This is a genomic window from Cohaesibacter sp. CAU 1516 (genome assembly GCF_005771485.1).
Lineage (GTDB): Bacteria > Pseudomonadota > Alphaproteobacteria > Rhizobiales > Cohaesibacteraceae > Cohaesibacter > Cohaesibacter intestini.
Genome location: NZ_VANT01000004.1, coordinates 67,491 through 181,890 on the forward strand (window position 1 = coordinate 67,491; position 114,400 = coordinate 181,890).

107 protein-coding genes (1 of these 107 running past the window's edge) are annotated in these 114,400 nt (G+C 55.7%); 49 read left to right on the forward strand and 58 right to left on the reverse strand.

The annotated features are described in order from the left end of the window. The 6 genes from FDK21_RS11905 to FDK21_RS11930 form a co-directional block, all read right to left on the reverse strand. Positions 1-87 carry the 5' portion of an SIR2 family protein gene (locus tag FDK21_RS11905; protein WP_138148685.1) on the reverse strand. Its footprint begins 873 nt before the window's first position, so only the first 87 of its 960 coding nucleotides appear in the window; it begins with the start codon at positions 85-87; the stop codon falls past the left edge of the window. Positions 88-214: 127 nt separating this feature from the next. Further along, on the reverse strand, positions 215-697 hold the full coding sequence (gene atpF / locus FDK21_RS11910) for a F0F1 ATP synthase subunit B (protein WP_114009963.1): 483 nt from the start codon (positions 695-697) through the stop codon (positions 215-217). A gap of 11 nt (positions 698-708) precedes the next feature. Beyond that, positions 709-1,338 carry a F0F1 ATP synthase subunit B gene (locus tag FDK21_RS11915; protein WP_171022054.1) on the reverse strand — a complete coding sequence of 210 codons (630 nt, stop codon included), beginning with the start codon at positions 1,336-1,338 and terminating at the stop codon, positions 709-711. A 170-nt stretch (positions 1,339-1,508) separates the two neighbouring features. After that, on the reverse strand, positions 1,509-1,736 hold the full coding sequence (locus tag FDK21_RS11920; protein ID WP_114009962.1) for a F0F1 ATP synthase subunit C: 228 nt from the start codon (positions 1,734-1,736) through the stop codon (positions 1,509-1,511). 92 nt (positions 1,737-1,828) lie between these two features. Then, positions 1,829-2,584, reverse strand: a complete 756-nt coding sequence (locus FDK21_RS11925) for a F0F1 ATP synthase subunit A (protein WP_114009961.1) — start codon at positions 2,582-2,584, stop codon at positions 1,829-1,831. Positions 2,585-2,703: 119 nt separating this feature from the next. Next, entirely contained in the window at positions 2,704-3,060 is a 357-nt protein-coding gene (locus FDK21_RS11930) for an AtpZ/AtpI family protein (RefSeq protein WP_114009960.1), read from the reverse strand. A gap of 545 nt (positions 3,061-3,605) precedes the next feature. On the opposite strand from FDK21_RS11930, the gene FDK21_RS11935 reads away from it, so the two are divergent. Together FDK21_RS11935 and FDK21_RS11940 are read left to right on the forward strand one after the other, a co-directional pair. Further along, the gene (locus tag FDK21_RS11935) at positions 3,606-5,480 is read left to right on the forward strand and encodes a pitrilysin family protein (protein ID WP_138148687.1); all 1,875 of its coding nucleotides are present in this window, start codon (positions 3,606-3,608) and stop codon (positions 5,478-5,480) included. A gap of 12 nt (positions 5,481-5,492) precedes the next feature. Further along, entirely contained in the window at positions 5,493-6,983 is a 1,491-nt protein-coding gene (locus tag FDK21_RS11940) for a pitrilysin family protein (protein ID WP_138148688.1), read from the forward strand. A 92-nt stretch (positions 6,984-7,075) separates the two neighbouring features. Here the strand turns inward: FDK21_RS11940 and FDK21_RS11945 are convergent, their stop codons facing one another. Together FDK21_RS11945 and FDK21_RS11950 are read right to left on the reverse strand one after the other, a co-directional pair. After that, entirely contained in the window at positions 7,076-8,797 is a 1,722-nt protein-coding gene (locus tag FDK21_RS11945; RefSeq protein WP_171022055.1) for a tetratricopeptide repeat protein, read from the reverse strand. Positions 8,798-9,064: 267 nt separating this feature from the next. Next, entirely contained in the window at positions 9,065-10,861 is a 1,797-nt protein-coding gene (locus FDK21_RS11950; RefSeq protein ID WP_138148690.1) for an acyl-CoA dehydrogenase, read from the reverse strand. Positions 10,862-11,102: 241 nt separating this feature from the next. Here FDK21_RS11950 and FDK21_RS11955 point away from each other — a divergent pair, with 241 nt between their 5' ends. Next, positions 11,103-12,131: an L-threonylcarbamoyladenylate synthase gene (locus FDK21_RS11955; protein ID WP_138148691.1), complete on the forward strand. Its 1,029-nt coding sequence runs from the start codon at positions 11,103-11,105 to the stop codon at positions 12,129-12,131. 18 nt (positions 12,132-12,149) lie between these two features. Here FDK21_RS11955 and FDK21_RS11960 read toward each other — a convergent pair whose 3' ends face one another. The 4 genes from FDK21_RS11960 to FDK21_RS11975 form a co-directional block, all read right to left on the reverse strand. Next, on the reverse strand, positions 12,150-12,992 hold the full coding sequence (locus FDK21_RS11960; RefSeq protein ID WP_210238763.1) for a M15 family metallopeptidase: 843 nt from the start codon (positions 12,990-12,992) through the stop codon (positions 12,150-12,152). A gap of 184 nt (positions 12,993-13,176) precedes the next feature. Further along, positions 13,177-13,584 (reverse strand): VOC family protein, encoded by a 408-nt coding sequence (locus FDK21_RS11965; protein WP_138148692.1) that lies wholly within the window; start codon positions 13,582-13,584, stop codon positions 13,177-13,179. Positions 13,585-13,725: 141 nt separating this feature from the next. Further along, positions 13,726-15,252: a hypothetical protein gene (locus FDK21_RS11970; protein ID WP_138148693.1), complete on the reverse strand. Its 1,527-nt coding sequence runs from the start codon at positions 15,250-15,252 to the stop codon at positions 13,726-13,728. A gap of 140 nt (positions 15,253-15,392) precedes the next feature. Further along, positions 15,393-16,853, reverse strand: a complete 1,461-nt coding sequence (locus FDK21_RS11975; RefSeq protein WP_171022056.1) for an OmpA family protein — start codon at positions 16,851-16,853, stop codon at positions 15,393-15,395. Positions 16,854-17,118: 265 nt separating this feature from the next. Between FDK21_RS11975 and FDK21_RS11980 the strand changes: the two genes are divergently transcribed. Continuing rightward, positions 17,119-18,345 carry a crosslink repair DNA glycosylase YcaQ family protein gene (locus FDK21_RS11980; RefSeq protein ID WP_138148695.1) on the forward strand — a complete coding sequence of 409 codons (1,227 nt, stop codon included), beginning with the start codon at positions 17,119-17,121 and terminating at the stop codon, positions 18,343-18,345. A 590-nt stretch (positions 18,346-18,935) separates the two neighbouring features. Then, positions 18,936-19,589, forward strand: a complete 654-nt coding sequence (locus tag FDK21_RS11985; RefSeq protein WP_138148696.1) for an HAD-IA family hydrolase — start codon at positions 18,936-18,938, stop codon at positions 19,587-19,589. On the opposite strand, the gene FDK21_RS11990 is transcribed toward FDK21_RS11985, so the two are convergent. Next, on the reverse strand, positions 19,574-20,425 hold the full coding sequence (locus FDK21_RS11990) for a hypothetical protein (RefSeq protein WP_138148697.1): 852 nt from the start codon (positions 20,423-20,425) through the stop codon (positions 19,574-19,576). The two genes, FDK21_RS11985 and FDK21_RS11990, sit on opposite strands and share 16 nt — an antisense overlap. Positions 20,426-20,580: 155 nt before the next feature. Beyond that, positions 20,581-21,555: a DnaJ C-terminal domain-containing protein gene (locus FDK21_RS11995; protein WP_138148698.1), complete on the reverse strand. Its 975-nt coding sequence runs from the start codon at positions 21,553-21,555 to the stop codon at positions 20,581-20,583. A 317-nt stretch (positions 21,556-21,872) separates the two neighbouring features. Between FDK21_RS11995 and FDK21_RS12000 the strand changes: the two genes are divergently transcribed. Then, positions 21,873-22,925, forward strand: a complete 1,053-nt coding sequence (locus tag FDK21_RS12000) for a M20/M25/M40 family metallo-hydrolase (protein ID WP_138148699.1) — start codon at positions 21,873-21,875, stop codon at positions 22,923-22,925. Positions 22,926-23,009: 84 nt separating this feature from the next. Here the strand turns inward: FDK21_RS12000 and FDK21_RS12005 are convergent, their stop codons facing one another. Together FDK21_RS12005 and FDK21_RS12010 are read right to left on the reverse strand one after the other, a co-directional pair. Further along, positions 23,010-23,579 (reverse strand): DUF805 domain-containing protein, encoded by a 570-nt coding sequence (locus FDK21_RS12005; protein ID WP_138148700.1) that lies wholly within the window; start codon positions 23,577-23,579, stop codon positions 23,010-23,012. Positions 23,580-23,970: 391 nt separating this feature from the next. Continuing rightward, positions 23,971-24,819 carry a glutaminase gene (locus FDK21_RS12010; protein WP_246657575.1) on the reverse strand — a complete coding sequence of 283 codons (849 nt, stop codon included), beginning with the start codon at positions 24,817-24,819 and terminating at the stop codon, positions 23,971-23,973. Between the two features lie 170 nt (positions 24,820-24,989). Between FDK21_RS12010 and FDK21_RS12015 the strand changes: the two genes are divergently transcribed. Both FDK21_RS12015 and FDK21_RS12020 read left to right on the forward strand, forming a co-directional pair. Further along, positions 24,990-25,448, forward strand: coding sequence for a CidA/LrgA family protein (locus tag FDK21_RS12015; RefSeq protein WP_246657560.1), 459 nt, complete (start codon positions 24,990-24,992; stop codon positions 25,446-25,448). Beyond that, positions 25,445-26,161, forward strand: coding sequence for an LrgB family protein (locus tag FDK21_RS12020; RefSeq protein ID WP_138148702.1), 717 nt, complete (start codon positions 25,445-25,447; stop codon positions 26,159-26,161). Before FDK21_RS12015 ends, FDK21_RS12020 begins: the two co-directional genes overlap by 4 nt. Before the next feature lie 20 nt (positions 26,162-26,181). Here FDK21_RS12020 and dxs read toward each other — a convergent pair whose 3' ends face one another. Continuing rightward, positions 26,182-28,101 carry a 1-deoxy-D-xylulose-5-phosphate synthase gene (gene dxs, locus FDK21_RS12025; RefSeq protein WP_114010418.1) on the reverse strand — a complete coding sequence of 640 codons (1,920 nt, stop codon included), beginning with the start codon at positions 28,099-28,101 and terminating at the stop codon, positions 26,182-26,184. A gap of 360 nt (positions 28,102-28,461) precedes the next feature. Here dxs and FDK21_RS12030 point away from each other — a divergent pair, with 360 nt between their 5' ends. The 6 genes from FDK21_RS12030 (at position 28,462) to FDK21_RS12050 (ending at position 32,069) form a co-directional block, all read left to right on the forward strand. Continuing rightward, positions 28,462-28,833, forward strand: coding sequence for a DUF4189 domain-containing protein (locus FDK21_RS12030; protein ID WP_114009944.1), 372 nt, complete (start codon positions 28,462-28,464; stop codon positions 28,831-28,833). Positions 28,834-28,946: 113 nt separating this feature from the next. Then, on the forward strand, positions 28,947-29,390 hold the full coding sequence (locus FDK21_RS12035; RefSeq protein WP_114009943.1) for a VOC family protein: 444 nt from the start codon (positions 28,947-28,949) through the stop codon (positions 29,388-29,390). Positions 29,391-29,587: 197 nt separating this feature from the next. Next, positions 29,588-30,223 carry a LysE family translocator gene (locus FDK21_RS12040; protein ID WP_138148703.1) on the forward strand — a complete coding sequence of 212 codons (636 nt, stop codon included), beginning with the start codon at positions 29,588-29,590 and terminating at the stop codon, positions 30,221-30,223. Between the two features lie 175 nt (positions 30,224-30,398). Then, positions 30,399-31,019, forward strand: a complete 621-nt coding sequence (locus FDK21_RS12045) for an SCO family protein (protein ID WP_114009941.1) — start codon at positions 30,399-30,401, stop codon at positions 31,017-31,019. Between the two features lie 86 nt (positions 31,020-31,105). Next, a complete protein-coding gene (locus FDK21_RS20640) occupies positions 31,106-31,273 on the forward strand; it encodes a hypothetical protein (RefSeq protein WP_157967680.1) in 168 nt (55 codons plus the stop codon). 37 nt (positions 31,274-31,310) lie between these two features. Next, positions 31,311-32,069, forward strand: coding sequence for a TlyA family RNA methyltransferase (locus tag FDK21_RS12050; RefSeq protein WP_138148704.1), 759 nt, complete (start codon positions 31,311-31,313; stop codon positions 32,067-32,069). A gap of 6 nt (positions 32,070-32,075) precedes the next feature. Here the strand turns inward: FDK21_RS12050 and ubiA are convergent, their stop codons facing one another. Next, on the reverse strand, positions 32,076-33,047 hold the full coding sequence (gene ubiA / locus FDK21_RS12055; RefSeq protein WP_246657561.1) for a 4-hydroxybenzoate octaprenyltransferase: 972 nt from the start codon (positions 33,045-33,047) through the stop codon (positions 32,076-32,078). 318 nt (positions 33,048-33,365) lie between these two features. Here ubiA and purD point away from each other — a divergent pair, with 318 nt between their 5' ends. Further along, positions 33,366-34,661, forward strand: coding sequence for a phosphoribosylamine--glycine ligase (gene purD / locus FDK21_RS12060; RefSeq protein ID WP_114009938.1), 1,296 nt, complete (start codon positions 33,366-33,368; stop codon positions 34,659-34,661). 85 nt (positions 34,662-34,746) lie between these two features. On the opposite strand, the gene FDK21_RS12065 is transcribed toward purD, so the two are convergent. Beyond that, positions 34,747-35,682, reverse strand: a complete 936-nt coding sequence (locus tag FDK21_RS12065) for a FecR family protein (RefSeq protein WP_171022057.1) — start codon at positions 35,680-35,682, stop codon at positions 34,747-34,749. A gap of 420 nt (positions 35,683-36,102) precedes the next feature. On the opposite strand from FDK21_RS12065, the gene FDK21_RS12070 reads away from it, so the two are divergent. The 4 genes from FDK21_RS12070 to FDK21_RS12085 all read left to right on the forward strand — a co-directional run bounded on the left by FDK21_RS12070 (position 36,103) and on the right by FDK21_RS12085 (position 38,987). Further along, the gene (locus tag FDK21_RS12070; protein WP_114010416.1) at positions 36,103-37,341 is read left to right on the forward strand and encodes a class I SAM-dependent RNA methyltransferase; all 1,239 of its coding nucleotides are present in this window, start codon (positions 36,103-36,105) and stop codon (positions 37,339-37,341) included. Between the two features lie 137 nt (positions 37,342-37,478). Then, on the forward strand, positions 37,479-37,775 hold the full coding sequence (locus tag FDK21_RS12075) for a hypothetical protein (protein ID WP_114009936.1): 297 nt from the start codon (positions 37,479-37,481) through the stop codon (positions 37,773-37,775). 175 nt (positions 37,776-37,950) lie between these two features. Next, positions 37,951-38,319, forward strand: a complete 369-nt coding sequence (locus tag FDK21_RS20785) for a hypothetical protein (protein WP_210238764.1) — start codon at positions 37,951-37,953, stop codon at positions 38,317-38,319. Between the two features lie 173 nt (positions 38,320-38,492). Next, a complete protein-coding gene (locus FDK21_RS12085) occupies positions 38,493-38,987 on the forward strand; it encodes an SRPBCC domain-containing protein (RefSeq protein WP_171022058.1) in 495 nt (164 codons plus the stop codon). 590 nt (positions 38,988-39,577) lie between these two features. On the opposite strand, the gene ald is transcribed toward FDK21_RS12085, so the two are convergent. Next, positions 39,578-40,696 carry an alanine dehydrogenase gene (gene ald / locus FDK21_RS12090; RefSeq protein WP_114009934.1) on the reverse strand — a complete coding sequence of 373 codons (1,119 nt, stop codon included), beginning with the start codon at positions 40,694-40,696 and terminating at the stop codon, positions 39,578-39,580. A 221-nt stretch (positions 40,697-40,917) separates the two neighbouring features. On the opposite strand from ald, the gene FDK21_RS12095 reads away from it, so the two are divergent. Next, positions 40,918-41,385, forward strand: a complete 468-nt coding sequence (locus FDK21_RS12095; RefSeq protein WP_114009933.1) for an Lrp/AsnC family transcriptional regulator — start codon at positions 40,918-40,920, stop codon at positions 41,383-41,385. Positions 41,386-41,399: 14 nt separating this feature from the next. Here the strand turns inward: FDK21_RS12095 and FDK21_RS12100 are convergent, their stop codons facing one another. Both FDK21_RS12100 and FDK21_RS12105 read right to left on the reverse strand, forming a co-directional pair. After that, positions 41,400-42,806, reverse strand: coding sequence for a HAMP domain-containing sensor histidine kinase (locus tag FDK21_RS12100; RefSeq protein ID WP_138148707.1), 1,407 nt, complete (start codon positions 42,804-42,806; stop codon positions 41,400-41,402). Continuing rightward, positions 42,803-43,528: a response regulator transcription factor gene (locus FDK21_RS12105; RefSeq protein ID WP_138148708.1), complete on the reverse strand. Its 726-nt coding sequence runs from the start codon at positions 43,526-43,528 to the stop codon at positions 42,803-42,805. The genes FDK21_RS12100 and FDK21_RS12105 overlap by 4 nt, the downstream gene beginning before the upstream one ends. 239 nt (positions 43,529-43,767) lie before the next feature. Between FDK21_RS12105 and FDK21_RS12110 the strand changes: the two genes are divergently transcribed. The 5 genes from FDK21_RS12110 (at position 43,768) to FDK21_RS12130 (ending at position 48,154) form a co-directional block, all read left to right on the forward strand. Continuing rightward, entirely contained in the window at positions 43,768-44,292 is a 525-nt protein-coding gene (locus FDK21_RS12110) for a hypothetical protein (protein ID WP_246657562.1), read from the forward strand. A 349-nt stretch (positions 44,293-44,641) separates the two neighbouring features. After that, on the forward strand, positions 44,642-45,202 hold the full coding sequence (locus tag FDK21_RS12115) for a YeeE/YedE thiosulfate transporter family protein (RefSeq protein WP_138148709.1): 561 nt from the start codon (positions 44,642-44,644) through the stop codon (positions 45,200-45,202). A gap of 3 nt (positions 45,203-45,205) precedes the next feature. Beyond that, entirely contained in the window at positions 45,206-45,775 is a 570-nt protein-coding gene (locus FDK21_RS12120; protein WP_138148710.1) for a DUF6691 family protein, read from the forward strand. 970 nt (positions 45,776-46,745) lie between these two features. Then, entirely contained in the window at positions 46,746-47,483 is a 738-nt protein-coding gene (locus tag FDK21_RS12125) for a ceramidase domain-containing protein (protein ID WP_114009929.1), read from the forward strand. A gap of 5 nt (positions 47,484-47,488) precedes the next feature. Then, positions 47,489-48,154 carry a trimeric intracellular cation channel family protein gene (locus tag FDK21_RS12130; RefSeq protein WP_171022059.1) on the forward strand — a complete coding sequence of 222 codons (666 nt, stop codon included), beginning with the start codon at positions 47,489-47,491 and terminating at the stop codon, positions 48,152-48,154. A gap of 3 nt (positions 48,155-48,157) precedes the next feature. On the opposite strand, the gene FDK21_RS12135 is transcribed toward FDK21_RS12130, so the two are convergent. Beyond that, the gene (locus tag FDK21_RS12135; protein ID WP_171022060.1) at positions 48,158-49,549 is read right to left on the reverse strand and encodes a DUF418 domain-containing protein; all 1,392 of its coding nucleotides are present in this window, start codon (positions 49,547-49,549) and stop codon (positions 48,158-48,160) included. A 587-nt stretch (positions 49,550-50,136) separates the two neighbouring features. Here FDK21_RS12135 and FDK21_RS12140 point away from each other — a divergent pair. Next, complete coding sequence (locus FDK21_RS12140; protein WP_210238765.1) at positions 50,137-51,192, forward strand: glutathione synthetase; 1,056 nt, start codon at positions 50,137-50,139, stop codon at positions 51,190-51,192. After that, the gene (locus FDK21_RS12145; RefSeq protein WP_138148713.1) at positions 51,173-53,257 is read left to right on the forward strand and encodes a tyrosine/phenylalanine carboxypeptidase domain-containing protein; all 2,085 of its coding nucleotides are present in this window, start codon (positions 51,173-51,175) and stop codon (positions 53,255-53,257) included. Before FDK21_RS12140 ends, FDK21_RS12145 begins: the two co-directional genes overlap by 20 nt. Positions 53,258-53,342: 85 nt before the next feature. Here the strand turns inward: FDK21_RS12145 and ribB are convergent, their stop codons facing one another. From ribB to fabI, 5 genes are all read right to left on the reverse strand, one after another. After that, positions 53,343-54,446 carry a 3,4-dihydroxy-2-butanone-4-phosphate synthase gene (gene ribB, locus FDK21_RS12150; RefSeq protein WP_114009924.1) on the reverse strand — a complete coding sequence of 368 codons (1,104 nt, stop codon included), beginning with the start codon at positions 54,444-54,446 and terminating at the stop codon, positions 53,343-53,345. 155 nt (positions 54,447-54,601) lie between these two features. Further along, on the reverse strand, positions 54,602-55,690 hold the full coding sequence (aroC, locus tag FDK21_RS12155) for a chorismate synthase (RefSeq protein ID WP_138148714.1): 1,089 nt from the start codon (positions 55,688-55,690) through the stop codon (positions 54,602-54,604). Between the two features lie 244 nt (positions 55,691-55,934). Then, entirely contained in the window at positions 55,935-56,462 is a 528-nt protein-coding gene (locus FDK21_RS12160; protein WP_138148715.1) for a hypothetical protein, read from the reverse strand. A gap of 246 nt (positions 56,463-56,708) precedes the next feature. Beyond that, positions 56,709-57,305 (reverse strand): histidine phosphatase family protein, encoded by a 597-nt coding sequence (locus tag FDK21_RS12165; RefSeq protein WP_246657563.1) that lies wholly within the window; start codon positions 57,303-57,305, stop codon positions 56,709-56,711. Positions 57,306-57,498: 193 nt separating this feature from the next. Beyond that, the gene (fabI, locus tag FDK21_RS12170; protein ID WP_114009920.1) at positions 57,499-58,311 is read right to left on the reverse strand and encodes an enoyl-ACP reductase FabI; all 813 of its coding nucleotides are present in this window, start codon (positions 58,309-58,311) and stop codon (positions 57,499-57,501) included. A gap of 83 nt (positions 58,312-58,394) precedes the next feature. Between fabI and FDK21_RS12175 the strand changes: the two genes are divergently transcribed. Next, complete coding sequence (locus FDK21_RS12175) at positions 58,395-58,736, forward strand: hypothetical protein (protein WP_138148717.1); 342 nt, start codon at positions 58,395-58,397, stop codon at positions 58,734-58,736. 136 nt (positions 58,737-58,872) lie between these two features. Here the strand turns inward: FDK21_RS12175 and FDK21_RS12180 are convergent, their stop codons facing one another. Further along, entirely contained in the window at positions 58,873-59,682 is an 810-nt protein-coding gene (locus tag FDK21_RS12180) for a TetR/AcrR family transcriptional regulator (protein WP_114009918.1), read from the reverse strand. Positions 59,683-60,167: 485 nt separating this feature from the next. Between FDK21_RS12180 and FDK21_RS12185 the strand changes: the two genes are divergently transcribed. Together FDK21_RS12185 and FDK21_RS12190 are read left to right on the forward strand one after the other, a co-directional pair. Continuing rightward, a complete protein-coding gene (locus FDK21_RS12185; RefSeq protein WP_246657564.1) occupies positions 60,168-61,640 on the forward strand; it encodes an FAD-binding oxidoreductase in 1,473 nt (490 codons plus the stop codon). Between the two features lie 8 nt (positions 61,641-61,648). After that, positions 61,649-62,110, forward strand: a complete 462-nt coding sequence (locus tag FDK21_RS12190) for a GNAT family acetyltransferase (RefSeq protein ID WP_138148718.1) — start codon at positions 61,649-61,651, stop codon at positions 62,108-62,110. Between the two features lie 30 nt (positions 62,111-62,140). Here FDK21_RS12190 and FDK21_RS12195 read toward each other — a convergent pair whose 3' ends face one another. The 7 genes from FDK21_RS12195 to FDK21_RS12225 form a co-directional block, all read right to left on the reverse strand. Then, entirely contained in the window at positions 62,141-62,398 is a 258-nt protein-coding gene (locus FDK21_RS12195; RefSeq protein WP_114009915.1) for a hypothetical protein, read from the reverse strand. 185 nt (positions 62,399-62,583) lie between these two features. After that, positions 62,584-64,713, reverse strand: a complete 2,130-nt coding sequence (locus tag FDK21_RS12200) for an AsmA family protein (RefSeq protein ID WP_138148719.1) — start codon at positions 64,711-64,713, stop codon at positions 62,584-62,586. A 282-nt stretch (positions 64,714-64,995) separates the two neighbouring features. After that, a complete protein-coding gene (locus FDK21_RS12205; protein WP_138148720.1) occupies positions 64,996-65,772 on the reverse strand; it encodes a DUF922 domain-containing protein in 777 nt (258 codons plus the stop codon). A 186-nt stretch (positions 65,773-65,958) separates the two neighbouring features. Continuing rightward, positions 65,959-66,597, reverse strand: coding sequence for a 3-oxoacid CoA-transferase subunit B (locus FDK21_RS12210; RefSeq protein WP_114009912.1), 639 nt, complete (start codon positions 66,595-66,597; stop codon positions 65,959-65,961). Positions 66,598-66,611: 14 nt separating this feature from the next. Then, positions 66,612-67,307 (reverse strand): CoA transferase subunit A, encoded by a 696-nt coding sequence (locus FDK21_RS12215; RefSeq protein ID WP_114009911.1) that lies wholly within the window; start codon positions 67,305-67,307, stop codon positions 66,612-66,614. 631 nt (positions 67,308-67,938) lie between these two features. After that, a complete protein-coding gene (locus FDK21_RS12220; RefSeq protein ID WP_246657565.1) occupies positions 67,939-69,657 on the reverse strand; it encodes an iron ABC transporter permease in 1,719 nt (572 codons plus the stop codon). Between the two features lie 628 nt (positions 69,658-70,285). Then, entirely contained in the window at positions 70,286-71,305 is a 1,020-nt protein-coding gene (locus FDK21_RS12225; protein ID WP_210238780.1) for a Fe(3+) ABC transporter substrate-binding protein, read from the reverse strand. A 773-nt stretch (positions 71,306-72,078) separates the two neighbouring features. On the opposite strand from FDK21_RS12225, the gene FDK21_RS12230 reads away from it, so the two are divergent. The 4 genes from FDK21_RS12230 to FDK21_RS12245 all read left to right on the forward strand — a co-directional run bounded on the left by FDK21_RS12230 (position 72,079) and on the right by FDK21_RS12245 (position 75,329). Next, positions 72,079-72,684, forward strand: coding sequence for an HD family hydrolase (locus FDK21_RS12230; RefSeq protein ID WP_138148722.1), 606 nt, complete (start codon positions 72,079-72,081; stop codon positions 72,682-72,684). 119 nt (positions 72,685-72,803) lie between these two features. Continuing rightward, a complete protein-coding gene (locus FDK21_RS12235) occupies positions 72,804-73,442 on the forward strand; it encodes a tyrosine phosphatase family protein (protein ID WP_348639247.1) in 639 nt (212 codons plus the stop codon). A 182-nt stretch (positions 73,443-73,624) separates the two neighbouring features. After that, positions 73,625-74,638 carry an NAD regulator gene (locus FDK21_RS12240; protein WP_246657577.1) on the forward strand — a complete coding sequence of 338 codons (1,014 nt, stop codon included), beginning with the start codon at positions 73,625-73,627 and terminating at the stop codon, positions 74,636-74,638. Positions 74,639-74,648: 10 nt separating this feature from the next. Then, positions 74,649-75,329: a ribonuclease HII gene (locus tag FDK21_RS12245; RefSeq protein ID WP_138148724.1), complete on the forward strand. Its 681-nt coding sequence runs from the start codon at positions 74,649-74,651 to the stop codon at positions 75,327-75,329. 5 nt (positions 75,330-75,334) lie between these two features. On the opposite strand, the gene FDK21_RS12250 is transcribed toward FDK21_RS12245, so the two are convergent. Next, positions 75,335-77,266 carry a DUF2207 domain-containing protein gene (locus FDK21_RS12250; RefSeq protein WP_171022061.1) on the reverse strand — a complete coding sequence of 644 codons (1,932 nt, stop codon included), beginning with the start codon at positions 77,264-77,266 and terminating at the stop codon, positions 75,335-75,337. 186 nt (positions 77,267-77,452) lie between these two features. Continuing rightward, positions 77,453-78,013, reverse strand: coding sequence for a LemA family protein (locus tag FDK21_RS12255; protein WP_114009903.1), 561 nt, complete (start codon positions 78,011-78,013; stop codon positions 77,453-77,455). A 391-nt stretch (positions 78,014-78,404) separates the two neighbouring features. Between FDK21_RS12255 and FDK21_RS12260 the strand changes: the two genes are divergently transcribed. The 3 genes from FDK21_RS12260 to FDK21_RS12270 all read left to right on the forward strand — a co-directional run bounded on the left by FDK21_RS12260 (position 78,405) and on the right by FDK21_RS12270 (position 80,996). Further along, positions 78,405-79,319 carry a ChaN family lipoprotein gene (locus FDK21_RS12260; RefSeq protein ID WP_171022062.1) on the forward strand — a complete coding sequence of 305 codons (915 nt, stop codon included), beginning with the start codon at positions 78,405-78,407 and terminating at the stop codon, positions 79,317-79,319. Positions 79,320-79,839: 520 nt separating this feature from the next. Further along, a complete protein-coding gene (locus tag FDK21_RS12265; protein WP_138148727.1) occupies positions 79,840-80,175 on the forward strand; it encodes a hypothetical protein in 336 nt (111 codons plus the stop codon). A gap of 104 nt (positions 80,176-80,279) precedes the next feature. Continuing rightward, the gene (locus FDK21_RS12270) at positions 80,280-80,996 is read left to right on the forward strand and encodes a hypothetical protein (RefSeq protein WP_138148728.1); all 717 of its coding nucleotides are present in this window, start codon (positions 80,280-80,282) and stop codon (positions 80,994-80,996) included. A gap of 14 nt (positions 80,997-81,010) precedes the next feature. On the opposite strand, the gene FDK21_RS12275 is transcribed toward FDK21_RS12270, so the two are convergent. From FDK21_RS12275 to FDK21_RS12290, 3 genes are all read right to left on the reverse strand, one after another. Continuing rightward, positions 81,011-81,382, reverse strand: coding sequence for a hypothetical protein (locus tag FDK21_RS12275; RefSeq protein ID WP_138148729.1), 372 nt, complete (start codon positions 81,380-81,382; stop codon positions 81,011-81,013). Positions 81,383-82,487: 1,105 nt separating this feature from the next. Next, positions 82,488-83,042, reverse strand: coding sequence for a hypothetical protein (locus FDK21_RS20940; protein ID WP_246657566.1), 555 nt, complete (start codon positions 83,040-83,042; stop codon positions 82,488-82,490). Between the two features lie 161 nt (positions 83,043-83,203). Next, complete coding sequence (locus FDK21_RS12290; RefSeq protein ID WP_114009897.1) at positions 83,204-84,142, reverse strand: glycine--tRNA ligase subunit alpha; 939 nt, start codon at positions 84,140-84,142, stop codon at positions 83,204-83,206. Between the two features lie 694 nt (positions 84,143-84,836). On the opposite strand from FDK21_RS12290, the gene FDK21_RS12295 reads away from it, so the two are divergent. Next, complete coding sequence (locus FDK21_RS12295) at positions 84,837-85,466, forward strand: YitT family protein (RefSeq protein ID WP_114010412.1); 630 nt, start codon at positions 84,837-84,839, stop codon at positions 85,464-85,466. Between the two features lie 118 nt (positions 85,467-85,584). Further along, the gene (gene moaB / locus FDK21_RS12300) at positions 85,585-86,151 is read left to right on the forward strand and encodes a molybdenum cofactor biosynthesis protein B (protein ID WP_138148730.1); all 567 of its coding nucleotides are present in this window, start codon (positions 85,585-85,587) and stop codon (positions 86,149-86,151) included. Positions 86,152-86,243: 92 nt separating this feature from the next. Here moaB and FDK21_RS12305 read toward each other — a convergent pair whose 3' ends face one another. From FDK21_RS12305 to FDK21_RS12330, 6 genes are all read right to left on the reverse strand, one after another. Further along, on the reverse strand, positions 86,244-86,579 hold the full coding sequence (locus FDK21_RS12305) for a hypothetical protein (protein ID WP_114009894.1): 336 nt from the start codon (positions 86,577-86,579) through the stop codon (positions 86,244-86,246). A gap of 199 nt (positions 86,580-86,778) precedes the next feature. Then, positions 86,779-87,600 (reverse strand): folate-binding protein YgfZ, encoded by an 822-nt coding sequence (locus FDK21_RS12310; protein WP_138148731.1) that lies wholly within the window; start codon positions 87,598-87,600, stop codon positions 86,779-86,781. Positions 87,601-87,784: 184 nt separating this feature from the next. Continuing rightward, a complete protein-coding gene (locus FDK21_RS12315; RefSeq protein ID WP_171022063.1) occupies positions 87,785-88,642 on the reverse strand; it encodes a TIGR01459 family HAD-type hydrolase in 858 nt (285 codons plus the stop codon). 231 nt (positions 88,643-88,873) lie between these two features. Then, entirely contained in the window at positions 88,874-90,841 is a 1,968-nt protein-coding gene (locus FDK21_RS12320; RefSeq protein ID WP_171022064.1) for an EAL domain-containing protein, read from the reverse strand. A gap of 752 nt (positions 90,842-91,593) precedes the next feature. Next, on the reverse strand, positions 91,594-92,769 hold the full coding sequence (locus tag FDK21_RS12325; RefSeq protein ID WP_138148734.1) for a PA0069 family radical SAM protein: 1,176 nt from the start codon (positions 92,767-92,769) through the stop codon (positions 91,594-91,596). A gap of 173 nt (positions 92,770-92,942) precedes the next feature. Next, entirely contained in the window at positions 92,943-93,197 is a 255-nt protein-coding gene (locus tag FDK21_RS12330) for a hypothetical protein (RefSeq protein ID WP_138148735.1), read from the reverse strand. 127 nt (positions 93,198-93,324) lie between these two features. Between FDK21_RS12330 and FDK21_RS12335 the strand changes: the two genes are divergently transcribed. Together FDK21_RS12335 and FDK21_RS12340 are read left to right on the forward strand one after the other, a co-directional pair. Then, a complete protein-coding gene (locus FDK21_RS12335; protein ID WP_138148736.1) occupies positions 93,325-94,254 on the forward strand; it encodes a LysR family transcriptional regulator in 930 nt (309 codons plus the stop codon). 18 nt (positions 94,255-94,272) lie between these two features. Next, positions 94,273-95,073: a hypothetical protein gene (locus FDK21_RS12340; RefSeq protein WP_138148737.1), complete on the forward strand. Its 801-nt coding sequence runs from the start codon at positions 94,273-94,275 to the stop codon at positions 95,071-95,073. Between the two features lie 22 nt (positions 95,074-95,095). On the opposite strand, the gene FDK21_RS12345 is transcribed toward FDK21_RS12340, so the two are convergent. From FDK21_RS12345 to soxR, 3 genes are all read right to left on the reverse strand, one after another. Then, positions 95,096-95,329, reverse strand: a complete 234-nt coding sequence (locus FDK21_RS12345) for a hypothetical protein (RefSeq protein ID WP_114009887.1) — start codon at positions 95,327-95,329, stop codon at positions 95,096-95,098. A gap of 160 nt (positions 95,330-95,489) precedes the next feature. Continuing rightward, positions 95,490-96,386 (reverse strand): S49 family peptidase, encoded by an 897-nt coding sequence (locus FDK21_RS12350; RefSeq protein ID WP_246657567.1) that lies wholly within the window; start codon positions 96,384-96,386, stop codon positions 95,490-95,492. 99 nt (positions 96,387-96,485) lie between these two features. Next, a complete protein-coding gene (gene soxR / locus FDK21_RS12355) occupies positions 96,486-96,977 on the reverse strand; it encodes a redox-sensitive transcriptional activator SoxR (RefSeq protein ID WP_114009886.1) in 492 nt (163 codons plus the stop codon). Positions 96,978-97,251: 274 nt separating this feature from the next. Between soxR and FDK21_RS12360 the strand changes: the two genes are divergently transcribed. Then, positions 97,252-97,632 carry a VOC family protein gene (locus FDK21_RS12360; protein WP_138148738.1) on the forward strand — a complete coding sequence of 127 codons (381 nt, stop codon included), beginning with the start codon at positions 97,252-97,254 and terminating at the stop codon, positions 97,630-97,632. A gap of 200 nt (positions 97,633-97,832) precedes the next feature. After that, positions 97,833-99,038, forward strand: coding sequence for an amidohydrolase (locus FDK21_RS12365; RefSeq protein ID WP_138148740.1), 1,206 nt, complete (start codon positions 97,833-97,835; stop codon positions 99,036-99,038). Between the two features lie 12 nt (positions 99,039-99,050). On the opposite strand, the gene FDK21_RS12370 is transcribed toward FDK21_RS12365, so the two are convergent. Next, the gene (locus FDK21_RS12370; protein ID WP_138148742.1) at positions 99,051-99,881 is read right to left on the reverse strand and encodes a methyltransferase; all 831 of its coding nucleotides are present in this window, start codon (positions 99,879-99,881) and stop codon (positions 99,051-99,053) included. Positions 99,882-99,910: 29 nt separating this feature from the next. Next, positions 99,911-100,147: a DUF2007 domain-containing protein gene (locus FDK21_RS12375; protein ID WP_114009882.1), complete on the reverse strand. Its 237-nt coding sequence runs from the start codon at positions 100,145-100,147 to the stop codon at positions 99,911-99,913. Positions 100,148-100,448: 301 nt separating this feature from the next. On the opposite strand from FDK21_RS12375, the gene FDK21_RS12380 reads away from it, so the two are divergent. The 3 genes from FDK21_RS12380 (at position 100,449) to FDK21_RS12390 (ending at position 104,831) form a co-directional block, all read left to right on the forward strand. Beyond that, the gene (locus FDK21_RS12380; RefSeq protein ID WP_138148744.1) at positions 100,449-101,474 is read left to right on the forward strand and encodes a polyprenyl synthetase family protein; all 1,026 of its coding nucleotides are present in this window, start codon (positions 100,449-100,451) and stop codon (positions 101,472-101,474) included. Between the two features lie 266 nt (positions 101,475-101,740). Next, entirely contained in the window at positions 101,741-103,696 is a 1,956-nt protein-coding gene (locus tag FDK21_RS12385) for a tetratricopeptide repeat protein (RefSeq protein ID WP_138148746.1), read from the forward strand. A 250-nt stretch (positions 103,697-103,946) separates the two neighbouring features. Beyond that, positions 103,947-104,831 (forward strand): 4-(cytidine 5'-diphospho)-2-C-methyl-D-erythritol kinase, encoded by an 885-nt coding sequence (locus FDK21_RS12390; protein ID WP_114009880.1) that lies wholly within the window; start codon positions 103,947-103,949, stop codon positions 104,829-104,831. 5 nt (positions 104,832-104,836) lie between these two features. Here FDK21_RS12390 and FDK21_RS12395 read toward each other — a convergent pair whose 3' ends face one another. Both FDK21_RS12395 and FDK21_RS12400 read right to left on the reverse strand, forming a co-directional pair. Continuing rightward, a complete protein-coding gene (locus tag FDK21_RS12395; RefSeq protein WP_171022065.1) occupies positions 104,837-106,189 on the reverse strand; it encodes a DUF3422 domain-containing protein in 1,353 nt (450 codons plus the stop codon). Between the two features lie 142 nt (positions 106,190-106,331). After that, the gene (locus FDK21_RS12400; RefSeq protein WP_138148750.1) at positions 106,332-106,742 is read right to left on the reverse strand and encodes a helix-turn-helix domain-containing protein; all 411 of its coding nucleotides are present in this window, start codon (positions 106,740-106,742) and stop codon (positions 106,332-106,334) included. Between the two features lie 68 nt (positions 106,743-106,810). Here FDK21_RS12400 and FDK21_RS12405 point away from each other — a divergent pair, with 68 nt between their 5' ends. Next, the gene (locus tag FDK21_RS12405) at positions 106,811-108,043 is read left to right on the forward strand and encodes an MFS transporter (protein WP_138148751.1); all 1,233 of its coding nucleotides are present in this window, start codon (positions 106,811-106,813) and stop codon (positions 108,041-108,043) included. Here FDK21_RS12405 and FDK21_RS12410 read toward each other — a convergent pair. The 3 genes from FDK21_RS12410 to FDK21_RS12420 form a co-directional block, all read right to left on the reverse strand. Further along, positions 108,036-108,722, reverse strand: a complete 687-nt coding sequence (locus FDK21_RS12410) for an MIP/aquaporin family protein (protein WP_138148753.1) — start codon at positions 108,720-108,722, stop codon at positions 108,036-108,038. The genes FDK21_RS12405 and FDK21_RS12410 overlap by 8 nt on opposite strands. After that, positions 108,722-109,228, reverse strand: coding sequence for an arsenate reductase ArsC (locus tag FDK21_RS12415; protein ID WP_246657568.1), 507 nt, complete (start codon positions 109,226-109,228; stop codon positions 108,722-108,724). The genes FDK21_RS12410 and FDK21_RS12415 overlap by 1 nt, the downstream gene beginning before the upstream one ends. Positions 109,229-109,320: 92 nt before the next feature. Continuing rightward, positions 109,321-109,779: a metalloregulator ArsR/SmtB family transcription factor gene (locus FDK21_RS12420; protein ID WP_246657569.1), complete on the reverse strand. Its 459-nt coding sequence runs from the start codon at positions 109,777-109,779 to the stop codon at positions 109,321-109,323. Between the two features lie 346 nt (positions 109,780-110,125). Here FDK21_RS12420 and ppdK point away from each other — a divergent pair, with 346 nt between their 5' ends. Then, complete coding sequence (gene ppdK, locus FDK21_RS12425; RefSeq protein ID WP_138148757.1) at positions 110,126-112,831, forward strand: pyruvate, phosphate dikinase; 2,706 nt, start codon at positions 110,126-110,128, stop codon at positions 112,829-112,831. An 18-nt stretch (positions 112,832-112,849) separates the two neighbouring features. Next, positions 112,850-113,179 carry a hypothetical protein gene (locus FDK21_RS12430; protein WP_114009874.1) on the forward strand — a complete coding sequence of 110 codons (330 nt, stop codon included), beginning with the start codon at positions 112,850-112,852 and terminating at the stop codon, positions 113,177-113,179. Here the strand turns inward: FDK21_RS12430 and FDK21_RS12435 are convergent. Then, complete coding sequence (locus tag FDK21_RS12435) at positions 113,173-114,180, reverse strand: MBL fold metallo-hydrolase (RefSeq protein ID WP_171022066.1); 1,008 nt, start codon at positions 114,178-114,180, stop codon at positions 113,173-113,175. The genes FDK21_RS12430 and FDK21_RS12435 overlap by 7 nt on opposite strands. Positions 114,181-114,400 lie beyond the last annotated feature (220 nt).

Below are 114,400 nucleotides of genomic sequence, written 5' to 3' on the forward strand. Positions count from 1 at the left end.
AACTTCACGCAGAGCCTTATCTAGCACAAAGTAGTTGGGTGCTAGTGCCATACCCAGCCCATTTCCGAACACGAATACTTTTTTCATGCCAGCCCTCCAATTCAATTTTGGCGAGTAAAATATGCACAATGCATCTAAGTCAACAAAAAAGCCGCGGCACTGCTGCCACGGCTTTTCAATTGTTTGCATTCGGCTATTGCGAAACGCGGATCGCTCAGTTCAGCTTGGTGCCGAGCTCGGCGATAGAGGCTTTCAAAAGGTCCTTGCCGGACTTGCCAGCCATTTCCTTCGTCAAAATGCCTTCAGCTGCCTTGACGGCCAGATCGGTCGCTGCGCCCTTGACCTCGGCGATCGCCTGGCCTTCGGCCTGTGCAATCTTGTCTTCGGCCTGCTTGGTGCGGCGGGCCACATAGTCCGTGATCTTGGCGCGTGCTTCCCGTTCCATCGCTTCTGCTTCACGCTTGGCGAGGGTTATGATTTCCTCAGCTTCGCTTTCGGCTTCGCGGGCCTTACGCTGATATTCAGCGAGCAGGGCCTGAGCTTCTTCGCGCAAGCGACGGGCTTGATCCAGCTCGTCTTCGATGCCTTTGGCGCGTTTGTCCAGAGCGTCAGCGATCTTGCCCGGCACACCCATCTTGACGATGAGGGCAAGGAACAAGACCAGAGCAACAAGGGCCCATAAAGTAGCATCACCCATTGGTCACTCCCCTAGTTCGCTTTAGCTGCCGAAACAGCCGCTGCAATGTCTTTTTTCGCGACCCCGGAGCCAAGCAGTTGCTCCAGAATGGCTTCGGTTGTGCTCTGGGCAATGGCGTCGACTTCACCCATGGCAGCTGTTTTGACTGCGGTGATTTTCTCATCCGCTGCCGTTAGCTGCTTGGCAATGTCTGCCTCTACCTTGGCGAATTCAGCGTCGAACTGTGTCTTGGCTTCTTCGCGGGCGGTGTGGGCAATGCCATGGGCTTTCTGGCGCGCTTCCGCAAGAGACTGCTCGTAAGAAGCAATTGCTTCATCGGTCTCCCGCTTGAGACGCTCAGCCTCACCCAGATCACTGGCAATTCGGTCACGCCGAACTTCCAGAATATTTGCGATGCGTGGCAAGGCCACCTTGGACATAATGTAATACAGAAGTCCGAAGGTGATGGCCAACCACAGAAGCTGTGAGCCGTAGGTGGTGGAATCAAACGGAGGGAAAGCCCCGCCGTCGTGATGATCACCACCGTGCCCGGCAACTTCCGTATGCGCATTCACTGGCTGGCCGGACTCGGTTGCCATTGGCTGACCGACTTCGGCTGCTTGTTCAGTTTCTGCGTGCGCATCACTCTGTTGCTGCGCCATCGTCATCTCCCAGTCAAAAGAGCCAGAGCCGCCGTGAAGCTTGTTCGCGGTGAAAGAGCTGTCGTCACTTGGTCACTTTTTCTGCTCCGTTGTCGGAACAGTTTGGTGGCCGCGTCAGACGGCTTCTGACGTGTTTTGAGTCTTCGTTCGGCTTAAATCGGTGAAACGAATTAAGCTACGAAGAGGAGCAGGAGTGCGATAACCAGCGAGAAGATGCCAAGACCTTCTGCAAGAGCTGCACCAATCAGAGCGTTGGTGAACTGTGCAGGGGCGGCGGAAGGGTTGCGAAGCGCGCCACTCAGATAGTTACCGAAGATGGTACCAACGCCGATACCAGCGCCACCCATACCGACACATGCGATACCAGCACCAATCAGCTTTGCTGCATCTGCTTCCATTGTAATCTCTCCTATTACATCAATCGAGAAGTTCGAGAATTAGAGTTTTCGTTGGGTTGAATTTGTGTTCCACACGGACCTTGCTGTGTATCCTAGTGCGACGGATGGATCGCGTCATTCAGATAGACACAGGTCAGGATCGTGAATACGTAGGCCTGCAGGACTGCAACCAGGAACTCCAGAGCTGTCAAAGCGATGGTCATGGCGAACGGGAACAAAGCCCCAAACCAGCCAACAGCCCCCATCGCAGACAGCGAAACCACAAAACCGGCGAAAACTTTCAACACGATGTGGCCTGCAAGCATGTTCCCGAACAGACGCAAAGAGAGGCTGACCGGACGCGACAGGAATGACAGAATTTCAATCAGGATAATGAATGGTGCGATGGCACCGGGAAGACCGGATGGCGCGAACAGCTTCAGGAAGCCGATGCCGTTGCGCATGAAACCATAGACGATCACGGTGGTGATCACCAACAGGGCCAGTGCCAAAGTCACGATCAGGTGACTGGTCACAGTGAAGAAGTAAGGGAACAGGCCAATCAGGTTGGCCGTCAGCACGAAGGCGAAGAGCGAGAAGACCAGCGGGAAGAACTTCATGCCTTCCGTGCCGGCGGTGTTTCGTAAGGTACTCGCCACAAGCTCATACATGAGTTCCGCCGCCGATTGCCAGCGGGTCGGCACCAGACCACGGCCAGAAGTGGACAGGATCAGGAAGCTGGAGATCGTCAAAACGATCAAGATCATGAAGAATGCGGAGTTCGTCATCGCGAACTCGACGCCGCCAACTTCACCAAGCGAGAAGAAGTTCTTGATCTTGAATTGCTCAATAGGACCGGCCACGACTATTGCCCTCTTTAAATCTGGTTCAGCCTATCCGGGGCACAAGGTCTCAGCCTCAATGCTCCGCAGATCCGGCACGTGTTTTTTAGGATCGGTATGCCTTTAGCAGCTTCCGTCCGTTTCATTCAAGCTCCCGGCGGTGGAATTTTGCCCGCCGAGCGCAGCATGTTTAGCATGCCAGCCAGAAAACCGAGAAGAAGGAAAATAATCAATCCCCAAGGTGCCAGCCCAAACCATGTGTCAATCAGGAAGCCCACTCCGCCGCCAACCAGAACGCCAGCAATGAACTCCGAGCCCAAACGCCACGCCAGAGCGAGGCTTGTTGCACCGGATTGCTGTTGGCTCTGCTTGCGGGCATCTGTCGCCTGATCCTCTTTCAAACGAGAGAGTTCAGCGTCCAGTTGCTCCAAGCGATTGTCCAGCTTCCCACCCTTGTCACCAGCAGTTTCGCCCAGAATTTCCGTATCTTTCTGTCCGGTCATCCGGTTTGTTCCTGCCACTGTCAAAGACGGGCGCACCATAATCGGGGGGGCAAGGGGTGTCAAGATAACTCTAACCAATCCTATCTTGTTGAATTTGTTGATTTATCAATCGTTCGACACCGTTTTTCCATACATTCTCCGCCCAATTGCGAATGCGAAACCGGTCTCAGCGGCGCAAAACAGGTGGAAATCCACGAAAAAACACGTGATTTCGGAGCGACGTTGATCCGGATTTCTGCCGATATACCACGAAAGTAGAAGCTTTTCCGACAGTTTTCCTTCCGGCCTAGCTGTTAGTCTTGGCCATTGAGGGGATAATTCTGGATAATCGAGAAGAAATCCATCCAAAAAAGAATCTATTCGTGCACCCCACATGGATCGTCCTTACGAACTTTTCATTTGGGAGTGATCGAATTGATCCCTACCTTAGGGAAATTACGAAATTTTCATGTTCCAGCGCAAGAAAAGGCCGCTTTGGCCTCATCTTCGCCCAAAGCGGACCATATTTCGATCTTTCATGCCCCCGTTCGGCACCCAGCAACCCCATGGTCACAATCACCATGGAAAGCCGGGCACCGGTGACAGCAGGCGATGTGGGGGATCGCAATCAATCGAATGGTGGAGGTTTGATGCCAATTCGCTCCTTGCTTAACAGTCGTTCCCCGAAACTGGCCCTGTTGACGGTCTTAGTGGCTGGTGGCTTTCTTGGCAGCACGATGTTGTCGTCGGCCGAAGTGGCAGGTTCCGCCGCTCCCCCGTCGGTCCCAACCAGCAATCAGACCGAAGCCAAGACAAGCGGCACGCCTTCTGTTTCCGCGTTGCTGGGCTCGGATCTTTCCAATTTGCCAGAGCTTGGCAGCAATTTTGCCAGTTTCTCGCTGGACAATGGCATGCAGGTGGTGGTGATTCCCGATCATCGGGCGCCCGTGGTCACCCATATGGTCTGGTACAAGGTCGGAGCAGCTGACGAAGAACCGGGCAAGTCGGGAATCGCGCATTTTCTCGAGCATTTGATGTTCAAGGGTACTCCAGCCCATCCGGACGGGGAGTTTTCCAAAATCGTGGCCTCGATCGGCGGGCAGGAAAATGCCTTCACGTCGCAAGACTATACCGCCTATTTTCAACGGGTTGCCAAACAGCATCTGCGCTTGATGATGGAACTGGAAGCAGACCGGATGATCAATCTGGAACTGCGCAAGGAACAGGTCGAACCTGAATTGCAGGTGATCCTCGAGGAACGCGCCAGCCGGATTGACAACAACCCTGCAGCCCAGTTGGGCGAGGCGTTGGGCGCTGCGCTTTATCGCAATCACCCCTATGGCATTCCGATCATTGGCTGGGAACATGAAATGAAGGGATTGAACCGCGAAATCGCGCTCGATTTCTACAAGAAGTTCTACACACCCAACAATGCCATCCTGATTGTCGCCGGGGACGTCACCCCGGATGCAGTCAAAGCACTGGCCAAAGAGACTTACGGGAAAATTGCCAAACGTGCCGATATCGCGCAGCGAATTCGGGTTTCCGAACCGCCGCAGCGCACTGCCCGTACCGTCACCTTGCGCCACGAGCGGGTACGCGAACCCAGTGTGCGACGCTCATACATGACGCCTTCGGAAACCTCCGCCGCACCGGGGGAAGCTGAAGCCCTTGATATTCTTGGCTACATTTTGGGTTCCGGCACCAATTCCCGACTCTATCAGTCTTTGGTGATCAAGCAGAAGGTCGCGACGTCTGCGGGGGCATTTTACATGTCCGGCGGCCTCGATGATACAAGCTTCCTGTTCTATGGCTCCCCCGCTGAAGGCAAAAATGTCGAGGATGTGCTCGTTGCCATCAAAGGAGAGATTGCCAAGCTCATTGCCGACGGGGTCACCGATGAGGAAATGCAACGCGCCAAACGCTCGATGCTGGCTGATGGCTTCTTTGCGCAGGACAATCAGGCAACTCTGGCGCGGATTGTTGGCACAAACCTGACCTCGGGCTCGACACTGGAGCGAATCAAAAGCTGGCCACAGCGCCTTGCCGGAGCAACGGCGGATCAGGTGGTCACAGCTGCCAAAACCTATTTTCAGGAGCATCGCTCGGTAACCGGCTACTTGCTGCCACCGGAAGCGGAAAAAATGGTCAAAGCATCAGACGCGGACGCAAAAGCTGCGCAGCCAATGCAGTCGGCCGATACCAAGCCTATGGTGGCAAAGCCAGAGGATGACGCTCAAGTAGAGACCAGTGCTGAGACTCAGTCGAAAGCCCAGCCTGCAGCAGACAAGGACGCAGTGACCCTGCCCGGTCCAAAGGCGCGCAAGATGTCGATGCCAAAACACGCCCCGAAAGACTCATCGAAGGTACCTGCACCGCAATCGCGACCTCAGGGACATCCCAAGCCGAAACCGTCCCAGAAGACCGAAATCAAAGGATAAGGGAATCACCTGATGAAAACCAATAAAGCTGCCTTTCACCATGGCCCTCATTTCCAGAGATCGAAGGCCGACAGCCATCCGCGTGCCCCGCAGCCATCCGCGTCGCGCAAACTCAATTCAAAGGTCTATCTGACCTTGGTGACTTTCATCGCAACGCTTTCCATGCTGATCGGCCTGTCTGTTGCCAAAGCTCAGGAAATTCAGGAAGTCACCTCACCGTCCGGCATTAAAGCGTGGCTGGTGGAGGACCATACTGTTCCGATCATCTCGATGGACTTTTCCTTTGCCGGTGGCACGGCACAGGATGCCGAAGGCAAGGAAGGCACGGTCAATATGCTGACCAGCCTGCTGGACGAGGGTGCTGCGGATCTGGATGCCAAGGCCTTTCAGACCGCTTTGGAAAAGGATGCGATCAAACTCGGCTTTGATGCGGGACGCGACCGATTCTTCGGTTCTTTGAGAATTCTGACCCCCAATCAGGCAGCCGGTTTCGATCTCCTGGCCAAAGCCGTTCAGGCGCCGCGCTTTGATGCCGATCCGATTGAGCGGATGCGGGCAACCTGGATCTCCTCGGTGCGTCGCGCCTCCACCCAACCGGAGACGATTGTTGCCAAGGCCTGGGGCGAAGCGGCTTATCCGGGTCATCCCTACAGCAAGCCATCACGCGGCACCGTTGAGAGCCTCACAGCCATCAGCCGTGACGATCTGACGACCATGCACAAGTCCATCTTTACCCGTCAGGATCTGACGATTGGAGTGGTTGGAGCGATTGATGCAGAAAGCCTGGCCAAGATCCTTGATCAGGTTTTTGCGCCCCTGCCAGAAAAAGGTGCGCTGAAAGTGGTCGAAGATGTGACGCTCTCCAGCACCGGGTTGATCGAAGTGCCGTTTGACGCGCCACAGACGACGATTCGGTTTGGCGCGCCGGGCATCGATCGCAAGCATCCCGATTTCTTCCCCGCCTATCTGGTCAATCACGTTCTGGGTGGAGGCAGCTTCTCATCTCGCCTTTACAACGAAGTGCGCGAGAAACGCGGCCTTGCCTACGGGGTCTATAGCTATCTTGCCGATCTCGATCATATTTCCCTGTTTGGCGGCGGAATGTCGACCCGTACCGACAATACCCAGCAGGCGATCATGCTGCTAAAGCAGGAAATCGCCCGCATGGCCAAGGATGGCCCGACCGCAGAGGAACTGGCCGAGGCGAAAAAGTACCTCATCGGTAGCTATCCATTGCGCTTTGACAGCTCGTCGAAAATCTCTCGTCAGCTGGTCGCTGTGCAAAATTCCGAGCTCGGCAAAGACTATTTCGAACGCCGCAACAGCTATATCGAGGCAGTGACCCTTGAGGATGCCAAACGTGTGGCCGCCCAACTGCTTAACCCGAACAAGCTGTTGATGATCACTGTCGGCAAGCAGATGAAAACCGCAGACACCGCTCCGTCAAAGCCCAAGGCCGCTGCAAACGACAACCAGATGCAGCAGACTGCCAAAAGCCAGTAGACAGGCCAACGCGCCGAAACCGTCAGATTGTCAGTCAACAAAAAGCGCGGATCCGAGATCCGCGCTTTTCTTTTATGCTCTTGGCGTGGGGCCTAGAATTTTCCGGACACAAGATCATTTTCAACCGAGCGAAGATTGCTCATAATTTGCGACAGTTCAACGGATGTTTGACGTGCCGTGCTGGGCACACCCTTGCATTTGAACTTGGCTCCCCTGATGTCGAATGGGGCCCCCAATCGTTCAAAACAGGCCCGCATGCGGCTTGTGGATCGGATGGCACGACTGGTGTAGCGATAATAGACCTTGCGGGTCTTGGAGCCATTGGCAGGGATCCGAACCGTCTTGGTGCTCTCATGCTTCTTTCTGCCTTCCGAGGTTACCTTGACCCAGACAGAGGCAGTCATCGGGAATGGGCATTTGTTGGTAATCCGCATATACCAGTTGTCGCGATTGGCCTTGGCCTTTGTACGCAAACAATATTTGGACGAGCCGCCGCTATTCTTCATGGCCTGCTTGTTTTTGAAGTACCAGGACTGGAAACGCTTCATCGTGCTGATGCGGTTTTCGGAGCGTGTGCCGACTTTGCGGAAGGAAGAGAGCTTGGCCTTGATGGCCTTGCTGGAATGCTGCCGGTATTTCGACGGAAAGGCCTTCGCCCGTTCCGGCAACGCCCTCATCAGACGGCCTTCCATGTCGGCGACAAAATTTTGATAGGCTTGGCGGTCATTCTGAGACAGTCCATTGCCATTGGCTCTGGCCTTGGCGATGTTGTAATGGGCCTTGCGGATGCCTTCGGACAGAAAGCGGATATAGTCCGAATGGCTCTTGGATTTCTTGGTGCGTGCATCCCGATACAAGGTGGCAGCTTCGCGTATGCCAGAAAGGCCAACAGGTCGAACGGTGTTGCGCTGACGGTTCTCCACATCCGCCATGATCATCTTGGCAAGACGGGTGCGAGAAGAGTTGACGCCAAATCGTCCAGCTTCCACGGCCTTTCGATAATAATATCGGGCACGCTGCGGGTCCTTGGAAACCCCTTTGCCGGCATAATGCATCCAGCCGAGGCTGTAAAATGGCTCCTTGCGACCAGCTTTTTCAGCCTGCTTGAGCAGCCGGAGGGCCTTGCCATAATCAGCCGGGACATCCTTGTTGAGCGTGAGGTAATAACCAGCGCGAAAGGCGGACAAGCTGTTGCCGTCACGGGCATTGGCCAGATGCAACCTCACGGCCTTGGGTATATCTTTGTTGAAACTCGCGTCCCCATCAGCCAGATTCTGCGCGTGCATGAAGCGCGCATGGGAATAGCCCTTGCGAACCGCTTTCAGAAGATAGTCCTTGCCAAAAGAGGGTTGGTCATTGGCCAGATAGGCGCGATAGAGCTGATAGTTGGATCGGCCATCATTCTTTTTCTCGACCGCCCGAAGGCAGGCCTGCACGGCGCTTTCCGATTGCTTTTTCAATTGCGACCAGGACACCGACGCCCCTGTTCCATCTGGATCATCGGGATGCGTGGCCAGACGATCACATTCTGTCAGCCCATTTTGGGATTCTGGTCGCGGCGTGGGACGGGATGACTGGCTGCTGGATGGATCCGAAGCCGTGTCATCGGAAAGCATCACCCGGGCCAGGTCGGAAAAATGCCCGTCGGGATATTTTTCAAGATAGAGCCGCAGCATACGCGGTGACGCATTGCGACTGACCGTCTCCCAGAAGGCGATTTCGCCCGCAGTTTGAGCCTGCACCACCGGTTGATACAGAAAGCCGAGCGTAAAAAGAATTGCTGCAAACAGGCCAACATGCTTGCCTGACTTCATGGGCTCAATCCTCATTTGAAAACTGGCACGAAAAACCGCCCCAGATCATTTTGACAATATCAATTGGCATGCGACAAAAAACAACGTCGGGGAACGTCGTCACATGCTATAGGAACAAATTCATAGCCTAGTAGATTTCCTTAGGAAGCTCAAGACGCCCGCGAAAACCGAGCTGAGTGCCTTGTCCCCAACGCACCAGTTGGCCAGCAAAAAAGGCGCTCCGGCAAGAACCGAGGCGCCTCTGGATATCTAACACGGTGTGGACGGCTAGTTGCCCGCAAGGATCAGGTCGCTATCAAGTGTTGCGTCGCCACCATTGATCACCAGATCCATAAGGGCGGTGGTTTCCGGTGCTATGTTGGTGGCAAAGAAGCTGGCCAGTGCCTTGCGGCGGGCCGCTGAAGGATCGTCATTTTCCGCAGCCTTGAGCGCTCCCTTGAGCATCAGGCATCCGCCAAGGGTGATGCCAAACATGCGCTGGAACGGGGTCGCCCCTGCCAGCGCCAGTTCGGTGCGGCCTTCTTTCAGGCAGGATAGCAGCCATTCGGTGGTGAAGTTCAGATCCTCGAGGCTCTCGCCCAGCTCTTCGCCTGCATCAGCCAGAACCGCGTCCTCGCTTTCGGCAGCCTTTTTGGCCCAGATGCCCATTTCGACAAACAGTTCCTTGACCGCCATACCGTCGGACAGGGGCAGCTTGCGGGTCACCAAGTCGATGGCCTGAATGCCGTTGGTGCCTTCATAGATCGAGGCGATGCGACTGTCGCGCAACAATTGTGCTGCGCCAGTTTCCTCAATGAATCCCATACCGCCATGAACCTGAATGCCAAGCGAGGCGACCTCGGTGCCCATGTCGGTGGAATAACTCTTGGCAATCGGTGTCAAAAGGCCAGCTCGCTCGCCCCAAAGCTTGGCTTGTTCGCCATTGCCTGCTTTTGCGGCGGCATTGGTCCGGTCAAGAGCATTGGCGCAAAGATAGCAGATGGAACGGATGGCCTCCGTCGCCGCAGCCATGGTCATCAGCATGCGACGCACATCGGGATGAACGATGATCGGCTCCATCTCGGCATCTTTTGCGGCCGTAACGCTTTTGCCCTGCTTGCGCTCGGCAGCATAGTCGCGGGCCATCTGGAACGCGCGTTCGGCAACCCCCACGCCCTGAATCCCAACCATCAGTCGGGCATTGTTCATCATGGTGAACATGGCGGCCAAACCACGATTTTCCTCGCCGATCAACCAGCCAATGGCCCCACCATTGTCGCCATAGGACATCGTGCAGGTGGGCGAGGCATGGATGCCCATCTTGTGTTCCAACCCGACGGCCCGAACGTCATTATGCGCGCCGAGCGACCCATCCTCATTGACGAGGAATTTCGGCACAAGAAACAGTGAGATACCGCGGGTGCCTGCCGGTGCATCGGGCAGTCGGGCCAGCACCATATGAATGATATTGTCGGTGATGTCATGCTCACCATAGGTGATGAAAATCTTCTGACCAGAAATCCTGTAGGTGCCATCGCCCACCGGCTCGGCGCGGGTGCGCATACCCGACAGGTCCGAGCCACAGCTCGGCTCGGTCAGATTCATGGTGCCCATCCATTCACCGGAAACCAGCTTTTCGAGATATTTGGCCTTCAGGTCGTCGGAAGCATGCCGTTCCATCGCCTCGACCGAGCCCATGGTCAAGGTCGGACCAATGGCAAAGGCCATCGAGCCCTGATTCCAGACTTCCATGGCCGCAGTGGCCATTTGCAGGGGCAGTGCCTGCCCACCAAACTCTTCCGGTCCGGTCAGAGCGTTCCAGCCACCTTCTGCCCAAGCGTGATAAAGCTCTTTCCAGCCCGGCGGGTTGGTCACCTTGCCATCTTCGAGGCTGCAGCCATGCTGATCGGAATGGGCGAGCTTGGGTGCGACCTCTTCGGTATTGAAGCGACCGGCTTCTTCCATAATCGCATCGACCAGATCGTCCGACAGGTCGGGATAAAGTCCCTCCCCGAGCATCTCTGCAAGACCGGCAACATGCTTGAGCGTGAATGCCATATCCGCAACAGGCGTGCGATAAGTCATGATTGTTCCTCCCCGATCAATCGTCCGGGCAACCTTCAGGTGCCCCTATTGATCAGGAAGAGTAACTATGTTGACGAGTACGTCAAGGGAATGTTGTTCATTCCTTCGCAGCAAAAGAGGCGCTTTTCCACTTCCTGAAGGGCAATTGCGACGCGAAGCGCCTGCTTTTGCGTTCAATGCTGGACGGATTGACAGGGCTCTTATAAAAAGCATCCACCTTACTTCAAGGAAAGCCGCCTCCATGACCAAGCCGACCGAAATCTGGCATCCGCAACTCTGTTTGATCGACCCTGCCACGGGTGCGGCGCTCGACAGCCTTGCCCGCGATGAAGGCTTTGTCAGTGTGCGCGACTGTTTGAGCGACGGTGGCCTTGTGGCCATCCCCACCGAGACAGTCTATGGACTGGCAGCCGATGCCACCAACCCGGAAGCCGTGGCCGGGATTTTCGCCGCCAAGGATCGGCCAAGTTTCAACCCGCTGATTTCGCATTTGCCCAACCTGACTGCCGCCCAACGCCATGGATTCTTCAATCAAGAAGCCCTGATTTTGGCCAAGGCCTTCTGGCCCGGACCTTTGACTTTGGTGGTGCCTCGTCTGCCGGACAGCCCGATTGCCGATCTGACGTCCGCCGGGCTCGACACTGTGGCCTTGCGCGTGCCGGATGCACCCTTGATGCGAGCCTTGTCGGCCGCGATTGACAAGCCGCTTGCCGCCCCGTCGGCCAACCGGTCTGGCCGGGTTAGTCCGACGAGTGCCGCGCATGTGCTGGAAGAATTATCCGGGCGCATTGATTTTATCGCAGACCTCGGCCCGTGCCGGGTCGGTGTGGAATCCACCGTTATACTATGTGTCGATGGTGCGCAGGTCACTTTGCTAAGACCGGGTGGGATCGCCACTGATGCAATAGAAACTGTGCTGCATCGCCCGCTGGCCCGTGCGGGAACAAACGATCAGACACCGGCATCGCCGGGTATGCTGTCCTCGCATTATGCGCCTTCCATTCCGGTGCGTTTGAATGCCACCGAGATTGAAGATGGCGAAGCGTTGTTGGCTTTCGGGCCGGAGCTGCCTGAATATTCCAGCGATGCGGTTGCCATGATCAATCTGTCTGAACGTGGTGACAGCATGGAAGCGGCACAAAAATTGTTCGCTGCCCTGCGGGCGCTGGATCGCGACGATGTTGAAGCGATTGCGGTCGCCCCGATTCCCAATGGGGGGCTGGGCGAAGCGATCAACGATCGATTGCGGCGAGCAGCGCAAGGGCGCTGAGCCAAGCCGTTTTGAGTGCTATTGTCCCATCAGGCGCGCATAGAGGATCAATTCCGGGCGGTATTCAAAGTGCATGCCGTCGAAATGATGCCATTTGCCGCCCCAGATAAAGCCGCGCCGTTCAAAGGCCTCGACGATCTCATGCGGAATGGCATTGTCATAGCGTGCCGCCTTGCCGGGTTTGACACCCAACCATTTCCAATATTTGCCCAACTGGCTGTTCACATCGACTGCTGAGCCGAAGGAGTGGCTACTGAGGCGCTTGGTACCGGAAATCACTCGCCAGTTGAAGCTGCCACCGATTTTGCGGAAATATTTGTCACGGCTTGGCTTTTGGAGGGCTATTTCCTCAAGCGCTGCGGCCAGTTGGGTATGAACGCAATGCTTCTTTGTCACCGAGAAGTTGGCCGTCAGCTTTGCGCCGCGATAGCGCACTGTGGTCAGGCTTTTGCGGGTTGCAGACTTGTTGTCGAACATCAGAGCGCGGAAGAAAGCCTCGTTGCGCACCCGGCCGGGATCGTGGAATGGGGTCTTTCTCTGCTCAAGCGAGAAATCGAGAGGGTAGCGATAGACGAACATGTCGCCGATGGTGGCGTTTTCGAGCCGCTCCGGCTTGGAAACCTTGCGCGGTCCTTCAAGCGGAACCACCTCGCCTGTCACCAGATGCACCGCGCCTGCCTTGATGGTCAGGCCGGGATAGGCTTGCGTCAGAGCATCATGCACCGAATTGCTGGTCTTGGTGAGGGACAAGGTGAGAAAGTCAACCGGCTTTGCACAGTCAGTTGCCAATGCTTGCCGCCCGCCAGACAGCGAACCGATGCAGAAGGCAACGAAGGGAAGAGCGAACCGGGTTTTGAGCATGCTGGACTCCATTTCGCACAATAGCCCGTTGATCGCGGGTGCCACAGACAATCACAGACAATCACAGGCAATCACAGGCAATCACAGGCAAGCCATACCCCACTATCCCCGTTTTTCTGGCAAAAGGCCATTCGTCAATGATAGCAGGATGCGTGAAAAAGGCGCCTGTCAGCCCCTCGGATCGTCAGCGTGGATCATAGCTCAGTTCGAGGCGATTGCCGCCCGGTTCATACAGCATGCAATGCTTTTTGGGGCCCTTGCCGGACAATTCCGGAGCAAATTCGACGACCACATCCGGCCATTCACTCACTTGTTTAAAGAGAGACAAGAGCGCCTCTTCACTGGGGAGCTTCAGGGCAATGTGATGCAGGCCGATATTATGGTGGCGGTCAAAATTGGTCGGATCATCGGTTTTCACCTGCCAGAGGGTGATTTTCGCTGTACCGTCTGTCACATAAGCTGAAGGATAATCAGGATTGCCACCAAACTGCTCCCAACCAAGGCAATCGGTAAAAAAGGACAGGCTCAGCATCAGGTCCGAAACAGTGAGACCGACATGGTCAATGCCTTGGGTTGCTGCGGTTTGGGTCATGCTGTTGCTCCGATTGAGATTTGTTGCCTTGGCGTGCGAAAGGTCGAGCCAGTTTCCAAGAGACAAAAAAAGCGGCATGCCCGTAGAGCCAGTTGCTGGGGCATGTCGCTTTTGATCAAGATAAATCAAGAGTTGTGGATGTCAAGCTTTCGAGCTGTCCACCTCACCCTTGTCGACGCGCTTGGAGAAGGCTGTGTCTTCACCGGCGGCCAGCAATTTGGCTTGCTCGATCCACTCTTCGCGATCGATGCGTCCCTTGAAGCTGAGGAAAGTGGTCACCCAGTTGATTTCCTTGCGTGACCAATTGGCGATCTGATCAAAGTGATAGATGCCCAGATCGTTGAGCTTGCCTTCGAGCACCTTGCCAACGCCCTTGATGCGTTTGAGATCGTCCGCAGCATTGTCCCTTGGTGCAGCCAGCATTTGCGGCTTGGCCCCGGCGGCATTGGCTTTGTCTTCCGCTGAAGCATCCTTTGGCAGGGCAGCAAGGGCGGCAGCGACCTCTGCTTCTTCAGCCGCAAGATCCACCGTCTCGTTTGGTTTTACCGGAGCCGTTTTTGCTGCAGTTGCTTTTGCTGGGGCTTTTGCCTTGGGAGCGGCTTTGGCCTTTGCCGGCGTTTGGGCTTTGGTCGTTGGCGCGGCTGCGGCGAGCAAGCCCTTGGCTTGCGGGATCCACTCTTCGCGTTCGATCCGCCCCTTGAAGCTGAGGAAGGTGGTCACCCAATTGACTTCCGCTTGGCTCCAGTTGGCGATCTGCTCAAAGTGATGGATGCCCAGATCGTTGAGCTTGCCTTCGAGCACCTTGCCGATTCCCTTGATCTTTTTGAGATCATCCGCCTTGCCACCCTTGGGCTTTTTGAGCAGGGTTGGACGGGAGCCAACCGCATTGGCGCGGTCTTCATCGGACGCGTCGGCTGGCAGAGCAGCAAGGGCTGCAGCCATACCTGCTTCGTCAGAGACAGCTTCGCTGGCGGCGGCATAGTCCGTGCCCAACTGGGTCAGTTCGGCATCGCTGGCACCAAGACTTGCGGCTTCCACCACGGCCTCGCGGGCCTCTTCGGCTTTTTCTGCCGCAGAGGGAGCCTCGACAGTTTCCTCCGCCTTTGGTGCCTGATTGGCATCACCGGCTTCGCTGGCGGCGGCATAATCCGTGCCCAACTGGGTCAATTCGGCATCGCTGGCACCAAGACTTGCAGCTTCCACCACGGCCTCACGGGCCTCTTCGGTCTTGGCGGCGATTTCATCATTCAGGAAGCTCGCATCCGCATCGGAATATTGCTCGAAATGCGCGTCATCCGGCGTCTCGACCGGCGGCTCCTTGTCTTCTTCGATCGCGACCACCGTCATGTCACGCAGCACGGCCTTGTCGACCTCGACGGTCTGGCCTTCCAGATCCTTGTTGGTCTTTGCGGCAAGGGCCTCAGCTTCGGCTTCCAGATGGGCTTCGGCCATTTTGGTGAGGACCTTGTCCTTCACGTCGGTCAGCTTGGAGACAGTGGCCGAGCCAACGGCGGTGCTGGCTGCTGCGGCGGCCAGTTTCTCCTTGGTTGCCTTGCGCTGGTCTGCAGCGGCAGGAGAGAAGTAGCGACGGAAATAGCCACCGAGCATCATGCCAATGACGACGGCGAAAATGATCAGGACAAGTTCCTGCCAGAATAGAGCGGTCATGGATCTTCTCCCCTTCCCTAGCGTTGGTCTTTTTCAGGGTCACTGGCCAACCAGCCGATAACCGCACCCAAAGCCAGCCCAAGCAGCAGCAATGGATAGAGATTTGCAATTAGATATCCCATTTCTATCTCCTCAGGACCTTATTGAGCCAAAATGACAAATTCGATACGGCGGTTTTTTGCCTTGCCTTCGGCAGTGTCGTTGCTTTCAACGGGCATGGTTTCACCATAGCCTTTCGGCTCGAGGCGGTCTTGCGACAGCCCCGCTTCGCTGAGATAGGCGACCACGGCATCGGCGCGACGTTCAGACAGCTGCTGATTGGTGGCATCGTCCCCGTCGCTGTCGGTGTGGCCAGCAATCTGGATACGACTGTCAGGGCAACGGCGGGCGGTGTAAATCAGCCCATCAAGCAGACCGAAGGAATCTTCCGAAATGGTCGATTTGCCAGAGTCGAACAGGATCGTATTGTCCGTCAGAGCACCACGCATCAGGGTTTGGCAGACACCTGCATCGACCACTTCGCCGGGAGCGGCCACCGACAAATCCGCATTCAATGCGAACCCGTCCGGCAGGATGCCAGTCAGGCTGTCCTTCACCTTCTGCATGGCGGCATCATAATAAGCCCCGCCTTTCAGCGACAGGCCTTCGGGGCTGAGATCGGCAATCCCGGCATCAAGGCGGGAAACCGCCTGAAGGCTGGTCAGCGCGGCCTGCTTGAACTCGTCATAGCCAAGGCCAGCAATCTTGACGCCTTCCTGAATCGCCAACTCCAACTTAACGCCAGTCTGACCAAATTTACGGGTTGCCTGATCGACAAGCTGGTTTTTGATTTCCTCGCTCGGCACCGTGCCGAAAATAGAAACCCCTTGTTCGGTGCGGCTGATCAGCAAACCATCTTTTGCCTTTGCACTGCCCCCCTTGTCGGTGTCCTCGGCCGGGGCCTTGGGTTCGGCAATTTTGAGGTCAAGCTTGATGGCTCCGAGGTCTGCGGCGGCCAGTCGGGACTGAATGGCGTTGAACAGTTCGATATGATCCTTGTTGCCGTCTTCCAGCGTGCCGGTGACGGTCAAGGTGTCATCGACCAGCATGATTTTGGCATTGGGCAGTTGGCTAGCCAGATCAGCGGAAAGGGCAACGACTTTGTCCATCCCATCCGGCGCGCCGCGCGAAGCTTCGGTACTGGAGGCGAAGACGACGCCATCAAACAGCGTTTGCATGTCGGCCGGAACACTCTTGGAGAGATCGTAAGGCAGGTAACCGATCATGGCGAGCTTGTTGCCATCGCGCTCCAGCCCCCAGGTGAAGGGCGAGTGCGTTGGCAGCAAGGAGGTTTCGTCGGTGATGGCATGGACGCCCCAAACAATGTCGATCAGTTCAACCGCCCAAGCGCTGTCTCCCTCTTCCGGTGCGACACCGGTCAACACGCCATCGCGGCCATCAAAGGTAACTGTTGCCCAATCCATCCCCTTGTCGGCAAGTATGGCAGTCGCCCGTTCGGTCAGGTCGGCCTCCATCTTCGCGGTCTTGGTATATAGACTGATCGCAGTGACGACCCCGACGGCCAAGGCACCGGGAATCACCCAGTTCTTCAACATTGACATTCTGACAGTCCCTTCTCGTGATGTCTGCGCCTGCCCCACATTGTCCGACCGGGCGGCGCGGCCCGTCTGTTGTTGATGCCAGACTAACCCACTCGGTGACAAGGTGAAAGGCAAAGCACCGGCAATGCTTGGAAAAATTAACCTTTCCTGACGCGACCTGTTCTGTAGGATAGGGACTATGCCCAATGGCACTGCCACATGACGTGACTCCTGCGTCCCTTCCATCCGCATTTTCGCCTATTTGCTGAGGTTTCGGTACAGCGACATGACCATGCAATCCCTTTCCAATCGACAGGCAAGGCGAATCGCCTTGAAGGCGCAGGGTTTTCTACCCCAAATGCGTGGCCTGAAGCGCCCGGATCAACGCCATCTGGCAGCCATCTTCGATTCCATCGGGCTGTTGCAGATCGACAGCGTCAATGTGCTGGACCGGGCGCACTATCTCACCCTGTTTGCCCGGCTAGGGGCTTATGATCGCAAGCTGATCGACCGGGCAGCCCATGAAGTGACGTCCCTCAGCAAACCGAAGGCCTATTTCGAATATTGGGGGCATGAGGCCTCGATCCTGCCCGTGGCCCTGTATCCGGCCCTTCGCTGGCGGATGGAGGATGCGGCGCGCCATCAGGGGCTGTGGGGTGGCATTGGTCGCTTTGCGAAAGAAAATCCCGAGCGGGTGGAAGCGGTCTATCGCACGATTGAAGAACAAGGCCCGATCGGGGTCGGAGCGCTGGACAAGGAGCGCAAGGGCAAAGGGGCTTGGTGGGGCTGGAGCGACACCAAGATAGCGCTGGAGTTTCTGTTCTGGTCAGGCCGGATCACTTCGGCGGGGCGGCAGACTTTTGCCCGGCTTTATGACATACCGGAGCGTGTGTTGCCCGCCGATATTCTGGCCCAAGGCACCTTGCCCGCCGCTGAGGCCAAGCGGCAGTTGATCGAGATCGGTGCACACAGCCACGGTGTCGGGACCGAGGCCTGTTTTCGCGACTATTTCCGTCTATCACCCAAAGACAGCAAGCAAGCGGTTGCCGAACTGGTCGAGATGGGTGTTCTGGAGCCGGTCGAGGTGGAGGGCTTTGCCAAACAGGCCTATTTGCACAAGGACGCTGTCATCCCTGCGCGCGCCCAGTGTCAGGCTTTGCTGGCGCCGTTTGATTCCCTGATTTTCATGCGCGACCGGGCGGAGTCCCTGTTCAACTTCCGTTACCGGATCGAGATTTATGTGCCCAAGGAAAAACGCCAGTTTGGCTATTATGTGCTGCCTTTCCTGATGGGCGACCGGTTGGTGGCACGGCTTGACTTGAAGGCCAATCGTCAGGAGGGCATTCTGGAAGTCTTCGCCAGCCATGGTGAACCGAAAATTGATCAGGGAAAAGTGGCCAAAGCACTGATCGCAGAGCTTGAAATGATGGTGCAATGGATGGGCCTGTCCGATATCCGGATCCATAAACAGGGGGATCTGGCAGCAAGCCTCAAACAGGCAAGCGCGGGATAGAAAAAAAGGAGCCCAAATGGCGGCGGTGTGGTGAAGCCACCATTCGGGCCCGAAAGCCAATGCGCGGGCTTTCGTATTGGGCAAGTGCGTGGCAATCCTTGTCCTCAGGGATGCATGCGACCGGCCCTTTGAGTTGCCGGCATCCCCATAGGGTGGTCACGCCCCGAAAAAGCGGCGAGGCGATGGCCAGAATTTCCACCCAAAGGTTGCCAGAGGTTAGAACGAACAAAAATCCTCATAAACCCGTCAGACGGGGTCCGCTTGGCCAATGAACAGGGAGGCACTCATTGGCCGGATCGGGTCTGTTATGCCTTGGTGCGAAAGGCGGTCGACGCTGACATCATCAACGTGCAAAAGGCCAGTCGGGCATATTTCAGGCGTGATGGCTTCATGCTAGGCAAATGATAAGGTGTCATGGGTCTGCTCACTTTGTTCCGCGTGGCATTGAGGGTTGAAGATTAATGATGCCCGAACCTTACCCGCATGCATCTATCACTGGCCAATCACGACCGGTTGACTTTGATCACGACATCATGAACAGAGCGTGAGGTGTGAATAGAAGGCACATCACAGGCTGACAGGAGCTGCGAATGACACTGGACATCAACCGGATCGAATGCCTGATTTTCGATCTTGATGGCACCCTCGTCGACAGCGAGGTTTTGTGCCAACAGGCCCATTGCGATGTGGTACCGGACCTCGACTGGGACGCTGCCTATTTGATCAACCATTATCGGGGCATCAAGCTGGTGGATATCGTCCGGGCGATCGAAGACCGGATCGGGCAATCACTGGGCGCAGATTATGAACTTCGCTATCGCGCACGGGTGGCCGAGCTGTTTGACAGCCAGTTGCAAGCCTTCCCCGATGTGACGGAAACGGTCAAGGCACTTGATCTCCCGCGCTGTATCGCGTCATCAGGCCCGTTGAATAAGATGCGCCATTCGCTGGGGCTGACAGGCCTGTTGCCCTTGTTCGAGCCGCATTTGTTCAGCTCCTATGCCATTGACAGCTGGAAGCCGGAGCCGGATCTGTTTCTGCATGCGGCCGAGGCGATGGGCGTTGCGCCAGAGGCCTGTCTGGTGATTGAGGATAGCGGTCCCGGCATTGAGGCGGCCAAGGCGGCAGGCATGCAATATCTGCTGCATTGCCCGGACGGCCATCAGCCACCCAAAGGCTATGACGGGCCGCATTTTTCGCACTATGCTTCCTTTCCCCTGCTGGGGCCTCACTCACAGGTCTGATCAGTCAGGCCACCTGTGAAAAGGCTTTTGGGGTGGTTGAGCAGAGACTTGCCTTCCATGTCGCCGACATTGAGAATATCGACGGCAATGGCAAGAGAAGCCGGAACCAAGTCGGCGGGGACCGATGAGACCGTGATCCGCACCGTTCGTTGTTCGCCGGGTTTCAATCCACCCCGTAATGTACGGGACATTTCCTTTTGCGTGAAAGGCAGGCGACGCCCTTCTGTGGTGATGACATAGCTGAAAGCCAGTGAGCCGATGGGCCAACGAAGGCCGTTGGTCAATGTTAGCTCCAGATCGTCATAAAGCCCTTCTTTCCGCACGAAATGCACAGCAAGCGGGATTTTGTCACTCAGGCATTGACGCACCGCGATCAGATGCTGTTCGAGCTGCTCTTGGCGCTTTTCCGCCTCGGCATCCAGCGCAGCGATGCGCTCGAATGGATTTGGCTGCTTGTTGCGGGCAACGGAGGATTCGGCATTCTCGTTTGTGGGGGCGGGAACGGAGGGCTGTCTCTCTCCAGCGGCCATCACAGCGCCCAGCGACGTGCCATCCAGTGTCACATGGGCGGCATCCAGTGCCATCGGCAGGAAAGGCGCGGCCTCTTGGGCAGTCATTCCATGGGTCAGCGGGAAATCACTCAGGATCAGGGCATTCAACCCGCGCCGGAAGATTACCCGTTCGTCTTCGGACAAAAGGCGCGACAAGGCCTTGATGGAGCGGAAAAAGGAATCGCGTGAAAATCCATTGATCGGCTCCTTGGGGTTCCAACCTTCAGCCAAGGCCGATCCGGTCAGAAACCATGTTGCCAAACCGGCTAGTATCAATTTCCGCATGCGCTCCCCCTGCCCTGATCTTGGGCTTTCTGTTTGAGGGCCACTAAAGCAGAAAGGCAGGGATCTGTCACTTGAGCATGGTCAAGAGGCGGAGCGTGGAGCAACAAAAAACGGCCCCGAAGGGCCGCTTGGTCTGGTCAATGCACTCGATCCAATCACCCGAAATCCGGTCCGCGTGGGCGGTAGGTGTTGGTGTCCTGCCAATCTTCCATCAGGGTGCGCAAGCCCGGATCGGAGCCTTCGGGCAGAATGATCTTGGCCGTGACAAACAAGTCTCCCCGGTTGCCATCACGGTCCGGCAGGCCCTTGCCTTTCAGGCGCATCGATTTGCCCGAACTCATGCCTGCAGGCACCTTGATCTCCACCTTGCCTTCCAGCGTCGGGATGCGGATCCGTGCACCGAGCACCGCTTCATAAAGGGTCAATGGCAGGTCAAGGCGGATATTCTGATCCTCAACTTTGAACAGCCTGTGCGGCAGGATCTCGATGGTCACCAGAGCGTCGCCAGCCGGACCGGTGCGGGACTCAAAGCCCTGCCCTTTCATGCGGATGGTCTGGCCGTCCTTGACGCCGTTGGGCACCTTCATGTCGAGGCTCTTACCGGTGGGCAGATGCACCCGGCGTTTGTCATCCGAAACAAGGTCTTCAAGGCTCACAGACAATTTGGCTTCGGCATCCTGCCCCTTTTGTGGCTGGGCACGCTGGCGTGTGCCTCCAAACGGGTCATTTCGGGCACCTGTGCCAAAGGGGCTGCCGCCTGGACGACCGCCGCCCATATTGCCGAAAATCTCATTGAGAATGTCTTCTGCCGCGCCGCCGCCAAAGCCGCCGCCTGTCGCATTGCCAAAGGGATTGCCGCGACCGCCGAACGGATCACCACCGCCGCCGCCAAAGCCCTGAAACCGTTCTTTGCCTTCGGCATCGATTTCGCCATTGTCAAAACGGGTGCGTTTTTCCTTGTCGCCGACAATCTCGTAGGCCTGATTGACTTCAGAAAATTTTTCCTGTGCCTTCGGGTCGTTTTTGTTCTGATCCGGGTGATATTGCTTGGCAAGCTTGCGAAAGGCGCTTTTGATCTCACGCTCGCTCGCCGACCTTGGCACCCCAAGAACGCTATATGGATCTCTCATGTCTTTCCTCACCCCCACCATCCAGCCCGGTTGGCACCTGATGGCAGTGTCTATGGTTGCGTGATGCAAGCCGGTCACGGCGCCCGTCGGCGGCCTTCAGAAATCTTCTGGCCGAACTTGCAGTCAAGGTCAAATGCCCTTCACCCGACCCTTACGCTCGCCATCCATCAGCGACCATTCGATCCGGTGAAAAGCAGCACAGCGACGGCCACAGTCCTTCAACAAGCAACCGCGGGCGAATCCGTCACGCTGTTCTTTTCATGTCACCCCTGATATAGAGAGTTCCAACGCAAATTTCCATAGGATTGCTAGAAACCATGAATATCGATCTTCTTCGCCGTCTTTGCGAAACGCCGGGTGTTCCGGGTCGTGAACATCGGGTCCGTGCCCTGATTGAGTCTGAAATTGAAGGCTTGTTCGATGAGACCTATGTCGACCCGATGGGGTCGCTGATCTGCACCCGCTATCCGACCGCAGATCTGCCGGACGATTCGGAAGCGGAACGCATTCTGCTGCTCTGCCATATGGATGAGATTGGGTTCCTGGTCAGCCATGTGTCCGACAAGGGCTTTTTGCATATCGACCCGGTCGGGGGATTTGATCCACGCACCCTGTTTGCCCGCCGCGTGCTCGTCTGCACCAAGGATGGCGACTATAAAGGCGTGATGAATGCGGGCGGCAAGGCTTTGCATATCTCATCCCCAGAAGAGCGCAAGAAGCTGCCGGAAGTGACAGACTTCATCGTCGATCTGGGCATGGGCGAAGAGGCCAAGAACAAGGTCAAGGTTGGCGATTACATCGTCATGGACGAGCCGCTGCTCGATCTCGACAAGAAAGTCGTCTCCAAGGCGCTCGACAACCGCATTGCCTGCTGGCTTGGCATCGAAGCCATCCGCCAGATGGTGGAAGCAGACGTCAAGCATGCTTGTGAGATCGTGGTTGCCTTCACCGCACAGGAAGAAGTGGGTCTGCGCGGCGCACGCACCGCATCCTTCGGCGTTGCTCCGGACATTGCCCTCGGCATTGACACGACGCTGGCCTGTGACACGCCGGGCACCCCGGAAAAAGACACCGTCACCGTTCAGGGCAAGGGCTTTGGCCTGCATGTGAAGGACGGCTCCTTCATCGCCGATATTGATCTGGTGGAAGAAATCGAAGCCTTGGCCGAAGACAAAGGCATTGCTTGCCAGCGCACGATCCTTGCCCGAGGCGGTCAGGATGGGGCGGCTGGTCAGCAGGCTGGGTCTGGCGCCCGTGCCATCGGCATCGTGGTCGGCACCCGCTATATCCATACGGTCACCGAGATGATCGAAAAAGACGATCTGATTGCCGCCCGCGATATCATCGCGGCTTATCTCGGCAGCAAGTAAGCTTTGCACCTTTGGGGCAAATGAATGCGAAAAGGGGAGCGTGGCTCCCCTTTTTTATGCCCTGATGGATGATCTGATTGAACCTTAAATTGCGCCACGGCGACCAAAGCTGGTGCGCGGCTGCCCCCCTCCGATCGAAACCGGCCTGCGGCCCGTCTGACGCAGGCTTCTTTTGCCATAGTCGTGGGGAGATGGCGCCGACGGAATGGCTTTTACAAACCGGGAGTCTGGATCGCTCGTCTCCTCAACCTGCGGCTCATAGCGTGCCTTCAGAGCATCAAGATCCCGTTGAATATTCATCGGCCTCTGGACCGGATCGCCTTCTTCGATGCCGCAGAAATAGAGCATCAGAGGGACACCGATGACCGGCACCTGAAAGATCAACCACCACCAGCCGGTGCGCCCCGTATTGCGCAGGCGATTGACGCAGGAACAGAAATTCATATAGATCGCGACGATCGCCAGTACACTTGCAGCAACAACGCCAAACAGCGATGAGAAGGCTTCAGCGATGCCATCGCCCATTCGCAATGCGGCAAGCAGAAAGTAGAAGGCTGCTGCCAACAGGGCAAAAATCACCCAAATCACCGATTGATATGTCCACCAGGACTTGCGGGAAATCTCGCCATAAAAGGGATTGAACAATGCAAACATGGGTCGTTTCTCGGTGGGAGTGGCCTGATCCAGCCAACAACCTAAAGGAGAATCGTTAAATCCGGTTCAAACGAATTGCTTAACGTTTCCTTACCTGTGGTTTTGACTTGGCCGCGGCTTTTGAGAAAGCGATTCAATCTGAATCCACGATAGGGTGGCCCTTCAGACTTTGAATCAATCTCTCTAGGCTTTGCTTTAAGAGTCCGGAATCATGAGTCATTTGAATCACTTGCCCTGCGCTTCTGAAGCGATATACCGCATTGTTAAAGTTCTTGTTAACCATGTTTCTGAAACACGCCCACCGAAGTGAACACACCTGAAATCAGGTTAAGACTCCTCCCCTCGCACGATGCAAGGAGCGCGTGTGGCCTCTCTTCACCGCGAGACCAGATCATCCAAACACACCCCAGTCCCAGTCGCGCGACAGCCGCTCAGCGGCCCACGTTCCCATTTTGGAATTGCCCTGTTCGTTGAGCCCCGGCGACCAGATGGCAATCGCGCCCTTGCGTGGGGCGATGATCAACAAGCCGCCACCGACACCGGATTTCGACGGCAGGCCGACGCGATAAGCAAACTCCCCTGACCCGTCATATTGGCCACAGGTCATCATCAACGCATTCAATGAGCGGACCTTGGACGGGGCAATCAGCCGGGGCGCATCGGCCAACCCCGCCAAAAACCGTCCGGCCCGCGCCAACTGGATGGTGGTCATCTGGATGGCGCATTGGTGGTAATAGACACCCAAAGTGAAGTCCGGCTCATTGAGCAGATTGTCATAGGAACGCAGATAGTGGGCGAGTGCCAGATTGCGATAGCCGGTGGCTTTTTCGGACGCGGCAACTTTCTTGTTGATGTGAATGTCATCATCCTCGGCAGCGTTGCGCACGAACTGGATGATCTCGGACAGGGTCTCTTTTGGGGCATGGCCGGACAGCAATGCATCGGTGGTGACGATGGCGCCAGCATTGATGAAGGGATTGCGCGGCTTGCCCTTCTCCTGTTCCAGACGAATGATGGAATCGAACGGATTGCCGGATGGCTCGCGCCCCACCCGTTTCCACAGACTGTCGCCAATGCGCCCCAACGCAATCGACAAGGTGAAGACCTTGGAAATGGATTGTATCGAGAAGCCGGTGTCGCAATCGCCAGACGACAGGACATGACCGTCTTCCAGCGCCACCGAAATGGCAAATTGTTCGCGCTTGATGTGGGCAAGCTCTGGGATATAGTCGGCAACCATGCCCCAATAATCTGGATGGGCGGCGCCTCGCTCATGCGCTTCACCGACGAGCGCCTGCAAGTAGCTTTCGCTGATCCTGTTGCCCATATCAGTGGCTTCCCCCCTTGATCTTGCCTTTGCCATTTCGACGGCTCAAAACCCATCTGGCGCTTTCCGCTCAGACCTGATCTGTGTTAGGCCTGCGAAAGACCAATGGCAAGAGCTGGCGAGCACTTTATGGTGCAGACAGCTTTGCCCACATGATGCGCGCAGGAGGTATCGATTTGCTGTTCGCCCTGACACTCATTTTCCTTTGCCAATTGCTTGGCGAAAGCATCGTCACCCTGCTTGACCTGCCGGTGCCCGGCCCGGTGGTGGGGATGGCCCTTTTGTTTGTTGGCCTTTCCATCAAAGGCGGGATACCAGCCGACATCGCCATGGTTGGAGACAATCTGTTGAAGCATCTCTCCTTGCTGTTCATTCCGGCGGGTGTCGGGGTGATGCTGCATGCGGAGCTGTTGCGGACGGAGCTGCTGCCCATCTCCGTTGCGTTGCTGGTCAGCACCCTGCTCGCTATTGCGGTAACAGGGCTGATGATGCGCTGGCTGATGAAGGATGGCAAATCGGACACGCAGGAGACAAGTCAATGAGCGACCTTTCTTCCCTTTGGGTCTATCTCAGTGCCAGCCCGTTGTTTCATCTCACTCTCACGCTGGTTGCCTATCTGTTGGGGCTGACGCTCTACCAGAAAGCCGGCATGACGCCCTTGCTCAATCCGGTGCTGCTGGCGATCCTGATTGTGGTGGCGGTGTTGGCCCTGTCTGGCACACCCTATGAGCGGTATTTCGATGGGGCGAAGTTTGTCCATTTTTTGCTTGGCCCGGCAACGGTGGCGTTGGCCATCCCGCTCTATCGACAATTTGACAAAGTGCGACGCTCCGGTCTCGCGCTGATGGTCAGCCTGCTGAGCGGCTCCTTTGTGGCGGCCAGCACCGCGGTTCTGATTGCTTGGGCCTTGGGGGGATCGGAGCAGTCCTTTCTTTCGCTGGCACCCAAATCTGTCACCGCGCCGGTGGCGATGGGCATCACCAAGGAGCTGGGTGGCTTGCCCTCGCTGACTGCGGTTCTGGTGATTACCACCGGGATTATCGGGGCGATCCTCGGGCCTTATGTGCTGAATTTCGTGGGGGTAAAGAGCTGGGCGGCCCGCGGCGTGGCCATGGGCACGGCCAGCCATGGCATCGGCACGGCGCGTGCCCTGCAGGTCAATGAGGAAGCAGGTGCTTTCTCTGGCCTTGCCATGGGGCTGAATGCACTGGCGACAGCCATTTTGCTGCCGCTCATATGGTTTTGGCTATTCTAAAGCACTGAGGCAACAGTGCCTCAGGCAATCTCGCCCGCTTCCAGCGCTTCGTTGATATCCCGGCCCAGAGCCTCGAAAACAGAGCGGACAATCCCGTCAGCATCCAGATTGCTGTCGGCATACATGGCGTCCGGTTTGCCGTGGTCGGTATATTTGTCGGCCATCGTCAGGGAGCGGATCTTGAGATCGGTGTCGAGCGCACCTTCATTGGCCAGCAAATGCAGCACCTGTGAGCCGAAGCCGCCAGCGACACCTTCCTCAACGGTGATCAGCATTTCATGCTCGCCCGCCAATTTGAGGATCATGTCTTTGTCAAGTGGCTTGGCAAAGCGGGCGTCGGCGACCGTGGTGCTGAGCCCAAAGCCATCAAGGCGTTCCGCCGCCTTCAGGCTTTCGGCAAGGCGGGTGCCGAAGGAGAGAATGGCAACCTTGCCCCCTTCCTTGACGATCCGACCCTTGCCAATGGCGAGCGGCACGCCTTCCTCTGGCATATCAACGCCCACGCCTTCACCACGGGGATAGCGGAAGGCAATCGGGCCATCATCATGGGCGGCGGCAGTCGCGACCATATGCACCAATTCGGCCTCGTCTGCTGCGGCCATCACCACCATGTTGGGCAGCGAAGCGAGGAACCCGACATCGAAGGAGCCTGCATGGGTTGGCCCGTCAGCGCCGACAAAGCCTGCCCGGTCAATCGGAAAGCGAACGGGCAAATTCTGGATTGCCACGTCATGAACGACCTGATCATAGGCACGCTGCAGGAAGGTGGAATAGATGGCACAGAAAGGCTTGTAGCCTTCACAGGCCATACCTGCGGCAAAGGTCACGGCATGTTGCTCGGCGATGCCGACATCAAAGGTCCGGTCCGGGAAGTCTTTCTCGAAAATGTCGACGCCGGTGCCGCTTGGCATGGCGGCGGTGATGGCGACAATCTTGTCATCCTTGTGGGCTTCCTTGGTCAGGCTGGAGCCAAACACCTTGGTGTAGCTTGGTGCATTGCTCGGGGCTTTGACCTGCGCGCCCGTCACCACATCGAATTTCGAGACGCCGTGATATTTGTCGCTGGCATTCTCGGCTGGCTCATAGCCCTTGCCTTTTTGGGTGACGACATGGACCAGCAATGGTCCCTTTTCGCTGTCGCGGACATTCTTCAGGATTGGCAGAAGATGATCGAGATTGTGGCCGTCAATCGGGCCGACATAATAGAAACCAAGCTCTTCAAACAGGGTACCACCGGTGAAGAAGGCGCGGCCGAATTCGTCCATTCTCTGCGCTTTTTCCTTGAAGAATCGCGGCAGCGAATAGGCCATCTGCTTGGCGGCATCACGCAACGACAGGAAGGTCTTGCCCGAAATCAACCGAGCCAGATAGGCACTCATCGCGCCAGTTGGCGGGGCGATGGACATGTCATTGTCATTGAGAATGACGATCAGGCGGCTGTCGAGGGCGCCTGCATTGTTCATGGCTTCGTACGCCATGCCGGCACTCATGGCACCATCGCCGATCACGGCAATCACATTGCGCTCGGTGCCTTCCAGATCGGAGGCGACCTGCATGCCCAGACCAGCGGAAATCGAGGTTGAACTGTGGCCTGCACCGAAGGGGTCAAACTCGCTCTCGGCCCGCTTGGTAAAACCGGACAGACCCTTTGGTTGGCGCAGGGTGCGCATGCGGTCCCGGCGTCCGGTCAGGATCTTGTGAGGATAGGCCTGATGACCAACATCCCAGATCACGCGATCATGGGGCGTGTTGAACACATGATGCAAAGCGACGGTCAGTTCCACCACACCAAGCCCTGCCCCCAGATGACCACCAGTGACGGAGACCGCATCGATCATCTCGGTCCGGACGTCATCAGCCAGCTGCTTCAATCCAGCCATATCAAGGGATCGCACATCATCAATCGTTGAGATGGCATCAAGTGTTGGTGTTTTGGACACTGGTTTCACCTGTCTCTGTTTTTCGCTGTCCCTGACACAAGTCGGCCTAGGCCGTCAGAGACCGTCTCTTACATGTCCATTGCCTGGCTTCGGATCAAGCGCTGCTGGTTCGCAATCTGTCTTCCCTGATACGAAATAGCCCCAAAGCGGGACCAATTTATGATCTTACAAGCCTTTTTTCAGGCGCGTCAGAAAGCAATGTCTCTAATCGGACAGGTCTATACTGATTATGCCGTCAGGGCAAGATGATGGCCTCTCGCCAAATGGTCGCGAACCCACTCGACTATATCTTGAGTCGCCACTTACCAATTTGTGCGGTAATATAGTATATATTCCTAATATTGGATTGGAAGGAACCAGATGATGAAACCAGTATTCCTTACCCTGATTGCAACTTTTTTAACATTTACCTCACCACAAACAGCTGATGCCAGAGACTATTTTGGTGCCATCGCCGTGGCCCCGAATGGTGCCTATGGCATTTCATGGGACTATTCGACACGCGGGGCTGCGACCAACCGCGCAATGAATGAATGCCGTAACCGCGCACGCGGATGTCGATCAGCCCTGTGGTTTCGCAATGCCTGCGGAGCACTGGCAATGAATGACTATAATGATTGGGCAACCGCATGGGGTTCCAATCGCGGTGTCGCTCAGAATATCGCCCTGAGAAACTGCAACAACCGCTTTGGTGGCTGCTATATTAAACGCTGGGCCTGTACCTCGCGATAATTGTTTGCCATCGCCTCGATAGCACATCGCCCGCCTTGACAAGTGTGCACAAGGCGGGCACTGTACAAGGAACATTTAGTGAACATTGCTCTATCCATTCAACAGGTTTTTCCATGACAACCACAGCATTCGAAGACGACATCCCCTCGATCATGTCGCACACATCGATTGGGGTCAGCGACTATACGAAGTCCCGTGCTTTTTATGAGGCGGTGTTGGCGACCATCGGTGCCAAGATCATAATGGAAGTCGATGAGGACGGCATGAAAGCGGCTGCCTTTGGTAAGTATTTTCCTGAATTCTGGGTTCAGATTCCCCATGACCGTCAAGCGCCCAGCGTTGGCAATGGCACCCATTTCGGTTTTCTTGCCCCCAGCAATGCGGCCGTGCATGCCTTCTGGGACAAGGCCATCGAACTGGGAGCCAGCCCCGATGGAGAACCCGGCCCGCGGCCGCATTATGGAGAGGCCTATTATGGCTGCTTCGTTCGAGATCCGGATGGGCACAAGATTGAGGCCATGGCGTGGAATGCTTCCCCTAACGAAGGGCATGATTGACGATACCGCACTCGATGAGGATACAGGCAAGGATGTAGGATAGAGGCGGTGATGGCTTGACACCCAGCCACACTTGCCTGAAGCAGAGGCAGACGCTAAGCTCTGCCTCTCTTCGGCCTTGGCCACAACCCAAGGCGTCCTGCCCGCCTCCCTCTTCCATTGCCCTTCTTCTTCCATTGCATTGGTATCCTGCAAGCATGTTTGACCATTTCCCTTTTGTCTCGGTGTTTCTGGCATTGGCGGCCCTGACGCTGACACCGGGACTTGATACAGTGTTGGTGTTGCGCAATGCAGCCCGTGGCGGCGTGCAAGCGGGCGTCTTGACCACTTTGGGCATCTGTTCGGGCCTGTTTGTGCATGGGACAATTTCAGCACTTGGCCTATCGCTGATCCTGTTGCAATCGGCGAGCCTGTTTGGATGGATGAAGTTTGCCGGGGCCCTGTTCCTGATCTATCTGGGGGCACAGTCGCTTTTGGCCGCATGGCGTGGGGAAACGCTGGTGGTCGAAACCTCTGGCACCTCGAAATTGACAGGTCTGCGTGCCTTTCGCGACGGTTTCTTCACCAACCTGCTCAATCCCAAGCTGATTGTTTTCTATATGCTGTTTCTGCCGCAGTTTATCGACCCTGCCTCTGCGGCGCTACCACAAGCTCTGCTTGTTGCGGCCATCCATTTCTTGCTGGGCATGATCTGGCTGTCAGGTCTTGCAGCTGCAGTCCACGGGGCGCGGCGTGTCTTTGCCCGACCTTTGATGTCGCGATTGCTCAATGGTTGTGCGGGTATTCTGCTGATCGGCTTTGGAGGGCAACTTGCCGTCTTTGAACGGCCTTAATGCGCCGCTATCTGATATGGCGTCAATGGATCAGGATCCGGCCTCGCTGGAATTTGCCAGCAGCACCAGATCTGGGAACACACAGAATGGTGCATTGACAGGCATCGGGTGATGTGGTGAGACCGTGCCACATGCCCCAGTTGGCAAAGGCAACGAACAGAAGGAACAAACGAGAATGAAATTCGTCCGTTATGGCGCTTGGGCCCTCAGCGCCCTTCTGGCACTGGGCCTGGCCTTTATGATGATCGACTGGTATCAGCAGGAACTGACCGTTCAAAAGACTCAGGCTGGTCAAACCACGGCTGCCGTCGGGGGCGATTTCACTCTGACCGATCACACGGGCAAGCAGGTGACTGCAGCGGACTTTTCCGACAAGCCTATGGCCATCTATTTTGGCTATACCTTCTGCCCCGACGTTTGTCCGACCACCCTTGCGGAAATGACCATGTGGGTGCAGGAGCTGGGAGAAGAGGCTGACAAGCTGAACTATCTTTTCATCACCGTTGACCCAGAGCGGGATGACCAGCAATCGATGGCAGACTATGCTGATGCCTTCTTTGAGCAATTGGTGGGTTTGCGCGGCACCCGTGAACAGACGGATGCTGTGGTCAAAGCCTATCGGGTCTATGCCCGCAAGGTGGAAGACGATCAGGCGGACAGCAATTATGTGATGGATCACACCGCTTCGGTCTTCCTGATGAAAAAAGGCAATGTCTTTTCCGGCACCATTGCTTATGGCGAGAGCCATGACAGTGCGGTCGGCAAACTGAGAAAACTGATTGCCAGCGCCGAGTGATCCTTTCCAACGCAGACATGGCCATGCGCATAGCTGGAGCGACTCTTGCCTCTATGCTATCATGTGCTGGCAAACAGGAGCAGGCCATGAATGACTTGAGCGAACAACAGCAGGCCGACGAAGTGAACCGGCTGATCTATTGGTCCGCAGGCATTCTGGCCGTGGTCGCGCTCGTTGGCATGGCTATCTGGTCTCGTGTCGGTATTGCGGTTTTCTACGACCGCATTGCCGGTGCCATCGCCAACTGTTTCTAACGCGACATATCCCTTTCTCGGCAGGTTCAGTAACATCATGAGCAAATCGCGGCTTGATCAGGCATTGGTGTCTCGTGGTCTGGTGCAAACCCGAGCTCGGGCTCGCGACGCCATCAAGCGCGGCTCAGTCAAGGTCAATGGCCTGTCTGCGACCAAGGCCAGCCAGATGGTCGGACTGGATGCGAAACTGACCTATGACGATCCGGCCGCCCGCTATGTGTCACGCGCCGCATTGAAACTGCTCCATGCGCTCGACCATTTTGCCTTTGATCCCATCGATCAGATCTGTGTTGATATTGGCGCTTCGACCGGTGGCTTTTGTCAGGTGCTGCTTGAACGCGGTGCCCGCAGTGTTTACGGGGTCGATGTCGGCCATGGTCAGATGCATAAGAGCTTGCAATCCCATCCGAGACTTCATGTGCTCGAAGGGGTCAATGCCCGCCATCTGGATCAAAGCCATGTGCCAGAGCCCTTCTCGGTGCTTGTCAGCGACGTGTCCTTCATTTCACTGAAGCTGGCGCTGCCCCCCGCCTTGAGCATGGCGTCGACTGGCTGCAAGGCTGCGTTGCTGGTCAAGCCGCAATTCGAGGTTGGCAAGGATGGCATTGGCAAGGGCGGGCTGGTGCGCGACCCTGCGGAAGGATTGCGGGCAGCGCAAGCCATTGCAGCATGGATCGACAGCGAAGAAGAGCAAGCCTGTCGCGGCTGGCGTGTGCTGGATATGGTCCCCTCCCCCATTTTGGGCGGAGACGGCAATGCGGAATTTCTGCTCGGCGCGATCAAGGACCGCTGTTAGGAAAGTCTAGACCAACAGCGCACCGACAAGACCGCCAAACAGCAACCAGCCAATCTGGGTATTGGAGCGGAACAGGTCGAGACATTGGGCAGAATTGTTGATGTCGAGTTTCCAGATCTGCCAGCCCATATGCGCGGCAGCGGCTATCAAGCCCAGATAAGCGGGCCATGCCACACCGGCAGCCACAAACGCCCCAGCCATCAGCAAAACCATGACCGCATAAAAACCGAGTAGCCATTGCTTGGTGTGATCGGCAAACAGCAAGGCGGTCGATTTTACACCGATCATGACATCGTCTTCTTTGTCCTGATGGGCATAAATGGTGTCAAAGCCGATGGTCCAGACGATGCCAGCGGCATACATCAGGACGGGCGCAAGAGACAATGAGCCATTGATCGCCGCCCAGCCCATCAAGGCTCCCCATGAGAAAGCCAGCCCCAACACCAGCTGTGGCCAGTGGGTGATGCGTTTCATGAAAGGATAAATCGCCACGACGCCCAGCGACGAGAAGCCGAGCAGGATCGAGAATTGATTGAATTGCAACAGCACGAACAAGCCGATCAGGGCCTGAAGGCCCAGCCAGAGCCAAGCCCGCATCCGGGTCGTCTGGTTGGCAGGCAAAGGACGGGAGCGGGTGCGCTCGACCTTTTGATCGATCTTGTGGTCGACCAGATCGTTATAGGTGCAACCAGCCCCGCGCATGGCCACGGCGCCAAGCCAGAATGCAAAGGCGTACCAAAGAATCTGCCAGACAGGGGGGAGCTGATCTGCGGGTTTGGTGGCCACGGCCAGTGTCAAAGACCACAGGCAGGGCCAGAGCAGAAGCCACCAACCGATGGGGCGCTCAAGCCGCGAAAGACGCGCATAGGGACGGAAGCCAAGCGGCAGAAATCGATCGACCCAATGGTCAGACACCGCGTCGGCCACACGACCATCGATCGTGCCTTTTTTCTCATTCATCGAGATATGCCCACTCATAGTCCTCTGTCCCGCCTCGTGCCATTTGTGGCCTTTGTTGTTCCTTTGTGGAGAGGTTTCGCCCATCGACAGCCTTGCGTCAACCGCAAGAATGCATCGGTAGACATATTGTGAAAACCATCAACGGACAATTTACCCCTGATTGATGCCACAAGGGGAGCGTTTGGATCGACAGGCAGACAAACTGCACAGATTGCCTCATCATGGACAGCAAATGCACGTCTTGCGGCTTGCTTTTGCCTGTCTTGAGCGTTAGCAGACAGGCAACAGCCTGAACTGCAACAAGCATCGGCTCTGCCTTTCGGAAAGGATTTTTTCATGTCTGATCGCCTCAATATTCTGCTCATCGGATCCGGTGGCCGCGAACATGCCCTCGCCTTCGGCCTGAAGAAATCGCCCAGATTGGGCAAACTCTATGTTGCACCGGGCAATGCTGGACTTTGGCAAATGGCCGAAAAAGCCGATGTCAGTGAAGCAGATCATGAGGCGGTTATCGCCTTCTGCAAGGACAAGAATATCGACTTTGTTGTTGTCGGCCCTGAAGCCCCCTTGGTGGATGGTCTGGTTGACAGCCTGACTTCTGCGGGCATCGAAGCCTTCGGTCCGTCCAAGGAAGCCGCCCAGCTGGAGGGGTCAAAAGGCTATACGAAAGATCTCTGCGCCGAGTTCAATATCCCGACCGCTGCCTATGCCCGTTTCACCGCAGAAAAGGACGCGCTGGCCTATCTGAAAACCCACCCGGCCCCGATCGTCATCAAGGCCGATGGTCTGGCCGCAGGCAAGGGTGTCACCGTTGCCATGAGCGATGCGGAAGCTGAGGCGGCGATCAAGGATTGCTTTGACGGCGCCTTTGGCGAGGCCGGTGCCGAAGTGGTGATTGAAGCCTTCCTGCAAGGGGAAGAGGCAAGCCTGTTTGCGCTATGTGACGGAGAAAGCGCTCTGTTGCTAGCCTCCGCTCAGGACCACAAGCCGGTTGGCGAAGGCGATACCGGCCCAAATACCGGTGGCATGGGGGCCTATACCCCGGCTCCCGTCATGACAGACACCCTGACGGATGCCGTGATGCAGCGGATCGTCGAGCCCACCATCAAGGGCATGGCCAGCCGTGGCGCTCCTTTCAAGGGCGTGCTGTTTGTCGGACTGATGATCACCGAGCAAGGCCCTGAACTGATCGAGTATAATGTCCGCTTTGGAGACCCGGAATGCCAGACCCTGATGATGCGTTTGGAAAGCGATCTGCTGGAGTTGCTGCTGGCCTCGGCGCGCGGCACGCTCAAAGGCATGACAACCAAATGGTCCGATGATGTGGTGATGAATGTGGTGCTGGCTTCCAAGGGCTATCCCGGATCGTATGAGAAAGGCACCGTGATCGAGGATCTAAGCGCAGCAGAAGCCCTTGACGGCGTGACCATCTTCCATGCAGGCACGGGCGAGAAGGAGGGTCAGTTGGTGGCCACAGGTGGCCGGGTGCTGAATGTCTGTGCCCGTGGCAAGAGTGTAACCGAAGCACAGGCGCTTGCTTACAAGGCAGTGGATGCGGTGCGATGGGAGAATGGTTTCTGCCGCCGCGATATTGGCTGGCGGGCCGTTGAGCGTGAACAGCAGGGCAGCTGATTGGCACGACAGTCCGATTGAAAGACAAAGCCCGCCGGGATGATCCGAGCGGGCTTTTTACGTTTGGCAATTTGTGCGGCAGATCTCAGAGCCGGGTTCGGGAGAGGTCGACCCGGAAGCGCTTGCGGCGATAGAGGATAAATCCGATCACACAGACCAGTGTCACTGCGGCCAGCAGCCCCAAAATCAGGAAGTGCAGCGTACCGTCGTTCTGAACTTTCTGGGCCAATGGCACCACCAAACCGGTGATCGAGCCAGTCACCGACTGAACGACCGCATTGATCATTCCGCCGACATAGAGCGTCATGGCAGCAATCATCCCGCCAATCATTGATACAATGCCTTGCGGCTCATCCATCACCGCTTGCGGCTGGTCCGCTGGATGAGAAGGCGAACTGCCTTGAACAATGTCTTCGCCACGATCAAAAAAGGCCATTTTGACCGCATGCTGGGTTTTGCGCCCCAGAGCAGTTAAATCCATCGAGATAGCCTGCCCGGCGGCAACGTCGAAGACTTCCTTTGCCAACTTGTTTGACACTTCGACGAGACCTTCATGAACGCGCACATCTGCCCATCCGCTGCCAAGCGATACGGTGAACTGGGTGCCCTTCACGGCGGCGACCATGTATGGAGTTTCGACCGAGAAATGCTTCGTGCTCTGCTTATCGACCGACAAATGGATTGTGCCACTCGTTTGCAGGATCCTGGTGTGGCTGGGATCTGTTTCTTGCAACAAAGGCAAAGACAGAACCGTGTTCGACCCAACCTGTATGCGCTGCTTGCCATGGACCAGTTGCAGGCGGGTTCTGTCAGAAGTGATCAGGGTTTGACCGGGAAACAACACCCGGTTGCGCATCAGTCGCATTTTTTCCCGGTTGGGTACCTCGATCCAAGCGTCCCCGCTGACCTTGCTGATCCGCCATGCGGTGTCAGACGCCTTGATGTCATCTTTGGCCCAGACTGGCTGTGTCAGGCAAAAAACAGCGCTTATCAATGCAGCGAGGAATGGAAATCTGGTCATGGTCGCGCCCCCTGTCGCCCACAGTGCTTTGCGCTGGCATCGCATATCAAGTCGGAACCCTGTTTCCGACCCGTTCCTGAACCTTTGGGCAACTTTTGCTTTACGTGCCCGCAAAGCTAGCAATCGAGGGTAAACCGGTGGTGAAAGTTAACCGCTTTATTTGGCTAATCCTGAATATTATTGTTTTGTGGTTCATCAAAGGTAAACAAGATGCGAAGGGGGATTGGGCCACACGGGCTCTTTGTATGCGTGTTTTCCACCTTCAACACCGCATCCATGCATATCGGCCATTTCCAACCGATCAACTGCCTGATACACAGCAAAGACTTGACTGCGCAGACAATCGCAGCTTCTTTGCCCAAGAGGACCAATGCACCACCCCTCTTTGAGCAAAACGACCTCCAAAAGGACCTTGGACCATTGACAGACCCCGTAGAAATCATCATTGACGACCTCGGCGCAAAAGGTGATGGCGTTGCCTATCACGATGGCAAGAGCCTTTATGTTCCCTTTGCGCTGGAAGGCGAGCGGGTGTTGGTTACTCCGATGGGGGAGCGGGGTGACCTAGAAGAGGTGATCGAGCCTTCTGTTGACCGGATTGAGCCGATTTGCCCTCTGTTTGGCACCTGTGGTGGATGCACCATGCAGCATATGGCCAAAGAGCCCTATGACAACTGGAAGCGCGACATTGTCCGCGAGGCCCTGTCTGCTCGTGGCTTTGATGATGTCGACATTCGTCCGACCATCACCACCGAGGCAGGTGGGCGTCGGCGTGCGGTACTGACCGCCCGGCTGATTGGAAGGCGGTTGCTGTTTGGCTATCATGAGACGCGTTCGAACCGGATTGTTGACATCGAGCATTGCCCGCTGTTGGCTGCTCCCCTGAATGCAATATTGCCAAAACTGGCTGGTTATTTGCCCCTCTTCATGACCAAGAAGGGCGAGGCGCGCATTACCCTTCTGGCCACCCGCTCCGGGGTGGATGTCTGTCTGGAAGATGTCAAAAACATGACCGGCGGCCCGGATTATCTCAAAGCAGTGGAAATGGCGGAAACACTCGACATTGCTCGGCTGTCTGCCAATGGCGATGTCTTGTTGGAGCGTCGTTCTCCCTTGCTCAAGATGGGCACCGCTGAAGTTTCCCCACCACCTGCTGCCTTTGTTCAGGCGGATCGCAAAGCGGAACTGGCAATGGTTGAACTGGCTATCAGGGCAATCGGTGACGCAAAAAAGGTGATTGATCTTTTTTGCGGCTCAGGCACATTCGCGCTGCGGTTGGCGCGCAAGGCAAAGATCTGGGCCTTGGAAGGCGATGAAGCAGCACTCAAGGCGCTTGAACGTGGCTGGCGCTTCGGGCAAGGCCTGAAGGATATCCAGATCGAGCGGCGCGACTTGTTCCGACGACCGGTTCTGGCGATGGAAATGAAGAAGTTCGATGCGGTCTTGTTCGACCCGCCACGGGCTGGGGCCAAAGCGCAGGCCGAGGAAATTGCCAAGTCGAAGGTTCCCGTCGTCGTGGCCGTCTCGTGCAATCCCGGCACATTGGCGCGGGATTTGCGCCTTCTGGTCGATGGCGGCTATCGACTTGATCATGTCACGCCGGTCGATCAGTTTCTCTTCTCGCATCACGTTGAATGTGTTGCAGTTCTACGCCGTTAGCAGAATATAGGACAATCTGGGGGCAGCCCGTCGCAACAGCTGAAATTGCGGCGGATGCCTTGATTGCGCCATTCTTCTTCTTATTTAACGAGATACCCGCAAGCACAGGCCTTAGGCTTTAGGAACGGACCGCTTTTATGCTCTATATGCGTCGAATCAAACGCTGGCTAATCATCACGATTGCGATCGTGCTGTTTCTGCTCGGCTTGGCGTCGGTCTGGACCCCCTTTCCCATTGGCGCGGTGTTGATGACCTTCGCGACGGTTTTGTTGATCACCAACAGCCGCAAGGGGCGCCAGATTGTCCGCAACATTCGCAGACGCTTTGTCTTTGTCGATGCGCGGATGGCATGGTTCGAGGCACGCAGCAAGATCAAGATGGTGCGCGTTCTCAAGACAACTCGCCCGCTGGAGCGACGGCTCGGGCCCAATTGATCCCTCGCCTGTATGGTGCCCCCTTCTGAAATGCCCGTTGGACCTGACCTGAGCGTCATCGAACTGTCTTCAAACTGTTACAGATGCCGCCTAATGGAAAGATCTGTGCAGCTTATTGCAGACGGATGACCTGACGCGGTCTGGTGGTTCGTGTCACTAACAAAGGAAGCGTTTCGTGATTGCCAATCTCAAGCACTGGGTCATCATGAGCTTCGCAATTCTTTGCCTGATTGGTGGTTTGGCCACGGTCTGGTTGCCAATTCCAACCGGAGTGCCTCTCTTGGCACTGGGCAGCTTTCTGGTGATTGCCAACAGTCGGATCGGGCGCAGTTATGCCCGAAGGTTGCGCAAGCATATCGGCTGGCTGGATTTGAGCGCGTTGTGGCTGGAAGAGCGGGCCGGGCGCACCTTTGGCCGTGTTCTGAAGACCACCCGCCCTCTGGTGACCCGCCACAGACAAAAAGCCCACCAGAAAGCCATCCGGAGTATACCGGCTGACGCAGCCCATACCATCAAGCATGACACCGAAGACGGGCCAGCCTAGACAGGACCAAAGTCCCCGGATCCTGCCGTTTTCGTCCCTGGCGGTCTGGCTTTGACGCTTTGTGAACCAGCTTTTTCTCCCATCAAGACCGACCATTGGCGTGTTGTGACAAATGCCGGAAAAGGGTAGCCTTCATGACCTATCCTCAGGCCGTGTTTTCAGCGAGGTCCCAGATGCTCAAACCAATTGTCAAGGTGATAGAAGTCCCGCTACGTCCTGCTCAAGCCTATGATGTCTTTGTCGATATCAACAGCTGGTGGCCGTTGCAGACACGGTCGATCTCATTCCATACAACCAACCTGCCAGCCAAACGGATCGATATTGACCCAAAGCCCGGCGGCGCGATTGTCGAGATCGGGGCGGATGACACACGCCATGTCTGGGGTGTCTTTGCAGACTGCGATGCCCCTGCCTCTCTCGAAATCGACTTTCATATGGGCCACCCCAAGGAACATGCCACCCATCTGGTAATTGCCTTCATCGATCTGGGCGATGAAGCGACGATGGTCAAGCTGGTTCACACGGGGTGGGAAAGCTATGGCGCGCTGTCGCATGTCATGCGCGAAGGGTACGAGAATGGGTGGGATGATATCTTCGTCAATGCCTATGCTTCGGCCTGCCTAAAAGGTGGGAATTCTGTGCACAGGCCCCGGTCAAACACGTACTAACCTTACCCATAGACGCAATGAATGCAAATCATCGTGGGGCATTTCAGCGCGACAGCAATAGTCGGATACAAAAAAGTAGATAATTTCGTATTGCAGATCTTGAAACCAAGCCATGCATGACCAAATATGGTCTACAGGCGTGTGGCGTAGGAATTAGGTGGAACTAGCTAACACTGCATGCCAGGGTCTGGAACCTGTTTGCCGGTAATCCCGGCAAGACGTGCCGAGAAGCACTGACCAGGTTCTAGTCTGCTAAAGCAATCATCCTCGCGCCAACGAGCATGATTGCTGCAGACCAGACTGACATGGTGACCGTGACATGCTTGCATATCGGTGATCGCCATTCATCATATTGATCGCGCTAGAGCAATATGAGGCCCGCCTTGGAGTAGACGCCCAAGGCGGGTTTTCTATATCCCGCCTCACTTTTCCAATCGTTGAGATATCTCAAGTCACGGCCTGTAAATTCGGCCGCCCCATGGGCCCAGAATAAAAAAAGGGCTCGATATAGCGAAATACCGAGCCCTTCATGCAGAATCTGGTGTCTGTAAAGCGCGGGATTGTGCCGATCCCGCTATCAAGAGGGACTATTACAGACCCAGAACACCTTCTGCGGAGAAATAGTCGTAGCCAAGGTCTTTCGCCACGGCTTCATAGGTCACCTTGCCCTCATGGACATTGAGGCCGTTGCGCAAATGAACATCATCCTTGAGTGCCTGCTGCCATCCCTTGTCAGCCAGAGCGAGGGTGAAAGGCAGCGTTGCATTGTTGAGCGCGAAGGCCGATGTGCGGGCCACGCAGCCCGGCATGTTGGCAACGCAATAGTGCACCACGCCATCAACCACATAGGTCGGGTCGGAGTGCGTGGTTGCCTTGGAGGTCTCAAAGCAGCCGCCCTGATCGATCGCCACATCGACAATGACAGAGCCCTTGCGCATGGTTTTGATCATCTCACGGGTAACAAGCTTTGGTGCAGCCGCACCCGGAATCAGAACCGTTCCGATGACCATGTCGGCTTTTTCCACCAGACGGGCAATGTTGCCCTTGTTGGAATAGACGGTTTTAACGGCCGTACCGAAGCGATCCACAGCGGCGCGCAGAGCGTCGGTGTTGCGATCGACCATGGTGACTGCGGCCCCCATGCCCAGTGCGATGCGGGCTGCATTGGTGCCAGAGACGCCAGCACCGATAATGACGACTTCGGCGGGATCAACGCCGGGGACACCACCGAGCAAGATGCCCATACCACCGCCGTTATTCTCCAGCGCCTGCGCACCGACCTGAGGGGCAAGACGCCCAGCCACTTCGGACATAGGGAACAGCAAAGGCAGCGCACCGGTGCGCGAGGTCACGGTTTCATAGGCAATGCAGGTGGCACCAGAGGCAACCAGATCCTTGGTCTGCTCCGGATCCGGAGCCAGATGCAAATAGGTGAAGAGAACCTGACCTTCGCGCAACTTGGCGCGTTCCACAGCCTGTGGCTCCTTCACTTTGACAACCATATCGGCCTTGGCAAAAATCTCGTCCGGGTTAGCGACGATGGTTGCGCCTGCCGCGATGTAATCCTCGTCGGAGCAGCCAATGCCAAGACCGGCATTGGTTTCCATCATTACCTGATGGCCATGCATGACAAGTTCTTCAACGGAGGATGGCACAAGGCCAACACGGTCTTCGTGATCCTTGATCTCTTTGGGGCATCCGATCAACATGTGTGATACTTTCTCTGTTTGGGCGTTGCGACCGTCGCGCCTTGTTTTTCTGGTTTCAGCCCCGATATGAATGGCATCACAGGGAGAACCGACGACGCTTCCGGAAATTAAACGATCTTTCGATGATGGCGGAATTTTTGCGCAATGTGTCGCGAAACTGCCTTGCTATACGCCCCCTGTTTCGAATAAAATTTCAAGAATTTCAAAATTCGGTGAATTTCATGAACTTGAAAGATCTTGATAAACGCGACCGTTCCATCCTCAATTTGCTTCAAGATAATGGGCGGCTGAGCAATGCCGAACTGGCCGAAGCGGTGAATCTGTCTCCGTCTGCCTGCTTGCGCCGAGTGCGACAACTGGAGGAAAGCGGGCTGATTGCCGGATATGCAATGCAGCTAAACATGAAAGCCTGCGGCATGACCGGCACGGCCTTTGTGTTTGTCACACTGGATGGTCAGGGACGGGAAACGCTGGACCGGTTTGAGCGCGCCATCAAACAGATCAGTGTCATTCAGGACTGCTACCTGCTGGCGGGGCAATATGACTATCTGCTGCGGATCATCTATCGCGATTCTGCCGATCTGGAGCGCATCCACCACGATATCCTGACCAATCTGCCCGGTGTGGTGCGCGTCAACTCAACACTCACCTTGCGCGCCGTCAAGCATACCGGCAAGTTGGAGGTCTAGCGTCCAAGCTGCCCTTATTTGATTTTGGGAAAGCGGATTTCGACCGTCAGGCCACCGCCGGTCGTATCGTGCAGGGTCAAGTCTGCCTTGTGATTGTCGGCGACCTGTTGCGCGATGGCGAGGCCAAGGCCAAAGCCGGATTTTTCATCCAGCGTGCGGGCCTCATCCCCACGCGCAAATGGCTCGCGCAACAATTCCTTGTCCTTGTCGGAAATGCCTGGGCCATGATCAATGATGCGCAGGCAGGCCACCTCCCCTTCATCGCTGAGGGACAGGGAACATGCCCCGGCATATTTCACCGCATTGTCTATAAGATTGTCGATCATCCGTGCCATATCACCGGATTGCGCCTTCAGCCGAACAGGCTCACACAATTCCAGAGTGACTTCATATGCTGCATCGCTCCATTGATCGACGAGGCTTTCCACAAGGCTCGAAAGCTCCAGAATCTTGGCATCATCTCGGCTTTGGCCACCCTTGAAGAAGGTCAAAAGGCGGGACAATTGATCATCCATTTGACGAATATCGCGCAGGAAAGCGTCGCGCATGTCATCGGGCTTGACCAGATCCGCGCGCAAGCGCAGGCGGGTCACCGGGGTGCGCAAATCATGCCCGACCGCAGCCAGCATCCGGGTGCGATCCTCCAGCAGCTGATGAATGCGATCCTGCATCCGGTTCATCGCCTTGGCCGCACCGCGCAGTTCAGAAGGCCCGCTCACTTCAGCCCGATGCGGCGTCGCCCCTTCCAGAGCGATGTGGTCTGCAACTTGTGAAATCTGGCGGATCGGTCGAACCAGAAAGAAGAAGGCCCAAAGCATCAGCAGAATCATGCAAATGCCGACGGCCCCCAGAATGGTGATGATCGGATAGCGGATTGGCGGGCGATGCTCGATCCGCGTCGATGTGCTGAAGATCCGCCCGTCCGGCAACTTGAAATACAGGGTAACCTTGAGATGCTGTTTGTCGATCGTTTCAATCCGGGGGGCAAAGGGGATGTGGCTAGTTTGCATCATCGGTCCCCCGACAGGTCTTTCGGAATTCGGGCTTCTGGCCGCCACCGACGGCTTGGTTCCGCGCGATGCAGGGGGAAGCTTCGGGCCCATTCTCGTCCCCCATGCGAGCCCTTCTGGCAGGGTGAAGCCGGTCTCTTCCCATCGGTAGATGATGCTTTTGTGGTCGTCAGACAATTCCTGCAACAAAGCCACCTGGTCCTCGGGTGGCTGTCGCCGCAGCATGTCCGCCATGACCAGTTGCCGCTCGACGAAAATAATCACCGGCGGCGGCGTGCGCTCTTCGAAGACGAGTTGCAACAGTATGATCGTACCGGCTACCAGCAAACCGGTGGCCAGCAACAGCAGCAACATCAATTGTCCGGCAATTGAGTTGAGAAAGAAACGCCAACGGTGAAGGGACAGGCTCATTGCGGGATCTCGCTGACCGTGGCAATGAACTCATAGCCGCCCGAGCGCACCGTATGGATCAGCTTTTCGGCTTTTTCCCCGCGTTCGAGTTTGCGTCGCAAGCGCGAAATAAGAATATCGATCGAGCGTTCAGCGCTAACCACCTTGCGGCCCTGCGTCAGCTCGATCAACTGTTCCCGGCTCAGAGTGATGCCGGGGCGTTCGCAAAAAACCCGCAGCAAATCAAACTCCGCCGGAGTGAGATAGGTCTGTACGCCGTCATTGTCATACAGTTCGCGTTTGCGCACATCGAGTTGCCAACAGCCAGCGAAATAGAGGATGGAAGCCTTCAGCCAGCTTTCTTTCTGGGCCATGCGGCTGCGCCGCAGCAAGGCCTTGATCCGGGCTTCCAGTTCGCGGGGATTGAACGGTTTGGAGAGATAGTCATCCGCCCCCATTTCCAGTCCCACCACCCGGTCAATGTCATCGCCCTTGGCCGAGAGAATGAGGATTGGCATCGTCGAGATCGCCCTCAACCGGGCACAGATGCTCAAGCCATCCTCGCCGGGCAACATGATATCGAGCAGCACCAGATCAATCCTGCTGGAGGCCAATATAGCGTCGGCCTGGCGCCCGTCCGTGGCTTGAGAGACATGCCAGCCATTGCGGACCAGTAACCCGGCCAACAATTTCTGGATCTCGGAATCATCTTCGATGATCAGGATGTGAACACTCTTCTGCATGGCGCAAATGTCTGTCAGCACTGGCGGAAAAGCAAAGAAGATCCTCTGCTTCACGCACATTTTTCGACTTTTTTGTTTCTCGATATTTCTGGGAAGCCCTTCAAACACAATGAGAAACACCCCGAAATGCTAAGGTAAATGGCTGTTAACGAATGGGGCGCAGGGTCAGTTTTGTCACAAGCAACGCGACTTGGGTCTGGGAGAGAATCAGTCTCGCCAGACCGGAAAGGAAGGATAGCATGTTTGCAATTGGAGGCCCTCAGGCCTATGGCGGCATGCAGCCCATGGGTCCGGGAGCACAAATCGGACAAGAGCTGCAGTCGATGGCCGAAAGCGGTGAAATCAGCTCCGAGGACAAGGTGGCGCTTCAAAGCGCTGTCTATGAAATTGGCAATGAACTGCACAGCTCGCGCCCCGAAAGCGGCTCAACCCCTCCAACAGGGGACGAAATCAGCGAGAAAATCGACAGCCTGATCAGCGAACAGGTCGAAGCCGGGACGCTGACGGAGGAGCAGGCAGAAACCCTCAGTGACGTGTTCGAAAGCGTTCAGGCCGCTGCTCCGCAAGGCGGCCCGCCTCCGGGTGGACCTGGTGGCCCCGGCGCTGGCGGCCCTCCTCCGAGCGGAAGCAACTCCGAAGAGAGCGACACCAATGCGATGCTCGAACAGTTTCTGCAGAATCTTCAGGAACAATCGGCGACGAGTTATGCCTCCTCGGGCAATGTCTCGGGCGAGTCTTCATTTCTGTTCAACTATTCAGCCTGACACCGCTCTTTCGCATTTCCTACGGGCAGCAATCTGGTGTTGATCATGTTGCCATTCTTTTATAGGGGCTCACGGACCAATCGGCGCACGGCATCCCAGCAAGGCGTTTGCGTCCCTGAGCTCCTTTTTTTCCGGCCAGTCTGTCACGTTCGCACGCTTCTTCCCCATTCCTTTGCGCTTGCGACCATATTCTCCTTGCCAACAGGGTTAAATTCTTTATTTTCGAATAGTAGAAAATACTAAAATAAGATCGGACGGACGCCTATTGATGCTCCGCTGACACAGGTTGGTTTGGCGTGTCTTCCTCTATGGATGGGTGAAGGGCGCCAGAAATATTCGGAGGTGTGAGATGGTTCTCAACTGGAAAGTGGGTGGGCTCTTGCTGGGGGGCGTGTTCTTTCTCGCGGTCCTGCTGGTCAAGCCCATTGGGGTTTCGACACAGTTCGTCATCCTTGATGGCATTTTGTGGGATGCCGTCAATCCGGCAATTGTGGTGGTCGATGAAACCGCCAAGAGCGGCTATGCGAGCCCGAACGCCTATTTGAACAAGAGCGGCGGCAAATATGCCAAGAATGTCGCCGAACCGATGAATTACAGCTTCATATTCGTTCTGGCGATGATTGGTGGCGCTGCTCTGTCCGCATTCCTTCGTGGCGGCGTGTCGGCTGAGGAGCGGGAAATGCCAGAAGTCTGGCGGGAGAATTTCGGCTCATCGACCACCAAACGCTATGTCTGGGCTTTCATTGCCGGTTTTCTGGTGCTGTTTGGGGCGCGTCTGGCTGGCGGCTGTACGTCGGGACACATGATGAGCGGCATGATGCAGACCGCTCTGTCAGGCTATATTTTCACTGCGGGTGCTTTTCTTGCCGCCTTCCCGATTGCTCTCTTCGTCTTCAAAAAGGGGAACTGATCCATGGCCATTTTCCTCGCACTCGTCATTGGCGGCTTGTTTGGCTTCACCCTTGACCGGATCGGCGCGACCAATCCGGGCTATATCATTCGCATGCTCAACCTGTCGAACCTGCATTTGCTCAAAACGATCATGCTGGCAATCGGCACAGCGTCGGTGCTGATGTTTGCTGGCATTCTGGCTGGTCTGGTCGATCCCGGTCACCTATCGGTCAAGGATGCCTATATCGGGGTGTTCGTTGGCGGCTTGCTGCTTGGGGCAGGCTTTGCGATTGCAGGCTATTGTCCGGGCACCAGCGTCACCGCGGCCGCAACCGGGCGCAAGGACGCGCTGTTCTTCGTGCTTGGCGGCCTGTTTGGTGCAGCGGCCTATATGCTGGCCTATAGCGGTGTCAAAGCCACGGGCTTGCTGGACAAAATTGCAGGCGGCAAGGCCACGTTGGGGATGGTGACGGACACCGACTATCCATTCCTGATTGGCGGCTTGTCGGGTGAAGTGATCGGCATTGGACTTGGCATTGCCTTCATTGCCATTGCAGCGCTGGCTCCTGCCAAACTGTTCGGAAAGGGCTAACGCCATAGCGCCCAATAATCAGACGCCCAAAAACAAACGCAAAAGCCCGGCCTGTGCCGGGCTTTTTTGTGCTCGTCTTGCTAGGTAACAGTCTGCGAATGGCAGGAGTCACACGCCATTCAGGCGCATCAAAGGGCAGCGCATCGCCGTCTGCGAGGCGCGCCAACAATCCGCATGCATGATCCTATTCGCAGGAACAACGGTCCTTCAAGGCAGCCAGTGCCGAGATGGTGTGATCAAAAAGAGCTGAAAGAGCGGTCAAAAAAAGCATCGTGCGCATGTCTGCCCCCAAATAAGTCTTCGCCACAACGGGCGTCCCAACGGGTCAAAGTGACTGGATTCTATCTCTAACGTGTCTTAACCATGACCTAATCGGTCATTTAGGCTTTATTACGGCAATTTCAATATGCCGGATCAGATTTTCCCTTTTCAGGCGTTGCCTCGGGAGGCAGGTCCGCTTCTTGGCCAATTTCGCATTGTCCGGCAAGGGCCCTGCTCTCCCTTTGTTGCTTCGCCCGATGCTCAGAGAATGGCGATCAAATATCGACAGAAAAAGGCGAAGTGTAATCTCAGCCTATCGAAATGTATCAAAGGGTATCGGTCACCAGGCAACCACTGATTGATTTTGCGCAGCAGCCCAAAAACAACGCCGGACAAGTCCCCTTTTCCCACATTCCCGCCATTGGGAGAATTTGTCATTTGTTCGATATATTGGTGACCAATATGTAGTAACCTGAATCAAGCGGGTAAAACTGGTTTGATCCATTTAATGATTGTCGAGACATAGACAGAACAAAAATCAAACAAACGAGTCGCTTTTTTACCTTTGAATGCCTAGACAGAACAAAGAGTGATCAGGGCATTTGAAAAGACGTTGAAATTTCTTTGTTATTTGTTACTCAGTTAACCGATTAAGAGCGTGTTAACCTTCTTCTGACAATCCCCCTTATCCGAGGTTTTGGACACCCCCATGAATATGCTCAGTTCTGTCGACATCTATTGCGAACGCACCGATGCGAGCTATTGGTCAGAGCCGATCAATGCCCTGACCAATCTGTCCTTTGTCCTTGCTGCGCTGTGGGCCTATTGGACCTATCGCAAGATCAAGGCTGAACAAGGCCCAACCGGCGGTCCGGACATGCTTGTTCTGGTTGCAATTGTCATGGCAGGTCTGATCGGCATTGGCTCCTATCTGTTTCACACCCACGCCACTGTCTGGTCGTCCCTTGCCGATGTGATCCCGATCTGGACTTTCGTTGCTTATTATCTGTTTTTGTCGATGTACCGGATTGTCGGATTGCCGTTTTGGCGGGCGGTTCGGGTTTATGGAATCACACTTGTGTCCATTGCCGCGACCCTCTGGCTGGTTTCCACGGTTCTGCTGGCATCCGACGGGACCGAGGCCAGCAGCGACGGGCTGAATGGTTCAACGCAATATCTGCCGGGGATGATCGCCCTTTATGGTTTTGCACTGGTTATGCTGATCCGGCGTCACCCGGCCATGGGTTGGATTTTGGCCGCTGCGGTGACTTTCACCACCTCTATTTTCTTCCGGACCATTGACATGATGGTCTGTGATGCGCTTCCTCTTGGGACGCACTTTCTATGGCACAGCCTCAATGGCCTGTTCATCGGATTTCTGCTGCAAGCACTGGTGCGCCATGGCAGAGCAGCACCAACCGCTTCTACCACCTCCAAACACATTTGACGCCCATGATCCCGAGCCCCGCCTTCATATTCGACAATATCGCCCCGGTCTTTTTCTATGCCGGTATCATCGTTTTCGCGATGTCTGGGGGCCTCAGAGCCATTCAGGCCGAGATGGACCTGTTTGGTGTGTTGATGGTGGGGTTTGTCACAGCGGCCGGTGGCGGCACCCTGCGCGACATCCTGATCGGCTCGGTGCCGGTCAATTGGGTGGTGGATCCGATGCCTCTGGCCATCATTCTGCCTGCCGCGCTGACCGCCTACGGCATTCAGCGGATCGGCTGGGAGCAGCGGCAGATTTTCAACTGGATCGACGCGATCGGCATGTCGGTTTTTTGCATCACCGGCGCCGCCCTGACGGTGGAAATGGGATTGCATCCGGTCATTTGCATCATGATGGGCATGATCACCGCGACGTTCGGTGGATTGGTACGGGATATTCTTTGCAATGTGGTGCCACTGGTGCTGCGTCAAGAAATCTACGCCACGGCGGCCATGCTGGGATCGACCCTCTATGTGATCCTGCAGCAGTTTGACATGGATCGCTCGGTCAGTGCCCTTGTGGGCATGAGTGCAGCGCTGATCCTGCGCGGTGTTGCGATCCGCTACAAGTTCAACATCCGCGGCAACGCCGGAGAAGCGCCACCGCAGATGTTTGAACGCCATGAATGACCCTCAGGCAGTTTGCACCGCTATCGGATTGTCGTCTGCCTTGCGCTTGGACACAGCATCCTTTGCAGGCTTTGCCTTGCCCTTTGACAGGCGACGCCAGAGCCATTCCGCCGGACCAAGGCGGAAGTATCTGAGGTAGATGGCAGAGAAAATCAGCTGCGCGAAGGCAATGCCAAAGGCCATCATGAGCAGATCAAAATGTCCCATTTGGCCATATAGCCCCAGCCCATAGCCAAAGAACAAACTGGTGCAGATGATTGTCTGCATCATGTAGTTGGTCAGTGCCATGCGGCCAGCGGCGGCAAACAGGCGGGTGACCAGATTGAACAGACGCACCTTGGACAAGGTCATGATCAGCCCCAGATGCCCCATTGCCATGGCGATCCGGCCCACATCATAGCTGAAATTGGTCCAAAGCGGTGCCTCAAGGCTCAAAGTGACCTGCAGCAGATCGGAGAAGGTTTCAAAGCCATTGACCTGCAATCCGGCGGCATAGCCTCCCAAACAGAGACTGAGATAGAAGGATAGCGATTTCTGCCCGGTGATGATGCCAAGCTTGAAGAAGGCCATGCCGATGAAAAACAGAATGCCAATATCCGTGAAATGGTTGGTCAGCAACTCGGATGAGTAGTTTGCAAGGCTGGTCTGAGACAGGTTGCGCATGATCACGCCGTAACCCTGTTGCATTTCGTCAACCTCACCGGCCCAGATCGTACCCAAATAGCCGGTCAGCAGTTCCTCGTTGGTTTCGGTATTGCTCTCGGGCTGGCTTGGCTCTGGCTGATTTGCATCCGGTTGAGCAGCCTGTGGCGCGGTAGGCGCTGCTTGACCGTCGGTCTCGGCTCCAGAGTTTGCGCCAATGTCACCAGGGGATTGCTCGGTCGCATTTTCGGCTTCATTGAGTGCGCTTTCAACGCTCTCATTCTGCGTCGGGCTGGCAGTAAAAAGATCGCCATTCTGCAGATTAAGCATAGTTGCGGAGACCACCATCCCTACGACTGCGATGCCTAACAGGGCTTTTGGCGACAAATTTCGAAATGGAAAGAGAAACAGGCCCAACAATCCGTAAATAAACAGAATGTCAAATGAGCAGAGCAACAGAAAGGAATGCACAAGCCCGAACGCCATGAGCCACATGGAGCGACGGAAGTATAAATCAATCTTCTCTACATTTACTTTATCAATACTTGAGAACACCAACATGGCCGCTGCACCGAACAACAAGGCAAACAGCGCGCGCATCACCCCGTCGACAAACACCTCAACAAAGGCCCAGCTGAGGATGTCGCGATATTCGCCACTGTTCCAGATGGTTGGAAAAGAATAAGCGTAGGGTGGAATTGCAAAGGCAAATATGTTGCGCATCAGGATGCCACAGACCGCGAATCCACGCACGGCATCCATTCCAAGATATCTATTTTTATTATTACAATTCAGTATATTAGTACCTTGCAAAGGTTGTGCTTCGGCATGTGTTTCCGTCATGATCGGAAAGCCTCATCGATGGAGTTAGGGAGAAACCCGGCACGACCGGCACACGGAATCGCGCACGCGCTGACGCGCGTCGACACGATGCCGAACCGTCACTTGGAAGGATCATTTCCAAAATGTCTCCGAGGGTCGACTGCAGCTTGATCATCCGGGGCAGCACGAGAAACCCGGACAGGCGATTGCAAAACCTGAACTTACCATTGGATCTAAAATATCGAATTTCGCAATAAAAATTAAATATTACCCACAGAATCCATAATGAACCAGAATGAACACTTTATCACTTCTTCCAATATCCACACTTTACAAGTTGAGGTCTCATTTTCTATATAGCGATTGCCCCTTGGCTCCACTAGGATGGCGAACCTTTATCGAGGGCGTGCCTTGATTTTCCGCTCACAGAAGAGCGAGAAGCCGCCCGTCTTCTTAACTGCAAGCAGGCCTTGAGCATGGATCTCAGAGGCGCTGCCTTGATGTCAGGATCACCAACGGTGACAACTCTCTCTCGTCCAATGAAAATCTGCTTTCTCATGTATCCGTGGGAGCAGATCGAGCCGGAAACGGACACGACTCTTCGCCTGATTTTCGAGGCGTGGCAGCGCGGCCATATCGTGACAATGGCCACCCAGACCAGCCTGACGCTGCGCGATACCGAAGCCTATGGCTTTTGTCAGGTGATCCGCTGCAACGGCACCCCGAAAACTGCGGTGCATTTCTACAAACAAGCTGTTCTGACCAAGAAGATGCTGCCACTGGCAGGCTTTGACACCATCTTCATGCGCGCCAATCCACCGCTTGATCCGACGGTGCTGAACTTCCTTGACGCAGTCAAGGAGGATGTCTTTATCTGCAATGATGTCAACGGCTTGCGACTGGCGAGCAGCAAGATCTACACCGCTTCACTCTATGATCCGGCGAACAATTTCGTCCCCGTCACCCATGTGTCCAAGAACAGGGACTATCTGGAGCGCGTGCTGGAGGAATCCGAAGGGGACAGGATGATCCTCAAGCCCTTGCGCGGCTATGGCGGTCAAGGGGTGATCATTGTCGAGAAAGGATCACGCGCCAGCTTCCGCTCGCTGCTCGATTTCTATCTTGGTGCCAGCAATGATCAATATGTGATCCTGCAGGAATTTGTCCCCGGAGCCGAACAGGGGGACGTCCGGGTGATGATGCTGAATGGTGAGCCGATTGGCGCCATGCGCCGCGTGCCCGCAGACGGGGACCTGCGTTCCAACATTCATCAGGGTGGCAAAGCGGTCAAACATGTCCTGAACAAGGAGGAAAAGGCGCTTTGCAAGCATATCGGGCACAAGCTCGTGCGGGACGGGCTGTTCTTTGTCGGGCTCGACATTATCGGCGGCAAGCTGATCGAGGTGAATGTCCTCAGTCCGGGCGGCATTGTCCGCATCAACAAGCTGAATCGCACGCGCTTGCAGGTCAAAGTCATCGATTTCGTGGAATCGGTCATCGCCACGCGGGAAGTCCTGATGGCGCGCCGCTCGCAATATCAAAGGTTGATCGAAGATGCAGTCACTGAGTCTTGATGCGATCCTCGCCAAAATCGAGGCGGGGGACCCCTTTCAGGCACGGGAGCAGGAGGGCTGCTTCGAGCTGCATTTCGACCCATCGATGCCGTATCTCTGCACCGCCATCCATGATGGTCACAGCTTTTCTGCGGATCTGGAAGCCCATTGCAATCTGGACGAAGCAGAGCGGATTTATGAAGAGGACCCGCACACGGCAGAGCTGATTTCGGCCTTGCCGACACGGATTGTCGGGCTCGACAGCCGCTATGAATATGACCTCAACCGCGCGCCCGATCAGGCCATTTATGGCACGGCTTGGGGCAAGGTGGTCTGGAAGGACAGCCTGCCGGACGTTTTGGTCGAGCGTTCGCTTGCCAAGCATACCCGCTTTTATGACATGGTGGCAGCGGTCTTGACCGCGCTTTCGCGGCGTCATGGGGGCTGTGTCGTCTATGATCTCCATTCCTATAATGGCGAACGGCGGGGCGGTTCTGCTGCGCCAGCCTTCAATATTGGCACCGCTCAGGTCGACATGCGGCGGCATCGGGCATCGATCCAGTATCTGGCGCGCCAACTCGAAAAGAGTAAAGTCGGAACCGAACCGATCCGGGTTGGCATTGATGAAGTGTTTGAGGGGCGCGGCTATCTCGCCAGCTTCTGCCGAGCCCATTCCAATCTGGTGCTGTGTGTGCCGCTGGAAGTGCGCAAATTCTTCTGCGACGAGAAAAGCGGTGCTGCCTGGCCGGTGATGGTGCAAGCACTGAAGGAAGAGCTGACCCGTTCGATCACGTCGCATGCTGCCTATGCGGCGAACAAGCGGTCGAAAATCCGCCAGTTCCTACGCCACGAGCTTTTGGCCAACGGCCTGTCAAAGCGGGTGCGGGAGCTGGACAAGACGCTTTACCGGATCGCAGGCAATCTGGATCCGCTGCTCTATATCAACCCTGTCAATCTGGACAGCGAGCGGAAGAAATTCTTCGCTCGCAAAGGTCATTATGAACCGCAGTTCCGCTATCGGCATCTGGATATCGACCCGTTTCTGGTCAAGGAACAGCTCTTTCGTCTGCCGTTCGAGGAGATTGAAGACCCAACCCTGCAGAGCCTTTATCGTCATGCCATCAACAGCCTGAGCATGAAGGTCGACCTGATGTCGGTGATTGGCAGCAAGGACTGTCTGTATAATTCCTTGCGCTATTATGGCGAGCCGGACCGGTTCGACATGGCCAATGCAGGCTTTCTCATTCACGCAGCGATCCCCGATGCGGAAAGAGTGAAAGGTCGACAATTGAATGACCGTCAGATCCTGGCGATGATTCAGGATGAGGTAGACTATTACCAACTTGACGCCAAGGTGCTGTTGTCCAACCGGATCATTGCCGGGGCGATGGTTGAAAATAATCGCTATCGGGTGTTGGTGCGCAAGGGCCACACATCGTCGGAGCGGGCGGCCCGTGCCCTGTGTCACCATGAGGTGGGGTTGCATCTGGTCACCGCAGCGATTGCCCGTCGTCAACCGCTTGAGCTGTTCCGACTGGGCATGTCCGGCTCGACCGAAGCGCAGGAAGGTCTTGCGGTTTTGGTGGAGTATCTCTCGGGCAACCTGACCATGATGCGGCTAAAAACCCTTGCCCTCAGGGTGATTGCCGTGCGCTGCCTGCTGGATGGTTACAGCTTCGTGCGCACATGGCAATGTCTGACCGAGGATCACGGAGCCAAGCCGGAGCAGGCCTTTATGGTCGCTGTGCGGGTGTTCCGTGGAGGTGGTTTTACCAAGGACTTTGTCTATTTGCGCGGACTAGCCAAGGCTGCTGCCCATGCACGATCTGGCAAGAGTTGGGAACCATTGCTGATCGGCAAGGGATCCTTTGCCACCTATGACCGGATCGACGATCTGCTCAAGCGCGGCATTGCCAAGAGCCCGACAATCCTGCCCCGCGCTCTGGTCAATCCGATGCCGACCAATCCGCTGCATGATTACCTGATCAGTTCGCTGCGCAGCCATGAGAGCCGGCCAAGCGAGACGTCTGTCTCGCCGATTGTCGCCTTCCCGCCTCGTGAAACAGAAACCATGGTCGCTGTATAAAGCTGAAAGCCAGCAGGCCCCTCTCAAATGTCAAAGGGGACGGTGATAAACCGTCCCCTTTGTTGTCTCAGCGCAGTTGTTGATCCTAGATCAGTTCGGTGCCTGTGATTTCCAGACCAAAGCCTTCAAGGCCCACATAGTGGCGTTCCTTGGAAGAGAAGAGGCGGATTGAGGAAATGCCGAGTTCGGTCAGGATTTGAGCGCCCAAACCGATGTCACGCCAATCTTCGTCGCGACCTTTCGCGCTGACATGCTCTTCGGCTTCGGCCAGTTCCAAGCCTTCCCGCGGGCGCATGGAGCCGGTGACAACACCGGGAGAACCATCCCGCAAATAGACCACCACACCACGATCCGAAGCAAAGCGAGCGACGATGTTGTCGAGGGTATCGGTTTTGCCAAACACGTCGCCGATGACATTTTCCTGATGCAGGCGCACCGGAATGTCCGTACCGTCGCGAATGTCACCAAAGATCAGCGCCAGATGCTCCATATCGTCGAACTGGGCCTTGAAGGTAATCGCTTTGGCGTCCCCATGGCGGGTCTGGATGGTGAACTCTTCCACCTTCTCCACCAGACGCTCGGTGCGCTGACGATAAGCGATGAGATCGGCGACAGACACATGTTGCAGGCCATGCTCTTCAGCAAAATCGAGCACCTGCTGACCACGTTTGACGGAGCCATTGTCATTGACCAGCTCAGAAATCACGCCGACCGCTGGCAGGTTGGCCAGCTTGCACAGATCAACGGCCGCTTCGGTGTGACCGGAGCGGACCAACACACCACCATCTTTGGCGACCAGCGGGAAAATGTGGCCCGGGCGTACAAAGTCATCAGGCTGGGTGTTGCCACTGGCAAGGCCATGCACCGTCGTGCAGCGTTCCTCAGCGGAAATGCCGGTGGTGGTGCCATGCTTGAAATCAACGGAGATGGTGAAAGCTGTCGACAAGGGGGCATTGTTGTTCGCCACCATCGGATCAAGCTTGAGGCGAGCTGCGTCCTGCACCGTCATCGGGGTGCAGACGATGCCGGAACTGTGGCGAATGATGAAGGCCATCTGTTCAGCAGTCACCTTGCTGGCGGCGACAATCAGGTCTCCTTCATTTTCACGATCATCATCATCCGTGACCACCACCATCTCGCCCTTTTCAAAGGCACGGATGGCGTTCGCGACGCGTTCCATCTTGGACATTTCTAGTCTCCCAAACTGATGACGGCATAGTGCTTCTGCGGGCCGTCTTATTTGTGTCCCGATTGTTCTAGCGGGAAAATCCGATGTAGGGATCGGGCGCTGTTTATCAAGCCCCCGACGCTCCTTCGTCCCCGTTTGACCGGTCCTGTTGAGGCTTAGCCCTGTTGGGCACGATGCAAAAGGGTATGATCCGCCAGAACGATGGCCAGCATGGCTTCTCCGACAGGCACGGCACGGATACCGACACATGGGTCATGGCGCCCCTTGGTCATCACATCCACTTCTGCTCCGGAGCGGGTGATGGACTGTTTTGGCGTCAGAATAGAGCTGGTCGGTTTGATCGCAAACCGCACGACCACGTCCTGACCATTGGAGATGCCCCCCAGAATCCCCCCCGCATGATTGGACAGGAAGACCGGCTTGCCTTCCGGACCGATCCGCATTTCATCGGCATTGTCTTCACCGGTCAGGGCTGCCGTTTCAAAGCCATCGCCGATTTCAACCCCCTTGACCGCGTTGATCGACATCATGGCCGAGGCGATATCCTGATCAAGCTTGGCATAGATTGGCGCGCCCAGACCCACCGGCACGCCGGAAGCAACCACTTCGATCACCGCACCAATGGAGGAGCCGGCCTTGCGGATGCCGTCGAGATAGTCGGCCCACAAGCTTGCGGCTTCGGCATCAGGGCAGAAGAAGGGATTGTTATTGACTTCATTCCAGTCCCAATTGTCGCGATTGATTTTGTGTGGCCCCATTTGGACCATCGCGCCACGAATGGTGATGTGAGGGACAACTTTGCGAGCAATGGCACCGGCGGCGACGCGCATGGCGGTTTCGCGGGCCGAGGACCGGCCGCCGCCGCGATAATCGCGCACGCCATATTTGGCATCATAGGTAAAGTCGGCATGGCCGGGACGATAGCGTTCGGAAATATCGCCATAATCCTTGGAGCGCTGATCGGTATTTTGAATGATCAGACCGATAGAGGTGCCCGTGGTGACTTGCGCGCCGGTCTGCGGATGGGGGAAGACACCGGACAGGATTTCAACCTGATCCTTTTCCTGTCGCTGGGTGGTGTAGCGAGACTGACCGGGCCGCCGGCGATCAAGATCCTGCTGGATTTCTTCGCGCGTCACTTCGATCAGGGATGGACATCCATCAACGGTGCAGCCAATGGCCGGGCCGTGGCTTTCGCCCCAGGTGGTGACACGGAAAAGATGTCCGAAACTGTTATGCGACATGGATGGCTTTGTTCCCGTCATTCAGGCGCAAGACAGGGGATTGCAACGCCCTGCTCGACGCTTTTCATAAGTTCTGCTGACGGATGTATTAAAGAGCGGTGGCGCAAAGGTCAAATCATCAGTTGACCGACTTTCGCCATTGCTGGCTCTTGAACCTGACATATCAGGGGAAATAAAAACCAACGCCCAAGGTGTTCTTGCCGCCATCGGGCAAGCACCGCGTCGACCTTCCCTTTGGGGTTCGTTATTTCGTGAAGGTGGTGGACCAGTAGCGGTTGCCATTCTGGACGATGCGGTTACCACGCAGGTAACCGCAGGTCCGTGTCATGCGAATTTTCCAGTCCCGCGCACCATTGACGCCGTCATAGAGCACCATGAACATCTGGTTGCCACGACTATACATCTCATAGGTACGGTAGACATGTTTGCTTTCTTTTGGGTCCCGCAGCGACACGCGCTCATACAGATGCATCCGGTCGCCTCTGACTTCACTCAGGGTTTCGAAGCTCCATTTGCTGTCCAACTGGCCCTTGGTGGCCTGACCGATTTCAAACCGAACCTTTTTGTCTGGAAAGCGATAGTCAATCCGCTCAATGCTGCTGCCATGCACGCTGAAACGATAATAGTGGCCTGCGGATTCATTGCCACCCTTGCAGTAGAAATTGCGGTTCTCGAATGCCTTCAGCACGCCCCCCGTGGCGTTGCCGGGCCCAGCCCACATGAAGAGAAAGCCAAAGGCCACCATGGCAAGACTTTTGCTCCAAACTCTCATTGTCCAATCCCCTTTTCTGCTGAACGGCGCACCGTCCTCTTTGGTGGGTCAACGGATTTATTGACCCAGCGCCGCACAGTCATCGCTGGTTTCGCAATCGGCAACCTAGCAGAGGAATCTTTCACTTTCGTCAGAATGAAACGTGAGGTTTGTGGCAAATTTGCCCTGAATTTGCAGAGAATTTGCAGAGAATTTGACTAAAATTGTAGGCAAAAGGCGCCACCGGTCACCCGTCGCCATAAGGCCTCACTGCCACGTCGCCTCGCTGCCGGTCCAACAATAGACCTTGTTTTGGGGCACTTCGAGCAGCGGAGCTTCATTGATGGGAACATTTTCCAGAATCTGGCGCAAAACCCGAAACGTTCCCCCGTGAGCAACGACGATCGAGGGGCCGGTCAGGGTTTCCAGCCATGGACGAATGCGGTCAGACAATTGGGCATAGCTTTCGCCGTTGGGAGGGCAAGTAGACCATTTATCCTTGGCGCGAGCCTTGTAATTGACCGGATCGTTTTTCTTGATTTCCTGCTTGGTCCACCCTTCCCAGTCACCAAAGGTGATTTCGACAAGCCTTGGATCAAAAACCGCACTGTTAGCCCAGGCAAGATCCTGCCAACCAGCGGCTTCAAGGATGCCTTCCAGCGTTTGGCGGGTGCGGGTCATCGGGCTGCAATAGAGCGCCATGGCACTGGGGTCGGATACCAGTTCGGACAGACGCTTGCCGTTTCGACGCGCTTCGCCCCGTCCCTTCTCATTCAACGGAATATCTCGCTGGCCCTGAAAGCGATATTGTGCGTTCCAGTCGGTTTGACCATGGCGGATGAAATAGAGTGGCGGGATGGACATCGTCTCTCCTAGCATCAACAAGAACGGATCCCGGCATGTCTTTCGTCTGCCGGTTAAGCGCGCCCCACTTTAGGCCAAAAAAAAGACCCGTGGTCAACAGGCAGTTTGCCGTGACCACGGGTCATTTCGTTTCTCATCCCTTGCCCATGCATGCCAGCTGGCAAGCTATGGCGGGCAGGATATCATTTTTCCGTCAGCCGGTGGTTATATCCGGTGCGTCAACAGCCTTCATGCCGACAATATGGTAGCCGGAATCGACGTGATGCACTTCGCCGGTCACACCACGGGAATAGTCCGACAGGAAATAGACTGCGGAATCCCCCACTTCCTCAATCGTGACGGTGCGACGCAGAGGAGAGTTATATTCGTTCCATTTCAGAATATAGCGGAAATCACCAATGCCCGATGCGGCCAGGGTCTTGATCGGGCCTGCGGAAATGGCATTGACGCGGATATTCTGCTTGCCAAGGTCTTCGGCCAGGTAGCGCACGGAGGTTTCCAGCGCGGATTTGGCGACACCCATGACGTTATAATGTGGCATCACACGCTCAGCACCATAATAGGTCAGGGTGAGCATCGAGCCGCCATCCGTCATCAACTTCTCGGCCCGCTGGGCGATGGCGGTGAAGGAGTAGCAGGAAATGAACAAGGATTTTGAGAAATTCTCAGGTGACGTGTCGACATAGCGACCAGACAGCTCTTCCTTGTCCGCATAGGCGATGCAATGCACGACAAAGTCCAGCTTGCCCCATTCCTTTTCAATCGATTCAAAAACGGCATCGATGGAAGCGGCGTCCGTCACGTCACAATGCCCAGCCATAAAGGCGCCCAATTGATCGGCGAGCGGCTCCACGCGCTTTTTCAGCGCATCACCCTGATAGGTGAAGGCCAGTTCGGCACCGGCGTCCTTGCAGGCCTTGGCAATGCCCCAGGCAATGGAGCGATTGTTGGCGACGCCCATGATCAGGCCGCGCTTACCCTTCATCAATTGCGGTATATCAGACATAGAAATCCTCTTAACGTCATATGCGAGCGGTTCAGTCGCATCGGCGTGGCGCATTTGTTGCCACTGATGGAATGACACCAAACTTGAGACACGCCAAAGCTGCAACAGCACGGGCGCAGTGCTCAAGGTCAAGTCACCTTGGTAATGTGTGCGAGATACGCAGTTTTCTGAAAGAAGGAGCTGCGCTGGATGATTCCGGTGTGAACCACTTCGCCTTTAGTCCGGCTTTTATCCATCATGTGATGCCGAAAAAGCAATGCCAAAATGGACAGCCGATGAAGAGCTATGCTCAATCTTTGTTACAGTTTCTTAACCGCGTCATGGTCGAGCCACAAAAAAGGCAAAGGAACGAGACAATCGACTGGTCCGTGAAACAGGTTTGGCAACTGCCCTTAAATTGGGAGGGACAGGAAATAGACAAGTGAAACACTTCGTCTCAGCAGCGATGAAAGCGACGGAGAACACAGCCACAAACGCAATAAAGCCGGGTGCGGCCTGCACCCGGCTTTTGAGATCTTAAGCCAACTTCACTTGGGTAAAGTCGCCCCCTTCGCGAAGATATCAAGCGATCGCTGACATCCGGCGCTCTGGGCTTTCCAACTTTACCATATGGCCCGCAAGAATGCCCTTTACCGACAATTCCAGATGCTCCTTGATGTTGAAGTCACATCCGTTGTTGAGCCACAGCTGACCGATACCAAACAGCAAAGAAATGAACGTATTGCTCATGATTTCCGGCTGTGTGGAAGCAACAAGCTGCTTGTTTTCAATGGCCGCATTGCAAAGGCGCTGCAGGGCGAAAGACAGCTGCGTGATGGCGCATTTGTTGCCAGTCGGTCGCCGTTCTTCGCTGGCAATCTCGGCTTCCGCAGCAATGCTGCGTTGGCAGATCAATGTGAGCCAGACGCCCGGAGCGCGTTCAAAACCAACGCCCATTTGAACGACGACATCCTGCAAGAGATCGTATGGATCATTCCAACGTTCGGAATGACCGATCAGGCTTTTCAAGTCCTCGATCACACGCTTATTGGCTTCGTCCAGAATAGCCTGATGAAGTTGCTGTTTCGAACGGAAGTGACGGAAAATGGCAGGCTGAGAAATGCCAACCTTGTAAGCCAGTTCCGTTGTTGAGAGTGACAAATGGCCAGTTGTCGCGATGCAGTCAAAGGCCGCATTGACAATTTCCACCTGTCGATGAGCACTGTTCATACGCTGAACAGGCCTCTTTCGATTTGATATACCTAATGTAGGCATCCAGCTGTCCCCTTGCTGTGATGCAGTTATATTGTGCAACGCAATTGTATAGACAATCTTGGCAACTTTTCCAACTTTTCGTACCAATCCGTCTAAATTTGGTAATAATCGCATCATTTGTAGAACAAATTAAGCGTCCTTCTGTGCGTAACTGGGTCAAAATCGATTACACTCATAAGGGTTTTCCACTATCGAACAATTGCGGGTTGCCCACTTCATCATATTGGTCATAAGTGATTCGATTTTAACTTAGCTAGAAGTGACACATTCTCCGGTGCGTTAAAAGACTTGACATCCAAAATCTAGCGACCCTAGGCCATATGTCGCGGCGGAAGAAAAAGTTTTAAAAGTTTAACTCGCTATTAACATACCTTTAGGTCAATCCTTGGACCCAAAAGCAGGCGCTCACCCTAGTCAATTATCCGGACCCGCCCGCCATTGACACTGCTCCCAATGACGAAGGGCTTTCGCCATGGATTGCTTACTGTAATTTGCTTCTGCTACATTTGAAACCAATCAGGGGCAGACGCAAGGCAATCCTCAGGTCTGCCTGTTCCCTCCCTTCTCCGGCACCCATCCGTGCCCACCGAGTGATCAGATCCGTGACAGATACTTCCCGTTCCTGCCAAGCTGTGTCCTCTTTGGATCCAGCCATCATTGCCCAGTTTCAAACGCTGCTGGGTACTGCCAACTGCCTGACGGACCCAAGCGACATAGAAAGCTATTGCCGGGAATGGCGAAACAAGTTTTTTGGCGTCTGCCCTCTCGTTCTCAGACCAACAACCACCGAACAGGTCAGTGCCTGCATCAAACTCGCAAATGCGCTTGATGTCGCCATCGTGCCACAGGGGGGCAATACCGGGCTGGTTGGTGGACAGATCACGGATCGCACGGGGCGTCAGATTATTCTGTCAACCGAGCGACTGAACCGCATCCGGTCAATGGATCCCCTGAGCAATGTAGTGGTCGCCGAAGCCGGGGTGATACTGGAAACTGTCCAGATTTCAGCACAAGAAGTTGACCGGTTGTTTCCACTTTCACTCGGGGCGCAGGGCTCCTGCCAGATCGGCGGCAATCTGTCGACCAATGCAGGCGGTACAGCCGTTCTGGCCTACGGCAATGCCCGCGATCTGGTGCTGGGGTTGGAAGTGGTCTTGCCCGATGGCCGGATCTGGAACGGGTTGCGCAGTCTGCGCAAGGACAATACCGGATATGACCTCAAGCATCTGTTCATCGGAGCGGAAGGAACATTGGGCATCATCACGGCGGCATCGTTGAAGCTCTATCCCAGCCCGCGCGACCAGCAGGTCGGCTTCGTGGCGGTTGAAAGCCCGCAGCAGGCTCTCGAACTGTTTAATCTGGCGCAGTCCCATGCCGGGTCGATGTTGACCGGGTTTGAACTGATGCCCCGTATGGGGGTGGAGTTTGCCATTCGCCATCTGCAGGGAGCACGGGACCCGCTGAGCGACAGCTATCCATGGTACTGTCTGCTGGAATTGTCCATTTTCTCAAACGCGGTTGACGGGCGCGCTCTGATCGAAGCCATTCTGTCCGAGGCCTTTGAGGCGGGCCATGTGGTTGATGGAGCCTTGGCTGAAAATAAACAGCAGGCGATGGACTTCTGGCATGTTCGCCATGGCATGAGCGAAGTGCAAAAGGAAGAAGGCGGCTCGATCAAGCACGATATTTCCGTGCCTGTCAGCGCCATTCCGGCTTTTCTTGATCAGGCTCTGGCAGCGTGCGAAGCAGCCATTCCGGGTTGCCGTCCGGTGGCGTTCGGCCATATGGGCGACGGAAATCTGCATTTCAACCTCTCCCAGCCCGTGGGGGCGGACAAGGCGGCCTTTCTGGACCGCTGGGAAGAGATCAACGAGATTGTCCATGCCATCGTGATGGAGATGGGCGGTTCGATCTCCGCCGAACATGGCATCGGCACCTTGAAGCGTGATCTTCTGCCCGATGTCAAAGACCCGGTTGAAATGGAACTGATGCACCAGATCAAGGACCTGCTCGACCCGAAGGGCTTGCTCAATCCGGGCAAGGTGCTTGCAGCCTCCCCAATCAAAGACAAGTGAAGATACCAATGACCAGCCTGATCATTCGTGAAGCATCAAAGCAAGACAGAGACGCGGTGATTGCCCTGTGGCGTGCCTGTGACCTGACACGGCCATGGAATGACCCGGACAATGATTTTGGCTTTGCGCTCGACAAGCCATCATCTCATATCCTGATCGCCTTCTCGCCGGAGAGCGGCTGTGATCCGACGCATGCGATCGGAACCATCATGGTCGGCCATGATGGCCACCGGGGATGGTTCTATTATCTGGCAGTTACTCCGGACCAGCAGGGACAGGGATTTGGAAAGCAGTTACTGCGGGCCGCCGAAGAGTGGCTGTTGGCCAAAGGCATCTGGAAAGCCCACCTGATGGTGCGCACGGGCAATGAAAAGGTGATCCGCTTCTATGAGGATCTGGGCTACAATGTGAGCGAAACGCAGGTGATGGAGCGTTGGATTGACCCGTCCAAGCGAGGCGACAACGCCTAGCGGACACGTCTCCCTTTTAGCGCATATGCGTCAGCTCTTGGGACCAAACAGGCTCAGGACCACCCAGATCGGCATGATCACCACCATGCCAACCAGCGTGTTGGGTACAGCCCAGATCACCAACCAGTTGATGGTCAGTTCGAGGGCATCTGTGAGCTGGTCGATATAGCTCGACATGCCGGGAAAGATATCTTTTGTCGTAATGCCCAGAAATGTCAGTACGGTTCCGGTCACCAGCGACGCGAGCAGGGCCTTGCCCAAATTGGACAGCATTCTGGCAAAACGCATGGTCCTCTCCTCTCGTGCGGTTTTCTGATCAGAAATTGATGTCAAAGGCAGTCAGTCCAGACCACAGTGGGATTGGACAGAGGCCAGAGAAACGCTGATGCTGTCTTTGGGCCTTTCGTGCCATTGCCAAGGTAGCGTACCAGCGAAGAGGTAACCATCGGTTAACGATGAAGGCCACCCCTATATCAGAAATCACCCTTGGGAGTGAGGCGATCACCATCCGACGCGCTATCGCTCTGAAACAGCCCGTTGACAGCATCTCCGATGGCTTCTTTCAGCTTCTCTGTGGTGCTTTGTTCGGCCTGCCCTGCATCTGTTGGCGGGGTCTCCTCGACCACAATAACAGGGGCAGGCGCCTGATCAGCCGGTGATGTCAACGGCTGGCGGGAAGCGTCATTTGCTTCTGTCTCTGGCGCAGAGGTCAAGGCCGGTTCCAAATCTGAGGCTGGCGTCTGAGATGTTGCGGTTGTCTCTTGCTGCGCGGGGGCCTGAGGCTGTGCCTGAGTCGGTCGGCTCAGAACCGGCTCTGCCAGCGGACCCTTGAGGCGAAACGGAAACTTTGTCGCGGCCTCATCCGTGGCGTGCGTTGCTGGATCCGCGCTGTCATAAAGCAACAGGGTCGCAGGGGCATCAACAGCCATGTCGGACAGAGAGATACGTGCATCTCCCTTGATCGCCCGTTTGCCAGAGGTTAGCCGGACATCATTGAGATTGAGCGCCTTGCCCTGCAAGGCGGCACGCACCGAGAGAACATCAAATTCGGTGCCACCCTGATAGAGGTCTTTGGTCGCCTCTTCACTCAAGGGATCCGCGGCATTCTTCAAACTGGTCTCAAGGCGATCAAGATTAAAGTGCTCGAAACCGCCTTCGGTGACCACAAGGGATATTTCCCCCGCAGCCTGATTGGCCATTTCGCGCACGGTCTGCCCTTCGCCCTCGACATCCAATTCGACCAGCGTCGTGCCGGTAACAAGTTCAGTATTGGCAAGTTCGCGGGCAAAGGTGCCCGCCAGCACTCCATTGGCCTTGGCACGAAGATGGCCATACATGCTTTCGGGATTGCTTTTGGCAGGATGCAAATCGAGGCTGGCTTCCAGGCGGCCACCATAGGCATAGGTTTCCCCGATGGAAAAAGCCAGCTGGCTGTTGCGGGTGACAAGCGACGCCGCCGTCCGGCCAAAGCGCAAAGGTGCGGCCAGAAGGTTGTCCGTGGAGAGGCGTATATCGAGATCGGTGCGCAACAGATCCTCAGCGGAGACACTGATATCGAGCAACGAGCGGTCCTGATCGAAATAGGCCAGATATGGGCCGAGATCCAGTCGATCACTGGCCAGCGTGCCTTGCACCATCGGGCGATCACGACGGAAATCAAGCTGTATCACTCCATCGGCGCGCTGATCATCGAGGCTCAAGGTCATGTCCGAGAAAGACACGGATGCATCGACGGAATTGGCCCGCGCCTTCAAGGCAGCAGGCCCAAAGCCTGCACCGGGAGGCAACGGCTTGCCCAGCCAGTCGAGCAATGCGCGCAACGAAGTGGTCTCGAAGGCGAAATCACCCTCCAGCTGCAATTGCGCCATGGTGGCGGCCGAGCCATCAAGGGACGCTTCAAACATGGGCGACTTGATTGCCAGCGAGACCGGAGACAGGCCCCCTCCAAACAGATCCATCGGATTGCCGGAGCGAACGGAATAGTTCACCGGCTGCTCACGCCATACAACGGAGCCATTCAAAGACGCGGCTTCCCCGGTATTTGGCCAATCAAAGGAAAGATTGATCGCGTCGAGCTGTTCGTCCCATCCGGTTTTGTGATCCTGAATGTGGGCACTGCCATTGGTGATGACAAAGCGGCCAAGGGAAATGTCGGACAGTTTCAGGCGACCATCGTCGGGGTCGTTGGAAATCAGCGAACCGCCGGTCATGTCCCATGAGGTTTGCCCCGCTTGATTGCGCACAAACTCGAATTTCGGATTGTCCAGATGGAAACGCCGTACCTGAAATTTGCCGATCAGCATCGGCAACCAGTACATTTCAGCCCGCAACACCTCCATCGAAACCAAATCGGGTTCATCAAGGCCGATGCGGGAGGCAACCTGCACATTCTTCAGCTTGAAGGTGATATAGGGAAAGACCGTTACGATGGGTTCGCCGCGGACAATAACCGGCAGGCCCATCCAGTCGGAAATCTGGCGCGAAATCTGGTTTTTGACCACCTGCGTGTTGATCAGATGAGGCGTCGCGACAATCAGCCCTATCAACATGATGAGGAAGGCCGAAAATGTCCAAAAAATCCTGATACGCAACGTCCGCGACATGGAACTGCCGTCCTTTCCCCACTGTGCTGCAATCGGTAGCCGCAAATCCTCAGTACCGACGCCTATCGCAGCCTCTCTCCTTCTGACCTGCCCTGCCCGGCTGCTTGCTGCAACTCTGGTGCAAAACAGGCTGCCAAGAGTCGGATGCGGATGCAAGGACAGACAAGGCAAGGATGTCTTCTTGACTCAATAACGCTCCGCTTTCAGGGATACAAGCGCAAAGCCCTGTAGGGGGCGATATAGTGCTGAATTTGTGGAGCAATCCGGGCATTTTGCGGTTGCTTACCGGCGGGCAGCCCGACGCATTCGAGGTGTTCGAGCGCTGGTGCGAGACGCACGGTGCCGGGTGCGGCTGTTGTGGGTCTTTTCGAAACGGGCATGCCGGAAGAGCGGTAGGGCTGGCACTCTTGGGAAGTCGCGACGGTCAAAGGCAAGATGCTTGCGATCACATGCCTTCTCCTGCTCCTTGAGCAGTTTCTTGACCTGACGGGTCAATGTTCGACATTGTCGCTGCGGGGCAAGGCGCGTGGCCTGACGCACAAAGCGCCGTGCGCAGGAGAGATAGATCTGGCGATGCCGCTCCTCGTGACGGCGAGCAAATGCCCGAAAACTGCGCCAGGCATATTTTGTTTTGCGATCCTGTTTGCGTGCCTCCATGGAACGGGGCAGCGTCATGATGAAGCGAATGCTGAGATGCACACGCTTGACCTTACACCCCTTGGGAGATTTGGCCGTTGCGGTTTTGAGCTTGTAACGTGGCCTGATGTTGGCCATTGCAGGGCCATTGTCACCGCGGAACGGGCGCCTTTTCATGTATGAGACCAGCTGCCCCGGCGTGGTGCCATAGACACGATAGTCCCGCACCTCGGTCTTCTGTTCGATTTTTGCGGCCAAGGCGGCCGAAGGCGATATCAGCGATACAAAGGTGGCAAAGACACAGTGCAAGGCACCCCAAAAAGCCCAAAGCCCCATCCGGTTCATTGTTTGACTCAATGTCTGGCCCAACTTGAAGCGAAGACCCATTGTCGAGCCACTGATTGGCATTGATCTGGTCATCATGCGCCGGCCCTCTCCCGATGCCGTCTTTCATTTAACCGGCAAAAAACATGATGGGTAAAGACAAGCGGCTGCTGTTTCTGGTCACGAATGCGTGAGTTTTCTCGCTTTTTGCCTTTCTGGAAACGCAAAAGCCCGCACTGCAGGAGCAGCGCGGGCCAAGTTTGGTCAGAATGTGGGAACGCCGTGTCAGTTCTTCAAATCAATGATCAGGTTGGCGTCGGTTTTCGCCTCGACTTCATCGACAGTGACGTCTGGTGCCAGCTGGATCAGCGCAAGCCCGTCCGGGCGCACTTGCATCACACCAAGATCGGTGATGATCAGATCGACAACGCCCTTGCCGGTCAGTGGCAAAGTGCATTGCTTGAGGATCTTGCTCTCACCCTTCTTGTTGGTGTGGTCCATCACGACGACGATTTTCTTGACGCCAGAGACCAGATCCATCGCACCGCCCATGCCTTTGACCAGCTTGCCGGGGATCATCCAGTTGGCGAGATCACCATTTTCTGCCACTTCCATTGCGCCCAGCACCGACAGGTCGATGTGACCGCCACGGATCATGCCGAAGGACTGGGAGGAGGAGAAATAGGATGAGCGCTTCAGTTCGGTGATGGTCTGTTTGCCCGCATTGATCAGGTCGGCATCCACTTCATCCTCGGTCGGGAACGGCCCCATGCCGAGCATGCCATTCTCCGACTGGAGGGTGATTTCCTTGTCGCCGACATAGTTGGCAACGAGGGTGGGAATGCCAATGCCGAGATTGACGTAAAAGCCGTCCTGCAGTTCCTGCGCTGCGCGTTCGGCCATTTGATCGCGTGTCCATGCCATATCCGTCTCTCCCCTTAGCTGGCACGTACAGTGCGTTGTTCGATGCGTTTTTCGTGCTCACCCTGAATAATGCGCTGAACGAATATTTCAGGGGTATGGATGGCCATTTTGTCGAGAGAGCCGGTGTCGACAATTTCCTCGACCTCAGCCAAGGTCACCTTGCCAGCCGTCGCGCATTCGGGATTGAAATTCATGGCGGTCTTGCGGTAGGTCAGATTGCCCTTCTCATCACCGCGCCATGCCTTGACCAAAGCCAGATCGGTCTTGATGCCGCGCTCGAGAATGTAGGTTTCGCCGTCAAAGTCCTTATGTTCCTTGCCCTCGGCAATGATCGTGCCAACACCGGTTTTGGTATAGAAGCCCGGAATCCCGGCCCCACCTGCGCGCAGACGCTCGGCCAACGTGCCTTGGGGATTGAATTCAAGCTCCAGCTCGCCAGACAAATATTGGCGCATGAATTCGGCATTCTCCCCAACATAGGAAGACACCATCTTCTTGATCTGGCGGGTTTTGAGCAACAGGCCCATGCCAAAATCATCAATGCCGCAATTGTTTGAGACAACCGTGATGTCCTTTACGCCGGTTTCGCGCAAGGCCAGAATGAGATTCTCCGGAATGCCGCACAAGCCGAAACCACCGACAGCGATTGTCATGCCATCGAATACCAGCCCTTCCAGCGCTTCAGCAGCGCTGGCATAAACCTTTTTCATTGTGTTCTCCCACATTCGACCCGGCGCTCCTGCTAGCGGAGCTTGCCGGATCTAACTCCTGTTTCCGGTTCATTGACGTTTCACTGGACTCAGCCGCTCATCGAGACACGATGATGGAAGCCAGCGTGACAGCCCAAGATGACAAACGAAGGCTCTTGTCATAGTGGTAATTTCCCGCTCACTTGCTTTGTCCTTTGTTGTCCCCAACCGTCCATCCCGGCGGCAAAAGAGGCAAAATGACTTGCGAACCGGAGCGGTGACAGACTTACAAGTGTTTGTCCAATTTACAAGCCCGGATTGATCCAGATTCATCTAAAGGCCGAGACGGTTTACCTTTTTCCCTTCGCTAGGTGAACCGAGTAACAAATTGTTTCGAATATTAGAAATCAAATAAAATTTTATGTTCTCCGCAAGCGAGAATACATATAAACTGGAACTACAATGTCAGGGCGCATTCTGGTCCCCAAGCGCCTAGAGGAATGGTGAGGAATATGACCTGACTTGTGAAGCGGCTGGCGATAAGGTCGTGCATTCCGTCAACTCAATAACCCGGCTTTGCCGGGTTGCCTTTTTCCCGCCAGTTCCCTTGATGGCCAAGCAGGTGCCACCTCTGCACTGCAGCGCCAAAGACCTAGTTCGCGTGCGACCTATTGGCTGTGCGTGACAAAAGGATCACCGGCACGATGCCGACCAGCACGATGGAAAGCGCGGCCAACGAGCCCTTCTCAAAGGCTTCAAGCGACGCCTGACCATAGACCAACGTGGCCAATGTGTCGAAATTGAACGGGCGGAGCAAGATGGTGGCGGGCAGTTCTTTCATCACATCGACAAAAACCAGCAACGCGCCGGAGATCAAAGCCGGACGGATCATTGGCAGGTCGATTTCGATCAGCGTACGCATGGGCGAGCGACCAAGGGTTCTGGCTGCGGCCTCGAGGTTGGGCGATATGCGTTGCAATCCGGTTTCCCCTGCCCCGTAAGACATCGCCATGAAGCGCACGCAATAGGCATAGAGCATCGCTGCACCAGAACTGATGATGATCAGGCCGGTGGCGATGCCGAACCATTGTTTCATGGTCGAAGCGATAAAATTGTCCAGCATGGCAACCGGAATGAGAATGCCCACGGCAAGCACGGTGCCGGGCACCGCATAGCCAATGGCCGAGGTGCGGGTGATGGCTTCGGCAAGTTGGCTTTTCTGGATGCGCGCGACATAGGCAAGACTGGTGCCGATCATGGTAGTCAGGATCGCCGCAGCTGTCGCCAGAAACAGGGAGTTGCCCATTGCCGAAAGAAAATCGGCTGTCAGATTGTCTTGCCAATTGAGAAATACCGAGCGGGTCAGCACCATCGCAGGCAGGAGAAAGCCGAGAAAAATCGGCAGAGCACAGATTGCCACAGCGCAGGCGCCGCGAAGCCCGGTCAGGTGGAAGCTGGGCAAGGCCTGATAGCGACGGGTGGTTACCGCAAAGCGCTGCTGTCGTCGGCCATTGCGTTCCAACCACAAAAGCATCAGCACAAACAGCAGCATCACGGTCGAAATCTGTGCAGCTCCTGCAAGGCTGGAGCGGTTTAACCATGTGTCATAGACACTGAAAGTCAGGGTCTTGACCCCGAAAAACTCGACCGCACCGATGTCATTGAGGCATTCCATCATGGCAAGTGTCACCCCGACCACGATGGCCGGGCGGGCAAGCGGCAGAGCAACAGCAAAGAACAGACGGATTGGCCCCGCTCCCAAGGTGCGCGAGACATCCAGCGCACAGGCCGACTGAAGCAGAAAGGTCGCCCGGGTGGTCAGATAGATATAAGGGTAGAGCACCAAGCTCATCACGAGGATCGCACCGGGTAGACTACGAACTTCGGGAAACCAGTAATCGCGGGCATTCTTGAAGCCAAACAGCCAGCGCAAGGCACTTTGGGCCGGGCCGGAATAGTCCAACAGCTCGACCGAGGCATAGGCGACGATATAGGTGGGAATGGCCAGTGGAATCAACAGGGCCCACTGAAAGATGGAGCGACCGGGAAAGCGGCACATGGTGACCAGCCAGGCGGTCGAGACCCCGATCAGCATTGTCAGGCTGCCCACCCCGAGCATCAGCCAGAAGGTGGTCATCACCGAACGCGGCAGGACGGTAGACACGAGATGCGGCCAGACATCCCCGGCATCACCAAAGGCAATGATGACAAGCGACAGGATCGGAGCGACGACCAACAGGGTCAACAGGCACAAAAGGCCCCACCCCACCGCGCTCTGCCGTGTCACAGCGACCAGTCGCCAGAGGCCGGGCGTTGCCACGGCGGGCTGATCGACAGCGTCTGGCACGGGATCTTGAGAAAAGTGGGGCACAGGCCGGTCTCGTCGCGACTATTGTTGATTGTTACATACATCTTATAGGGATATTTGCAAAGAAAGATCAAGGCAGGCCGATCCTTTTTGCGATCAAACAAACCTCAACAATAAGTTCGAGAAGGTGGCCAAAAAGAAAGTGCCACGATGTCGGGAGACATCGTGGCACTGACACAAAACGCTTGCCGGAGGGAGTGTTTGAAAGGGACCAGCTTTCAAAGACCTTTGGCCGGACAAGTTCATGTGCAAATCCCACAAGTCATCTCACCAAGGTGAGATATGTGCTGCTAATGCTGCCAGTACGGTGATCGGTTGAAGGGCAAAGGGACCAGCTCTGCTATTCATCACCGCATGCGGGACTTCGGGGAAGTGCGCTTTCCAGACGACTGGATGCAAGAGGACCAGAAATGCATCCAAATCTGTCAAGCGCTATTGGAGAAAAAGGGCTCATACCCCCGTGATCATAGGACCAGTATGACATCGAGGCTGTCACAAAGCGTGACACAAACTCTTTTTTCCAATTCTTTAAAACTCCTTTGATTGCCGTTCTTGTCTCCCCATTCCCGCCGGCTTTGTCATCGAGGCAACAAAGGACAGCAGGAATGGTGGAGTGAAGAAGCGTGACCGATCAGTTCGGCCCCGCATCAAAGTCGACAATGTCGACCAACTCGGATGCCTTTGTGCGCGCATCTGCAATCTTGTTCAAAGAGATCGTGTCAGCCTTGAATGAGCCCCATGACTTGACCAACTTCGAAGGTTCGACGCTTTCAAGCACCGGATATTCGAAATTGACCTCCGCATAGAGATGCTGAGCTGCGTCCGAGGCCAGATATTCCATCAACTTGATGGCATTGTCCTTATTGGGAGCGTATTTGGCCAACAGGACGCCGGAAATGTTGACGTGGGTACCGCGATCTTCACTGTTGGGGAACAGGATGCGTACCGACTCGGCCCAGTCTTTCTGTTCAGGCTCTTTGTCGTTGGTTTGCATCTGGCCCATATAATAGGTGTTGCCCAGAGAAATGTCGCACTCACCTGCATAGATGGACTTGACCTGCGCACGATCATTGCCGGTTGGGCGGCGCGCCAGATTGGCCTTCACCCCTTCAAGCCATGTCTTGGTTTCCTCTTCGCCTTTGTGGGCGATCATCGAGGCAATCAGGCCGATGGTATAAACATGCTGACCGGAGCGGGTGCAAATACGGCCTTTCCATTTCGGATCTGCCAGCTCTTCATAGGTGATGCTGGTCTGTTCAACCCGTTCCTTGGAGGCATAGATCACACGGGCACGCGTGGTTAGACCAAACCATTGGCCGTCGACATCGCGATACTGAGCGGGAATATTGGTTTCCAGCACGGCATTTTTTACCGGCTGGGCCACGCCCTCAAGCTTGGCGCCATTCAACTTGCCAATATCGACGGAGAGCAGCAGGTCGGCGGGGCTGTTCTCGCCCTCTGCTTTCATGCGGGCTTCCAGACCCTTCTTGGCAAAGATAACGTTGGTCTGGATACCGGTTTCCTTGGTGAAGGCTTCCAGAATCGGTTCGATCAGAAAGGGCTGACGGTAGGAATAGATATTGACCTCGCCAGCGGCCAATGCAGGCAGGGGTGCACTCACCCCCAGTGTCGCAGCCAGTGCTGCAAGCATTGTCTTTTTCATGTCTCTCTCCAACGAATGGGTTAAAGGCCCAAGATCGGATGCTTGAGCCTGCCAGTTTGGTTTGGCGATTGGCTCTCACCTAAATTGTTATGGCCTCAAACTGATGCGAATGGTTCTCAAAGTCAAATCGAAAGTTCTAACAAAACAGTAAGTTACGATATTAAGAAAGAGAAACATATTAGAATTTTTCCAAGTAAGTTGAATAAACCCTTTTGATTGTTGGGTTTCATTTTCAAGTTATCCATGTCGACAGGTGTCGGATTAATTGTTGAAAAACATACTCAGATTTAATTTCCCTCGGACATTTGTCACCCCAAGGGTGTCAAAGCCACAGCCGCTTTAGCAAGAAAAATGCGGTTGAAGGCCGACAAAACAAAAAAAGGAGCGCGACCAAGGTCGCGCCCCTTCTCTAAGGAATTTAGGTCCCCACTTAAATTCCTTCCAAACCAAATGCAGCCTGTTCCGGCGCAATATTGGTTCGATGATCCTAAAATGATCATGGGAGATGAATTTACTCTGAAGAATCTCCTTCAACAAGATCGTTTGTTCAATTTCTTTCATTTTTTTACGCAATTTTGACAAGCGTAGAAATTTTTAGAGATTTGTAGCAGTCTTTACGACATAAATCACTTCACACTTCCCCGCATTTCTACGTAGATCGCAGAAAACCCGCAGGCAAAGACGGTTAGGATGAAAAATTTTGTCATAGGCATTGACAGGCATTTGCGGTAAGCAACGACCAATTGAATGCGGAGACTCTGATGCCCAAACCCAAACAGCCCCCAAGAGCATGGCAAAGGATGTTGTCTGGACGACGCCTTGATCTTCTCGACCCTTCTCCATTTGATGTGGAGATCGAGGATATCGCGCACGGTCTGGCGCGCGTTGCCCGCTGGAATGGACAGACGGTTGGCAATCATCCCTTCTCTGTCGCCCAGCACAGCTTGATTGTCGAGGCGGTCATGCGACAGAAATTTCCCGACATGCCCGCTGACGCAGCGCTGATGGCCTTGTTACATGACGGCCCGGAATATGTCATCGGCGATATGATTTCTCCCTTCAAATCCGCCATCGGGGAAGGCTACAAAGCCATTGAAGCCAAACTGGAGGCTGCAATCCATTTGCGGTTTGGCCTGCCTGCCCATCCCAATCGGGAACTGAAGCGCCAGATCAAGAGTGCCGATCACGTGTCTGCCTATTTTGAGGCGGTGCATTTGGCCGGATTTGATAAGGCCGAGGCGGAAATACTCTTTGGCTCCCCCAATGGCATTGACCCCAGCGATCTGCCGATTACCCCCTGGAGCACGCAAAAGGCCCAGACAGCGTTTGTTGAGCGGTTCCACCAATTGCATGATCAGCTTAAGTAGCCGTTTGCCCTTGTCGGACTCTGATCTGACCTCCCATCGAGCGCCGCTCGACGCCGCATGAAGCTTGATGCGACCAAAGGGCTAACTTCCATCTTGGGCGATTGTCGTAGAAAAGCAGTATGGTGCTTTTTCCAGTCCCGGAAAGCTGCCCAACCCGATTGATGCCTGAGCCCGGAGGCCAAACCATGCTTTATGTCTGCTCGCTGTCGAAACTTCAGCAAGTTGTCGATGACGTCAAAGCGACCCATCTGGTTACGGTGCTCAACCCGGAAATGGATATGGAGCGCCCGACCGGCATTGCGCCTGAACGGCATTTGCGTCTCAGTCTGAATGACATTGCTGCCACCCTGCCCGGCTTCAAGCTGGCGTCTGAACAGCAGGTGCAGCAACTGATCGACTTTGTTCACGCATGGGACCGGACCACGCCACTGGTTGTCCATTGCTGGGCCGGGGTCAGCCGCTCGACGGCGTCGGCCTATATTGCCGCTTGCAGCCTGCGACCAGATCTGAGCGAAATGGAGCTGGCCAAGGCCCTGCGCGAAGCCTCACCACGCGCGACCCCCAATTCGCATCTGATCGCACTGGCCGATGCGTTGATGGGGCGCGATGGACGCATGGTCGATGCGATTGAAACGATTGGTCGCGGTGCGGATTGTTATGAAGGCAATATCTTTGCAATGCCACACATTCCGGCATCGGGTGTAACAATCGCCTCGGCAGCAGATGCCCAAGCTCCTTTGCTCGCATCCACCGTATGAGCTGATCATCGATCTTTGCCTTTTCCTGCCCATGCTTTTGCTTATAGTTTGGGATATGGATTCGCCCCGCTTCGGCGCTGGGCGGATCGCATATGCAAGAGGCCATACGCATTGTGACCAATCCAGTCCCTTCTTCACCGACCCATCCGATTTCGGTGGGTTTGAATGCAGCGATCATCGCCATGCATGGCACCATGCCGTTGATTCTGGAGGTCGATCCGGCATTGGTCGGTCAGCCAGCAAAACCCCCTGCCGCTGTTCCACTCCACCAAGATGACAAAGAAAGACGTGGTGGCCTTCCCTTTGGCCCGTTCGACCCTTTGCACCACCGCACACTGGAAACCGGTCTGCGCAGCTGGGTTGAACAACAAACGGGCCTTAAGCTTGGCTATGTGGAACAGCTCTATACCTTTGGGGACAGGGGACGGCGCACCGAGGAAGGCAGCAACAGTCCGCACGAAGTATCCATTGGATATCTGGCGCTCACCCGACTTTATCGGGACAGGGATGACAGTGCGGCAGAGGAACGCAGTGATTTGCAGGCCCCTGTCGGAGGGCGATGGCACAGCTGGTATCGCTATTTCCCTTGGGAAGATTGGCGTGAGGCCCGCCCGGCCCTGTTGGATTCCCAGATTTTGCCAGCTCTGCAGCAATGGGCAAAAGGGGCGTCAGATGATGGCAACAAGGGCCTCAGCCCAAAGCAGCGCCTACGCCTGTCCTTCGGACTTGATGGAGCTGTGTGGGATGAGGAACGGGTGCTCGACCGCTATGAGCTACTCTATGAAGCGGGGCTGGTGGAAGAGCATTATCGGGACCGGGGTCTGTCGCCTTCAACTGCCGAGGGATTGCTGTTCGGTCAGCCGCTGCAAATGGATCATCGCCGCATTCTCGCCACGGCCATTTCGCGAATGCGGGCCAAATTGAAATATCGCCCGGTCGTGTTCGAGCTGATGCCGGGCAGTTTCACCCTGACCGAGCTGCAAAGCACGGTCGAGGCGATTTCCGGGCGTCGCCTGCACAAGCAGAATTTCCGCCGGTTGGTGGAGCAGGCGGAGTTGGTGGAACCGACCGGGGCCAGTGCCACCGCCACGGGCGGGCGTCCGGCCAAATTGTTTCGCTTCCGCCGGTCGGTGATGGCAGAACGCCCTGCCCCGGGTCTACGGCTTGGTAGCTCAGGCAGTTCGGGGGGCGTATGAGGGTCAGTTCATGAAGAAAGCCCGCAAACCATCGCAAGGTGCCTTGTTCGATCTACTGGCAGACGGGCCGAATTTCAGCCTTGAGCAGGCAGCAATGAAACGCTCGGGCGGCCCCGTCGCCGGCGTGGATGAAGTAGGGCGCGGCCCGTTGGCAGGGCCAGTGGTGACCGCTGCCGTGATCCTTGATCCCAATGCCATCCCGAAGGGACTCAATGATTCCAAGAAACTCAGCGAGAAGAAACGCGCCGTCCTGTTTGACCAGATCTGCCTTAGTGCCCATGTGTCAATTGCCTCGGCGTCGCCGGGCCAGATTGATGCGCTGAACATTCGCGGAGCGACCTTGTGGGCGATGGTTCGGGCGCTCAATGGTCTGAGCCTGTCGCCTGCCTATGCTTTGTTTGATGGACGGGACGTTGCCCCCGGTGCACCCTGCCCCGGCGAAGCGGTGATCAAGGGCGATGGACGGTCGTTGTCGATTGCGGCCGCCTCGATTGTTGCCAAGGTGGCCCGCGACCGGATGATGATGCGGATTGGCAGACAATTTCCCGGCTATGGCTTTGAGAGCCATATGGGCTACGGCACCAAGGCGCATATGGAAGGACTGGATCGGCTTGGCGTTTGCCAGCACCATCGCCGATCCTTCAAGCCGATTGCCGATCGGTTGACTCCGCTGGAGAATGACAAGCTGTAAGGCCCTCACCAACCGCCGCCACCACCGCCGCCACCGCCACCGCCGGAAAAGCCACCACCACTGGAGCCAGATGACGAGGAAGCAGGCGGGGTCATGGCGCTGGCGAGATTGGTGCCAAGGGTTGTGGTCATGGCTGCCAGTGCCGCGGTTGGTCGAGCGGTATCGAAGCGACCGCTATGCCAGCGCGGACGATAGGTCTTGTCCGGTGGCAGTTGCGAGAAGACCTTGTCTTCAAACGCCTTGGACCAGCTTTTCTCAACCCCAAGCCCAATCGCATAGGGCAGCAGGTCCTCGTAAAGCTGGGGTGTGAGGTCTGGCATGTCGGCATGCTCCGCCTGTTCGGCGACAGTCACGGTCATGAAGAGCCGCAGACCTTCCACTTCGTCGAGCACTTCACGGCCCTGCTTGGTGGGGGCCTTCATCCAGTCGTTGAACAGATAGAGTGCAATGATCATCGCCACGATGAACGGCACGGGCAGCCAGTCAATATTGATCATGTTGACGGTTTCATCGCCCGTCACCACGGTAAAAATGGTGCCAAAGAAGATGATGACAAAGAAGGGAAGCTGGAAGAGTGAGCTGACTTTCTTCTTGCCCTTGAGAACTTTGGTGATGCCAATGACAATTGCCAGCACACCGGTGGTGCAGCCAGCGGCAACCAGTTCGAGCAGCGGAAAATTGAAGGGCGGCGCCCAGAGAACGGACGCCACGCAATAGCCCACCAGTCCGAGAATGGCGATGATGAAACCCGGCACCATGTAGCCGCTATTGCGACGGAAATAGACCTGATCGGTTTCCGCATCGACGGCACTGATGAAGGCAGACATGATGCCTGCCATGGTCTTATAGGACAAATTGGCAAAGGTCCGGCGCGTCTTGGATTCAAACAGTTTGGCAAACAGCGCCTTCTGCCCGGCGGGCAAGCGGCTGGGATCGCCCTTGCCGGTCTTTTCAACGGCCACGTCATCACTGGTGCTGTCGATGGTCAGATAGCCCTTGATGGCGAGATCCACCAGGGCCGCCATGAAACTGGCCTGCTGACTTTTGGCAAAGGACCCAAGGCCTGACACATAAGACGCAATGGCCGGAGAAATGCCCTTGGGTGGGTGGTAGAGCGGAATGATCGCGCCGCCTTGCGGATCGCGCCCGACCTTCTTCCAAGCATAGTAGAGCCAGCGCAACTGGGTGACCAACGCCACCAAAAGGATCGCCAATGGGCTGTTGTCATACGCCGTTTCGACCATCTTTTCGGTCTCGGTGGGAGCGGGCACAATGCCCTTTTGCCAAGCGACAGCAATCGTCATGCCCTCACGGGCCGCAAAGGGACGGGTGGAGCGGACCGTGACCTGGCGGTCTGAACGATTGACGACTTCATAGTGATCGGATTGCGCCCCTTGACCACCGGTATAGAAGGCCTGTTGCTGGATTTTGGCCCCATCTGGCAGCTGGACCGAGACTTGGGCCTGATCAATACCAAAGGGCCATTCGGTGCCGATGGCGTTCCAGTAGATCTCGTCATAATTGTCGAAAAAGCCAATGGAATCCGATACGCTGTAACGGATCTCATAGGTGTGCAGGCCATGTTGCAAAAAGACATCGGCGCTACCGATCCTCAGGCGCACATAGCGGCCTTCATGGGACAAGTGATAGGGTTCGCGGCGACCGTCACGCTGAATGCCCTTCACATCGAGATCGATATAGACCGTTTCGCCCAGCTTGCCGCGATAGCGCACCGGAATGTCCCGCAACAGACCGCGCTTGAAGACGTTGCCTTCGACATTGATGGTGATGGTTTCGACAATATCGACCGTGCGGTCCTGATTGACCGACAGGGATACCTTGTAGTCGGTGATCCGCTCACCCCGTTGGGCATGAGCATCCAATGGGGCCACAAGAAACGCAAGGACCAGAGCGATCAGTGGCAAAAAGGAACGCATCGCGCGAGCTGTTGTTGGAAACATGGCAAGATAGGGACCAAGCCCCTCTCCCTGCAAAGGATTATTGACCCGCATTGAGCCAATGCGGACCTGTCAAAAATTCACATTGGCTCGCCCGTCTCGTCCGGCAAAGCAAAATGACAGGCGCAAGGGCCGCAATGCGGATCCTTGCCCCTTTGTTGTGTGTCAGAACTGGACCTGTGGTGTTGCCCGGTCGGCCTCATTTTCCAGTTCAAAATAGTCACGCTTGTAGAATTGGAAAAATTTGGCAATCAGATTGGAAGGGAAAGACTCCACCAGCACATTGAGATTGCGAACGGTACCATTGAAATAGCGGCGCGCGAGCTGGATTTCATCTTCAACGCTCGCCAGTTCCTTCTGCAAATTCTGAAAGCCTTCATTGGCTTTGAGGTCAGGATAATTCTCAGCGACTGCCATCAGATTGACCAACGCCTTGGAGAGATCCCCTTCTGCCTGTGAACGCTCGGCGGCCCCACCGGATGCCGCACCTGCAGCACGGGCACGCATTTCGGTGACCTTTTCCAAAGTCTCACGCTCATGCCCCATATAGCCCTTTACGGTCTCGACCAGATTTGGAATGAGATTGGCCCGCCGTTTCAACTGGACATCGATCCCGGACCAACCCTCATCAGCCATCTGGCGGTTTTTCACCAGCTTGTTGTAGATTGAAACCGCATAGAAGCCCACGAGCACAAGCACGCCTAGCAAGACCCAACTGATGGACATTTCTTTTCTCCCCTTTATTGCATGACCCATTGGGTCAATCGTGCCAAGGAGATTAACGGACACGGAGCAAAGTGCAAGTGACAGTTGACCGACACTCTCAAAACCCTGCAGCGGTTGTCCGAGCGCCTTTCCTTTCGCCGCTTTTCTATGGCATAGATCGGAAATGCGGTTGCCTTCGTATCATAAAAAGCAACATCGGCAAGGAAGGCAAAGCTTGTGGGAAGCACCGTCGGGGAGAGAGAGCATGATCCAGCAAACCAAACAGAGTCACCGTCCACTTTTCAGGTCACACTTCAGGTCGCGTCGCCTTTTCCAGAGAGCCAGCACGGCCTGTCTAGTTATTTTGTCACTGGCATTGTCCACTCTTACCGCCACGACCGGAGAACCTGCCATGTTGCTGGAAGATCATCCACTTGCCGACACGATCTGGTCAGTTGCCACAGGCAAGCAGATCGACAAACAAGCCCTGTTCGAAGCCATCGAGGCCAAGGATTATGTGATGATAGGCGAGAAGCATGACAATCCGCTGCATCACCAAAGGCAGACCATGCTGGTGCGTCATCTGCGAGAGACCGGCGCGAAGGGGCAACTTGTTGCGGAAATGGCCGAACAGCGCCATCAGTCGGCTCTCGACACGACTTCGCCCGACCATCTTGATCAATTGGGTGACGCAATCGAGTGGGAGAAAAGAGGCTGGCCCGCCTGGACCCTCTATCAACCAATTTTTGCCGAGGCCCTAAAGGCGGGTATGGCACTGAAGGCAGGCAACCCGGATCGGGCGACCCTTATGGATGCGGGCAAGGGAGAGGAACTGGACACCGCCTTGCTCAAAGAACTGAGGTGGGAGCGCGATTATGCTCAGCCTCAACGGGATGATCTGCTCGATGAGTTGGTCGATGCCCATTGCGGCATGATGGGTAGGGATGCCATGCAGCCGCTGGTGACCATGCAAAAGCTCAAGGATGCTTTCATGGCCCGTGCCCTGCGTCAGGGGCGAGAGGCAGGCGATGTTGCCATCCTGATTGCCGGCAATGGGCACACCCGCAAGGATCGCGGCGTCGCAATGTTCCTTGACGATGCAGACAAAGTCGTCTCCGTTGCCCTGATCGAAGTGGTCAGAGGTGAGACCGATGCCTCAAGCTACCCCTCCTTTGACCCTGCCCTGTATGATCATGTCTGGTTCACCCCGCGTTTGGATGAAATTGACCCGTGCGAAAAGTTCCGTGCGCAGTTGGAGGCGATGAAGTCCAAAATGAAGGCAAATGGGACAAATGCCGGGGGCAGCAAGGCGGACAAAATCCACTAGCATAGATCGCCAACTCTGTTGGCTCGCCTCCTTGCAGGGCGAAGATCCAATCCTAAGTTGTACAAATGCAAATTAAAAGTTGTGTATAAAATTTCCGCAATTCATGCAAAATTCTCTGCAAATTGCCGTCACCGACACCTTGATTTTCAGACAAACCGGGACTTTTCAGGTGTCAACCTAACTGGGTTCATTCTGTGCAATTTTGGTTGTTGAAACTTTTTTGAAAACCCCTGATTTGCCTCCATATTTCCAAAAACTTCGTCCTTAACGTATTGAAATTTATAATAATTTCAAAATTCAATAAAAACCTTTGGATTTATAGTTTAAATTTATCTCAAACATGTAAATGTGATAATATTCCCATGATTTAGTCTATATTTGTCTAAATTACAGAAAACACGTCTATCTCTTAATATAATATTAATTATTTTTCTTTGACAACGTCTCGATTATTAGCTTTTATCATCTTGCGGCCCAACGAAAATTATAAGGGCACAAATTTTTTTTTGGGAGAACCGATATGACCATTCACACTACCAACCTCGCTTTGGCTGCCGTTCTGGCAGCAGCTACTGTCGCAACCGCCGTTGGCTTTTCGTCCGACGCTGAAGCTCGCACTTTCACGGCCGATCGGCACGTCAACCGTGACAAATGCTACAAAGTGGAAAAAATTCCGCAGCTTATCGAATATGACACAAAGGGCATTTTTGTTCGTGGTGCCAGCCGTTCCTGGTCAGGCAACATGCGCCGGGGTGGTTCCATCGTGACCAACAAGTATAATGACCCGGTCTATATCCGCACTGTTCGCGTGCTTGAAGATCAGCATTACACGCTGATCCCGACCAGCTGCCGTTAATCCATTGACGGCCCCGGGCGCCAGTCTGGTGCCCGGGGCATATGCTCTCGTCCATGCTGCCTGTTCCGGTAGCCGCATCAATCACTGGGTGGAGAGATTTGTTTATGCTTATTTCCCATTTTCATTCCATGACTGCCAAGCTTCATTGCAAGCACATCCCGGCCCTGTTCGCCAATCGGATGAACACCCCACAGCGTGTGAGTTCCTCAACCGAGCGCTCCCCCGTCAAGACCCGCTGGGTTGGTGCGGCTACGCTGTTGTTCGCTGCCTTGGTGATGTTTCCTTCCCCTCAGGCCCTTGCCCAACAGCAAGCCCAAGAAGGTCAGGACGAACCGGACGAGCGCGATCTGAAATTCGCTTTCACAACAACCTTGGGAAGCGATGAAGACGGTGAGCTGGACCCTCAAGACAAGGACATCCCGGATCTGTCCGATGGAGACTTGCTTTCGGGAAGTGACCTATTGAAACGGCTTGACGCCAATGACATATCCCCCGGCACGGCAATGTTGAGGGATCACAGCCTGGCGGCCTATATTCTGCACCCTGTGTCAGGCAAGAGCTTTGAGCTGCAAATCGGAACTTGCAAGGCACTTGACTATGCCACAGGTGAGCCCCCCTATCCGCAGCAAGTCCAATGTGACAAGGATCTCTATTCTTATCGCGCCGGACCGCACGGGGTGGAAATCCTGATCAACAACGAACTCTTCTTCGACATTCCTCTTGATGAGGGGGATTATCGCCTGAACGGCGTCGATGTCACCTTCACAACGCCCCCTTCCGACAAGCCGGGCGAGGATGTGCCAGACAAGCCAAAGGGTTAACGCGCGTTCGGATCTCAATTCTGAAGTGCGATGGCCCAATTGCGCATGGCTTCGGCTTCCGCCGATTCAGATTGGTAGGATGATCTTGCCGTCCCAGATTCCATGGCAGACATGGTTCCGAACAGGGCCAGCACATAATTAGGGATTGGTCGGTAGACAGTCATTGGATGCGGGTCCGGGCTGTAACGGATGAAATCCCCCTTCTGGCAAATTTCATCTTTCGGCAGTCCCTCGATCACCCGCGTGTAGCACCAGGTCGACTTTTGCTTCGTCACTTGAATGTAGGATTCATTCGGCTGGGTGAGCGGCGCTTGGGGACGATCGGGCTTGGTTGCGCAGGCGGACACCAGAATGGCTGCGCCCAGACATGCGGCTTTTGAAGCCACCCTCTTCCAATTTTTGCGCCGCACCGTCACAACATTCGTCTCGCTTTGCACCTGTCCAAGACAGGCCCCGCTCCATTCGGATTCGGGGCATCATGTCTTAACCAGTAGTAAGCAAGTATGGTTAACAAAAGCTTGCATTGTTGCAATTTGCAAGACCATGGCCAAGGTCACAACATTTCAATAAATTCAATTAATTGAATATTAAGACTTTCTAGCCCTTTGGTTCGAAAATTCAAACATTTAAGGGTTCATTCAGCGCATCACCCTATATTGATCGCGCGACTGTTTTTTATCGAGGATCCTTTATCATGCGCTCTCTCATTTTGTGCATTGCCGTTCTTTTTGCATTCTTGGCACCTCAGACAGCCATGTCACAAGACGAGCATAGCTGGATGGTTACGAAGGTGACTGGCTCAGCCTATATCGCCGCCAAGCATGAAAATGCGCAGAGGGTGAAACGCGGCATGATGTTGCGCCCCGGTCAAACGCTTTCAACGCATACAAAAACCCGGATCATGCTCAAAAGGGGCAAGGAACGGATTCAGGTCGGGCCACGCGCAATCATGGCGATCCCGCCCGCGCGGTATAATGAAACGGGCAAGACGACGATCCTGCATCAAAGTGGTCGACTGGACCTGACGGTCAATAAGAGGGATGTCAGACACTTCTCGGTCCGCACTCCATTCCTTGTTGCTGTTGTCAAAGGCACGACCTTTGCTGTGAATGTCAATGGGCGTGGTGCCCGTGTGTCGGTCTCTGAAGGCACGGTTGGCGTGTCAGACCACCAGAGCGGAGAAAGTGCAGACATCACCCGTGGGCAGCAAGCGAGCGTACGTGCGGTGAATGGAACAAGCACAGGGCTGACCTTGAAGGCCGCCACGCCTGCGGCCACAAGAGCATTGAATCTTCGGAAAACCAAGCAGCGTAAATCCAAAGCCAACTTCCGTGCGACCAGAAAAGTTAGCGGTGTCGAGAAAACCCTTGAGCCGGGCAGCCTGAAAACCGCCAAAGCCAGCAAGCAGACTGTTGGGAAAGACAAAGTCTCTCGCAATCTGCGCACCGGCAAGATGACAGCAGCACAAAAACGTGCTGCAGCAAAACGGACTTATGCCGAGCGCGTCAAACAATGGGCGCTTGCCGTACAACAAAATCCACGATTGAGCCTCACACAGAAAAAGTCTGCTGCAGCCAAAGCCGCAAAAGCAGAATCGGCGGCCGCCTCCGCAACAGCAAGCGCGAACTCCAACAGCAATGCCAATTCCAACAGCAAGAGCAACGCGAGCAGCAATGCCAATTCCAACAGCAAGAGCAACGCGAGCAGCAATGCCAGCTCCAACAACAGCAGCAATTCGAGCAATAATTCCAGTTCAAACAGCAGCAACAATTCGAGCAACAATTCCAGCTCAAACAGCAGCAACAACTCGAGTAACAATTCCAGCTCAAACAGCAGCAACAATTCGAGCAACAATTCCAACTCCAACAGCAGCAACAACTCGAGCAATAATTCCAGCTCAAACAGCAGCAACAATTCGAGTAACAATTCCAACTCAAACAGCAGCAACAATTCGAGCAATAATTCCAACTCAAACAGCAGCAACAATTCGAGCAATAATTCCAGCTCAAACAACGGAAAAGGCAATTCCTGACAAAACGCGATCATGATCACATTGTGACCATGTGCACACATCTGAGTGCTAGGCAGGATGCCGTTCATAAAAAAACCGCCCAGCAGGGCGGTTTTTGTCGTTTGTGGGCCGGTGGAATGCGACCAAGCTGCATTGACCAACAGGTAGATACGGCCTCAAATCGCTCTTAGTCTTGTTACCGAGGCTCGTAACCAACGCCGCCCGCTTCGGTCAGCAGGAAGGCTTCGCCGCAGGCCTTGGCCAACTCACGGACGCGCAGAATATAGCTCTGGCGTTCGGTAACCGAAATCACGCCACGGGCATCAAGCAGGTTGAAGAGGTGCGATGCCTTGATGCACTGGTCATAGGCAGGCAACACGCAGAGATGCAGATTGCCATTTGCCCCCTGTGAGAGAATGGCTTTGCATTCTTCTTCCGCGTCCTTGAAATGACGGAAGAGTTTCTCCGTATTGGCATATTCGAAATTGTGGCGGGAATATTCCTGCTCGGCCTGCAGGAAAACATCGCCATACGAAATCTTCTCATCGCCTTCGCGGCCATTATAGTTTAGGTCATAGACGTTATCGACGCCCTGCACATACATGGCGATGCGTTCGAGACCATACGTCAGCTCACCGGCAACCGGGGCGCATTCGATGCCGCAGACCTGCTGGAAATAAGTGAACTGGCTGACTTCCATGCCATCGCACCAGCATTCCCAACCAAGGCCCCAAGCGCCGAGGGTCGGGCTTTCCCAGTCATCCTCGACAAAGCGGATGTCATGCAGGGCACTGTCGATGCCAATGGCTTTCAGCGAGCCAAGATAAAGATCCTGAAGGTCTTTCGGGCTTGGCTTCAGCAACACCTGAAACTGGTAATAATGCTGCAGACGGTTCGGGTTTTCACCATAGCGACCATCGGTTGGGCGGCGCGATGGCTGAACATAGGCAACCTGCCATGGACGCGGCCCAAGGGCACGCAGAGTGGTGGCAGGGTGAAAGGTACCGGCACCGACTTCCATGTCATAGGGCTGGAGAATTGCGCAGCCGTAATCGGCCCAATATTTCTGCAGCGCAAGGATCATGCCCTGAAACGAGCGTTCCGGCTGCATATGGGGGGCTAGAATGTCGGTCATCTTCCTGTCAGTCTCTTATTGCATCATGGTTGCATCAGATTGTTTCGGGCAAAGGCCCGGCTTTGGGGCGGACCCTAATGCAATCGGCAGCAGAAGAAAAGCGGGTTTTTGGTCCTGTTCAGTCATGCTTGCAACAGATGGACGCAATCGCGCAAACAGTTCAAAGAACAATCCCGCACCGCGACATGAATCCGCACCGATTGGCGCACCTCCCTCGACAGCGATAATGCGCCGCTTTTGCGCATGCCAGGCCCCTGATCTCTTTTGGTTTGTGTCGCGTATAAGGCAAGCGGAACCAAGACATCCTGTTCGCTATTGCGTGAAGGGGCCATGCGCGATCAATCCTTTGCGCGCAGGTCTCGGATCCGCCTCCGCACCTTGCGTCGCTGCGCCGGGGCCAACCTGTTCGTCCCCACAATGGGTTCGCCCCTTTCGGCGCACCAGCAGGCCGGGTTCATGACGAGCCTGGCGTGCGGAGGCGGATCTCGTTTCAAGCGCCTTGGCCTTGTCAAACTTGGCTGTCGCGCTCAGGCATGCCGATGCAGGCGCAATTTGCCTGAAATTTCACCTCACTGCACAAAGTCTAATCTGGATATAACATTTTCCCTCTGGCACGATGATAGAAGGACAAATATACCTCTATTTTGCAATTTATCGGACCATACCCACCTTTTTGAAGTAAATGCGAGATGAAATGAGCGCAGTCACCAACACCGAACCTCTGGTCACGCTGGAAAAGCACTCTTTGCTTGAAGATGTTCAGGGTCTTTCTTTCGGCGTGCTGATTGCCGCCGTCGGTCTGGTCTTTCTTACCCAGCTTGGTTTTATCACCGGACAAACCGCAGGTCTGGCCCTGCTGATCTCCTATGTCACCGGGTATGATCTCGGGATTGTCTTCTTTCTGGTCAATCTGCCATTCTACTGGTTCACCTATCAGCGCCTTGGCTGGCGCTTTACGGTCAAATCCGCCCTTTGTGTCGCAGCCTTGTCGGTCTTGATGCAGATTTTACCACCGCTGATGACCTTTGAAACGCTCAATCCCTTCATTGGTACACTCGCCTTTGGAGCGCTGACGGGCACGGGGCTGTTGGCCATCATCCGTCATGAAGGCAGCCTTGGTGGCGCTGGGGCATTGGCGTTGACCGTGCAGGAGGCAACCGGTTTTCGGGCCGGTTATGTCCAGCAATTGTTTGATGTGGGCATTTTCGGCACAGCCCTGTTCCTGCTTCCACTCCATGTGATTGGCTGGTCTTTGTTCGGCTCGATTATCCTCAATGCCATCATTGCCATCAATCACCGCCGGGATCGCTATATCGGGCGGTAAGGTGGCCCTTTCATACGCTTGGCTTCTCTTGACGAAAGACAAGGGGATTTGTCACAAGATCTGCATTATGCTGTCTTCATGACAAGTCTCGCCTTTGTGCCAATCAAGAGAGAGTAGCATGGCCCATACATCCGGCCCCCGTTCCTTCATTCCAATGAATATCGCCATCCTGACCGTGTCCGACACCAGAAGTCTGGCGGATGATAAATCCGGTCAGGTGCTGGTGGATCGCCTGCAGGCGGCCGGACATGCTTTGGCAGACCGGGCAATCGTCAAGGATGATGTCGACGCCATTCAGGCACAGACCAAGGCCTGGATTGCAGACAAAGGCATTGATGTGATCATTTCAACGGGTGGCACGGGCTTCACTGGCCGCGATGTCACGCCAGAAGCCATGATCCCTCTGTTTGAGAAGCAAATGGACGGCTTCTCCTGGCTGCTTCACAAGATTTCCTTTGAGAAGATTGGTACATCGACCATCCAGTCCCGCGCCACGGGCGGGGTTGCCGGTGCGACCTATATTTTCTGCATTCCCGGATCATCGGGGGCCTGCAAGGATGCTTGGGACGGCATTTTCGCCTATCAACTCGATTATCGTCACATGCCGTGCAATTTTGTCGAGATGATGCCGCGCCTTGACGAGCATCTCAAACGCTCCAAGTTGCAGACCAAACCTGAAGCTTAGTGCTTGCGCTTATCCGCTCACTGGCAAAAAAAGAGCGCGCTTCGGGCTTCGAGGCGCGCTTTGTCCTATTGGAATCTGAGGAAGATTTCTCGTCAGGCGACATGTCTCAATTCTGCAGACATGCGACGGATTGCGTCAAAGTCAGACAACACCTGATCCGGCTCCGGATAGCATTCCATCAAGGCGGCTGTCATGGCGATATAGAAGGTATCGACTTCGCTGTCATTGTCGAGATCGCGCAGGATCTGCAGGGCGTCGAGCAAATTCTTGCAGTCGGAATAGCAAGGGCTGCCCGATTGACCAAACCATGCCAGTTTGACATAGGCGGCAAAACGCGGCCCGCACAAGGTTCCGTTGTCAATTTGATGTTTGGCATATGCCGCGATATCTGCGACGAGCAACTCCAATGCCAAGATATCCGATGGCATAATCTGACCCCCAAAGTCGTTCCCCAATAGGGTCAGTTTGCCCGAAACAGTCTTAACAAAAGCTAAAAATTGCGGTCGTTTTATGCTTGGTTAATCATAAAAATACTGCATTCTGCCAAGTGGAACACAACATGACTGCAAGTTATAAAAACATAACCATCCAGAATAGACAGGGTTTTAAACTACAATAATCGCTGCTTTATATAGAGAAATTTGCGTAGCTTGGAACGGAGAATTTCAAACCAATGCCCATTACTTCAATTACTTGACCTTCCTCTAAGGCATCGGCAATCCGATCAAGGCGAACCAGCGCCAGACCTTTGTTGCCCGATACCTGCCCAAGTGTACCGACAGTCTTGCCACCCGCTGTTATCGAGACCTCGGCTGGGGAAGCTGCCGCAGGCAGCGCTTCTGCCCCCTCAACATGCAGCAGCCGCTTGCGCGCAGTGCCGCGATGCTGCATGCGGGAGACAACTTCCTGACCTACATAGCATCCCTTTGCGAAGTCAAGACCGCCGAGACAGTCCAAATTGACATCATGCGGGAAAGCATCGCCAAACTCGAAATCGACACCGGCCTGCGGGATTGCTTCCGCGACAAAACGGGCCTTGAGGTCCTCGTGCCCTCCGTCTGGCTGCCAACCGTCTGCCGGGCCATAAAGGCGCCAGCCAAGGGCCTCTGATCGTGGATCCCGGATGCCATCGGGTTGCGGCTCGAAGCTATAGCCAACGCGATCCTCAAGAAGATCAATTGCAATGGCCGAGCGCAGACGATAGAGGGTCATTTTCTTGATGAAGTCTTCGACCACGCGCCCGTCAAGATCAAACAGAAAGCCATCAGGCAGGCGCGTGACAAGAAAATCGAACAGGATCTTCCCTTGCGGTGTCAGCAAGGCACCATAGCCTGCTTCGCCCGCAGTGATTTTGTCGAGATTGGTCGTGATCAATCGCTGCAACAGGGCCTCGGTGTCAGCGCCCGTCATGCGCACCAGTTTGCGGTCTTCTAGAAGGGTGATGGACATGGACACTTTCCTCTATGGAACAAGGCAGGAACTGCTGGGTAGGCCAGATGCGGAAGGATGAAAGCCCGAGCACAAGCGAACGGCCGCGATAGCCAGCCGACCCATCTCAGATAGGCAGCCTTGTGTGGATGCACAAGGTTGCAGTTGCCGGCGGCTGGCATTGCAAGGTCGGAGTGAGGTGCGATTACCAGATCAACCGGGGCATATAACCGACGGTCTCGACATCTTCATGGTCGAGGCGATGCTGGACCCGCTCATGATCAGGTGCATCAGGATCACCAAACATCTGGGCGTGGATCCCTGAGGTGATAAAGAGGGCATCGATCTTCTGATAATGTCCACCGCGCAGGTCGGTTGGCACCGAATCCCCGATGGCCAGAATGTCAGCCTTGTCGATTGCGGACCCGGCTGCTTTGTCCAGTGCCGCCCGCGCGGCGTCATAGATTGCGGCTTCCGGCTTCCCGGCCTGCATTGTTTCCCCGCCATAGGCTTCAAAACGACCGGCCAGCGATCCGGCGCAATAGATCAGTGTGTTACCACGATCAACCACCCGGTCCGGATTGGCGCAAATCATCGGCAGCTGGCGCTTGGCAAGATTCTTGAGCAAATCATCATAATCATCCGGCGTTTCCTTGGTGTCGTCAAACAGACCGGTGCAACAAATCATTTCGGCTTCTTCTTGCGCGACCAGCGACAGGCCCAAGCCTTCATAGAGTGGCAAATCGCGTTCAGGTCCCAGATGGTAGAGCTTGGTCTTGCCACTATCCACCAGCATTTTGCGGGTAATATCCCCCGAGGTCACCAAGTCGTCGTAACTGTCACGCCCCACACCCAGTTGTTCGAGCTGGGCGGCGATAGGAGCCGACGGGCGTGGCGCGTTGGTAATGAGAACGACCTTGCCGCCACTTTCACGATAACGCGTCAGTGCATCGACCGCGCCTGTAAAGGGTGTCACCCCGTTGTGAACGACGCCCCAGATATCTGACAGGATGCCTTTATAGCGCGGTGCGATTTCGGACAGACCGTTAAGACGGGACGACATGACAGACCCCATGGCTTTGGACACTGGAAAACAGGACGGATCAAAAATAGTTTGACAGGCAATGACAGCGTCTTGCTGAACACTTCTCCCCTCTCCCTTTTGCTAGGTCAAGAGGCAGGGGCGTCAAAACACAGGATAAGCTTGTTTTGCAGCCACTGAGCGAAAGGACCGGGGCAGGCCAAGGCCCATACACAGGCCCTTACAGCTTTTGGATGAGTGGGGTCGGTTTCTTTAACGGATGAGACGTTCGAAACCAGCGCCACCACCGCTTGCATCGGGGCGTGAGTCACGGGTCTGCTGGTCGCGGGCAGGCTGATTGCCCAGATCCAGAAACTGACCACGATCTGTGCTGGTCTTCACGCCATAGTCATCGGAGACCGGCAGCCGATCGGGCGCTGCAGAGGCGCGTTGGCCATTGGCTGCACCGGGCAACGACTGACCAGAGCGAGCGGGCCCGTCATCCATCAAACCAGCGGCTTCGGCCAGCACATTGCGGAAATGGTCGCGCGTGCTGGAATTCTGACCGCCCTCCCGCTTTGCCATGGCACGTAAGGCCTGAGCGACACGAGGATTGTCACCCAGTCGACGCTGACTGGCTTCAGAGTCCGGCGTCGGCATGGGGGCCTGTTGGGCCTGAAGCGCTTGAGGCTGAGCGACGGCTCCATTCGTCAGGCGCTCGTTCACTTGCCCCGCACCCCTTGGACCCTCGCCTCTTTGAGCATCGTTCCTTTGACCATGCACCCGGACAGGGGGACTATCACCGACACGCGCACCGACCGCTTGAGATCGATTGTCGGATGTCCCGCCATCCCCGCCACTGCCAGCTCCCTTGACCGCTTTGGCCGGTGCGAAATGATTGCCTTGAGCCAGCTGGACATTGAAGTCGATCAGGCCGACCAACATGCTTTCGGTTTCCACATGGGTAACCACCAAATCGATCCCCTTGCGGGCCAGAACACGGGAAAAATCGGCAGGATGGATGTCGAGCCCGTGGCCGACATCGCGGCTGGTGAGGATCGGCGCGGCGATTTTGGCAAAGCGCACCCCTTTGCGGGCGAATTTATCAAAGTCCGCATTCAGCGTTGTCATTTGATCGACCGAGAAACGGAAGCCCATCGAGCGCAGCAGTTGCAGGGTTTCGTCTTCCAGAACGCCAAACGCGTTCATGTCAGCGAGGGAGAATTCCAGAATGACATGTTCGGCCAAATCTCTGTTCTGTTCGAACAGGCCACGCAACTGGGCAAAGAAGTCACCATCCGCCAGACTTGCCAGCGCCAGATTGCAAAAGCAATCGACCATATGCCCCCGGTCGGCCAGCCGCCGCTGCATGCGGAAGGTTTCGTTGATGGCAAGACGGTCGAGCATTGGCAGGAAGCCATTCTTGCGGCAGACCGGCAGGAAGATGTCTGGCGTGAGCAGACTGCCATCCTCCGACCGCAGACGGGCAAGCGCTTCATAATATTGTGGCTTGCGCATGGGCAGCGTGACGATCGGCTGCATGAACATCTCGATCTGCCCCAATGCCAGTGCACGTCGTACGGCGGCCTCATCTTCAGGCCGGATTACTTCTTCTTCCGGTTCCGGCATTTGATCTTCGGGATAGCCGTAAGGCGCTGTCCCCATGTCATGGGCACTCGGCTGGGACGGTCTTGGATGAGATGCAGGCCCCTCGGAGAAAGACGCCGCCCGTTCGGATTGCTGCGGCATCGCACGGACGGATGAGCGCAGCAGGCTTTCCAGCTCCTGAACCGAGTGTTTGGCGGACTGGACAGTGGCATTGATTGCTTCGACCTTGCTATCACCTTCCTGCACCCGTTCATCCAACTCGGCGCAACTTTCCGCCAGTTGCTTGACCAGCGAGCCGATGATATCGAGCTCCGCCAGCACCGGCTCGATGTCTCGATTGACCCGTTCATCGAGATCGCTTTCCAGACGGTGGGCCAATTCGCGGACATCCTGAACCTCTTTGGTCAGGGTTAGCTTGAGGCGCGTCAGGTCATCCATCTGCTCTTCGATCATCATCCGATCGCGCACGCGGCTGATCTGATAGTGGACGAGCAGAAGGGTGAGCAGAATACCGAAGGCAACCGGTGAGGCTTCCGGGATGGAAAGGCCAAACCGGAAATACAACATCGCGCCAACAGAGGTGGAGATCGCAACCATACAAACGGCGATGAATATGGCTCCAAGCCTTTGCATTTGCTCTGCTCCAGTTCGGCATGACACTGCCATGCATTTGGATTCTCGGATTAATTTTCCGATGGCTGCAACATTTCAAGCCACCAGATCTCATCCGAACGCGACGACTGTCCTGATGTTTGACCGGTTTTATGGATCACGACAATCAACAACATGCCCGACGAATCAAGCATTTGACCTATCCTTAACCTAATCCGTGGCGCTGAGATGTAAAAGAGCTCTCGCGCCGGGTGTGGGCTATTTACGCCGATTGGCCAGCCTTTCACCCATGAGTGCAGACAATTTCACACCCATGCAGGGCGCATCTCGGCATGAGGGGGGCAGGAGACAGCCAATCAATTGGGAAAGAAAAGGCTGCCCTGCCTGATCAAAATTGGCGGAGATCAGAACAGGGCAGCGTTAGGCGCGATGACAGGAAGGCCATCGTCATCGCGCAGCAGGAACGATGCGGCGGGTTCCTGCTATGCTTTTCGAATACCAGTCCAAAGACTCAGGCTTCGAATTGTGACATTTGCTTAAACAAATAGTTAACCAAAATCAATTTGGGAAAATTGGAGTTTCATCAAAATCAACGGCCATCCAACGAATTTTAAACGTCAGTGTAAAAAACCTCCGATTTTTCCGTTACCTACATGCTTACCTCACATGAAAAAACATGGAAGAAATGGTGGAAACTTTGATATTTGCGCCGTTTCGGGTGCTGTTGCGGGCTTTTGGCACCTCCCTTGCCTGATCGAATCAAGTCATAGCTCCTAAAAAAGGGACAATTGGGCAACCTCGCATTCCGGTGGCTTGAAATGCTTGAGCGCCAAACGGGTGCGGCGCGTGGCATAGCCGAGATTGCGACACGCGACTGCCATGCGCTTGTGCAGGATATCTGCATAGGGACCATTGCCACGCATCCGATGACCAGAACGGCTGTCATAGTCCTTGCCGCCGCGCATTGAGCGCAGCACATTCATCACATGGCGATAGCGATCTGGGTAATGCTTCAACAGCCATTCCTGAAACAGGGCATTCACTTCATTTGGCAAGCGCAGAAGAATGGTGCCCGCTTCACGAGCGCCAGCATCATAGGCAGCGGCTAGAATGGCTTCCACTTCCTCATCATTGAGTGCCGGAATGATGGGCGCCACCATGACACAGGTCGGAATGCCCGCCTCGGACAGTTTCTCAATCGCTTCAAGACGCTTTTGCGGGCTGGCTGCTCGTGGTTCCAGACGGCGGGACAAGGTGTTGTCCAGTGATGTTACCGATAAGGCGACCTTGACCAGATTGCGTTCATTAAGTGCTTTCAAGCGGTCGAGATCCCGCAGGATCAGGTTCGACTTGGTCACGATGCCAACCGGATGGCCCGTTTCGATCAACACATCCAGAATGGCTGGCATCAATTGATAGCGTCGCTCGATGGGTTGATAAGGATCGGTGTTGGTGCCGATAGCGATGGCCTTGGGGCGATAGCCGGGTGCCGACAATTCCTTGCGCAGCTGCGTTGCCGCTTCGGGTTTGGCGAATAATTTTGTTTCAAAATCGAGCCCGGCGGACAGGCCCATATAGGCGTGGGTCGGGCGGGCAAAACAATAGACGCAGCCATGCTCGCAGCCCCGATAGGGGTTGATCGAGCGATCAAAGGATATGTCGGGCGAGTCGTTGCGGGTGATGATGGTGCGCGACTTTTCCTCCTGCACACTGGTGCGCAGCGGTGGCAGCTCCTCCTCGTCAAAATCCACATTCCAGCCATCATCAACCGCCTCGCGCTGATAGGGCTCGAACCGCCCTGCCCGATTGGAGCGCGTGCCGCGCCCCTTGACGCGACGGCCATTGTGGCGATCTGGATCGACCTGAAAGCCGACGAACGGGTCAGCATCTTCAGTGACATCCAATTGTGCATTGGAACGGCGGGTTGCCATGTCCCTTCTCTCCCTCATGACGATGGTGCCACCGCACCTCTGGTTGCTCGGTCGCTTGCATTCGCATTACGTGTTTTGTTTCACTTTTGTTCTTCTCGACTTTGCCGAATGATTTGGAACATAGCAAGAACAATTTTCAAGTAATGGAGAAGGAAGAACGAGTGGGAGGGAGAAAAACAAGGCGCGCCTTGTTAGGCGCGCCAGAAAGGCTTGTTGACAAGCTTGAGGGCTGACTCTCGGGTCATGTTGAAATCCTCAAGCACTTCGGGCGGGAAGGTTCGCAGGTCACGGGCCATTTGCCGCCGTTCCCTGATTCTGTTCCACCAGAGCGCAATGAGCGCCATCGGGGTGCCGAGCCCGATATAGCGGACAGGGGCGCCCTTCATCATGCGGCGCAGTTCTTTATCGTCGATGCGGCGGAATGGACGCGTCGGGCGTGTATCCATATTTGGGGGGACTCCTTTTCTAGGTCGTTACTATGACGCCTTTTCGAAAGGAAAAAAATTGAATAATATGAACGGATCATGTGAGAAAAAGTGACATGACACCCGTTACATCCAGTTGGAGTATCTGATGGACAATCTGCCACCACTCGCATCCCTGATCGCCTTTGATGCGGTCTATCGCACAGGATCCGTCACCAAGGCAGCTTCGATGCTCGGACGGACGCATAGCGCGATCAGCAAACAACTGCATCAATTGCAGGATCATGCCGGGGTAACCATGTTCGAGAAAAGCGGCGCGGGCATCCAGCTCACACCGGATGGGCGGGCTTTTGCGCAAGTGGTTTCGGACAGTCTTGAGGACATGCGCAAGGCCTATCACAAGCTTTGCGGTGATGATGGCGCGCAGCGGATCACCATCAAGGTCAGTTCCACCTTTGCGCGGCTTTGGGCTGTGCCGACGGTCGCCCGCTTCAATATCGATCATCCGGAAATCGAGGTGCAAATCAAACTAACCACGGTTGAAAATGCAAGCAACGGTGATGGCGGGGTGGATCTGGTGCTGTCGTGGGATCGGTTGACAAGCCCCCTTGCGGAGCATCCCAACGCCATCTCGCTTGGCGATGTGCATATCGGCCCGGTTCTCTCACCGGTCTATGATCATGCCTATGACGGGGGGAGCCTCAGATTTCAAACCCGGATCAGCCGACGCGGCTTTGAGCAAGCCTGGGGAAAATGGTCGGAACTGAGTGGCATCGACATCGTGTCGTCGCATGAGACCATTTATGATCTGTCTGCCCTGTCCTATGAAGCGGCAGAGCGGGCAATGGGGGTGACGCTGGCACCGAAATTCCTCATTGAGCGGGAGTTGAAAGAAGGATCGCTGATCGCCCCCGCAGGCTTTGTCCTGTTTCGCGAGGGGCTCCTGGTCCGGCCTTCGAGAGAACGGCCACGACCGAGCAAGCATGCCATTGTTTTTCTCGACTGGCTTGAGGAAAATGGCCGTCTGGGCGATGACGGTTTCCTCGCCCCCACCATCGTCGAACCCCTCTGGGGATGAGCAACAAGGACAATATCCATGCAAATCACCCATCTGGAAGCCTTCAGTCTTGGCAAGGCCGAGGATGGCTATAGCGAAGATCGGCTGATCCGGACCGCACATCACTTTGGAGTGCTCGACGGCTCGCGTGGCCCGGGCTATGGCGAGGCGGATGTGATTACGGCAATCATGGATGACGCCGTGTCGATGATGGGAGCCGTGCCAAAAGACATCACACTCGAAGCTCTGGTCGAGGCCTTCACCGCCTTGGTGCGAGCGCGCAAGATCGAGGCTCGATTTGACGATCTGCGGCGAACGGGAGGCTTTGTCTTTTGCCTTTACTCTGCCCATCACCACGAAATCTGGCGGGTTGGCGACTGCAAGTTCCGCCTGCGGGGCGAAACGAATGCAAAATTCTGGCGGACAGAAGAATTGTGTGCTGAAACCCGGGCAATGATGATCCGTTCGATGCGATATGATGGCTTGTCAGAGGCGGAAATCATGGCGCATGAGGCGTATGACCAACTGATTGCAGCGCCGCTGTCCTGTGAGGCCAACTATCTGAACCGTGACGACGATGAGGCGGCCTTTGGGGCCATTATTGGCACTGCGGTGCCAGCGCCTTTCATCGAACGCTATCCGGCCCAGTCGGGGCGGCTGGTCATCACGTCCGATGGCTATCCGGCATTGTTTGACACCCTTGGGGACAGTGAGGCGCATTTGGCCGCCATGTTAACGCAAGATCCGCTTTGCATCGGCATCAACTTGCAATGCAAGGGCTTGGGACCCGGTAGGGTGTCATTTGATGACAGAAGCTATATCTCGGCAGATCTGGGATAAGCCTTTTGCTCCGCATGTCCGGTCACTTGCCGGAATTGCGCCCGTCTTTGCGTTCTTCGAACTCACCCGTATCGGGATCCATTTCCAGATCGATGATGTCGGCTTCGCGCTTTTCATGCTCGCGCTTCTTCACCAATTGTTCTTTCTGGCGTCGGACCAGGATTTCCTTGTTCTGCTCCCCCACCTTGGCCAACAGCTTGACCACAAGCCAGATGCTGCCAAGGGCCGACACCAACACCAGTATTTTGCCAATCACGTAATTTGTCTCCGCCGGAGGCCTTATGCGGCACCACTTGTTCTCTTGACACTTTTGTTTTTTGGGGCCGGTCGCTCATCCAAACAAAAAGCCCCCCTCGCCCATGCTTAGCATAGTGGGAGAGCGAGGCCAATTTCTTCTGATCGACGGGTTACGACATTCAGAGGCCAAGCCGCGACCAAAGAGCCCGTTCCTCCATGGCGCTGAGCATGGAATCGGCGGAGAGCCCCGCGGCAATGCGGTCAACGGGATCGCCCATTGCCAAGCCGATGCCGCCATTGCGACCACAGCCAAACCAGCCCGAAGGCGGCGCGATCAGCTTCAGTTTGGTTTTCTCGCCAAAGCGTTGCTTAACATAGGTGCTCATGTCGCCAAGGCCGTCAACAAGTCCATATTCCAGCGCCTTGTTGCCGGTCCAGAAAGCACCGGTAAACAGGACATCTTCGCTTTGCGTCAGCTTGTCGGCGCGACGGTCACGCACCATGTCCTTGAAGGTTTCAAACAGATCCTGCAACAAACCGTCGAGATGGGCGACATGGTCCTTGTTTTCCGGCTGGAATGGATCGAGCATGCCCTTTTGGGTGCCTGCGGTATAGATACGGCGTTCGATGCCAAGTTTCTCAATAGCCTCGACAAAGCCGAAGCCACCGGACACCACGCCAATGGAGCCGACAATCGAGCTGGGATCGGCGATGATCACATCGCCGGCAATGGCAATCATATAGCCACCGGACGCGGCAGCATCCTCACAAAAAACCAGCACTTCCTTGTCTTTTTCTTTCGCCAGTTGGCGAATGCGCTGGTAAATGAAGCGGCTTTGCACCGGCGAGCCACCGGGACTGTTGATCGAGATGGCAACAGCCGGGGCTTCCTTGACGGAAAAGGCCTTTTGCAACTGCCCCGCCACCGAGGCGAGGTTGAGCGTTGGGCGCATATGCTGCCCAGCGGCAATCGGTCCATGCATCCGAACGACCGGGATGACCGCAGCGTCTTCGGTGAAGGATTTCGGCAGCAGCTTGTTCGGCAGAACTTTACGGATGGTCTTTTTTACGCTCACGACAGACGTCCTCGGGTCATTGGTCCTGTCAGGCAAAGCCCGACGCTTGCTTAGTATCTAGGATGGTTGGCAGGGAATTTCCAGACTTAGCCGTGCTGATCAGGAATTCTCTTCAGATTGCGGTGCAAGATCCTTCACATCTGCGAACGAGTTGCCCATCACATAGCGGGGCCCCGCTCCCAGAGAAGCGGCAACATCGCCCTTGTTGTAGAGCTTGCATTTGTCGAGCGACAGGCAACCACAGCCAATGCAGCCATCCAGATTATCTCGCAGCTTGGTCAAGGTCTCGATCTGTTCCGTCAGATGATCCCGAAAGCTGCCACTGATGCGTTTCCAGTCCCTTGCCGTTGGCGTGCGATGGTTGGGAAGTCGGCCAAGCTCGTCGCGGATTTGCGGCAGGGTCAGACCGAATTGCTGAGCAAGACGGATGAAGGACAGGCGACGGATATCCGAGCGCAAAAAGCGCCGTTGGCCACCTGCATTGCGGGCCGGGTGAATGAGGCCTTCTCGCTCGTAATAGCGAATGGCGGAGATGGCAATGCCTGTGCGCTCTGCCAGCATTCCGATGGACATGACGTCACTTTTCTTCATTCCTTCCAGCTCCTTGTCATCTGGATCCTTTGCCCGTTCAAAAACATCAAACCCTTGGCTTAGCTCGATATTTCCCCGGAATGTAATTGGCCACAGCAGGCTTTTCAACAGCCCCAAGCAAAGGCTTGACCTGAAGTTAGGTTTAGCAATTAGGCTTACTGCAGGCAAACAAAAAGTTGAACCATTTCGAACCCAACAGGGCCTTCGTGCGTTGAAGGGTCAAGAGCAACGGAGCGCTTCTTGCAAGAGCGCTTGCTTGAAAGGATCTGACATAATGGCACCCGCATCTCTGGAACACGCGAACATCACTGTCGCCAATCTCGAGCGCAGCACGCAAATGCTGATCGATCTGTTCGGCTGGCATGTGCGCTGGAAAGGACCATCCAAGGATGGAGGCACAACCGCCCATGTCGGCTCGGACGATCAGTATATCGCGCTTTATTCCAAAGGGTCCGATAGCACCATGGACAACACCTACGAAACAATCGGTGGCCTTAATCATATCGGCGTTGTCGTCGAGGATCTTGATGCCATGGAAGCGAAGGTGAAGGCCCTTGGCTACCAGACCCACAATCATGGCGACTATGAGCCGGGACGCCGCTTCTATTTTGACGATCATGACGGCATTGAGTTCGAGCTGGTCCAATATGACTGATTGGCTTCACCCAATCGCCCAAATCAATCAAGAAAGGCCCTGAAAATGTCATTGCTCGACCTTTTGAAGTCCCTCCCCCTGCCGCGCTTGTCTTCTCTGGTCCCGATGCTTATGGTGGACACTCTCATCCGTCGCCATCATTGCAAATGTCAGCGATGACGCGCCTTTATCGCCATTGATCATCGGGACACTCTCCGGCCATGTCGTTTCAATTGAGCAACAGCATGCTCGACCAACTGGTCGACTTTCGTCACACCATCCATCGCCACCCGGATTTGCCGGGACTTGAAATCGGAACAGCCAACAGGGTCGAGGCAGCACTGACTGCTTTGTCACCTGACCGGCTCGTCACTGGTCTTGGCGCTTGGCAGGAACCAGACGGCAGTCAATGGGGTGGCACGGGCATTGCGGCTCTTTTTGACGGCGAGCACCCTGAAGACGGTCCCACGCTGCTCTTTCGGTGCGAATTGGACGGGTTGCCAATCAGCGAGCAGTCTGACGCGGCGCATCGGTCGGCGATTGATGGACAGGCTCATTCCTGCGGCCATGATGGCCATATGGCCATCATGCTTGGACTGGCAATGCGCCTTGCCACGAACAGGCCGGCGCGTGGCCGGGTGATCCTGCTGTTCCAACCAGCCGAGGAAACCGGCAAGGGTGCGCGCGCCGTTGCCAAGGATCCGGCCTTTCAGGCCTTGAAGCCGGACATGGCCTTCGCGCTGCATAATTTGCCGGGGCTTGGCCTTGGGACGGTGTGGTTGAAGGACGGCGCCATGTGTTGCGCATCGCGCGGCATGCGCATCGCGCTGGAAGGCAAGACATCGCATGCTTCTCTGCCACAAGACGGCATTTCGCCACTTGATGGAGTGATGAGGATTGTTGCCGGGCTGAAGGCTTTGTCCAATGGCCTTGATGAAGGCCAGCAGCTTGATGCGGATTTCAAGTTGGTCACCATCACCCATATCGAGATGGGGGAAGCCTGCTTTGGCGTTTCTCCCGCAAGGGCAGAGATTTGGGTGACCCTGCGCACGGTGACCGATGACGCCATGGCCGGTTTGGTGGAGGCAGCCCATTCCCTTGCCACTGAGACCGCCAAAGCGGAAGGCCTTGCCCTTACGATCAGCGAAGATGACGTCTTTGACGCCTGCACCAATGCCCCTGAAACCACCCAGATGGTGCGTCAGGCTTTGGAAGCGGAAGACATTCCCCATGCACACCAGCCGGACCCGATGCGTTTTTCAGAAGATTTTGGCATTTTTGGTCAGAGCCATCCGGCCACCCTGTTTTTGCTGGGGGCAGGCAAATCGCATCCGCAATTGCATAATCCGGATTACGATTTCCCGGACAGTTTGCTTTCAAGCGGCGTGCAGATTTTCGAGCGGATCATTCGCCAGACCCTTGGCTAACCCCTCCCCGTTTCAGGACAGATCAATCGCCGCTCCGTGGCGGTGCACCGCTTCGATGCGGGCGGCAGGCACGTCGCTGCCAGCATCATGCAGCGCGATGGTCGGCAACAGGCGGAAGGGGGCACGGGACTGTTTCTTGCCCTGAATGACAACCCGATGGGCTGCCTCTCCTTGCCGCGCGGAAAATGGCTGCACTGTGATATTGCCAAAGCGCCCCTGCATCAATTGCAGCAGTTCGGGCAACTCGTCAGCGCGCTGGACCACTGTGAAAGTGCCGCCTTTTTTCAGAATCGACACTGCCGTGCGGAACCATGGCTCCATCCCCTCATCGGTCAGCATATGGGCGGTTGCACGGGCCTCGTTGGGCGAAGTCTGAAAACGCTCCGGGCGATAATAGGGTGGATTGGCAATCACATGATGAGCCATATTTTCCCTCAGGCCAGCCACTATCCGGGCCTCTCCACGCAAGGCAACGTCGGCATTGATGACACTGCTTTCGGCCAGGTGTTCCGCACAGCGGGTCATGTTCGCCGCGGCAATGGCAGCGACCTCGGCTTCGAGTTCCACCGCCAACAGCTTGATCCCGCTGACGCGGGCAGCAACACAAAGTCCCGCCGCACCGATGCCAGAGCCCAGATCAACCACCACTTCCCCCGATTTGGCAGGGCAGCAGGCAGCCAGCAGAACCGCGTCGGTGCCTGAGCGATGGTGGCCCTTTTTCGGCTGCAGCAGATTGATCCGGCCACCGAGAAAGTCATCCTCACTGACCGCCAGATCCTCGGGCAGGGCGGCAGAGGCCAGATTGGGGCTGTCAGGCAGCAGAGGGGCCGGGCTTTGGGGCATGAGACAGAGCTTCTAATACGGGGTCACGGTCAGGAGGATTTCTTGGGGATTTCGGTTTCTGCGCCAAGGCCTGCATCTTCGAGCAGACGGCGGGCTTCGGCCTCGCGTTCCTCCTCGACCAGCAGACGGCGCGGCAGAATGCCGATCGAACCATCCATGATGCTCATATTGTGGTCGAGAGACTGATGCTCAATGCCCGCATCCCGCAACAAGGCTTCGGCAAAGGACAGGGTCACCATGTCATTGGTCTTGAGCAGCAATTTCATCGGAACGTTCCTTATTCCTGATCCAGGTCCAAGCAAACCATGCGTGGTCAAGATAGTGATTTGGTGTCGCGATGAAAAGAGGGCATCGTTCGGAAGGCCTGTCGGTGTCAATGCGATTCTGCTTGCCAACCGGACAGGCTGTTTGGTGACAAAAATGCCAATCCAACAACGCTTGGCCGGGGACTCAAGACCAATTGCCATTGAATTTGTGCGCATTGGCTCGCTTTTTCCTTGTCGTTATCGGGTCAGCCCCCTATTCTCGCCCCCGAATTTGACCCATACGAACATCTGGAGCCGCCGCGTGAGCGTTGTCCCTTCTCTGGACGAGACCAACAAGTCCCAAGCCAGCATTCAGCCTCTTATCGATCTTGTCAAAAGCGACATGGGTCGCGTCAATGATCTGATCCTCGAGAAAGCCGGCTCGGACGTTGAGATGATCCCCGAAGTCGCCAAGCATCTGATCGATTCCGGTGGCAAGCGCCTGCGCCCGATGTTGACGCTGGCTGCGGCCAATATGTGCGGCTATGGCGCAGACGAAATCGGCCATGTGAAGCTTGCTATGGCGGTGGAGTTCATGCATACAGCGACCCTGTTGCATGATGATGTGGTCGATGAAAGCGACATGCGCCGGGGCAAATTGGCCGCTCGCATGCTGTGGGGCAATCAGGCCAGTGTGCTGGTCGGTGACTTCCTGCTCGGTCAGGCCTTTCGGGTGATGGTCGATGTTGGCTCGCTCCGGGCGCTCGATGTGCTTTCGACGGCGGCCTGTGTGATCGCCGAAGGGGAAGTGTTGCAGCTATCTGTCGCGCAGAATATGGCCACGACCACCGAAGATTACATGAAAGTGATCGAATCCAAGACCGCCGCCCTGTTTGCCGCAGCCTGCGAAGTGGGGCCGATTTTGGCGGGCAGCGGAGAAGACAAGATCATCGCCATGCGCGCCTATGGCATGGAGCTGGGCAATGCCTTCCAATTGATCGACGATGCGCTGGATTATGGTGGTTCGGCGGCTGCTTTGGGTAAGAATGTCGGGGATGATTTCCGTGAAGGCAAGATCACCCTGCCGGTGATCAAGGCCTATGAACGGGGCGATGCAGAAGAGCAGGCTTTCTGGAAACGGGTCATGGAAGAGCGCAAGGATGTCACCGACGGCGCGCTCGATTTTGCCATGGGTTTGTTGAAGAAAAGCAATGCCTTGGAAGACACGCTGGAGCAGGCCCGCAATCATGGGGCCGCCGCGATCAAGGCACTCGATGCCTTTGAGGACGGGCCGATCAAGTCTGCCCTGATCGATGCGGTCGAGTTCTGCATTTCCCGAGCACACTGATCGAGACCTTGAACGGACACGCCTCTTTGTGGCCGAGCATCTCAAACATTCCAGCCAATAAACACCGCCCGCGAGGCGGTGTTTTGCCATCTATTTTCACGATTGGTTGATCCTTCTGGCAATCTGGTTTCAGGGGATCGAATTTATCCGAATTTCCCGCCCGACAGGGCTTGCCCGTCAGCCCTAAAAAAGCCATTCTGCATTCCTAGAAAACAGGCAGCATCCATTATTGTTCCGTCAAAGTCTTAGACATCAAGGCCATTTATATGAAGCATCCACGTCGTTCGTCCCTGTTCCGCCAATTTCTGCTTGCCGGCATTTGTGGCCTTGCATTGCTCAGCAATCCTGCTTCTGGCCGGGCTGCGCAGCAGGCAATGACCGAGTTGACAGAGACGCTGGCCGACCTTCCGGTCACGCTGACGGGAAGCTATCTTTCAGCCCGCATCGCCCAGCAGGATCAGGATCTGGGCCTCGCCGCGCACTTCTTCGCACAGGCCATGGAGTTGGATCCGACCAATCCTCTGCTGTTAGAGCGAAATTTTGCCCTGACACTGGCCACCGGGCAGCATGACCTTGCCTTCAAACTGGCCGACCGGATGGAAGAAATCACCGCGCGGGAAGCGGCCAACCTGCCTGACAAGACGCAGACAGAGTCCAAAAAGGATGATCAAGGCGACGCTCCCTCTTCCATCTTTACCGGATCGGAAGCGGAATATCGGATCAAACCGATGATCTCGATGGCGCTCGGTGTCAAGGCGCTGAAGGGAAAGAACTATGCCAGTGCCGTGAAGAGCTTTGGTGATGGCCTTGACGTGATGCAAAATCACCCGGTTGATCTGCTTGGCCCCGCCCCTTTTCGGCGCTCTTTGAACAATCCGCGGCTCTTTAGTGCGTCGGCGCAATTTGGTCCCTTTGCGGTGATTTCCCAGACTGTCTTGAAAGCCTGGTCACTGATCGGCCAGGATCGGGCAAACCTTGACGCAGCGCTCGCTCTTCTCGACACGGTCGATGAGGGCCAGGTCAATCAGTTCTTCTTCTCGATGCATTCCGGCCTGATTGCTGCCTATGCCAAAGATTATGAAAAGGCAGCCCAGCATTTGCAGCAAAGCCTTGATGCGGACCCCAATTCGCCAATCACTGCCTATGCGCTGATCAACAGCCTGCTGAAGGGTGGCAATACCGAACGCGCAACGGAGGTTTTGGCGGAATTTGACCAGAGCGCAGCCGATGAAGCGGACAAGGACTGGATTCGAAGTGCCTTTGCCGAAATGAAACCCGCGGCCAGCATGGTCCGCACGCCGCAGGATGGCGCCGCGGAACTGTTCGGCACGCTGGGTGATGCTCTTGCGCAAGAGAACGCGATTGAGGGCGGTGCGCTGTATCTGCAGTTTTCGGACTTTCTGCGCGCAGATTTCGACCGCACTGAATATGCTTTGGCTCGACTGCACGAGCGGATGAAACAGGATACCGTTGCGCTTGAGCATTATGATCAGGTCACAGCCAAAAGCCCGATCCATCGCCGTGCCGTGCGTCAGTCCGGGTTCGTGCTGACCCGCCTGAAGCGCCCGGAAGATGCGATCGAGCGGCTGAACGGCTTGCTGGCGGGCGATGCATCCGATCTGGAAACCGTGTCCGTACTCTCGCGCGTCTATCAGTCCGAAGATCGCTATCGCGATGCCATCAAGGTGCTGAGCGCCGGCATCGACAGCATCAAAAGCTTACGGGACTTTCATTGGTCTCTCTTCTTCCTGCGTGGCTCGGCCTATGATCAGGTCAAGGACTGGGACAACACGGAAAAGGACATGCAAAAGGCCCTCGAGCTTTTTCCAAACCAGCCCACCGTGCTGAATTATCTCGGCTATAGCTGGGTGGATCGCGGCCTCAATCTGGATCAGGCAATCGAGATGATCCGGCAAGCCGTGGCCTTGCGTCCTTATGATGGTTTCTTTGTCGATTCCCTCGGCTGGGCGCACTTCCGCCTGTCGCAGTTTGAAGAAGCCGTGAAGTTTCTTGAGCGTGCGGTTGAGCTGCGCCCGGAGGATCCAACCATCACCGACCATCTGGGCGATGCCTACTGGATGACCGGCCGCAAGAACGAAGCGCGGTTCCAGTGGCAGCGGGTCAAGACCATGTCTCCGAAGCCGGAATTGCTGGTGCAGGTGGAGAATAAAATCGCCAATGGCCTTGATGAAGGCAAACTGCCAGAAGTGAAAAAGAACTGACATCTGCCTAGAGCAATGCCCGATCAAGCCGATCCCTTTGCGGGGTCGGCTTTTTTTTCGACATCAGAGAAAGACGAACGGTTGTCATGGCGCCGATCATAGCCTTACACTGATGACAAAGAGACACACTGCTTCGCCGATGATTTGGCTGAAAATTCAGCGAACCCGTCGCACTGCAAACTGTCCAATAGCAATTTCCATCTGCACCGCATGGCCCATAGGCCTGAAGACACGGGGGGACAAGGCAAGGATGAGTGTTCAATCAACGAAACAAGCAAAACTTGTTCTGGACGCCCCGGCCAAGGTCAACCTGACGCTGCATATCACTGGACAAAGGGAAGATGGCTATCATCTGCTCGATTCTCTGGTGGTGTTTGGCGGCGCTTCGGATCGACTGGTTTTTGAACCATCAGGGCATCTTCATCTCTCGGTCGTGGGTCCCTTCGCCGAAGGGCTGCGGCAAGAACCGGACAATCTGATTGTCCGAGCCGCCCGTCTTTTGGCCAAGGAGTTGAAGCTGCCGGCACAAGCAGCCCTGACGCTGGAAAAACGGCTGCCGATATCCTCTGGCATTGGGGGGGGGTCGTCGGATGCAGCAGCGGCTCTGCTTGGTCTACTGCGCCTTTGGGAGCGGACCATCAAGGATGACAAGTTGCGGGCCATCGCGTTGAGCTTGGGGGCCGATGTACCGATGTGTCTGGAAGGCAGCTGCCTCAGGGCCGAAGGAATCGGCGATGAGATGCAACCCGGCCCCCGGATGCCACGAGACCTTGGTCTGGTATTGATCAATCCACGGGTGCCGATTTCGACGCCTAGTATTTTCAAACGTCTGAAGCGCAAGGATAATTCTCCGATGGGCCCTGTGCCATCGGCTTTCCTGTCTGCCAAAGCGCTGGCGGATTGGCTGTCAGACCAACGCAACGACCTCGAAATGTCGGCGATGGAGCAGGCCCCGATCATCGAGACGGTGCTACAAGCCCTCAATGACGACGGGGATTGTTTGTTCGCCCGGATGTCCGGGTCTGGTGCAACCTGCTTTGGGTTGTTCGCCAGCGTCAAGCATGCGGAATATGCCGCCCGCCGTCTGTCCTTCACCCATCCCAACTGGTGGGTGAGCCATGGAGGCGTTCAGTGACGCCGTCATTGGGTCTTGTCGATTTTGCCATTCGGCTCGCGGATCAGTCTCTTTTTCAAGCGATGCATGCCAGTCCAGACCAAAAGCACCACAGGGATGACAAGCGCGGCTGACAGCATGGTTTTGCTCACGGGCAGCATCTTGGTCAGAGGCGCCAGCAAATAGCTCAACAGGCTGACTGCATAATAGGAAATGGCAACGACCGAGATACCTTCGACCGTCTCCTGCAAACGGGCCTGCTGGGCGGCTCTTGTATCCATTTTCGCAAGCAGATTGCGGTTCTGTTCAGCCGTGGTGACCGACACGCGGGTACTGAGCAAATCGGCAGCGTGGGCCGTGCGGTCAGAGATGTCTTCCAATTGGGCATGGGCGGAATGGCAAGTGCGCATGCTGGGGCTATAGCGACGTTTCATGAACTCCGCGAACATTTGCCGTCCAAGGATCCGCTCTTCACGCAGCAGCTCGATGCGCTGCCTGACCAATGTCTCATAGGCCCGTGCAGCGCTGAAGCGGAAAGATGAGCGGGCCGACAGCAAAGCCAGATCGGACGAGATATGCAGCAATTCCTCAAGGCTCTCACCAGCGTCGCGCTGCTTGGCACTCATGGCCTCGACCGTCTCTGACAGCGACTGGTTCAACCGTCCCAACTGGCCCAGAATGTGGCGCGCGACGGGCAGCGTCAGCATTGACATGGCGCGATAGGTTTCAATTTCAAGCATCCGCTGCATGGCACGGCCGGTCCGACCCGGACCAATACCGCCATTTGCCAGCATGGCGATCCGCATATGACCGTCTTTGTCGGTGGTGAAGTCCGCGGCGATGGCGGCGGATTGATCGGTGACGAAAGCAGCGGAATATGTCGCGTTGACCCCGAACCAGTCTTCCGCCCGTTCAGACAGATGGGCATCAAGGGCTGTCTCATCCGGCACCAGATCAATCCGGGCAGTCACAGAACTGATGATCTTGCCGTCAAAGGCGTTGAGCCATTCAGCCGCAAAATGGCGATGGAGAAAATGGGCAAAGTTGTCTTCATGCTCAACCGCCTTGCAACCGAAAAGGGTGTAGGTGGCGAACTCTGAATGATGCTCCCATTTGAGCACCATATCCCCCAAATCGGCGGAGTGATAGACGGCGTCTTCATCCGGAGGGGCGGCACCAAATCGCGCCAAAAAGGCTGTCAATTGCCTGCGGGACAGATCGGCCGTGTGGCTGCCATCCTGTTCCGGCTTCAAGGCGATATAGGCAAGCCGACAAGGGGCTTTCAACCGCAAAAATGGCCGGGCATGCAGTTCATCGATCATTGGCTCGCGCAGGGAATGCTGCCAATTGCGCTCACCCTGTTGGATCTTTCCGGTCATCTTGGCACTCCCCTCCCTGCACTTGCAAGCCATGCTCACCCTGTCACTAAGCCCGAGGCGCGCGGCCGGGTCAACCATTCGGGACCGGTGGGACATTGCGTCGCAGGGTTAGTAGCTATGCGCATAAACCGGAATCCCGGTCCTATGTCTTCCTAGCGGGATTGCGTTTGCCTGCAATGCGCACCATCCGCTTGAAGGTCTGGCATTCCATGTGGCTGGGGGCCGGACAATCGGCAACATGGCGCAAGGCATTGCTGAGCGCGGTCATGTGTTTGATCTGTTGATCAAGGGCATCTGCCCGGGCATGTAGCTCGTCACGCGGCAGGTCCGGCTGGCCTTCCGGGCCAAACATTCTGGCTATGTCCTCAAGAGAGAATCCGGCGCTCTTGCCAAGGGCGATGAGCGATAACTGGGTCAGCACGCGCGGCTCATATTGTCGCCTGAGCCCGTTGCGTCCGACGCTTTCGATCAGGCCGATTTCTTCATAATAGCGCAGTGTGGACGAGGGCAATCCAGTTTGTTCGGAGACAGTGCCGATATCGAGAAATTTCATGCTTGACCTCAAGTTGACTTGAACTTGTAGCCTGCCATCGAAGACCAATTCATGCAAGAGGACGTGTCATGACAATAGCCTATCCAGCCCACTCGCCATCCCTTGCCTGCGACCCTCGCGTCTGGGCCTTGCTGTTTGCCGCCAGTCTGACGACCATGGCCAATGCCACCATCGCCCCGGCGCTGACCGGGCTGGAAGCCGCCTATGGCGATCAGCCCCATGCAGCCCTGTTGATCCGGCTGTTGGTGCCAGCACCATCTCTATCGATCATCCTCTTTGCATCCATGGCCGGCATGGCGGTGGATCGTCATGGACGCAAACGAGTGCTGATGCTCGGGCTTGTCCTGTTCGTGCTGGCGGGACCTGCCGGTTATTTCCTTGAGGATCTATCGCTGATCTTTGGCAGTCGGTTGCTGCTGGGGGTGGGCGTGGCTCTGATCATGACGGCGCAAACAACAATTGTTGGAGATCTGTTTACAGGCTCCCGTCGGGCCACGCTCAATGGTTTGCAGATATCAGCACGGAACCTTGGCGGTCTGGTCTTTATTGCGCTGGCCGGATGGCTGGCCGGACTGTCGCCACACCTGCCCTTTCTGGTCTATGGGCTGGCGATTCTGCTCTTGCCACTGGTGGCGCTCAGCCTGCATGACATCAGCTCAGCTCATCAGAGAGAAGACGGCGCGGCGCACAGGCCGCACACCGATCCACAAGAGAGGGACAGCGAAAGTGATCATGCAGGCTGGTTCGGGCAATTGCTGGCATTGGCGACCTTGCAAGGCTTTACCAGCCTGTGCTTTTTCCTGATGCCAACCCAGTTGCCCTTTTACCTTCAGGATCTGGGCTATGACAGCGGCGCGATGACCGGCATTCTGCTTGCCGTGCTGATGTTCTTCGGAGGGGTTGCTGCGCTTTGGTATGGCTGGCTCAAGCGGCGCGTCCCTTATGTGATCGTCTTTGGCAGCGGCTATGCCCTGATGGCGCTCGGCATGGGGCTGATGGCTTTGGATGGAGGCGTGTGGGGGCTTGCATCGGGTGCGGCAAGCGTCGGGTTTGGCTTTGCTCTGGTGATGCCCAATTTTGTCACTCTGATGCTGCAACTGGCGCCGGAAAGCCATCGCGGGCGGGCCAGTGGCATCCTCAGCACATCAATCTTTCTCGGTCAGTTGCTCTCACCCTTGGCCAGCATGCCGGTGATCGCCGCCTTTGGCTTTCAAGGCGCGTTCGGGCTGTTTGGGGTTATATTGGCGCTTGTGGCGGGCATCGCTTTTGTTCAGGCCTTGCGCCTCTCTTTGCCTAGATAACGTCCGAGACGGTGTCCTTGTCCTCTTCGAGCAGCAAGCGGCTGACAACAAGGGCAAGGACCGCACCCACAATCTGGCAGAGAATGAAGAGCATCGCGTCCTGAGGTCGAATGCCCGCAAAGGTGTTGGAAAAGATCCGAGCGATCGCGACCGCAGGATTGGCGAAGCTGGTCGAAGACGTGAACCAGTAGGCCGCGGTGATGTAGAGCCCGACAGCTACCGGAATGGCCTCTGGTCTGGAACGCAGGCAAACAAGGATCGTCAGCACCAGACCGACAGTCGCCGTGATTTCGGACACCCACTGGCTGGGGCCGGTGCGAAGTTTCTCCGAGATCTGGAAGACATTCAGCTCAAACATATAATTTGCCAGCCAACAACCCAGAATGCCACCAAGAATCTGGGCTGTCACAAAGGCCCCGGCTTTGGAAAGGGCCAGTTCCTTGCGCAAGGTGAAGACCAGCGTCACTGCTGGATTGAAATGCGCACCGGAGATCGGCCCCAGCATGGTGATCAGGACAAACAGGATCGCCCCGGTGGGAATGGTGTTGCCCAGAAGGGCAATGGCGACATTTCCGCCTGCCAGATTTTCCGCCATGATGCCGGAGCCAACGACGGTGCAGACCAGCGCTCCGGTGCCAAGGCACTCTGCTGCCAGTTGCGCTCTGTTGCTCGATGCCATTAGCGCGGCCCTCCGGTTGCGCCAGAAAAGCTGCCAATATCGGCCATGGCAACGGCTATTTCTTGACGGGACATCTGTTCAATTGGCAACGAGACAAAGCGGCCAATCCGGTCGGACATTTGCGCATAAGCGGTGAGAAAGGCCAATTTCATGTCCTTGTCATCACCGGAGGCGGCTGCCGGATCGGGAATGCCCCAATGGGCGGTGGCGGGTTTGCCGGGCCAGATTGGGCAGGCTTCGCCTGCTGCATTGTCGCAAACTGTGATGATGTGATGCATCTGAGGTGCAGTTTCCGCAGCGAACTCATCCCAACTCTTGGAGCGAAAGTCAGAAAGGTCGAACTGCTGGCTTTGCAGGAGACCCAACGCCCATGGGTTCGGCTCGCCCTTTGGCTGGCTGCCGGCGGAAAAGGCCGTGAAGCGCCCTGCACCAACCCGGTTCAGAATGGCTTCTGCCAGAATTGACCGGGCTGAATTGCCGGTACAAAGGAAAAGAATGTTCTGCATCATCTTGGTTCCGAAAAAGGGTGGTCCGCCATTTGGGCCAACCCGGACTGTCATCATTGTTGTGTTTTGTCTTTTCGCTCAATCAGCGCCAATCAGGCAGGCGAGCTGGCACCCAGGCGCAAGCTCTCCAGCAGACTCTTTGGCATGCAGGCCTCGGGCATGGCGTTGCAGCAGTCATCCAGTAGGAAAAGCAGCAGGTTGCTAAGGCTTTCCGGCACGATCCGGTAGGTGATGTTGCGCCCTGAACGCTCAGAAGTAATCAGTCCGGCACGACTGAGGATCGCCAGATGGGTCGACAGGGTGTTGTGCGGGGTGCCCAGATGTTTGGCCAGTCCCCCTGCCCCGATCCCCTCGTCTCCCGCCACCGATAGAAGGCGGAACGCTTTGAGCCGGGTTTCCTGTCCAAGGGCCGAGAGGATCATCAAAGCCTGCTGCTGCGCAACCAGGGCATTTTCTTCACGACAGTCCGCCTCAAGGCGCGCTTGATCCACGAGGTCTGTCTGCGCGGCCTCATTTGCTGTCTTGGTTGCCTGTCGTTGGCGTTCTGCCATCTTGTTGCCCCACCATTTGCGATCGTTTTGTCGACATTTATCGACGATTAATGACAGTCCCATGACAAAAGCAGACGGCAAGGCCTGCATCCCCGTCTTGATGATCGCAGCATCTGGCCTATTGGAGAGATGCGGATGAGGGCAGTTTGTCATATTGCATTGCAGCAATCGCTTGACTATAGTCACCAATCCGCAGCTCTGCCCCGAGTGTTGCCGCCAACCTTGCTTGTGCACGACCAAGGCCAAACCTGGCGAAACCGGCAGAAAAAAGAGAATTTCACGACTTTCGTCTTGATCTGGTCGGTCAGGCGGGTACACAAGTCTCGGAAGCAGAGAGGAATGTGGCATGGGTCAATCGACCAACGGGCCGACCAACGGGCCGACCAAATGGGTCTATAGCTATGGCGGTGGGCAAGCCGACGGGCGCGCTGACATGCGTGCGTTGCTCGGCAGCAAGGGCGCGCATCTGGCTGAGATGAGCAATCTGGGACTGCCGGTGCCACCGGGCTTTACCATTACCACCGCGCTCTGCACCCATTATCTGGCCACCGACCATTCCTATCCAGATGACCTTGGACCACAGATCGAAGAAGCGCTTGAACGGCTGGCACAGCTGTCCGGGCGGCGCTTTGGCTGCATCAAGCAGCCGTTGTTTCTGTCTATCCGTGCGGGCGCTCCGGAAACCATGCCCGGTATGATGGAGGCAATTCTCAATCTTGGCCTGAATGACGAAACCGTCGAGGTCCTGGCGAAAGAGACCGATAATGCGCGTTTTGCCTATGACAGCTATCGCCGCTTCATCCAGATGTATGGCGACATGGTGTTGGGCATCGATCAGAATGAATTCGAGGATATTGTCGAAGAGGTCAAGGACGAGCGCGCGCTTTTCTATGATACCGAACTGAGCGCCGACGACTGGAAAGGCATCATTGAGCGCTACAAGGCGCTGATCCTGCAGGAACTCGACGAGCCGTTTCCGCAAGATGTTCGGGCGCAATTGTGGGGCGCGATCGGAGCGGCCTGTTCCTCTTGGATGAGTGCGCGGGCCATCACTTATCGTCGGGTCCATGATATTGCCGAGGATTGGGGCACAGCAGTCAATATTCAGGCGATGGTGTTTGGCAATCTGGGCGAAAGCTCGGCCACGGCCGTCGCCCATACCCGTGATCCGGATACCGGCGAAAAACGCCTGACCGGCAAATATCTGCTCAATGCGCAAGGGGAAGACGTCCTTGAAGGCAACCGGACGCCGTATGAATTGACGCTGGACGCCCGGCTTGCCAATGGCTCACCAGAGCCGAGCATGGAAGAATTGATGCCTGAGCCCTTTGCCCGCTTCCGGGCAATCTGCGACCAACTGGAGCATCATTATCGCGACATGCTGGAGCTGGAATTTACCATCGAGGGTGGTCAGCTGTGGATCCTGCAGAAGCGCACCGCCAAGCGAACCTCCAAGGCAGCGCTGCGGATTGCGGTCGATATGGCGCTCGAAGGACTGATCTCCAAGGAAGAAGCCGTGATGCGGGTCGATCCGCGATCACTGGACGAATTGTTGCATCCAACTCTGTCGGAAAGCGCCGAACGGATCGTCATTGCCAAGGGTTTGGCAGCCTCACCGGGCGCAGCGTCGGGCCATCTGGTCTTTGAGACAAAGGATGCGGAACTCTTTACCAGCAATGGCAAGAGGGTCATTCTGGCACGAACAGAAACCAGCCCTGAAGATGTGCACGGCATGCATGTGGCGCAAGGCATTGTCACCGCCCGTGGCGGCATGACCAGCCATGCGGCTGTGGTTGCCCGCGGCATGGGCATTCCCTGTGTCAGCGGTGCGGGCATGATCCGCATCAACTATCAGGATGAAACCCTGACCGTTGGCGCAGAAGTGATGCACAAAGGAGATCTGATCACCCTTGACGGGCGCAGCGGCGAGGTGCTCAAGGGCGAAGTTCCGATGGAGAAGCCGGAACTGACCGACGAGTTTGCCACCCTGATGGAATGGGTTGACGGCATCCGTCGCCTCAAGGTGCGCTGCAATGCCGAAACCGTTCAGGATGCGAAGGCTGCACGGGATTTTGGTGCAGAAGGCATTGGCCTTTGCCGCACAGAGCATATGTTCCTGCAGGAAGGCCGAATTTCGGTGATGCGCGAAATGATCATCGCCACCGACGCCCATGATCGCGAACGGGCACTGAACAAGCTTCTGCCGATGCAACGGGCCGACTTTGCCGCGCTGTTTGAAACCATGGCAGGCTTCCCGATCACCGTGCGTCTGCTCGATCCTCCATTGCACGAATTTCTGCCAAGTGAGCCAGGTGATATCGCCAAGGTGGCGCGCGCTGTAGGGGTGGCCGAGGATGTGCTGGCCAGTCGGATCCACGCATTGCATGAGTTCAATCCGATGCTTGGTCATCGCGGTTGTCGCCTTGCCATTTCCTATCCCGAAATGGTAGAAATGCAGACCCGCGCCCTGTTTGAAGCTGCCCTTGAGGCTGCCGAGAAAACCGGCAATCCCGTGCAGCCGGAAATCATGGTGCCCTTGGTCTCAATCAAGGAAGAGCTGGAATTCGTCAAGGCGCGTATCGATGCCACTGCCAAGAAGGTGATGAAGAAAAGCGGCAAAGAATTGAGCTATAAGATTGGCACAATGATTGAGCTGCCTCGCGCTGCCTTGCAGGCCCGCAAGATCGCAGAATCTGCGGAATTCTTCTCCTTTGGCACCAACGATCTGACCCAGACCACCTATGGCATCAGTCGCGATGATGCGGCGCGCTATATCTCGGATTATTTGCGGGCTGGTGTGGTCGAGCAGGATCCGTTCATCTCGATTGATGTGGATGGGGTTGGCGAATTGATGGAAATCGCCGTCGAGCGGGGTCGTTTTGCCCGGCCAGATCTGACGATTGGAATTTGTGGTGAGCATGGGGGCGAACCGGCTTCAATCGACTTCTGCGAAAAGATCGGGCTTGATTATGTCTCCTGCTCGCCTTTCCGCGTGCCCATTGCCCGTCTGGCGGCCGCGCAAGCGACGCTGAGACGGCACCAGCGGACGTGAGCCTTACGGATTGAAACCATGGCCGAGCAAGATCTTGTAGGCAAAAAACTGTTTATCAGCCTCACCTATGTCGATGCAGACGGCAAAGTCATCGACTGGCTGGAGACCCATGGCCCGATTACCGAAATCCAGTCGGACAATGTGATCATCGAGCAGGCCAATGGTGAGGGACTGATTGCCATTCCCAATGACCCGGAAGGCATGGAGATCGCCGAGGATGGCGAGTGCCAGATGATCGAGAGCGGGGCAATTGTAGAGGTGGACTATATTTCGTCCTGGACGATCCAGTTGGATCCGTCCGATCCCTTAAGCCTGCTGGATGACAGTCAGTTCGCGACCCTTCACTGACCGGGCGACCAAAGCGGTCGACTCTCACCAATTTTGAAAATCACGCCTTCAGAGCGGCCTTTTTGGCTGGCCATTGCAGCCTGAAAGGCCGCTTTTTGTGTGCGCCCCGTTTCTTCGGACAGGGCATAAGTGCCCCAATGGCTGGCAATGATCTTGCGGGCCCCCATCTTGCGGGCGATGCCAATGACGCCGCCGGGTGTTGTGTGAAAGGCGCGATTGAAGTGCTGCGGCTGGTAGCCACCGACAGGCACGATGGCGACATCGACCGGCCCGTAGCGACGGGCAATGGATTCATAGACGCTGCCAAGTGCAATATCGCCCGACAAATAGAGCTTGCGCCCGTTGTGGCTCAGAACATAGCCCCCCCATAGGGCTGTATCGAGGTCGAATGGCGGACGCCGGACACCATGAATGGCGGGCACAAAATCGATCCCAACAGCCCCGAGTTGCCGCCTGTCGTACCATGCCACTTCATTGATAGGGGTATGTTTGATAGCCCTCATCATACGTGCAGTCCCTTCGGGCACGATGATCTGCATGCGGGGAAATTTCTGCCTCAACATCTTCAGGCTGGTCAGATCAAGATGATCATAGTCCGCATGGGTGATCAGCACCGCATCAAGACGATCAAGCCCCAGAATCGGATCGCGCCAGTTGGGCAGGGTTGGCACAAGGCGTCCAATGGCAGCAGGCGACAGGCCAATGCGGCGGGCAATGGTCGGGTCGGTCAGGATGCGCTTGCCGCCGATATTGATCAGAAAAGTTCCATGGCCGAACCATGTGAGACTGTCCGGCTGGAGCAGGGCTTGCCGGAACTGCTGATTGGCCGTCTCTTCGTCCATCACATGATGATCAGGCAATCCATCCTTGCCCGGATAGCCTCCGAAGAACAGCTTCAGGCTGTGGCGAGCCCAATCAAATTTGGTTGCGGTGGGCTGATAGGTTGCGCCGATATTGCGGTAGAGCGTTTCATCCTCATCCAGTTCATGCGGCTCGGCCACCCACGCTCTTGGCTTGAGCGCACCCTCCCCATGCGAGAGGGTTTTGCAGCCTGTCAGAGCCATTGCGGAAAACAGCAACAAGACAATTGAAAACCCGACATCTAGCCATGATCGGCGCGCCTCTGAAGAGGGCCAGCCGGGGACTGAGGGGAGCCTAAACATACAAAACCATCTCTAACAAAATATCCGGTCATCATACATTTTGGATCGAGATGAGCAA

Coding starts and splice junctions, on each gene's coding strand:
- FDK21_RS11955 (WP_138148691.1), top strand. CDS start 11,103: ATGACCAAGCCGACCGAAATCTGGCATCCGCAACTCTGTTTGATCGAC.
- FDK21_RS11985 (WP_138148696.1), top strand. CDS start 18,936: ATGACACTGGACATCAACCGGATCGAATGCCTGATTTTCGATCTTGAT.
- FDK21_RS12160 (WP_138148715.1), bottom strand. CDS start 56,462: ATGAGAGTTTGGAGCAAAAGTCTTGCCATGGTGGCCTTTGGCTTTCTC.
- FDK21_RS20640 (WP_157967680.1), top strand. CDS start 31,106: ATGAATGACTTGAGCGAACAACAGCAGGCCGACGAAGTGAACCGGCTG.
- FDK21_RS20940 (WP_246657566.1), bottom strand. CDS start 83,042: ATGATCGCGTTTTGTCAGGAATTGCCTTTTCCGTTGTTTGAGCTGGAA.
- FDK21_RS12340 (WP_138148737.1), top strand. CDS start 94,273: ATGCAAATCACCCATCTGGAAGCCTTCAGTCTTGGCAAGGCCGAGGAT.
- FDK21_RS12130 (WP_171022059.1), top strand. CDS start 47,489: ATGATCCCGAGCCCCGCCTTCATATTCGACAATATCGCCCCGGTCTTT.
- FDK21_RS12230 (WP_138148722.1), top strand. CDS start 72,079: ATGCCCAAACCCAAACAGCCCCCAAGAGCATGGCAAAGGATGTTGTCT.
- FDK21_RS11935 (WP_138148687.1), top strand. CDS start 3,606: ATGGTCACAATCACCATGGAAAGCCGGGCACCGGTGACAGCAGGCGAT.
- FDK21_RS12085 (WP_171022058.1), top strand. CDS start 38,493: ATGCTCAAACCAATTGTCAAGGTGATAGAAGTCCCGCTACGTCCTGCT.
- FDK21_RS12420 (WP_246657569.1), bottom strand. CDS start 109,779: ATGGCAGAACGCCAACGACAGGCAACCAAGACAGCAAATGAGGCCGCG.
- FDK21_RS12010 (WP_246657575.1), bottom strand. CDS start 24,819: ATGGTTGCCGACTATATCCCAGAGCTTGCCCACATCAAGCGCGAACAA.
- FDK21_RS12365 (WP_138148740.1), top strand. CDS start 97,833: ATGTCGTTTCAATTGAGCAACAGCATGCTCGACCAACTGGTCGACTTT.
- FDK21_RS12100 (WP_138148707.1), bottom strand. CDS start 42,806: ATGAGCCTGTCCCTTCACCGTTGGCGTTTCTTTCTCAACTCAATTGCC.
- FDK21_RS12030 (WP_114009944.1), top strand. CDS start 28,462: ATGATGAAACCAGTATTCCTTACCCTGATTGCAACTTTTTTAACATTT.
- FDK21_RS11975 (WP_171022056.1), bottom strand. CDS start 16,853: ATGTCAATGTTGAAGAACTGGGTGATTCCCGGTGCCTTGGCCGTCGGG.
- ppdK (WP_138148757.1), top strand. CDS start 110,126: ATGGGTCAATCGACCAACGGGCCGACCAACGGGCCGACCAAATGGGTC.
- purD (WP_114009938.1), top strand. CDS start 33,366: ATGTCTGATCGCCTCAATATTCTGCTCATCGGATCCGGTGGCCGCGAA.
- FDK21_RS12165 (WP_246657563.1), bottom strand. CDS start 57,305: ATGTCCATCCCGCCACTCTATTTCATCCGCCATGGTCAAACCGACTGG.
- soxR (WP_114009886.1), bottom strand. CDS start 96,977: ATGAAGAAAAGTGACGTCATGTCCATCGGAATGCTGGCAGAGCGCACA.
- atpF (WP_114009963.1), bottom strand. CDS start 697: ATGGGTGATGCTACTTTATGGGCCCTTGTTGCTCTGGTCTTGTTCCTT.
- FDK21_RS12385 (WP_138148746.1), top strand. CDS start 101,741: ATGAAGCATCCACGTCGTTCGTCCCTGTTCCGCCAATTTCTGCTTGCC.
- FDK21_RS12270 (WP_138148728.1), top strand. CDS start 80,280: ATGCTTATTTCCCATTTTCATTCCATGACTGCCAAGCTTCATTGCAAG.
- aroC (WP_138148714.1), bottom strand. CDS start 55,690: ATGTCGCATAACAGTTTCGGACATCTTTTCCGTGTCACCACCTGGGGC.
- FDK21_RS12305 (WP_114009894.1), bottom strand. CDS start 86,579: ATGCCATCGGATATCTTGGCATTGGAGTTGCTCGTCGCAGATATCGCG.
- fabI (WP_114009920.1), bottom strand. CDS start 58,311: ATGTCTGATATACCGCAATTGATGAAGGGTAAGCGCGGCCTGATCATG.
- FDK21_RS12200 (WP_138148719.1), bottom strand. CDS start 64,713: ATGTCGCGGACGTTGCGTATCAGGATTTTTTGGACATTTTCGGCCTTC.
- FDK21_RS12190 (WP_138148718.1), top strand. CDS start 61,649: ATGACCAGCCTGATCATTCGTGAAGCATCAAAGCAAGACAGAGACGCG.
- FDK21_RS12035 (WP_114009943.1), top strand. CDS start 28,947: ATGACAACCACAGCATTCGAAGACGACATCCCCTCGATCATGTCGCAC.
- FDK21_RS12430 (WP_114009874.1), top strand. CDS start 112,850: ATGGCCGAGCAAGATCTTGTAGGCAAAAAACTGTTTATCAGCCTCACC.
- moaB (WP_138148730.1), top strand. CDS start 85,585: ATGGCCCATACATCCGGCCCCCGTTCCTTCATTCCAATGAATATCGCC.
- FDK21_RS12245 (WP_138148724.1), top strand. CDS start 74,649: ATGAAGAAAGCCCGCAAACCATCGCAAGGTGCCTTGTTCGATCTACTG.
- FDK21_RS12360 (WP_138148738.1), top strand. CDS start 97,252: ATGGCACCCGCATCTCTGGAACACGCGAACATCACTGTCGCCAATCTC.
- FDK21_RS12390 (WP_114009880.1), top strand. CDS start 103,947: ATGAGTGTTCAATCAACGAAACAAGCAAAACTTGTTCTGGACGCCCCG.
- FDK21_RS12260 (WP_171022062.1), top strand. CDS start 78,405: ATGTTGCTGGAAGATCATCCACTTGCCGACACGATCTGGTCAGTTGCC.
- FDK21_RS12195 (WP_114009915.1), bottom strand. CDS start 62,398: ATGCGTTTTGCCAGAATGCTGTCCAATTTGGGCAAGGCCCTGCTCGCG.
- FDK21_RS11930 (WP_114009960.1), bottom strand. CDS start 3,060: ATGACCGGACAGAAAGATACGGAAATTCTGGGCGAAACTGCTGGTGAC.
- FDK21_RS11965 (WP_138148692.1), bottom strand. CDS start 13,584: ATGACCCAAACCGCAGCAACCCAAGGCATTGACCATGTCGGTCTCACT.
- FDK21_RS12105 (WP_138148708.1), bottom strand. CDS start 43,528: ATGCAGAAGAGTGTTCACATCCTGATCATCGAAGATGATTCCGAGATC.
- ald (WP_114009934.1), bottom strand. CDS start 40,696: ATGTTGATCGGATGCCCCAAAGAGATCAAGGATCACGAAGACCGTGTT.
- FDK21_RS11990 (WP_138148697.1), bottom strand. CDS start 20,425: ATGCGGAAATTGATACTAGCCGGTTTGGCAACATGGTTTCTGACCGGA.
- FDK21_RS11920 (WP_114009962.1), bottom strand. CDS start 1,736: ATGGAAGCAGATGCAGCAAAGCTGATTGGTGCTGGTATCGCATGTGTC.
- FDK21_RS12265 (WP_138148727.1), top strand. CDS start 79,840: ATGACCATTCACACTACCAACCTCGCTTTGGCTGCCGTTCTGGCAGCA.
- FDK21_RS12000 (WP_138148699.1), top strand. CDS start 21,873: ATGAATATCGATCTTCTTCGCCGTCTTTGCGAAACGCCGGGTGTTCCG.
- FDK21_RS11960 (WP_210238763.1), bottom strand. CDS start 12,992: ATGCTCAAAACCCGGTTCGCTCTTCCCTTCGTTGCCTTCTGCATCGGT.
- FDK21_RS12215 (WP_114009911.1), bottom strand. CDS start 67,307: ATGAAAAAGGTTTATGCCAGCGCTGCTGAAGCGCTGGAAGGGCTGGTA.
- ribB (WP_114009924.1), bottom strand. CDS start 54,446: ATGTCCAAGATGGAACGCGTCGCGAACGCCATCCGTGCCTTTGAAAAG.
- FDK21_RS12255 (WP_114009903.1), bottom strand. CDS start 78,013: ATGTCCATCAGTTGGGTCTTGCTAGGCGTGCTTGTGCTCGTGGGCTTC.
- FDK21_RS12145 (WP_138148713.1), top strand. CDS start 51,173: ATGCAGTCACTGAGTCTTGATGCGATCCTCGCCAAAATCGAGGCGGGG.
- FDK21_RS12320 (WP_171022064.1), bottom strand. CDS start 90,841: ATGCAAAGGCTTGGAGCCATATTCATCGCCGTTTGTATGGTTGCGATC.
- FDK21_RS11970 (WP_138148693.1), bottom strand. CDS start 15,252: ATGACCGCTCTATTCTGGCAGGAACTTGTCCTGATCATTTTCGCCGTC.
- FDK21_RS12110 (WP_246657562.1), top strand. CDS start 43,768: ATGTTTGCAATTGGAGGCCCTCAGGCCTATGGCGGCATGCAGCCCATG.
- FDK21_RS12310 (WP_138148731.1), bottom strand. CDS start 87,600: ATGTCCATCACCCTTCTAGAAGACCGCAAACTGGTGCGCATGACGGGC.
- FDK21_RS12405 (WP_138148751.1), top strand. CDS start 106,811: ATGACAATAGCCTATCCAGCCCACTCGCCATCCCTTGCCTGCGACCCT.
- FDK21_RS12325 (WP_138148734.1), bottom strand. CDS start 92,769: ATGAGGGAGAGAAGGGACATGGCAACCCGCCGTTCCAATGCACAATTG.
- FDK21_RS11945 (WP_171022055.1), bottom strand. CDS start 8,797: ATGAAGTCAGGCAAGCATGTTGGCCTGTTTGCAGCAATTCTTTTTACG.
- FDK21_RS12210 (WP_114009912.1), bottom strand. CDS start 66,597: ATGGCATGGACACGCGATCAAATGGCCGAACGCGCAGCGCAGGAACTG.
- FDK21_RS12335 (WP_138148736.1), top strand. CDS start 93,325: ATGGACAATCTGCCACCACTCGCATCCCTGATCGCCTTTGATGCGGTC.
- FDK21_RS12040 (WP_138148703.1), top strand. CDS start 29,588: ATGTTTGACCATTTCCCTTTTGTCTCGGTGTTTCTGGCATTGGCGGCC.
- FDK21_RS12330 (WP_138148735.1), bottom strand. CDS start 93,197: ATGGATACACGCCCGACGCGTCCATTCCGCCGCATCGACGATAAAGAA.
- FDK21_RS12050 (WP_138148704.1), top strand. CDS start 31,311: ATGAGCAAATCGCGGCTTGATCAGGCATTGGTGTCTCGTGGTCTGGTG.
- FDK21_RS11980 (WP_138148695.1), top strand. CDS start 17,119: ATGACCATGCAATCCCTTTCCAATCGACAGGCAAGGCGAATCGCCTTG.
- FDK21_RS12395 (WP_171022065.1), bottom strand. CDS start 106,189: ATGACCGGAAAGATCCAACAGGGTGAGCGCAATTGGCAGCATTCCCTG.
- FDK21_RS12075 (WP_114009936.1), top strand. CDS start 37,479: ATGCTCTATATGCGTCGAATCAAACGCTGGCTAATCATCACGATTGCG.
- FDK21_RS12415 (WP_246657568.1), bottom strand. CDS start 109,228: ATGCAGAACATTCTTTTCCTTTGTACCGGCAATTCAGCCCGGTCAATT.
- FDK21_RS12120 (WP_138148710.1), top strand. CDS start 45,206: ATGGCCATTTTCCTCGCACTCGTCATTGGCGGCTTGTTTGGCTTCACC.
- FDK21_RS12020 (WP_138148702.1), top strand. CDS start 25,445: ATGAGCGACCTTTCTTCCCTTTGGGTCTATCTCAGTGCCAGCCCGTTG.
- FDK21_RS12315 (WP_171022063.1), bottom strand. CDS start 88,642: ATGTCGTCCCGTCTTAACGGTCTGTCCGAAATCGCACCGCGCTATAAA.
- FDK21_RS12370 (WP_138148742.1), bottom strand. CDS start 99,881: ATGCCCCAAAGCCCGGCCCCTCTGCTGCCTGACAGCCCCAATCTGGCC.
- FDK21_RS12045 (WP_114009941.1), top strand. CDS start 30,399: ATGAAATTCGTCCGTTATGGCGCTTGGGCCCTCAGCGCCCTTCTGGCA.
- FDK21_RS12250 (WP_171022061.1), bottom strand. CDS start 77,266: ATGCGTTCCTTTTTGCCACTGATCGCTCTGGTCCTTGCGTTTCTTGTG.
- FDK21_RS12235 (WP_348639247.1), top strand. CDS start 72,804: ATGGTGCTTTTTCCAGTCCCGGAAAGCTGCCCAACCCGATTGATGCCT.
- FDK21_RS12115 (WP_138148709.1), top strand. CDS start 44,642: ATGGTTCTCAACTGGAAAGTGGGTGGGCTCTTGCTGGGGGGCGTGTTC.
- FDK21_RS11995 (WP_138148698.1), bottom strand. CDS start 21,555: ATGAGAGATCCATATAGCGTTCTTGGGGTGCCAAGGTCGGCGAGCGAG.
- FDK21_RS12400 (WP_138148750.1), bottom strand. CDS start 106,742: ATGAAATTTCTCGATATCGGCACTGTCTCCGAACAAACTGGATTGCCC.
- FDK21_RS11950 (WP_138148690.1), bottom strand. CDS start 10,861: ATGACTTATCGCACGCCTGTTGCGGATATGGCATTCACGCTCAAGCAT.
- FDK21_RS12005 (WP_138148700.1), bottom strand. CDS start 23,579: ATGTTTGCATTGTTCAATCCCTTTTATGGCGAGATTTCCCGCAAGTCC.
- FDK21_RS11915 (WP_171022054.1), bottom strand. CDS start 1,338: ATGGCGCAGCAACAGAGTGATGCGCACGCAGAAACTGAACAAGCAGCC.
- FDK21_RS12125 (WP_114009929.1), top strand. CDS start 46,746: ATGAATATGCTCAGTTCTGTCGACATCTATTGCGAACGCACCGATGCG.
- FDK21_RS12240 (WP_246657577.1), top strand. CDS start 73,625: ATGCATGGCACCATGCCGTTGATTCTGGAGGTCGATCCGGCATTGGTC.
- FDK21_RS12225 (WP_210238780.1), bottom strand. CDS start 71,305: ATGCTTGCAGCACTGGCTGCGACACTGGGGGTGAGTGCACCCCTGCCT.
- FDK21_RS12205 (WP_138148720.1), bottom strand. CDS start 65,772: ATGATGACCAGATCAATGCCAATCAGTGGCTCGACAATGGGTCTTCGC.
- FDK21_RS12180 (WP_114009918.1), bottom strand. CDS start 59,682: ATGATGCGATTATTACCAAATTTAGACGGATTGGTACGAAAAGTTGGA.
- FDK21_RS11940 (WP_138148688.1), top strand. CDS start 5,493: ATGAAAACCAATAAAGCTGCCTTTCACCATGGCCCTCATTTCCAGAGA.
- FDK21_RS12295 (WP_114010412.1), top strand. CDS start 84,837: ATGAGCGCAGTCACCAACACCGAACCTCTGGTCACGCTGGAAAAGCAC.
- FDK21_RS12290 (WP_114009897.1), bottom strand. CDS start 84,142: ATGACCGACATTCTAGCCCCCCATATGCAGCCGGAACGCTCGTTTCAG.
- FDK21_RS12375 (WP_114009882.1), bottom strand. CDS start 100,147: ATGAAATTGCTGCTCAAGACCAATGACATGGTGACCCTGTCCTTTGCC.
- FDK21_RS12095 (WP_114009933.1), top strand. CDS start 40,918: ATGAACTTGAAAGATCTTGATAAACGCGACCGTTCCATCCTCAATTTG.
- ubiA (WP_246657561.1), bottom strand. CDS start 33,047: ATGAGTGGGCATATCTCGATGAATGAGAAAAAAGGCACGATCGATGGT.
- FDK21_RS12065 (WP_171022057.1), bottom strand. CDS start 35,682: ATGACCAGATTTCCATTCCTCGCTGCATTGATAAGCGCTGTTTTTTGC.
- FDK21_RS12410 (WP_138148753.1), bottom strand. CDS start 108,722: ATGGCATCGAGCAACAGAGCGCAACTGGCAGCAGAGTGCCTTGGCACC.